Consider the following 110,811-nt stretch of genomic DNA (forward strand, 5'->3'; position numbering starts at 1 on the left):
TCGGGGTTTCGCAAGCGCCCGAATGATGTAGGACTGCATTCCTCGAACAGCGCGGTCGCGATTGCAAGCCGTGCCAGGCACTGGGGAGGTTCGATGCCGAAAATTGTTTTCCTCGATCGGGACACGATCGGCCCCGCCGTTTCCATCACCCGGCCCGCGTTTGCGCATGAATGGGTGGAATACGGAAAGACGGCGGAAACGGATGTGGCGGAGCGCATTCGTGACGCCGATATCGTCATCACCAACAAGGCGGCGGTGCGCGCTGCATCGATGGCCGAGGCGAAGAACCTGAAGATGATCGCGGTGGCGGCGACGGGCTATGACGTGATCGACCTCGATTTTGCCAAGGCACGCGGCATCGTGGTCTCGAATGTACGCGGCTATGCGGTCAATACCGTGCCGGAGCATACATTCGCACTGATCTTTGCCCTGCGGCGCTCGATCATAGGGTTTCGCCAGGATGTGATCGACGGCGAATGGCAACGCGCCAGGCAATTCTGCTTCTTCAACCACCCGATCCGCGATCTTGCCGGTTCGACGATCGGCATTTTCGGCGGCGGCACTCTGGGCAAATCCGTCGCGACAATCGCTGAGGCCTTTGGAATGAAGGTGATGCTTGCCGGTCGCAAGGGAATGGACGCAGTGCCGGAGGGATACACACCTTTCGACAGGGTGCTGGAGCAGGCCGACATCGTGACTTTACACATGCCGCTCAAGCCCGAGACGCGCGACCTGATCGGTCTTGCAGAATTCCGCCGGATGAAGCGTCAGCCGCTGATCATCAACACGGCGCGAGGCGGGCTGGTGAACGAGGCCGATCTCGTGACCGCGCTCGACGAGGGGCTGATCGCAGGAGCAGGCTTCGACGTGGCGACCACCGAGCCGCCCGCCGACGATAATCCGCTGCTTAAGGTCATCGACCGTCCGAACGTGATCCTGACGCCGCATGTGGCCTGGGCGAGCGACGAGGCCATGCAGAGCCTTTGGGAACAGGTGATCAGCCATGTCGAGAATTTCGACAAGGGGGCACCTTCGAACGTGCTTTGATCGCAGGACTGTTCTTCGGTGCGGCATGTATTTTCCGATGCCTTAAAGTGAAACGGCAGGCTTAGCGAAAGATTCAGGTGTTTGCGGCATGGTCTGCGCAGAAATAACGGTGGCCGCGCGTCCTTGACCTCGCTTCGAACGGCTACCCACTGGGGAAGGCCGCTTCGATGACCAATACTCTCAACGCCACCGTCCGGGAATTCATCGCGGAGAACTTTCTGTTCCGCGCCGATGCCGAACTCGACGATGATCAGTCGCTGCTGGAAAGCGGCGTGATCGATTCGACCGGCGTGCTGGAAGTCATCGCCTTTCTGGAGCAGACCTTCGGCATCTCGATTGCCGATGAAGAGATCATCCCGGAAAATCTCGACAGCATATCCAGCATGACCCGTTACCTCGCGGCCAAGCTGCCGCCGGCTGCGGCCTGAAAAGACAGGCACGGCCATGCGCATCGAGGACCACCTTCGCCGCAGTGCTGGCCGCCTTGAAAACAAGACGGCGGTCATCGCCGGCGAGACCAGCCTTACCTACGGTGAACTGGACCTGCTGTCGGATCGGCTGGCAGGCGAGCTGATCGCGCGCGGGATCGGTGCGGGCGATCGCGTCTTGATGGTGGCGGAGAATGTGGCGGAAGCCGTGGTGGCTTTTTTCGGCATATGGAAGGCCGCGGCAGTGCCCTGCCCGCTGCATGCGACCATCAAGCCGGACAAGCTTCGCGCCATTATCGGAAGCACACGGCCATTTGCGATACTGGCGCAGGCGCGGTTCGTCACCGTGGTCGATGCGGCCCTGGACGGCATCGACGTTGCGCCACAGAAAATTGCGCTCCCCGGCGGACCGCAGGCAATGCCAACCGGCTGGGCCGCCTATGAGGACATCGTGCGCAGGGACGGCAGCGTGGTTCCGTCATTGCTGACGGACGAAGATACACTGGCGATCCTGATCCACACATCCGGTTCGACCGGCACGCCCAAGGGGGTGATGCATAGCCATGCGAGCCTGCTTTTTGCCTGCGGCGCCATCGTCGATTACCTCGACAATACGCAAGACGACATCGTCCTCAGCCTCCTGCCGATCTCGTTCGGCTACGGGATCACCCAGATCCTGACCATGGTGATGGTGGGCGGTACGATCGTGCTGGAGAAGAGTTTTGCCTTCCCGCGCAAGATCCTGGCGCGGCTGGTCGAGACACGGGCGACTGGTTTTCCGATCGTGCCGGCGATGGCGGCGCTGATTGCCGGCATGCAGGACCTGCAACCCGCCTTCCTGCCCGATCTGCGCTATATCACCAATGCCGCCGCCGCCATGCCACCCTCGGTCACCGCGCGGCTGCGCGAACTGCTGTCGCAGACGCGCGTGTTCCTGATGTATGGCCAGACCGAATGTATCCGCGGCACCTACCTCTTACCCGAGCAGCTGGACGGACGGGCGCTATCGGTCGGCAAGGCAATGCCTGGGACGCAGGCTTTCGTCATCGATGAAGCCGGCAATCCGGTGCCTCCGGGTGTTGCCGGGGAGCTGGTGATCGAGGGTCCGCATGTGATGCTCGGCTATTGGCAGGACGAGATGGCAACGCGCGATAAGGTGGGGCCGGCGGCACATGGGCGACGGCTGATGACCGGCGACCTATTTACGCGCGACGAGGACGGCTTCCTCTTTTTCGTCAGCCGGCGCGACGACATCATCAAGACGCGCGGCGAGAAGGTGAGCCCACAGGAAGTCGAGCGGGTGCTCTATGCCCTGCCCGGTATCCGCGAGGCTGCCGTCGCCGGGATCGACGATCCGGTCTTCGGACAGCTGATCCGCGCCTATGTGGCGCTGGAGCCTTCAGCTCTGCTTTCCGAAAGGGAGATCCTGCGCCACTGCGCCCAGAACCTTGAAGACTACATGGTGCCGAAAAGCGTCGAGTTTCGCGATGCGTTGCCGCGTACCAGCACCGGAAAAATCAGATTGAACGCCGAGACATCGGCTCCCGACACGAAGGAAGATGCCGCATGACCATCGCTACCGCACCGTTCAGTGCCAAAGACCTCGTGCTCGACGCCGAGGCGGAGATCGAGCGGATTTGCGAATGGCTGCGCGCCACCATTCTGAAAGACCTGCGCAAGCGCGGCGCCGTGCTGGGGCTTTCCGGCGGCATCGACTCCAGCGTGACGGCAGCGCTGTGCGCCCGCGCGCTCGGCACGTCCAAAGTCGTCGGCGTGTTCATGCCGGAGCATGACAGCGACCCGGACAGCCTGCGTCTCGGACAGGCGCTGGCACAGGCGGTCGGGATCGAGACCGTGCTGGAGGATATCGGGCCTTCGCTGGCGGCCCAGGGCTGCTATCAGCGTCGTGACGGCTTCATCCGCCAGATCGTGCCGGAATTCGGCGAAGGCTGGGGCTGCAAGGTGGTGCTGGAAAACGCGCTGACCGGCCGCGGCTACAATATTTCCTGGCTGGTGGTTGCCAACCCGGACGGTGAGCAGAGCCGCCATCGCATGCCGCTCGACGTCTATCTCGGCATGATCGCCGCCGCCAACATGAAGCAGCGGACGCGCAAGCAGATCGAGTATTACCATGCCGACCGGCTGAACTCTGCCGTCGCCGGCACGCCGAACCGGCTGGAATACGACCAGGGCTTCTTCGTGAAAAACGGCGATGGTGCCGCCGACTTCAAGCCGATCGCGCATCTCTACAAGACTCAGGTCTACCAGCTTGCCGAAGCGCTCGGCGTGCCGGAGGAAATCCGCCGCCGGCCGCCGACAACCGACACTTGGTCGCTGCCGCAGGGGCAGGACGAGTATTATTTCTCGCTGCCTTATGACCGGATGGACCTCTGCCTCTATGCGCTCGACAACGGCATTTCCCGCGAGGCGACCGCAGGCGCGGCAGAGCTTACGCCTGATGAGGTGGATGCGGTCTGGCGCAACATCGCGTCCAAACGCAAGGTTGCGGACTACCTGCACGCCGCACCGTTGACCATGCTGGGCTGAACGGCGCCAGGGTCAAAATTCAGTCGAAACTGTCGCCGATCAGCCGCGTCCAGTTCTCGCCGGCAAGCCCGCAGATCAGCGCCTTGCCGGTCCGGATCGGCTCGAGCAGGCTCTTGTCCTTGGCATGGGCGACGAAGAAGGCGCGGCCGTAGAACAGGGTTTTGCGGCTGATCAGCTCCGGCGTCAGCCATGGGTGGCCGGCACCGCGAACTGCGACGCAGCCTGCCGCATCCGCATGGGCGAAAAGATCGTCCACCAGTTCGCCCGAGACATTCGGCGCGCAGAGCGCCTGCAGCAGCCAGCCGATACCGCCGGGGCGCGAATAGTAGCTGTAGCAGCCGACCACATCGCCGCTGCGGGATTCAGCGATGCGCCAGGTTGGCTTGCCGAATTGCCGCTTCTGCTGCGCCTGATCCATGAACCATTCCAGGGATGAGCGATCCCATTGCGGTCGGAGCGGGAAGACCTCGGCGAGTTTCAACATGGCATCGGTGAATTCGTCGCGCGACGCATCCCAGAAATTGACCCGGCCGGCGCCGTGAGGCTGTGGGGGACGGAAGGATTTGAACCCTGCCCGCTCGATCACGCCATCGGTCAAGGACGCCAGCGGACGCAGGAAGCGTGCGGGCCTGAAACCGCGCTCTGTCACCTGCAGGGCGGTGCCGGCGGGCCGGAGAACACGCAACCAGTTGAGGCTGTAGTTGATGTCGAGCGGCAGGGCGAGTTTCTGCCACATGCCGAGTGCAAGGGCATTGGCCGTCTCGGTCAGCGAAATGTCCTGCGGGCCGGAGAGGAAGGCACGCAGAAGACGCGCACCGGCGAGCGGGTTCTGTTCGTGACGGTCGACCATCATTGACCCGGCGAAGGCTGCGCGGATCGGGCGGCCTTCGATCTCAAGCCTTGCGGGAAAGACGCCGATGAAACCCTGAACGCCGCCATCGGCATCGATAAAGACCTTCGAGCGGATTTCCGCGTCATACCAGGGATGATCGAAGAAGATTTCGCGCAGGTACCTGATCATCTCCGGACGGACGGGCTCGGAGCGGCGGAAGGTCTTCTGGAAGAGTGCCGCAACGGATGGCAGGTCCTCCCGCTCCAGATCGCGTACTCCACCGCTTGCCTTCTGCATGATCGTTCCGTCCTTCGAGGCGCTGAAATGCCGTCGCGGGACCGTGACAGAAGAGATTTAAGCAAACGAAAAGAGGCCCGCACGGGGCCTCTCCAAACTTCATTCGCTACAGCTTACATCCAGTAGGGCGGGACGCCGTAATAGTCGTATACGGTCCGGTCCTTGCCGCGATAGAAGCTGTCGTCTTCGAGATCGTGATATTTCGGCGCGCCGGTGATCTGGTCCTTGGTCAGATCGATGCGATAGCCGTCAAGCTGTTCGTCATAGCGCAGCTTTTCCCATGGCAGCGGATAGTAGTCATCGCCGATTCCGAGAAAACCACCGAAGCTGAGAACGGCATAGCTGACGCGACCGCCATGCTTTTCCAGAAGAATCCGCTCGATCGAGCCGATCCGTTTCCCATCGGCGCCATAAACCGCCGTTCCTTCGACTTTGTCGCTGGCGATCAGCGAGGCCGTGTCCTTGACGTAAGGGTCCTGTCCCGCACGGGGTTCATGATGCAACATGACGATCCTCCTTGGTCATTGTTTTCGATGAAGGTAGAACCGACAAGGGCGTGGATCGTTCCCGAGATACTTATTTGACGTTTACGTCAAGGTTATATAACTCTCTTGTCATGAGGGCGCTCTAGGCGGTTTGCGGTGAATGTCCTAAGATGGCACCGGAAAAGTGGAGGACTTTTCCGGTGTCATGAATTAATGCGGACGAGCAAGGAGGATGCTCCGATGAATGAACCGGTGGCCAAAGCGCCGACGAATGCTCGCAAGATATGGCTTGCGTCCTATCCGCCAGGTGTGCCGGAGGATATTCCGCCGCTGGCCCACCGCTCGCTCGGCGCGCTTTTCGAGCATAGCTGCGCCCGCTTTGCCGACCGGCCGGCCTTTACCAGCATGGGAAAGTCGCTGACCTTCCGGCAACTGGAGGCGGAAAGCCGCAAGATCGCCTCATGGCTGCTTGCACAGGGCTTGGAAAAAGGCGACCGCATCGCGGTGATGCTGCCGAACGTGCTGCAAAACCCGGTGATCGTCTATGGCATCCTTCGCGCCGGTCTGATCGTCGTCAATGTAAACCCGCTCTATACGACGCGGGAACTCCAGTACCAGCTGAAGGATTCCGGCGCGAAAATCCTGTTCGTGCTGGAGAATTTCGCCCATACGGCCGAACTCGCCCTTCCTTCGACGGATGTGAAACAGGTTGTCGTCGCTACGATGGGCGACATGCTGGGGCTGAAGGGGCACATCGTCAATCTTGTGGTGCGCAAGGTGAAGAAGCTGGTCCCGGCATGGTCATTGCCATCGGCCAAGAGCTTTCGCGAGGTGCTGCGGGAGGGCGACGGCCTGACCACGGCCGCGGCGCCGGATGTGCGCCCGGACGACGTCGCGTTCCTGCAATATACGGGCGGCACGACCGGCATATCGAAGGGCGCCATGCTGACCCACGCAAACCTGCTGGCCAATAAGGCGCAGATGAGCATGTGGCTGGACACCGCTTTCCATACCAAGCAGCGGCCGGAGCAGTTGCACTTTCTCTGCGCGCTGCCGCTCTACCATATCTTCGCGCTCACGGTGAATTCCCTGATGGGTATTGCGACCGGCAGCCATAACCTCTTGATCGCCAATCCGCGCGACATACCCGCCTTCGTCAAGGAATTGCAGAAGCATCCGGTACATGTGTTTCCGGGCCTCAACACGCTGTTCAATGCGCTGATGAACAATGCGGATTTCCAGAAGCTCGACCATTCGTCGCTGCTTCTCGTCTTCGGCGGCGGCATGTCAGTACAGCGGCCGGTGGCCGAGCGCTGGCTTGAAATGACCGGTTGCCCGATCACTGAAGGCTACGGCCTTTCGGAAACCTCGCCAGTCGCCACCGCCAACCGGTTCGATGCCAAGGAATTTTCCGGGATGATCGGGCTGCCGATCTCCTCCACCGAGATCTCGATCCGCGACGATGACGGCAATGCGCTCGACCAGGGCGGAGTCGGCGAGATCTGCATCCGCGGGCCGCAGGTAATGGCCGGTTACTGGAAGCGCCCGGACGAGACGGCCAAAGTAATGACCACGGATGGCTTCTTCCGCACCGGCGACATGGGCTACATGGACGCCCGAGGCTATACCAAGATCGTCGATCGCAAGAAGGATATGATCCTCGTTTCCGGCTTCAACGTCTATCCGAACGAGGTGGAGGAAGTCGCCGCGATGCATCCGGGCGTGCTGGAATGCGCCGCGGTCGGCGTTGCCGATCCCCATTCGGGCGAAGCGGTAAAGCTGTTCGTGGTGAAGAAGGACCAGAGCCTGACCGAAGACGAACTCAAGGCTCATTGCGCAGCAAACCTGACCAACTACAAGCGCCCGCGCTTCATCGAATTCCGCGAACTTTTGCCGAAGACCAATGTCGGCAAGATTTTGAGGCGCGAGTTGCGATAGTCGCCCGAGCCGTTGCATGACGGCGACAGGTGAAAGCCAAGCATCACTTGTCGCCGGTGTTAGCCCCGTTTAGCAGTGGACCTTGTCGCCCTGCTCCGTTAGCCCTTGCGCTGGAGCCGGGGAAAGCTGTTGGAGTTCGCTTGCAAAACCGTGCCGGATTTTCGTTTCGACCGATCGCCGTTCTGACCCTGCTTGCCGCGCTTTCGAGTTGCGCCGGGCGGCCTGAAGGCGTGCTCATCCCGACTTCGGAGCCTGCGGCCGCGGATGCATCGATCGTCGATGTTCTCGTCGCCACGACGCGCAAGCCGAGCGAGACGCCCGGCATCCTGTTTTCCGGTGAGCGAGGACGAGAGCCCGCCATCACCGAGATCGAGGTATCCATTCCCCCGGATAGTGCCAGAAAGGCAGGGCAGGTGCAGTGGCCGAAGAAGCTGCCTGCGAATCCGGCCAAGGAATTTGCAACGCTCTCCGTCACGCAGATGGACGCGACACGCGCGCCGAACTGGCTTCGCGACCACATGACGAAAAGCCGCCGCGTGATGGTTTTCGTTCACGGTTTCAACAATCGCTATGAAGACGCGGTCTATCGCTTTGCGCAGATCGTGCACGACAGCGGTGCCGATGCAGCACCGGTGCTGTTCACCTGGCCATCGCGCGGCAGTATCTTTGCCTATAACTACGACAAGGAAAGCACCAACTATTCCCGCGATGCGCTGGAGACGACGCTGCGCAGGATCGCCTCCGAGCCGAGCGTCGGGGAAATCACCATCATGGCCCATTCGATGGGTTCGTGGCTGACCGTAGAGGCCCTGCGCCAGATGGCGATCCGCGACGGTCGGGTCGCACCAAAGATCCAGAACGTCATCCTCGCCTCGCCCGATCTCGACGTCGACGTGTTCAGCCGGCAGTTTGCCGCGCTGGGCAAAGACCATCCGAACTTCACTCTCTTCGTGTCGCAGGACGACCGGGCGCTCAGCCTGTCGCGGCGCATCTCGGGCAATATCGACCGCCTCGGCCAAGTCGATCCGACTGTGGAACCCTATCGCACGGAATTCGAAAAGGCCGGCATCGTGGTGCTGGACCTGACCAAGCTGCAGGGCGGCGATCGACTGAACCACGGCAAGTTCGCCGAAAGCCCGGAAGTGGTGCAGCTGATCGGCAACAGGCTGATCGCCGGCCAGACCGTGACCGACAGCGATGTCGGTCTCGGCGAGCGCATCGGCGCGGTGGCGATAGGCACCGCACAAACGGTCGGCGGGGCGGCAAGCGTTGCCGTCAGTGCCCCGATCGCCGTTTTCGACCCGGCGACACGCCGCAACTACAATGACCAGGTCGGACGGTTCGGGCAGGCGCTCGGCAACACGGTGGAAACCGCTGTGGGACAGTGACATTGAACAATTGACTGGTCCATTACGCAAAAGACGCTTCGCTGACGCTTGATTTGGTCGGGAAAGCGAATAGGTTTCCCTGCATCATCTGCAGAATGCGAGGAAACCATGCAGACCATCGTCCAACAGCTCAAGGCAACCGCAGACGCCACCCAGGCGACAGACATCCGTGCCGCCTTCGGCGAGGATGCGGGCCGCTTCGAGAAATTCAGCGTCCGCTTCGACGACCTCACCATGGATTATTCGAAAACCGCGGTGAACGAGGAGATCCTCGCGCTGTTCGAAAAGCTGGCGGACGCCGGCGGTGTCGCAAGCAAGCGTGAGGAGATGTTCTCCGGCGTAGCGATCAATTTCACCGAAAACCGCGCCGTTCTGCACACCGCATTGCGCAACCGCTCCAACACCCCGGTATTCGTCGACGGCCGGGATGTGATGCCCGATGTCAACGCGGTTCTTTCGGCGATGGGCACGTTTGCCGACGGCATCCGCTCCGGTAGCCTCAAGGGCGCGACGGGCAAGAAGATCACGGATGTCGTCAATATCGGCATCGGCGGTTCCGATCTCGGTCCGGTGATGGCGACGCTGGCGCTCGCGCCCTTCCATGACGGCCCGCGCGCGCATTTCGTCTCCAATGTCGACGGCGCCCATATCGCCGACACGCTGAAATCGCTCGATGCCGAGACGACACTGTTCATCGTCGCGTCGAAGACGTTCACGACGATCGAGACGATGACGAATGCGGCCACCGCCCGCAGGTTCATCGCCGACAAGCTGGGCGATGCCGCCGTTCAGCACCATTTCTGCGCCGTCTCCACCGCGCTCGACAAGGTCGCCGCCTTCGGCATCGATGCGACACGCGTCTTCGGTTTCTGGGATTGGGTCGGCGGTCGCTACTCGATCTGGTCTGCCATCGGCCTGCCGCTGATGCTTGCCATCGGCCCTGAAAACTTCGGCAAGTTTCTCGATGGCGCCCATGCGATGGACAATCATTTCCGCTCCGCTCCGGTGCGTGAAAACCTGCCGATGCTGCTCGGCCTGATCGGCTTCTACCATCGCAACGTGTTGGGCTACCCGACCCGCGCCATCCTGCCCTATGATCAGCGCCTCCTACGCTTCCCGGCCTATCTGCAGCAGCTCGACATGGAATCGAACGGCAAGGGTGTGACGATCGACGGTACGCCGGTCGAGGGCAATTCCGGCCCGGTCGTCTGGGGCGAGCCCGGCACCAACGGCCAGCATGCCTTCTACCAGCTGATCCACCAGGGAACGAGCATCATTCCGGCGGAGTTCATGATCGCTGCCAACGGCTTCGAGCCGGAGCTTCGCCATCAGCACGACCTCCTGATCGCTAATTGCCTGGCTCAGTCGGAAGCGCTTATGAAAGGCCGCACGTTCGAGGAGGCGAAGGCACAGCTCACCTCCAAGGGTATGGAAGACAAACAGGCCGATTTCATCGCACCGCACCGAGTCTTCACCGGCAACCGCCCGTCGATCACCTTCGTGCACGACAAGCTGACGCCGTTCGCCTTCGGCCGACTTGTGGCGCTCTATGAGCATCGTGTCTTCGTCGAAGGCGTGCTGTTCCGCATCAATTCCTTCGACCAGTGGGGCGTCGAACTGGGCAAGGAACTCGCCACCGGCCTGCTACCGGTCGTCGAAGGCAAGGAAAGCGCTGCGGGTCACGACGCATCGACGCAGGGTCTGGTGAAGACGCTGGCGGGGCTGAAAAAATAAAAGTAATACACAATTACATTTGCAGCACCTACTATCCCGCCGTTCAACGCGCTATTTGATCGGCGGGATAATGAGGTATTTTTTCAGGAAACTGTCACCGGCCATGCGCGCAGGCGTATGCCGGCTCTGGCGATGGATCGCTCGTGACTGGATCGGCAACCCCCTGTCGGAGCGAACACTTACCGTTCGTAACGAAATTCTCAAGCTACGTGCAGCCGCGTCGGATCGCCTTTCGACCGCCTGCTTTTCCGTTGGCGCAGCAGGCGTTGTAGCACCGCTCGCCGCTCCCATATTTCATGGAGACCCCGCAGTTCCAAGGACCGCTCTGGAGATGCTTCTGATTTTCGGAGCAACCCTGATTTGGCTGGCCATGGGCTTCGTGCTACATATGATAGGCGAGGCTTTTCTTCTCAAGCTCGGAGACAAATGAATGGATGCACTTGCACTTTACGCTGGCAGCGGCGCGGTGCTTCTGGTCATCGCCTTGTTCGTGCTCTATAGGCTGCGCCACAACTGAGCGCAGCCGCTGCACGTTATCCCTTACAATCCGATCTCTTTCGCAAACGGCGGGTTCGCCCCTGCCCGCGATACGGTCACCGCGGCGGCCTTGGCGCCCAGCGCAAGCGCCTTGGCGATCTGCTCTTCGGTCAGGTTGCCCACCTGCGCCTTGGTCAGAAGGTTCTGCATCTTGAGCGAGGCCAGAATGCCGGCATCGAACGTGTCGCCGGCGCCGACGGTGTCGACCACCGTCACTTTCTCGCTCGGCACCGTGACCTTGTGGTTGGCCGTATAGCCTACAGCGCCTTCGGCGCCTCGGGTGACGACGACGAGCTTGGCACCGTGGTGCAGCCACTGGCGCGCAAGCGTTTCCTCGTCGCCTTCCAGACCGAACCAGGCGAGATCCTCATCGGAGAATTTGACGATGTCCGACATGGCCGCCATGCGGCGGATACGGGCAAGATGGGCTGCCTTGTCCTTGATGAAGCCGGGGCGAATGTTCGGATCCAGCGAAATGACGCGCTTCTCGTGTTCGCGCATCATCAGCGCCTCATACGTCGATCCGCAAGGTTCCGGGATCAGGCTGATCGCGCCAAAATGCAGGGCTTCGCAATCATCGCCGAGTGACGGAAGATCCGCCTCGGTGATCATCCGGCCGGCGGTGTTCTCGTCGTAGAAGGCATAGGAGGCGTGGCCGTCGACCAGTTTGACGAAGGCGATCGTCGTCGGCCGCGACAGTGTCGCGCAATAGCTGAAATCGACATGGCTCTGGCGCAGCGTCTCGCGCAGGATATCGCCCATCATGTCGTCGGAGAGGCCGGTGAAGAAGGCGGCCGGCACGCCAAGACGGCCAAGCGCGATGGCTGTATTGAAGACGGCACCGCCGGCATACGGGGCAAAGCCCCTTTCACCCAGCGACGTCTCACGCGGAAGCATGTCGATAAGAGCTTCGCCGCAGCACAAAATCATCGGATTCCCTCCCAAGGAATGATCTGTTTTGCGATAGAAATAAGCGAGCTTTTGCCAATTGACCAGAGCAAAAGCTCGCCTTCCGTCTGGCCTTATTTCGGCAGTTCGCTGATTCCGCCGTTGCGGGCGGACCATGCAAGCGGCGCATCGAGGAAGGCCTCCACTTCCGACAGCGTCTTGTCGTCGAACAGTTTCTGGTCGCGGGCGACGGCCAGAACATTGCGCCAGGTGGCGATATGGTGGAACTGCACCTTGCCATCTGCAAAGCGCAGCGCGCCTTCGTCGAAGATGCCGTAGTAGAAGAGTGCCATGCCGTGATCGACGACGCCGCCGGCCGCGCGGATAGCGTCGATGAACTTGAACATCGAACCACCGGCCGTGGTCAGGTCCTCGATGACGAGGACACGGGCGCCTTCCGGCAGGTTACCTTCGATCTGGGCGTTGCGGCCATGGCCCTTGGGCTGCTTGCGGACATAAATCATCGGCAGCGACAAACGATCGGCAAGCAGGGCGGCAAACGGAATGCCGGCGGTTTCGCCACCGGCGATGCAATCGAATTTCTCGAAGCCGGCATCGCGCATCAGGGTCGCGGCGGCGAAATCCATGATGGCGGAGCGTACGCGTGGATAGGACAGAAGCTTGCGGCAATCGATATAGACCGGGCTCATCATACCGGATGCAAACTTGTAGTGCTTCTCGGCGTTGAAATGAACGGCGCCGATCTCCCACAGCATCTTGGCCATGAGTTCCGCCATTACGTTCCGGTCTGTAAATGTGGTCTGGATCATGCGCCCGCTCCTTGCCTAAATCGCTGCTTTTCCTTCAAGCAAGTCCGGACGCAAAACCGCCTGCAGTTTTTCCCGACATTGCCTTGAACCACGCGCCGCAATAGCAGCATGACGCAGGCTTAGCCAGTGAAAGAGCGACAAGGGCTGAAGTTTTCAGGCCGAATTGCGGTTGTCGGGCAGCGGCAGGATGGGGTGCAGATAGGAGGCGACCTCGACACGATCGCGGCCCGCACGCTTGGCATCGTAAAGCGCGCCATCGGCTAGATTGAGCACGGTCTCGAACGGTTGGCCTTCCGGCAGGCCGACGGCAACGCCGGCGCTCACCGTGCAGCGGATCGTGTGGCCGTCGACAACGATGTCGCGCGCGGCAAAACGCTTGCGCACCTCATTGGCGATCCGCTCCGCCCGGCCCGGCATGATTTCGCTGACGATCATGGCGAATTCCTCGCCACCGAGCCTTGCAGCGGAGGCAGCGGGTGTCAGCTCGGCCAGAAGGTCGGTCGCGAAAATGCGCAGGACCTCGTCACCTCCCGAATGGCCGAGGCGGTCGTTGATCGACTTGAAACGGTCGATGTCGAACACGATGACGGCCGTGGAGGCATTGAGCCTGCGCCCGCCATGCTGGTCGAACAGGGCGCGGCGGTTCAAAAGGCCGGTCAGTGCATCCGTCAGCGCTTCGCGGCGATGCAGCGCGGCCATGCGCCATTGGTGCAGTGCCAGCGACAGCGCGCCGATGCCGGTCATGCCAGCGATGCAGACACCGATATTGAGTGTTTCGGCCCAGTTCTGCGGTGCCTGACCGAGGACGAGATCTCCCTCGGCAATCAGGACCGCCGCGCAAAGGGCGAAGGAGAGCCCGCTGAGCGCATAAAGCACGGCCATGCCGATCAGCGGACCGGGTGCTTCGGCCCGCGCTGCCCAATACTGGCAGGCCGTGCCGACAAGCAGGGTGGCGGCCAGTACATTCATCATGATGATGCCGAGGCCATCAAGACCCGTGATGATCAACGGCAGGCCAAGCACGAGGCTGGTGAACGAGAGCGTGAAGGCCATGGGCCAGGGGTTGTCACCCGCGCGAAACTGAAGCGAGGCAGCATAGATGCTGGAAAAACCGCACATGAAGAGAGAATAGGCGATCGCCAGCGGCCCCGCACCTGACTGGATGGTGAAAGAGCCATAGGCAAAGATGCCGGCGATGACCAGAAAGAGCGAGACGACGAGCGTGAGGAGAAAGGAATCCGCCCTGCGAGAAAACCAGGTGCCGAACAGCGTCACCATAAGACATGCTGCCGACACCCCAAGGGCGAGCAGAAGAGACTGATAATCCAGCATCATGACTGAAATTCTCTTCGAAGATTTATACAATATGCCGCTAAAAATTACGGCTGGAACCTCTCCAAAGGGTTACCATCAGAGAGGACTTCCAGCCGCAACCAAAATAAACGGTATTATTCTTCGAACAACTTCGAATTTTAATCTACGACATTCCAGAAAATCGGGAAGCCGGGGTCGAAGACAGTGATGTCGCCGGCGCCCGTATCCCGCTTAGACGGAAACGTAACCTGTGCGTCCTGCTTCTCGAGCGTGATGGTTTCCTCGTTCGGTTGCAGGCCGTACCAGGCGGGACCATTGAGCGAGGCGAAGGCTTCCAGCTTGTCGAGCGCATTGTCCTGCTCGAAGACGTGGGCAAGGCAGCTCATCGTGTTGATCGAGGTATAAATGCCGGCGCAACCGCAGGCGCATTCCTTCAACGGATCGACATGCGGTGCGGAGTCGGTGCCGAGGAAGAACCGAGCATCGCCGGACGTCGCGGCGGCGCGCAGCGCCAGACGATGGCTCTCGCGCTTGGCAACCGGCAGGCAGTAATAATGCGGACGAATGCCGCCGACGAGGATATCGTTGCGGTTGATGATCAGGTGATGCGTGGTGATCGAACCGGCAAGGTTCGCCTTGGACGACTTGATGTAGTCGATACCGTCCGAGGTCGTGACATGCTCCATCGTCACCTTGAGTTCAGGCAGGCGCCGGCGCAGCGGCTCCAGCACGGTCTCGATGAAGACGGCTTCACGATCGAAGATATCCACCTCGGGCGTCGTTACCTCGCCATGAACGCAAAGCGGCAGACCGATCCTGGCCATACGCTCCAGCACCGGCATCGCCTTTTCCATGTCGCGTACGCCACCATGGGAATTGGTGGTGGCACCGGCCGGATAAAGCTTCACGGCATTGATGAGACCGCTCTTCCTGCCCTCCTCTACATCGTCCGGATTGCTGTGTTCCGTCAGATAGAGGGTCATCAGCGGTTCGAACCTATGCCCATCCGGCAAGGCAGCCATGATGCGGCTGCGATAGGCAGCGGCGTCTGCCGTTGTCACGACCGGCGGAACAAGGTTCGGCATGATGATGGCGCGGGCGAAGTGACGGCTCGTATCGGCAATCACGCCTTCCAGAACCGCGCCGTCGCGCAAATGCAGGTGCCAATCATCCGGGCGACGAATCGTGAGCGTTTTCATGAAGCTGTTCCGATGGGGTTTTCAGGGTGCTTCCGATTAGCACCAAACCGCGCAGCAAGACAATGTCGGCGCACACAGATGCCAGCCTCGGCAGCGATATCGAAAAGTTCAATCACGCGAGCGCGGCAATGGTCAGTTTCACGATATCGTGCAGCGCAAGGGAGCCGGAAACCGCATTTCCAAGGCAGGGAGACGGAACAAGCGCCGGGTTGCGGCGTTCGTTAATCAGTCTGAACGTGATTTGATTCGGAGAAGAAAGAATGAAATCCCGGCTTCTGAAAGTCAACAAGGGTTTTGCGATTACCACAGGTGCAGCTGTCGCGCTTCTTGCGCTGACTGTAGCGCCGAGTGCGGAAGAGCGGACGAACCTTGTCCTCACCGCCGCAATGCAGAGCGACTGCGACCGGTTGGCAGGCAGCCCGTATGACCAGCAGCGCAATGGCGACTTCGAGCCGGTCGGCATTGCCGAGATCGGAAGTCAGGCCGTAACCGCCTGTCGCACGGCATTCGACGCCACCGGCAACCCCCGTTTTGCCTACCAGCTTGGCCGCGCGCTCAACAGCATCGATGAGCCGGATCAGGCGATGTCTGCCTATGACACGGCGGTCAAGGACGGCTACGCGGCAGCGATGGTCAATTACGGCATGCTGATGGGCCGGCTGGGCGACGACAAATCCGAATTTGACCTTTACCAGCAGGCCGCTGCGAGCGGAAACACGCTTGCCGCCTACAATCTCGGCGTCGCCTACCGCGATGGCCTCGGCACCAATCCTGACGTCAACAAGGCGCTCGAATGGTTCGAGAAGGCTGCCGCGGGCGGTGATGACACGGCGGCGTTCAATATCGGCTCGATCTATGACGAAGGCACGCTGGTCGATGCCGACGACCAGACCGCGATTGCCTGGTACGATCTTGCCGCCCAGCGCGGCAACACGGATGCGATGATCAATCTCGGCATCATGTACGAGACGGGCGAAGGCATTACGGCAAGCGCGGAGAAGGCTGCGGAAATGTATCGCCGGGCCGCCGAGAAGGGCGACATGTTCGGCGCCTATAAATACATGCAGTTCCAGGACATGGGCGTTGTCCCCGCCCCCAGCCAGGAGGGTGTGGAGGGCGTCAACTCGCTGGTGCTGAAGCATGGCGATGTGGAAACGCCGGTCAAGGCCGCTCGCGAAATCTAGGTCAGACGATATCGCCTGCGGACGGGCCCCAGACATCGGTCATGGCAAAACCGTCCGCCAGCGGGTCAAACGGATCAAGTGCGACCTGATGCAGGCCGAAAGTGAAGCCGCGGCCGGCGATGGTCGGTATGATCGCCGGCTTTCCCGCAACCTCGGTCTCCGCCGACAGGCCGACTTCGAACTGGGTGCCGATGATGGAGCGCGACAGAAACATGTCGCCGACCTTCACCTTGCCGCGTGCGTGCAGTGTCGCCAGATTGGCGGAATTGCCGGTACCGCAGGGAGAGCGATCCGCCCTGCCAGGCCACATTGTCGTGCAGGTGCGCACGGTGCCGTCAGCTTCCGTGTCGCGAAACATCACATAGGCGACGCCGGAAATCGCCGGAATTTCCGGGTGGACAACCGGGATCTGTCGATTGATGAGGTCCTTCAGGACCATACCGGCCTGGACGAGTGCCGCCGCATTCTTCTTTTCGATCGTCAGGCCGATCTGCGAAACATCCACCAGACCATAGAAGATTCCGCCATAGGAGATATCAAACGTGATCTCGCCCCATTCCGGCGTCTGGAGCTTCAGGTCGAGCTCGTGAACGAAGGACGGCACCATGGTGAGCTTGACCTTCTCGCAGCGGCCATCGCGGCATGTGGCAACGGCGCGGACGAGACCTGCGGCCGTTTCCAGCACAACGACCGTTTCCGGCTCCTTCATCTCGACGATGCCGGCCTCCAGAAGCGCGGTCGTGGCGCAGATGGAATTCGAGCCGGAACTCGCATGCGCCTGATCCGGCTGGAGAATGATGAAGGCGGCATCCGCTTCGGGATGCTTCGGCGGCAGGAGAAGATTGACGGAACCGATCGGCGTGCCGCGCGGCTCAAGACAGAGGAAGCGACGAAGCTCCTGCCCCTTCGGATCGGAATTCATCCAGGCAAGCTGCTCGGCGACCGTGTTGCCAGGGATTTTCGGCACGCCGCCGATCGCCACACGGCCGATTTCACCTTCCGCATGGACATCCAGCAACTGGATCGTGCGCTTCCATCTCATCCGCCGACACTCCGCATCAACCGCGGTGCATACGGCACGCGCGACAAACTTCATTCACAGGTGCGGACTGGATAGCGCAAGGCTTGCGTCGTGACTATCGGGAGAAAACGAAGATCGTGATGAATTTGCCGTATCGGCCAAACAGCGGAGGCCCAAAGGTCGACCATGGATCTTTCGATCCAGTTAAGCCGTCATTTTTTAAGATAGAGAGAAATGGCGCACCCGAAGAGATTCGAACTCCCTGTCGAGGCCTCGCAACACCTGATTTCATTGGGTATCAGATCGCCAATTTAGTTGGCTGTGTACCAATCGAGCGTACTACTGTCAACGGTCGGCACGAGGCTCCATTAAACACTTATGTCTGAAAAAGGCAGCCAACTCTTATTCCGCGCGGCGCGCTCCTTGACACTAAGCCGACCTAAGCGTTCTATCGCTGTGCATTCAAGTTCAGGGCCAAAGCGTGATAGAAGCAGTTCGCTATAAAAATTTTAAACGTTACCAAGACACAGCCCTCGATTTAACCAAACCGCTGACAATTCTCGTGGGGCCAAACAGCTCGGGTAAATCATCTCTTATCAAAGGGATTCTAGCATTCAAGCAAACCTACGCTGACCCTTCAGATCATGCCGGATTCATCGCGCAGGGACAGTACGTCGATATCGGTAACTTTGTTGAATACTCAAAAAACCACGATTTAAAGCAGCCAGTAACATTCGTATTTGAAGTGAAAGCCTCACTTCCAATGATATACGGGAGCGTACGATCTGTATTCATTGAGATAACGCACGAAAACGACCCGCAGACTAGCCATGGTCGAGTCGTTTTTTACGGGCTCTATGCTCCGTTTGACGATCAAGAAATCACAATAGACAATTACCAAGAATGCAAGATATCTATCAACTTTAAAAGAATGAATAAAGTTGATGAAAGCTTTAGAGCAAGCATATCTCGACATTTATTTGATGCAGTACTTAGACGTTACAGACACATTTCTCAAACGTCATTTAGTTACGAAAAACTATGCAATCACTTCAAGGCTGCCGCGACTCAAGCTAAGCGCGACAACAAACGAGGGATGACATTCTCTCATGAACGGATGCAGGATCAAGTTTTCGAGATATGTTACGCCATTGAGCGATTTATCCTATCGCCCATACATACGAGACTTTTCACGGCGTTGACCGAACAAACCTATGCTCTGGCATCTTTAAGAGAAAAGCCGGTGCGCTCGATGACGCTTACCGATGAGCGCCAAGTGGTCGGACCGACTGGCGAACATACGGCAGCGTGTTGATTGCCACTGAGAACTGACCCGGCGTTTCCACCGAGAATTGACCCGCTTGTTAGGTATGTTTCGGGTCTGCGGTCGTGGTCAAGTTCCTCGTTTTCTCCTTTGTCGTTTTGGTGTCGTGCGCAGAGCTGTTCTTGAAGCGGAAGCTGTCGTTTCCGGTTTCAAGGATGTGGCAATGATGGGTAAGCCGATCGAGCAATGCTGTGGTCATTTTGGCGTCGCCGAACACGCTGGCCCATTCACTGAAGCTGAGGTTTGTGGTGATGATGACGCTGGTTCGCTCGTAGAGTTTGCTGAGCAGGTGGAACAGCATCGCACCGCCCGACGCGCTGAACGGCAGGTATCCAAGCTCATCGAGGATGACGAGATCGGAGTGGACGAGCCGATTGGCGATCTGCCCAGACCGTCCTTGCGCCTTCTCCTGTTCCAGCGCGTTGACCAGTTCGACCGTTGAGAAGAATCGGACCCGTTTGTGGTGATGTTCGATGGCCTGAACACCTATCGCGGTAGCAATGTGTGTCTTGCCCGTGCCAGGGCCACCGACCAGAACGATGTTGTTTGCATCGTCCAGGAAGTCGCAGCGATGAAGCTGTTGCACGAGCGCCTCGTTGATCTCGCTGCTGGCGAAGTCGAAGCCGTTCAAATCACGATAGGCAGGAAAGCGAGCTGTTTTGAGCTGATAGGCAGTCGAACGAACTTCACGTTCCGCGGTCTCCGCCTTGAGGAGCTGCGACAAGATCGGAATGGCAGCCTCGAACGCCGGCGATCCTTGCTCAGTCAGTTCGCCGACGGCTTGTGCCATGCCGTGCATCTTCAGTTGCCGCAGCATGATGACGATAGCACCGCTTGCTGGATTATGACGCATGGCGGGCCTCCGTCTTTCTCAGGGCATCGTATCGTTCGACATTGGCCTTGGGCTCGTTGATGAGCGTCAAGGCTTGCGGCGCATCAATGGTCGGCGGCGTGAAGGATTTGCCGTCGACGAGGCGATGCAGCAGGTTCAGTACATGCGTCTTGGTCGGAATCCCGGACTTCAGTGCCATATCGACCGCCGACAGGACGGCCTGTTCATCGTGCTGAAGGACGAGCGCCAGGATATCGACCATCTCGCGGTCGCCACCCGGCTTCTTCAGGAGATATTGCTGCAAGGTCCGGAATGCGTCCGGTAGCTCGACGAATGGTGCACCATTGCGCAGAGCGCCGGGCTTACGCTGCACCACCGCCAGATAGTGCCGCCAGTCGTAAATGGTCTGTCCCGGTCGGTCATGGGAGCGATCGATGACGCGACGATGCTCGCAAACGATCTGTCCTTCCGCAGCAACCACGACACGATCCGGATAGACCCGCAGGCTCACCGGTCGATTGGCGAAGGACGCCGGGACGCTGTAGCGATTGCGCTCCAGATGGACGAGGCAGGTCGGTGAGACACGCTTGGTGTGTTCGACAAACCCATCAAACGGCCGGATAACGGGCATAAGCGCGCGTGCTTCCTCCGCCCAGATGTCGGCAATGGAGCCACGCATCTGGCCGTGTGGGGTCTGCGCCCAGATCTCCTTGCAGCGCTGCTCGAGCCAGTCGTTCAGAGCATCCAGCGATGGAAAGCGCGGCGTTGGCTGCCACAGACGATGACGCGCGTCCTGAACGTTCTTCTCGACCTGTCCCTTCTCCCAGCCGGAAGCCGGATTGCAGAACTCGGGTTCGAACAGGTAGTGGCTGGCCATCGCCTGGAAGCGGACGTTGACGTCACGCTCTTTGCCACGGCCGACCTTGTCGATCGCGGTGCGCATGTTGTCGTAGATGCCACGACCGGGGATGCCTCCGAACACGCGGAATGCATGGTTGTGGGCGTCGAAGAGCATCTCGTGGGTTTGCAGCAGATAGGCCCGCACGATGAAGGCGCGGCTGTAACTCAGCTTCGTGTGCGCCACCTGTAGTTTGGTGCGCTCGTTGCCGATGATGGCCCAGTCTTCCGACCAGTCGAACTGGAAGGCTTCACCGGGATCGAACGCCAGGGGCACATATGTCCCGCGACCCGTCGTCTGCAATTCCCGCTGCCGATCATCACGCCATTCCCGAGCAAATGCCGCCACCCGATTATAGGAACCCTCATAGCCGAGGCTCATCAGATCGGCATGCAATTGCTTCATCGTCCGCTTCTGTTTGCGGTTCTTCTTGGATTCGGTCTTCAGCCAGGCCGACAACCGATCTGCAAACGGATCAAGCTTGCTCGGCCGCTCCGGCACCTTGAACTTCGGCTCCACGCCGTCCAGGCGAAGGTATTTGCGAATGGTATTCCGGGATAGGCCGGTCCTGCGGCAAATCTCCCGGATCGATAGATGGTCTCGAAAATGCCAGCGTCGGATCACGCTCAATAACGCCATGTCGATCACTCCATAGCCCCCGCTGAAAACATGCGAGGGAAGGTTGGAACATGGGTCAATTCTCAATGGAAATATCAGGCCACGCCGGGTCAGTTCTCAGTGGAAATCAACAGTTCCCTGTCAATCGGCGCGGAATGTTGACCCCTTATCGGCGTCCAATATTCACCCCCTGTAGGCGATCAGCGCTTGGCCTGCCCGGCGCTGGCCGTGGTTGCAGAGGGTAGGCCAAGTGCGGGTGATGGGTGTCTTCGGCTTTAGCTTTGAGAGCGGTTCTTGAAGCGCCAGGACTCGTTTCCTGTTTCCACGATCTCGCAGTGATGGGTCAGGCGGTCGAGGAGTGCTGTCGTCATCTTGGCATCACCAAACACAGACGGCCATTCGCCGAAGGCAAGGTTCGTCGTGACGATGACCGAGGTGCGCTCGTAGAGCCTGCTGATCAGGTGGAAGAGGAGCTGACCTCCGGCCTGCGCGAACGGCAGATAGCCGAGTTCGTCGAGGATGATGAAGTCGAGGCGCGTAAGGTAATCGGCCATCCGACCTTGCTTGCCGTTGCGCGTTTCCGTTTCCAGGCGATTGACCAGATCGACGACATTATAGAAGCGCCCACGCGTCCCGTTACGGATGAGCGCACGGGCAATCGCGATGGCCAGATGGCTCTTGCCTGTTCCCGTGCCGCCGACGAGAACGACATTGCGCTGATCGGCAACGAAGGTGCCGGTGGCCAGTTCTCGGACCAGGGATTCATTGATGGGCGTATCTGCAAAATCGAAGTCGTCAATGTCTTTCGCCAGCGGCAGCTTGGCGATGGTGAGTTGGTAGCGAATGGAGCGTGCCTGTTTCTCGGCGATCTCCGACTGCAGGAGGTCCCCGACAATATGCGGCGGCTCGTGCTGCCGTTTGATCCCATTGCCCATGACCTCGTCGTAGGCGTTACGCATTCCATAGAGCTTCAGCGTGCTCATCAGTTCGAGAACCTGTGTACGTTCCATCAACTCACCCTCCTGAGCCTGTCGTAACGGGCGCAGTCGGCGACCGGCTCATGGGCAAGCCGTAGCGCATCCGGGATTTGCAGGGTTGCTGCGGGAGCCGGATCGCGGCTTCGCGCCAGAATGTTGATGATCACCGAGGCCGAGCAGACACCGTGATCGAGCGCTTCCTGGCAGGCAGCCTCAACGGCTGTGAGGCCATCGGCGGGAACGCATCCGAGTATGGTGACCATCTGCCGATCACCATCATCGACGCTCTTCAGTCGCCTGCGGACCTTCTCCATAGCGGCTGGCAAAACCCATTCGCGGAAGGGAGCGCCGTTGCGCAAGGCACCGGGTTTGCGAGCGAGGACAGGGACATAGTGCCAGGGATCATAGACGGTATCGCCACGGCCGAAGCTGCGCCGGTGTTCAGCGACCGTCACACCATCCTGCTTGATGACGATCCGATCCGCATAGGCATGAACCTCGACAGGGCGGCCGACGGCAGTCGACAGGACCGAGTATTTGTTGTTGTCGAAGCGGACAGTGCACGTCTTCGACACCGAGGCTGGAACGCAATGGAAACCGTCGAACGGGCCAACATAATGCACAAGGCACCCACGCTCGGCCTCGAACATCTGCCAGATCGTCTGCGCCGTCTGTTCAGGATGGCTATGGGCCTTGGCATAGGCAACACATTTGTCGAGCAGCCAGACATTCAGTTCCTCCAGGCTTTTGACCCTGAGGCGCGGCGTGAAGAACCGTTCGCGCACAAGGCCGACCTGGTTCTCGACCTGTCCTTTCTCCCAGCCGGATGCTGGCGTGCAGGCTACGGGGTGGACGAGATAATGGCTGCACATCTGCAGGAAACGGCGATTGTAGAGCCGTTCCTTGCCGATAAAGACAGCTTCCACCGCCGTCTTCATGTTGTCGTAGATGCCGCGCGTGCAGGTGCCACGGAAGAAGTCGAAGGCCTTGTCATGGGCGTCGAAGACCATCTCCTGGCTCTCACGCATATAGGCCCGCGCGAACATCATCCGGCTGTGGCAGAGCCGGACATGGGCAACCTTCACCGTCGTCGTCACGCCCTGGATCAGGATGATCTCATGGCTCCAGTCGAACTGATAGGCCTCACCGGGCGCATAATAGAGCGGCACGTAGGCCTCGGCCAATACAGCCCCTCGATCCTTCGACCATCCCTTCGCATAGCGCCGGATCGCATCATAGCTGCCGTCATAACCCAGCGCCCGAAGCTCTTCGTAAATCCGGATCAGCGTCAGCCGCTCGCGAGAAGGCTTGCCTTCGTTCGCGGCCAGGAAGCGCTCGATCTCAGCCTTCCAGGCCCCGGTCTTCGGCAGTGGCTGCCGTTCGCGCTCGTAGGAAAAGTCGGTCTCATCGGATCGCAGTATCTTGCGCACGGTGTTGCGGGAAACATGCAGCTCCCGGACGATCCTCTTCACCGACCAGCCCTGCACATGGAAGGCTCGACGAACACGCGCAATCGTATCCACTCGCTTCAACTCCCCCTCCATCCGCCAGCAAAAGACGGATGGTCAGACGAAACAGGTGGGGGGTCAAAATTGGACGCCGGTCACCCCGCCAGAGGGGTCAATATTCCACGCCGAAACACACTTTAGACGGCCTGCCCATCCCTCAAGCAAGATTGTTATCGACGTACCGCTGCCTGGCACCTGCTGTGCTGAGGTCTCGACAAATTCAGGAAAACGGGCAGCTACCGTATCAGCGCTGAAATCTCCCATGGACCGTCTCTCAAGCAACTCCGCGAGGTCGCCTGCTGCTCGGTCGAACTCAGTAAGGAGCCGCTGATAGGTTTCTTTGGTTACCCTCAGGTGCCGCGCCGCAAGTGCCCCATCCACCCATGAGCCGAGGCGGGCTGCGAGCTGTGAGTTTGCGTCTATCATCAGTGCGGCTCGTGGCGACTTCTGGAGGCGCTGGCTTTCTGCCTCACGCGCACGTCTACGCTCAAGCCAACGCCCCGCTTCGCCAGGGTCATCCTCTAAAGCCCGCTTGATAACCTGATACATCTCACCGGAGAGAGCGACGATCTGCTTAAGCGTCAGCGACACCGGGCCGTTTTCGAAGCTCAACCAGATACGGTCAAACTGGGCTTGGGCTTCTGGCGCAACTCTTTTGGCCTCTGCGGGTGACTTCGTTCGAAGTGATACCTTTATCTCAGCGCCGATGGTGAGGAACGAAGAATGGCCATCAATCGTAACGGTTACAGATTGCCCTTTTGCCGATGCAGTCAACCTTGCCGGAACGCGCTGGCGATACCAATAAACGCCTGTGACCGGATGCTTAAATGGGGAGGGCATTGCAAGGACCATGTGTGCCACCTTTGTGTATCAAAAGCGGCGAAGCAATAATCAGCAAAATCAGATTGTTATTCCCAATCAATGGGAAAGAGTGGCGCACCCGAAGAGATTCGAACTCCTGACCCCCAGATTCGTAGTCTGGTGCTCTATCCAGCTGAGCTACGGGTGCGTCTGTCAGCGGTGTGTTTCGCTGGCGTGGCGATCCTCTAAAGGGAGACTCAGAGGAATGCAAGCGCTTTTGGAAAATTAAATGTCATGCCATCGTCATTTTATTCTCAAGTAACTGTTTTAAAACGTTTATTTTAAATCACGCCCGAACACGGTAATCCTCGAGCGCCACGAGGCGATCGGGAATCTCGATGCGGAACTGCGTTCCTGGGCCCGGCTTTTCGACCAGCGCGATGGTGCCGCCATGGGCCAGCACCAGCTCGCGGGCGATGACGAGACCGAGGCCGGTGCCGCCGGAGCGAGCCGAGCCGCGGAATGCCGAGAAAAGGTTCTCACGCGCCTTGCGCGGCATTCCCGGCCCCGTGTCATCGATGGTGATGCTGACGACGCTGCCGAGCCTGTGCGCGGATATCGTGACGCTTCTTATCGCGTCGCGATCCTCCGGATTGTGGGTCAGCAGCGCCTGTACCGCATTCCGGCACAGATTGTGGACGACGCGGAAGATCTGCTCGCCATCGCAATCGACCTCCAGATCTTTCGAGATCTGATGCTGGAAATCGATACCCGCGTCGGGATCGATCGCCAGCATGTCACGGACTTCCTGGCAAAGATCGGTCAGGTTGATACGCCTGCGGCGCGGCGCCGCCTCGGAGGCCTGCCCGTAGGCCAGGACCTCGTTCGTATAGCCGACGGCGCGGTCGATCGTCCGCAGCAATTTGGGAGCGAAGCTTCGCACCATCGGGTCCTCGACATCGGTCAGTCTGTCCGACATCAGCTGCGCGGATGCCAGGATGTTACGCATGTCGTGATTGATCTTGGAGACGGCGAGACCGAGGTCGGCAAGGTTCTTCTGCTGTTTCAGCGTCCGCTGCAACTCGACCTGCATCGTCGCCAGATGGCGTCCGGCCACGGCAAATTCTCCCCGTGAGCGATCCGCAGAAAACACCCGCGACGGGTCATCCGGCTTTTCCGAAAAGAACTGCATGCTGTGGGCGATCCGGCGGATGGGCAAGATCATCATGCGGTTGATGGCGAGGAATATCAGGATGGCGGTGATCAGAGAGATGGCAAGCGAGATGAGAAACATCGTCTTCGAGTATTTCAACATATCCTTGCGCAGTGCATGGTCCGTCATGACCAATTCGATGATCATGTCACTGTCACCGACAGGCCCGTAGACGCGCATCACCTTATCCCCGCCGAAGACGAGCGTGTCGAGCGCATCGCGCATCGAACCGAGCAGCGATATGTTGGCGAGATCGTATTGCGCATCGATTTCCGGCGGAACTTCGGTTGCGGCCAAGAGCCGCGAGGTGTCGTCCTTGCGGAGGGCTATCACCTTGGTTCCGGTGGCGAGCAGCGTATCGTTCTGTACGGCGCGCGGAAGCTCGGCCGGCTGCAGGCCGTCGATGACGATGCCGGCAGCGGCTGCCGTATCGAGGCGATCGCGCAGCCAGTTCATGCGCATGCCGGCAACCGAAGGCATGAAAATGAGAATTTCCGCCAGCATGACGAATATCATCGTCAGCCACAGGAGACGTCCCGACAGACCTCGAAAGAGCGTCGGCATGGCTTCTGGGCCGGAAGCCTCCATCAACACTTCCTGACGGTCCGTGTTGCGAACCTCGCTGTCCATACGGATCTCCAGTTCCGGCAGAGGCTTTCGACAGCCCTTGCTCTTTGGCTATTTTATAGCGTCACCGACATTTGAACAGCCCCACCGACATGTGAAAGCTCGTGTCCCGCATTACAATTTGTTAATTCGCGGCAAATTTTTCCGGGACAGCCGCTTCAGCACACGGTGGATACTGGCAGCATACCGCAAATGCGGCGAATTTGCCCCCTCCGATTGACTTTCGGCCTCAACCTGAACTATATGCCCGCGCGCTCAAACGGCAGGCTGCCATAAGGCATGCCAGCGCGGATGCGCATTTCCGAAACGCTCTTGCCTCACAAGAGGCAATTCCCAAGAAGGGCCGCACACCGCGGTGTTAAATAAATGAAGCGTACCTACCAACCGTCCAAGCTTGTTCGCAAGCGTCGTCACGGCTTCCGCGCCCGCATGGCTACCAATGGTGGCCAGAAGGTTCTTGCTGCTCGTCGCGCACGCGGCCGCAAGCGTCTGTCGGCCTAAGGCCGACACGCCCGGATCGGGCAGTGACAACGAAGAAAAACGATAAAAAAACTGTCGGGCGGCTGAAAAGCCGGCCGCAGTTTCTTGCTGTTCGAAAAGGCGAAGCGCGCCGGGGCAGAACCTTTCTGCTCGAAGTTCTCGACCGCAACGAACCGGACGAGCCACCACGCGTCGGCTTCACCGTTACCAAGAAGCACGGCAATGCGCCCGAGCGCAACAGAATGCGCCGCCGCCTGAAAGAGGCCGTGCGCGTCTCTGCCGGATTTGCAATGCAAAGCGGACACGACTATGTGGTTGTCGCGCGCAGGGAGGTGCTCGGCATTTCCTTTTCGGAACTCACACAACAGCTTGCAGCGCGTATCGAAGGCAGGCACAAACCCAAGCCTGCCTCAGGAACATCTTCCAGGAAAGCATGATGGAAAAGAACCGCAATTACTTCATCGCGATAGGCCTATCGGTCGTCATCGTCCTTGCCTGGCAGTTCCTCTACATGAACCCGCGCATGGAAGCGCAGCAGCGCGCGGCGGAAGCCCAGCAGGCGCTGCAGGGTGAAAACCAGACATTCACGCCGGAAAGCCCGGGCGCCGCCACCTCCACCGGCAACCTGCCGGGTGCCGGCCAGGCCCAGGCAACCGCGACCCGCGATCAGTCGCTGGCGAAGTCCCAGCGCGTCGAAATCGACACGCCGGCCCTTGCCGGCTCGATCAGCCTGACCGGCGCACGCTTCGACGACCTGAAGCTTCGCGAGTACCACGAGACCGTGGACGACTCGAGCCCGATCATCACGCTCTTCTCGCCCGCTGACACGCGCGACGGCTACTTTACCGAAATCGGCTATGTCGGCAGCGAAACCAGCGGCCAGACGCCCGGCCCCGGCACGCAGTGGACGCTTGCAAGCGGCACCAAGCTGACCACGTCGACACCGGTCACGCTTACCTTCACCAACGACCGCGGCATCGTCTTCAACCGCACGATCTCGGTCGATGATCACTACATGATCACCGTGACCGACAAGGTGGAAAACCCCGGCGCGGAACCGGTCACACTGTCTTCCTACGGCCGCGTCACCCGTAACAACAAGCCGGTCACGCCGTCCGTCTGGGTCATCCATGAAGGCTTCATCGGCGTCATGGGCACCGACGGCAGCCTGAGCGAGCACACCTATTCCAACATCGAGGAAGAGGCGCTCAACAACCCGAAGGCAACCGGCGGCTGGCTCGGCATTACCGACAAGTACTGGGCAACGACGATCATCCCGCCGCAGTCGACACCGTACGAGTCGCGCTTCACCCACTTCACCGACGGCCAGCCGCGCTACCAGGCGGATTACAAGGGCGACGCCCTGACGATCCAGCCGGGCCAGTCGACCGAGCTGAAGAACATGATTTTCGCCGGCGCCAAGGAAGTTCCGCTCGTCGACCGCTACGCGGAAGAACAGGCCATCCCGCATTTCGACCTGCTGATCGACTGGGGCTGGTTCTACTTCATCACCAAGCCGATGTTCCAGCTGATGGACTTCTTCTTCCGTCACGTCGGCAATTTCGGTGTAGCGATCCTGCTGACGACCGTCGTCGTCAAGGCGATCTTCTTCCCGCTTGCCAGCAAGCAGTATGCCTCGATGGCCAACATGAAGCGCGTGCAGCCGAAGCTGGAAGAGCTGAAGGCAAAGCATGGCGACGACCGCATGGCCATGCAGCAGGCGATGATGGCGCTCTACAAGGAAGAGAAGATCAATCCGATCGCCGGTTGCTGGCCGGTGTTGTTGCAGATCCCGGTCTTCTTCGCGCTCTACAAGGTCATCTACGTCACGATCGAAATGCGCCATGCGCCGTTCTTCGGCTGGATCCAGGACCTTTCGGCGCCGGATCCGACTTCGCTGTTCAACCTGTTCGGCCTCCTGCCCTACGACGTGCCGCACTTCCTGCTGATTGGTGTATGGCCGATTGTCATGGGCATCACGATGTTCGTGCAGATGCGCATGAACCCGACGCCGCCGGACCCGACACAGGCGATGATCTTCACCTGGATGCCGCTGGTGTTCACCTTCATGCTGGCGTCCTTCCCGGCCGGTCTCGTGATCTACTGGGCGTGGAACAACACGCTTTCGGTTCTGCAGCAGGGCTTCATCATGAAGCGCCACGGGGCCAAGATCGAGCTCTTCGACAACCTCAAGGGGCTGTTCAAGCGAAAGCCCGCCGAAACGAAATAAAGCTTCGAGAACCCCGGCATCGTCCGGGGTTTTCTTTTGGCGGCACCAGACGGCAATTGCCCGCCAAGCCTTGACATTGGGCCGCAAAACCCGGATGCCCTTGGCCTTTCCCTATAGACCAACAAGACAGAAGCGTAGATGACCACCAACGACCGGCCCCATTTCGGCAAGCCATGGATCTTCATCCGCGGCGTGCCTTCGATGAAGTTCCTGCCCCCGGAAGGCCCGCTGGAAATAGCCTTTGCCGGCCGTTCCAATGTCGGCAAATCGTCGCTGATCAATGCGCTCGTTTCGCAGAAGGGTCTGGCGCGGACGTCCAACACGCCCGGCCGCACGCAGGAATTGAACTACTTCGTCCCCGACGGCTATTCCGGCCAGGAGGGCGACCTGCCGCCGATGGCGATCGTCGACATGCCCGGCTACGGCTATGCGGAGGCACCCAAAGACAATGTGGACGCCTGGACGAAGCTGGTTTTCGATTACCTGCGCGGTCGCGCCACATTGAAGCGCGTCTATGTGCTGATCGACAGCCGCCACGGCATCAAGAAGAACGACGAGGACGTGCTCGACCTGCTCGACAAGGCGGCCGTCTCCTACCAGATCGTGCTGACCAAGACCGACAAGATCAAGGAGCCGGCGGTTCCAAAATTGATCGCGGAGACGCTGGAAAAGATCCGCAAGCGCCCGGCAGCCTATCCGTTCGTGCTGTCGACATCGTCGGAAAAGGCCAAGGGGCTGGATGAACTGCGCGAGGCGATTGCCGAGGCGGTAACGACGAAAATCTGATATCTCAAAACATATCGCGAAAAGATCCGGCCGTTCTGCGAGAGAACGGCCGGATCTCGATGCAGGCAACAGGCTTGGGCAAACTGCACCTACATCTTGGGAAGCAGAACCTTGTCGATGACGTGAATGACGCCGTTCGACTGCTTGACGTCGGCGATGGTGACATGCGCGACACCCCCCATCTCGTCCGTCAGCGTGATCTTGCCCATGCTTTCCTTGGCCTTGAGGATGCAGCCGCCGACGGTCTTGACGTCATGCGTGCCCTTGTCGTCCTTGATCATCTTTTCGATGGCGCTGGACATGGCATCGGCTGCGACGACGTGACAGGTCAGGACCTTGGTCAGCTGTGCCTTGTTTTCCGGCTTGAGCAATGTGTCGACGGTGCCCTTCGGCAGCGCCGCGAACGCTTCATTGGTCGGTGCGAAAACCGTGAACGGCCCCTTGCCCTGAAGCGTTTCCACCAGACCGGCGGCCTTGACCGCCGCCACCAGCGTCGTGTGGTCCTTTGAGTTCATCGCGTTCTCGACAATGTTCTTGTCCTCGAACATGGCGGCGCCGCCGACCTTAGGATTGGCTGCGTGTGCACAGACGGCAGCTGCCGAGACGGCTGCGGCCAGGGCGAGCGTGCGAAATGCAGATTTCAACATTGATCTGTCCTCTTCCTCTTAAAGGATGCGAGCGCCCCGGCGCTGTCGCGCGCCTCCCAAGGCTTCACTCCTCCCGTCAACCGGGAACAGAACAAGGGACGAAAGATGGAGAGAAAGAGTTTCACGACGTCGAAGAAAAAGGCCGGCACGAATGACAGCGCTCGGTCCGGCCCGCTGGTTTGATCAGATATCTTCCGCCTTGCCGGATGCTATGACCGGCCCCGTGGGCTGGCCGGTCGGCGATCCTCCATAAGGCTCGACGCTCACGGCAAAGGTCACGCCGCCCGCCATGCGGGGGCGCATCTCGCTCGGAATATCGATCGTGCCCTCGCCGGTCTGCGGGAAGACGCCGAGCGAGATCGGCGCATCGCCGCCATCGGGCAGGAACCAGAGCTGAAGGGACCGCGCATCACCTGCGTCGGCGGCAACCGGCATCAGCTGCAATCGCCCGCTGCCGGTATCGTAACGCGCCATCAGGCTGATGGGCGATCCGACATCACCAGCCATATCCGCCACGAGAATACGCGCGGGAGCAGGCGCGCCAATCAACCCGGACTGAAGCGAGGCGTAGGTGATCATCGCTGCCATCGACACGAATGCCAGCCCGCGCCATAGGGGAAGCGAGTTCCACCAATGACCCGAGGCAGACAACTGCTGCTGGAAGGTCTTCCGGGGAAAAAGCCTCTCATCGATGCTGGCGAAAATCTTCGCGGGCGGCACCTCGTCCTGATACTCGCTGTCGAAGGCCGACAGGTTTTCCTGCCAATCCGCCACCATCGCCGCGAACGGCCGGTCATTCCTCATGCGCGCCTCGACCTTGCGCCGATCGCTTTCCGACAGGACGCCGAGGACATATTCTCCGGCCAAAAGCTGGTCGCGGGAGCGATCCCCCTCGCTTTGTTCCGGTTTGCTCATCGGTCGAGACACTCTCTCAGTTTCAAAAGGCTGCGCCGCAGCCAGGTTCGCATCGTATTGATCGGCACCGCATGACGATCTGCCAGTTCCTGATAGGTCAGGCCTTCGACATAGGCATTGCGGACTGCGACGGCGCGGTCAGAATCCAACTCCTCCATGCACCTGTCAATCCGCCTGCCCTCCCATTTCGTCGCGGCCGACTGTTCCGGGTCTGGAGAGGTATCCGCTATCTGCCAGTCCTCATCCAGACTTTCGCCCGCGGGACGACGCGCCCGCAGCACATCGATCGCGTGGTTACGGGCAATCGTCACGAGCCAGGCAACGGGATTTCGGCCCTCTGCGGCAAACCGTCCCGACCTCTGCCAGATCTTGACGAAGACCTCCTGCAAGGCATCCTCCGCGTCGCCGCGATCCTTGAGAATACGGAGGCAGACCGAAAAAAGTTTCGGTCCCGCTGCCGAATAGAGCTGCGAAAATGCAGCGCGGTCGCGCAGTGCCACCCGCCCGATCAGGGCGACGATATCGCTTTCGGATGCCAATTCCGCCTCCCGAGCGGCTCGATCGAGCACTGGATTTCCACTCTCGAACCACTACGCGCAAATCTTGCCACCAGATTGTTTCATCTGTCAAAAAGATGCGCTAAAAGGCCCCACCTTTCACGTGAGGGATTTTCATGACGACGTCCGACAGCGAACTTCAGGCCAAGCTTCTCGCCCAGGCACTGCCCTATATGCAGCGCTATGAAAACAAGACCATCGTGGTGAAATACGGTGGTCATGCCATGGGCGATACCGAGCTCGGCAAGGCTTTTGCCGCCGATATCGCGCTGCTGAAACAGTCCGGTGTCAACCCGATCGTCGTACATGGCGGCGGCCCGCAGATCGGTGCGATGCTGACCAAGATGGGCATCGAATCGAAATTCGAAGGCGGCCTTCGGGTGACCGACCAAAAGACGGTCGAGATCGTCGAAATGGTGCTTGCCGGTTCGATCAACAAGGAAATCGTCGCGCTGATCAACCAGACCGGCGAATGGGCGATCGGCCTCTGCGGCAAGGACGGCAACATGGTCTTTGCCGAAAAGGCGAAGAAGACCGTCGTCGATCCAGACAGCAATATCGAGCGCGTGCTCGATCTCGGTTTCGTCGGCGAGGTGGTGGAAGTCGATCGCACGCTGCTCGACCTGCTTGCCAAGTCCGAGATGATCCCGGTCATCGCACCGGTTGCCCCCGGCCGCGACGGCGCGACCTATAACATCAATGCAGACACCTTCGCCGGCGCGATCGCCGGCGCGCTGCATGCGACGCGCCTTCTTTTCCTGACCGACGTTCCGGGCGTTCTCGACCGCGACAAGAACCTGATCAAGGAACTGACCGTGGCCCAGGCTCAGGCGCTGATCAAGGACGGCACGATTTCGGGTGGCATGATCCCGAAGGTCGAGACCTGCATCGACGCGATCCGCGCCGGCGTGCAGGGCGTCGTCATCCTGAACGGCAAGACCGCCCATTCGGTGCTGCTCGAAATCTTTACCGAGCGCGGCGCCGGCACGCTGATCGTGCCGTGATTCCAGGCTCAGACATGATTTGATGAAGGCGCCGCGTGGCGCCTTTTTCGTATCAGCCGATCAGAAGCCCCAGAATGCCCGCAACAATCAGCAGGCAGCCGAAGAACTCCATCCGGTTCATCCGCTCGTGGAAAAGGAACCAGGAGGCCATGAAGGTGAAGACGAGCTCGATCTGGCCGAGCGCCCTGACATAGGCCACCTGTTGCAGCGTCATGGCGGTGAACCAGCAGGCGGAGCCGCAGACGCTGGCAAGGCCGACCAGCGAAGAGGTGCGCCATGTCTTGACCACCTGAACGATTTCTCGGCGATCCTTCAAGAGCATCCAGATCAGCATGAACAAAGTCTGGAATGTGGTGACGCAGGCGAGCGTGATGGCAGCCTGCATGACCGAATTGGGGCCCTCCAGCGACAACGAGGCCGAGCGGAAGGCGACGGAGGAAATGCCGAAAAGGCTGCCCGAAGCGATGCCGACCAACGCCGCTCGGCTGCCGAGCGCCGTCACCGTGTTTCGCCATGAGAGCGGCAGGCGCGCCATGGAAATCAGCATCACGCCCATGACGCCGGTAATGATCGCACCGATCGCCCCGAGCGTCAGCGTTTCCCCGAGCAGGATAAGGCCGAAGATGGCAGCCTGAACCGGTTCCGTTTTCGAGTAGGCCGTGCCGACGGCAAAATTGCGCAGCGAGAACGAGTAGACGAGCAGGATCGTCGCAAAAATCTGCGCAAAGCCACCGATGACGGCCCAGATCACGAAGGTCCAATGCAGGGCGGGAAACGCGTAGCCAAGGCCGTGGTGCAGACCGAGAACATAGAGGATCGCGATCGGGAAACCGTAGCCGAAACGCACGAAGCTGGCACCGCGTGTGCCAAGCGAGCCCTGCAGATGTTTCTGCAGGGCCGAGCGCAGGTTCTGCAGAAAGGCTGCGGCGATTGTGATGGGGATCCAGAGTTCCATCCCATCGGCGGTATCACGGCGGCCATTTCGCCGCCAAGGCCGATTGGCGGTGAAATGGGTCGTCTTTTGCGTTTTATTTGGCGGGCGCGCAGTGCATAAGCAAAGCATGGAAAAGAAACCCAAGACCGCTCCCGACGCAGCCGACTTCTCCCACGTCCGAGAGTGGGTCTTCGATCTCGACAACACGCTCTATCCGCATCACGTCAATCTCTTCGCCCAGATAGACGTGAACATGACGGCCTATGTGCAGGAATTGCTGCAGCTGGACCGGGATGCGGCGCGGGTGGTGCAGAAGCGCTATTACCACGAGCACGGTACGACGCTGCAGGGGCTGATGATCAACCATGGCATCGATCCGGACGGGTTTCTGGAGCGGGCGCATGCGATCGACTATTCGATCCTGCCGCCGGACCCGGAACTGGGCGAAGCGATCAAGGCGCTGCCCGGCCGCAAGTTCATCTTCACCAATGGCAGTGTGCCACATGCGGAAGCGGCCGCCCGCGCGCTCGGCATTCTCGACAATTTCGACGACATCTTCGATATCGTCGCCGCAGACTACGTGCCGAAGCCTGCCGGCGAGACCTATGACAAGTTCGCAAGCCTGCATCGGGTGGATACCTCAAGGGCGGCCATGTTCGAGGATCTGCCGCGCAATCTCACCGTTCCGAAGACGCTCGGCATGCGTACGGTGCTTTTGACGCCGCGCAATCTCGATGACGTGCTGATCGAGCGCTGGGAACTGTTTTCCGAGGAAGACGATCACATCGATTACGTGACGGATGACCTGGCCGGCTTCCTCAAGGGATTGCAGTCCGGCTGAGCGTGCCAAGCCGCCTACCACCATTACCAAGAGTTCATCCACATTACCGGAGTTTAAGTGGTCGCCAGAGCATGGCGGCCATATCTTGAGGTCATCGCAATAAGGGAAAGGAACCCCGTCGATGACCGCAAAGAAGATCGTTTTGGCGACCCTCGGTGCCGTGCTGGTCGCAGGAGCCGCCATCCCGGCATTCGCCGCACCGGACCGGCCTGACCGCGGCCCCGGCCATCGCGGAATGATGCGTGGCGCGATCATGCAGGACGTCACGTTCGTGCGCCTTCTGAAGACTGCCGATACCAACAAGGACGGCCGGATTTCCAAGGAAGAGGCAACTGCACGACAGGATGCCATGTTTGCCGAAATCGACGCAAACAAGGATGGAAGCATCACGCGTGGCGAGCTGCTCGATTACCGCATCGCCAAGCGCGAGGAATTCCGCAAGAACAATCCGCGCCCGGAAATGGCGGAGAACGACGAAGCCGGCCCGCGTGCCGAGCGCCCGGATGGCGAGCGTCCGCGCGGTGAGCGCGCCGATCGCGAAGATCGACGCCATGACCGCCCCCACAAGGCTCGCTTCGAGCGCCATGGCGATGGGCCGCGGATGGGTGGCGGACGGTTTTTCCGCATGGTCGACGAGGATCGTGACGGCAAGATCACCAAAGCCGAAGCCTCCGCCGCCAGCGACAAGCTGTTTGCCCGAATGGACACCAACAAGGATAGCGTAATCTCGATCGACGACCTGCCGGACCGCCCCCTCTAGTTCCCCGCCCCCCATTCACGGAACTAGTACCGGCTGTCCTCGGAAAAGGGTCCGCCTCTCACCCCGAGGGGCGGGCCCTTTCATTTTGAACCGAGATCACTTCTCGTAGAAGTCGCGGATGACCTTCCAGGCCTCTTCCGCCGTCTCGACGAAACTGATCAGCTCGATATCTTCCGGGGCAATCGTGCCGAAATCGGCGAGCGCCTCGAAATTGATGATGCTGCGCCAGAACTTTTCCGCGAACAGAATGAGCGGGATGCGCTCCATACGCTTGGTCTGGATCAGCGTCAGCGCCTCGAACATTTCATCCAGCGTGCCGAACCCGCCCGGAAAGACGGCTACGGCCTTGGCCCGCATCATGAAATGCATCTTGCGGATGGCGAAATAGTGGAAGTTGAACGACAGTTCCGGCGTGACGTAGGGATTGGGCGCCTGCTCGTGCGGCAGCATGATGTTGAGGCCGATGCTCGGCGCGCCAACTTCAGACGATCCGCGGTTTCCCGCTTCCATGACGCCCGGTCCGCCGCCGGTGACGACGACGAATTCCTTATGGTCGAACTTTGCCGAATATTCTCCGCAGAGTGCGGCAAACTTTCGCGCCTCCTCGTAATAGACCGACGCCGCCTGCAAGCTGTTGCGCTGGGTCTCGTTCTTGGCCGCCCAGGGCGCCTGACCGGGCGCTGGAATGCGCGCGCCGCCGAACAGCACGACGGTCGACGCGATGCCCTTTTCGCTGAGGATCATCTCCGCCTTGGCAAGCTCCAGCTGAAGGCGGACAGGGCGTAACTCCTTGCTGCACAGGAAGTCTTCATCGGCGAAGGCGAGGCGATAGGACGGTGACTGCGTCTGCGGCGTTCTGGGCTGGGCGGCCGCGGCCTGCTTGTCCGTGGTGCTGTCCTTCAAGGGGTCCCAGGCCTTCGCACCCTGTGTCTGGGTGGCGGTTTTGCTCTTTGCCATGCTTGCTGCTTCCTTCCCGCGTCGACATCCGTTGACGCCAATGCACATTGACGCCTGAGTGGCGGTCGCTTAGAGCAAATGACACCGATTGACCACCTCCCCAGCCATCACGATACCACGTGACGTTTAAGGATATTCCATGAGCAGCTTCGACTTCGCCGCCCTCGAAAAGACCATCGAGACCGCTTTCGACAACCGCGACAGCGTCAATGTCTCGACCAAGGGCGAGGTTCGCGATGCGGTCGAAGAATCCTTGAACCTGCTCGACGGCGGCAAGGCACGCGTTGCCGTTCGCGGCGAAGACGGCACTTGGACCGTCAACCAGTGGCTCAAGAAGGCCGTCCTCCTCTCCTTCCGCCTGAACGACATGGAAGTCGTCAAGGGCGGACCGGGCGCTTCGACCTGGTGGGACAAGGTTCCGTCCAAGTTCGAAGGCTGGGGCGAAAGCGAATTCCGCAATGCCGGCTTCCGCGCCGTACCGAACGCCGTCGTGCGCCGCTCGGCCTATGTCGCCAAGAATGTCGTTCTGATGCCGTCCTTCGTCAATCTCGGCGCCTATGTCGATGAAGGCACGATGGTCGATACCTGGGCCACCGTCGGCTCCTGCGCACAGATCGGCAAGAACGTGCATCTGTCCGGCGGCGTCGGCATCGGCGGCGTTCTGGAGCCGATGCAGGCCGGCCCGACGATCATCGAGGACAATTGCTTCATCGGCGCCCGTTCGGAAGTCGTCGAAGGCTGCATCATCCGCGAAGGCTCCGTGCTCGGCATGGGCGTCTACATCGGCAAGTCGACCAAGATCGTCAACCGCGCTACCGGCGAAGTGACGTTCGGCGAAGTGCCGCCCTACTCCGTCGTTGTCGCCGGATCCATGCCGTCGGGCAACGCGACGATGCCGAACGGCCTTGCCGCCCCGCATCTCTACTGCGCCGTCATCGTCAAGACGGTCGACGAGAAGACCCGTTCCAAGACGGGCATCAACGAACTGCTGCGCGATTAAGCGAGGCCCTGTTCGATGTCTGCTGTCGATCCGATTGCGAACCTGCAAACGCTGATCCGTTGCCCTTCCGTCACCCCGGCGGAAGGTGGAGCGCTGACGGCGCTCGAGGCGATGCTTACCCCGCTCGGCTTTACGGTCGAGCGGATGATCGCCACGGAGCCGGGTCTACCCGACATCGAAAACCTTTATGCACGGATCGGTACCGGCGGGCCGCATCTGATGTTCGCCGGCCATACCGACGTGGTGCCGGTCGGCGACGAGGCCTCCTGGAGCCATCCGCCGTTTGCCGCCGAAATCGCCGACGGCGAGATGTTCGGCCGTGGCGCCGTCGACATGAAGGGCGGCATTGCCTGCTTTGTCGCAGCCGTCGCCCGTCATATCGAACAGCATGGCGCGCCAGAAGGCTCGATCTCGTTCCTGATCACCGGCGACGAGGAAGGCCCGTCCGTCAACGGCACCGAAAAGCTGCTGAAATGGGCGGCCGAGAAAGGCGAGCGCTGGGATGCCTGCTTAGTCGGCGAGCCGACCAATCCGGACGTGCTCGGCGACATGATAAAGATCGGCCGACGCGGCTCGGTCTCGGGCAGGGTCACCGTCTTCGGCGTTCAGGGCCATGCCGCCTATCCGCATCTTGCCGACAACCCGGTGCGCGGGCTGCTGCCCCTGGCAAACGCGCTGATGGACCCGCCCTTCGACGCGGGTACTGACGAGTTTCCCGCCTCCAATCTGGAAGTCACCTCGGTCGATGTCGGCAATCCGGCGACCAATGTCATTCCGGCCAAGGCGACCTTCTCGTTCAACATCCGCTTCAACGACACCTGGACGGCAGATACGGTGAAGGCGGAGATCATCCGCCGTCTGGATACGGCTGCCGCCGACCAGTCGCTGCGCCCCGACCGCGCGCCGATCGGTTACGACCTCGCCTGGGCCGAGCGCCCGAGCCATGTGTTCCTCACCCGCAACGATGCGCTGACCGGCTCCCTGTCTTCAGCCGTCGAGGTGGTAACCGGAAAGCAGCCGAAGCTTTCAACGACCGGCGGCACGTCGGATGCCCGTTTCATCAAGGACTATTGCCCTGTGGTGGAGTTCGGCCTGGTCGGCCAGACGATGCATATGGTGGACGAGCGCGTCGCCCTTGCAGATCTCGAGACTCTGACCCAGATTTACGGAACCTTCCTCTCCCGCTGGTTCGGCGATGCCATCCTTTCTTGAAGTGAAACTCTATGTCAGCGGCCTCTGGCTGCTTCTGAAGGGCGACCCGCAGGGCCTGCGGCAGCTCGATCTTTCCGATCGCGGCATGATGCGCTCCTTCTGGGCCTTCGTCTGGTGCCTGCCGGCGATGTTCATCTACTGGAACGGCGTCCGCTTCGCCTTCATCGCGGCCAGCCCGCCGGACACAAGGACGGGGCTGCCTTTCTTCGCCCGGCTGTTCCTCATCGAGGCGGTGAACTGGGTTCTGCCGCTCGTGCTGGTCGGCGTGCTCTGCCTGCTGCTTAAGACCGAGCGAAAGTTTACCGCCATCGTAGTGGCGACGAACTGGCTTTCGGTGCCGGTGTCCTACGCCTATGCCATCCTGACGCTGATGCTGTTCCTCATTCCGTTCGCGGCAGGCTTGATCGCACTGCTACAGGTGGCGCTGCTGATCGGCACGATCTTCGCCATTTCGCGACTGGTCAGGCATATCTGCGGGCCGCAGCCGCTAGTCGTCGCCACAGTCCTTCTGGTTCTTCTTATTCCGAGCCTGGTGATCTCGGATCTGCTGCAATCCTATCTCGGCGTGACACCCTATTGAGCACGCCCTAACGGGCGAGTTCGTCGCCTGGATAGTCGACCCGCATGAAGTAAAGCCCCTCGGGCGGTGCAACCGGACCGCATTCCTTGCGGTCACGCGCTTCCAGCGCCCTTCGCACATCCTGTGCCGTGACCTTGCCTTCTCCGGCGATTTTCAGCGTGCCGGCGAACGAACGGATCTGGTTGTGCAGAAAGCTTTGGGCGCTTGCACGGATCTCTATCACCTCGCCGACGCGGGTCACATCCAGCCGGTCGAGGGTCCTGACCGGGCTTTTGGCCTGGCAGTGGGTGGAACGGAACGTGGTGAAGTCGTGGTGACCGACGAGCATCTGGGCGGCCGCCTGCATCGCTTCGTGATCGAGGTCCCTGGCAACCCACCAGGCCTGCCCCGCCTCGATCGCCAGCGGCGACGGCCGGTTGATGATGCGATAGAGATAGTGCCGCTTGACCGCGGAAAAGCGCGCATCAAAACTGTCGTCCACTGCCGCGACATCGATGACGGAAACACGCTCCTTGGCCATCATAAGATGCGCATTGAGCGCATTGCGCAGCTTGAATGGTGCCCAGGCGCGCGCGAGATCCGCGTGAATGACCTGGCCGCGGGCGTGGACGCCCGAATCGGTGCGCCCTGCCCCGCGAATGGAAACCGTCTCACCGGTCAGCGAGCGGATGCCGTTCTGCAATGCAGCCTGTACGGAATGGCCGTTCTCCTGCATCTGCCAGCCGACATAGGATGTGCCGTCATATTCGACGGTCATGCGAAAGCGCGGCATCAGGCCTCCCCGACCGGCAGCTTGGTCCCCTTGGGCAGAGCCGTTCCGCGCAGGAAATCGGCGGCATCCAAAGGTTTTCCACCTGCCTTCTGCAGGCGCTTGAGCCTGACCGCGCCGTCGCCGCAGGCAATTGTCAGGGTATCGTCGAGAACGGTCCCCGGCTCGCCGCCACCTTCCGCCAGTTCGGACGCGAGCACCTTGATACGCTCCGGCTTGCCGTTGATCTCTGCCTCGAACCATGCGCCCGGAAAAGGCGACAGGCCGCGAATGTGATTGTGTACGTCATGCGCGGCCCGAGAGAAATCGATGCGGGTCTCGCCCTTGTCTATCTTGGCGGCGTAAAGCACGCCCTCCTCCGGCTGCGGCGTCAGCGGCAGATCGCCCGCTTCGAGCCGTTCCATCGCCTCGACCATGGCGCGTGCACCGGTGAGCATCAGCTTGTCGTGCAGCTCGCCGGCGGTCATCGCTGCGCCGATGTCGATTTCCTTCGTCAGCGCCATGGGGCCCGTATCCAGGCCCTTTTCCATCTTCATGACGATCATGCCGGTCTTTTCGTCACCGGCCATGATGGCGCGTTGGATGGGCGCTGCGCCACGCCAGCGCGGCAGAAGCGACGCGTGGCCGTTGTAGCAGCCGAGCCTGGTGCCTTCGAGAATAGCGACCGGCAGCAAAAGGCCATAGGCGACGACCACCGCGACATCGGCATCGAAATCCCGAAACGTCTGGCGATCTTCCTCCGCCTTGAAATTCAACGGCGTCAGCACCGGAATACCGAGCAGTTCCGCGGCCTGATGCACCGGCGACTTGGTCAGATCCAACCCGCGGCGACCGGCAGGGCGCGGCGGCTGGCTGTAAACGGCGACGATCTCGTGGCCGGCCTGCTTGAGGCTCTGCAATGTCGGCACCGAAAATTCCGGCGTGCCCATGAAGATGATGCGAAGAGACATGGGACCATAGCGCCTATACGGACGCTCCTCGTTTGCTTTGCGTGGCGGGAAGGCTAGATGACCTTGCCCTTTGCCACCTTGGTGAACTTCTTGATCACCATTTCCCGCTTCAGGCGCGAGATATGGTCGATGAAGAGAACGCCGTTCAGGTGGTCGATCTCGTGCTGGAGGCAGGTGGCCAGAAGGCCGTCGGCTTCCATTTCGTGGCTCTTGCCGTCACGACCGACATAACGAAGGGTGATGGTCGCAGGCCGCTCGACCTCGGCATAATATTCCGGGATCGACAGGCAGCCCTCCTCATAGACGGAACGCTCGTCGGAGGACCGCAGGATTTCCGGGTTGATGATGACCTGCGGCGCCTTCTCCTCGTCTTCGCGGGAGACATCCACGACCAGCATCCGCCTGGCGAGACCGATCTGGATCGCGGCAAGGCCGATGCCGGGGGCATCGTACATGGTTTCCAACATGTCGTCGGCAAGTTTCAACACGTCGGCATCGACCGTCTCTATCGGGGCGGAGACCTGACGCAGCAGCGGGTCGGGAAGAATGATAAGGGGCTTGATCGTCATGTGCCCCCAATAGCGCATCTTTTGTCCATAGGGAACAGGGCATTACGTGGCATTCCCGACAAATGTTCACGCTTTGATCTTTCCAAGGCGGGATGTTCTGCTAGAGTGCAGCCATGAACGACCAGATGACGCAGTTTCTGTCCTCACCGGCCAACGCTCCGATCCTGTTGATCGGCGGCGCTTTTGTCGTGTTCACCGCATTCTTCATCGGCATCTTTGCGCTGCGCAACGGCCGACACGGTGCGGAGGCCGCGCGCCGGACGGCGGATGCCGAAGCACGGCTTGCCGAACTTCTGCGGATGCAGGGAGAAATGCATGGGCGCATGGCGGCCATGGCCGAGACGATCACCAGTCGCCAGGCCGAGCTCAACCACGCGGTCAACCAGAGGCTCGACGGCATGAGCCATCGGCTGGGGTCGACGATTACCGAGCAGACGAAATCCACGCATGAGAACCTGCGCAAGCTGCAGGAGCGGCTGGCAGTGATCGATGCGGCCCAGAACAATATCCAGACACTGGCCAAGGATGTCGTCGGGCTGCAGGCGATCTTATCCAACAAGCAGACGCGCGGCGCTTTCGGACAGGGGCGCATGGAGACGATTGTCGCCGATGGCCTGCCGCAGGGCGCCTACTCCTTCCAGTCACCGCTCTCCAACGGCACCCGGCCGGATTGCGTGATCCGCATGCCGAACGGCGCCCCGCCGCTCATCATCGACGCCAAGTTTCCACTCGAAGCCTGGACAGCGTTTCGCGAGGGCGCATCGCCGGAAGCACGACGCGCAGCCGGCCAGCAGTTCCGTCGCGACATGGAGGTGCATATCAAGGACGTGGCGGAAAAATATCTGATCGCAGGCGAGACGCAGGACACGGTGCTGCTTTTCGTCCCGTCGGAATCGATATTCGCCGAGATCCACGAGCATTTCGACGCTGTCGTTCAAAGGGCCCAGCGCGCACGCGTGGTGATCGTCTCGCCCTCCCTGTTGCTGCTCTCAATCCAGGTCATCCAGGCCGTGCTGCGCGACCAGCGGATGCGCGAACAGGCGCATCTCATTCAGGGCGAGGTCGGCTTGCTGATGGAGGACCTCGGCCGACTGGATGACCGGACGCGCAAGCTGCAGTCGCATTTTCTCGCTGCGGAAAAGGATGTCGAGCAAATCCTGACCTCGACGGAAAAACTGACGCGACGCGGCAACCGGATTTCCTCGCTGGAACTTGAAGCCCCGGCAGCGCGCGACGCGGCGCAGGTTGCCGCGCCACAGCCAGCAGCAAAATCGGTGGAAAGCCGAACCGGGCTTCTCAGGCTGCGGGTGGTTGACGAAGAGTGATCCGCTCGGGCAGTGTCCGCCGATCGAATTCAACCGACAGCAGGCCCGCCCATGATCACCGTCTTCGGCTCCATCAACATGGATCTCATCGCCACCACAAGCGTGTTGCCGAAGCCGGGGGAAACGGTGCCGGGTTCCAGCTTTGCGACGGCGGCCGGCGGCAAGGGCGCCAATCAGGCGCTTGCGGCGCAGCGCGCCGGCAGTGCGGTGCGAATGGTCGGCGCCGTCGGCAGTGACACGTTTGCCGAACCCGCGCTTGCGCTGTTGAAACAAGCGGGCGCCGATCTCTCGTCCGTATCGAGCAGCGAAGAACCAACCGGCACGGCACTCATTCTCGTCGGCGGCGATGGCGAGAACATGATTGCGGTCGTGCCCGGCGCCAATGGCACGCTCACGCCGGAGAACGCGGAGGCGGCCGTCCAGGCGATGCAGGCGGGTGACATTTTGATGTTGCAGATCGAGGTGCCGGCTGCGGCGATCGAGACGGCGCTGAAGGCCGCACGGGAAAAAGGTATTTCCTCGATCCTCAACACCGCGCCCTTTACCGTCGATGCGTCACGGCTGGCCGGTCTTGCCGACATCGTCGTTGCCAATGAGACAGAGTTCGATCTCATCGTCGGCAAGCCTTCCGTCACCGCCGACCAGCGGATCGCAGCACTGCGGGACCTTCATGCCGCGAACGGCCAGACCTATGTCGTCACGCTCGGCGGCGACGGCGTCGTGGCCATCCGCAACGGCGGCATCCTGACTGCGCAGGGGCTGGTTATCGAGCCTGTGGATACGGTCGGCGCCGGAGATACGTTCTGCGGCTATCTGGCCGCCAGCCTCGACCAAGGGATGGATTTCGCAGCCGCCTTGCAGCGGGCAGCGGTGGCCGGCTCGCTTGCCTGCCTTGCACGAGGTGCTCAGCCGGCGATCCCGCTTGCCGACGCTGTGAACAAGGCGATCGGCGCAAGCGCCTGAGGCGTTTGCGCGAAGTTCATCATCAGCAATGACGCGGGGGCCGGCCGGGCTGGTGGTCGCGTCTCAGAGGCGCGCGACGCGCTCGGTCAGCAAGGCGAAGAAGCCGTCTGCGTCGACATGGCGCATGAACGTGGCGTTGCGCTTGCGGTCAGTGACACCCCACCAATCCACCACCGTCATGCCGACCGTCAGTTCCGAGCCTATTTCGATCTCCACATTGCAGTGGCGGCCGGAAAACAGTTCCGGCTTCAGCAGATAGGCAATCACGCTCGGATCGTGCAGGGGCCCACCATCGGAGCCGTATTTCTCGATATCGAAACGCTCGAAGAAGGCGAGCCACTGGACGAGCACCTCTGCCGGGCGCGTGCCGAGTTCGGAGATCTTCGCCACCCGCGCCTTGGTCGTCAGCAACTGATGCGTCACATCCAACGGCATCATGACCGTCGGAATACCGGCGGCAAAGACGATCCCTGCCGCTTCGGGATCGACGAAAATGTTGAACTCGGCGGCAGGCGTGATGTTGCCACCTTCGAAGCAGCCTCCGCCCATCATCACCAGTTCCTGAATCCGTTCGGCGATATCCGGCGCTTTCTGCAGCGCCAGCGCAAGGTTGGTCATCGGGCCAAGCGTGCAGATCGTCACCGTTCCGGCCGGCTCTCGGCGGAGCGTCTCGATGATGAAATCGACGGCGTGGGTCGGCTCGACCTGCATGGTCGGCTCTGGCAGTTCAGCCCCATCCATGCCGGTGCGGCCATGAACATGCTCGGCCGTCACCTGCGGCCGGTTGAGCGGCTTGAGCGCGCCTTCATAGACCTTCGCGTCAGACCGGCCGCATAGTTCGCAGACGATCCGCAGGTTGCGGCTGGTGAAGGAAAGCGGCACGTTGCCGGCAACCGCGCATAGACCAAGGACCTCCAGTTCGTCCGGCGATGCGAATGCCAGCATCAGCGCTGCGGCATCGTCCTGGCCGGGGTCCGTATCGATGATGATCTTGCGTGGCGACATGACTGTTCCCTTCCGATTTCGAGGCGATTGGTGGATGCGGCCAGACGCTTTGTCAAGCGCTCGGAGATATGCCAATCGCCTGCCTCGCCTTGCGATTGCGTCAGCCAATGTCCATATTGGGGCGATACCGGCGTGCCGTTTCGGGCGCCAGCATGGTCGCTTGATACAAGGACTGAACGATGAGCAGAATGACGCCCTTCGCAAGCCCGCTGCTTCTGGGCTTCGATGCGATGGAAAAGACGCTGGAGCGCCTTTCAAAGGCAAACGAAGGCTACCCGCCCTATAATATCGAGCGCGTTCGCGCCTCTTCCGACAGCGGTAACGAGACGCTTCGGATCACGCTTGCGGTGGCGGGCTTTTCCGAAGCGGAGCTGGATGTGACGACCGAGGAAAACCAGCTGCTGATCCGTGGCCGGCAGAGCGAGCAGACAGATCGGGATTATCTCTATCGCGGCATCGCAGCCCGCCAGTTCCAGCGGATCTTCGTACTTGCCGAAGGTATGGAGGTTTCCGCAGCATGGTTAAAGAATGGTCTTCTTTCCGTCGACCTCATTCGCCCCGAACCGCAGCGTGTGGTGAGAAAAATTAACATTTCCGTCTCAGACTAGGGCATCGGCATCAAGCCGATTTGCCCTCAGTCTGGAGGCTGAAATGCTCTTGAAAGAAGCGAATACAGGTTTGACGCAGTCGGAACTTGCCCATCTGGGCACCGGTGAGGTCGGGTACATTCGCAAAATCCGCTCGGAAGACGTCACCCGTTGTTTCCCCGAGGCACCCGATATCGATCCGGCACTCGACCTGTGGGCGCTGTTCGGCGCCGATGGTACGCCGATCCTGCTGACGGACAACCGTTCCAGCACCTTTTTCAAGGCGGCCGAAGACGATCTGAAGACCGTCAGCCTGCACTGATCGGTCACATGCCAGCTGTGCCGGCACGCAAGCGTTGCCGGCCAATGGTTGAAGCCGATTTCCGACAGGACCGCGATCCCTGCACGCCCTACGCTGCAGGGATTTTCGTTTTGGTCACTGCCTGATGAATGTCAGATAGGCCGAAGATCGCCCTTCCCTGCGCGCCTTGTTCTCGTAGCGCGTGCCGGGCCAGCCGACATAGGGTGTCAGCCAGTCGGACGACTGCTCGGCCTGCCAGGCAAAGCCGCCATGATTGCGGCAATGGATCAGCGTCCAGTTCACATAGGTATCGATATCGGATGCGAAGCAGAAACGGCCGCCCGGCTTCAGCACGCGGTGGAACCGCTCGAGATTGACCTGCGAGACGAAACGGCGCTTCCAGTGCTTCCGCTTCGGCCACGGATCCGGGTAGAGCAGGTCGATATGGTCGATCGATGCTTCCGGCAGCCAATCCAGAACCTGCGTCGCGTCGTCGTCATAGACGCGGATATTGCTGAGCTCCAGCGCCTCAACCTGGGTCAGGAGCTTGGCCATGGAATTGACGAAGGGCTCGACGCCGATGAAGCCGGTGTCGCGCGTTTCCCGCGCCCGGTGGATCAGGTGCTCGCCGCCGCCGAAGCCGATCTCCAGGCGGATACGCTGGACATCGACGGGAAAAAGGGTGCGAAGGTCGCCGGGAACGTCAGACGCGAGATCGAGCTTGAGGGCCGGCAGCAGTGTCGCGATACCTTCCGCCTGGCGCTCGCGCAGGGGCTTGCCCTTGCGGCGCCCGAAAAACGCTTCCGTCGACCGGCTGGGGTGCTGATGATCGTCAGTCATAGAAGTCTTCCAAAAACAAAGAAGCGGATGCCCGCGTAAGGCACCCGCTTTAGCGTGTCGGAGCCGGATCGGTAAAGCCCGATCAGTCCGTCGAGATCAGGCAGCTTTCAGAACGTCGTCCTTCAGAGCGTCCTTGAGCGGCTTGACCAGATCGGTCTTCTCCCAGGAGAACGAGCCGTCACGGCCGGATTTGCGGCCGAAGTGACCGTATGCCGACGTCTTGGCATAGATCGGCTTGTTGAGGTCAAGATGGCGGCGAATACCGGTCGGAGAAAGATCCATGACCTTGCGGATAGCCGCCTCGACCTGCGCCTCGGAGACGTTCTTGCCGGTCTGGTGCAGGTCGACATAGATCGACAGCGGCTGGGCGATGCCGATCGCGTAGGAAATCTGGATCGTGCAACGATCGGCGAGGCCGGCGGCAACGACGTTCTTGGCGAGGTAACGGGCAGCATAAGCAGCCGAACGGTCGACCTTGGTCGTGTCCTTGCCGGAGAATGCGCCGCCGCCATGCGGGGCCGCACCGCCGTAGGTGTCTACGATGATCTTGCGTCCGGTCAGGCCAGCATCACCATCCGGTCCGCCGATGACGAACTTGCCGGTTGGGTTGATGTACCATTTGCAATCGGCTGCCAGCGGCATGTCGCCAAGAGCTTCGAGGATATAGGGCTCGACGACCTGACGGACCTTCTTGCTATCCCAGCTCGCATCGATGTGCTGGGTGGACAGAACGATCGAGTCGACTTCCGTCGGCTTGCCGTTCTCGTAGCGCACCGTCACCTGGCTCTTGGCATCGGGTCCGAGCTTGCCGGCGTCGCCTTCACCCTTCTTGCGGGCAATAGCGAGCAGCTGAAGGATCTTGTGCGAGTAATAGATCGGAGCCGGCATGAGGTCCGGCGTTTCCTTGCAGGCGTAACCGAACATGATGCCCTGGTCGCCGGCGCCTTCGTCACCCTGCTTGTCGGCGGCGTTATCAACGCCCTGAGCGATGTCGGCGGACTGGGAGTGCAGCAGCACGTCGATTTTCGCCGTCTTCCAATGGAAGCCGTCCTGCTCGTAGCCGATATCGCGGATCGCCTTGCGGGCGGCGGACTTGAACTTCGACGGGTTGATGACGTCGTTGCCGTTCTTGTCCTTCTTCATCAGGCTCGGCGGCAGGCGCACTTCACCGGCGATCACGACCCGGTTTGTGGTGGCGAGCGTTTCGCAGGCGATGCGGACAGTCCACGGATCGATGCCAGTCTTGGCGGCTTCGCGGTAAACGAGATCGACGATTTCATCGGAAATACGGTCACACACCTTGTCGGGGTGGCCCTCGGCCACGGACTCGCTGGTGAACAGGTAGTTGGCGTGCATGCGGGATTCCCCTCAAAGAATGAACGTAGAATGTTTAGTGGGTCCGGGTCACAAAAACAAGAACACAAGGACATAAATATATCTTTATGCGTAGAACCCTTTTGCGAAAAATGAGCAAAAAAAAGCGGCCGATATGGCCGCTTTCCCCCTCCCGCCTATAGGGACGCCTATTCTTCGGCTTCGGCCGCGAGAGCCTTGACCAGGTCGACCAGCCGGCGGCGAACCTTCGGATCGGCGATCTTGACGAAAGCGCGGTTAAGCTGAAGGCCTTCCGACGACGACAGGAAGTCGACGACATAGTTGGAGCTCGACGCTTCCGCCATGCCGTTGCCATTCGACTGGTCGCCCGGTGCATCTTCGAAGAAGAAGGAAACCGGGACATTCAGGATGCTCGAAATGTTCTGCAGGCGGCTTGCGCCGACGCGGTTCGTGCCCTTTTCGTATTTCTGGATCTGCTGAAATGTAATGCCGAGGCTTTCGCCCAACTTTTCCTGGCTCATGCCAAGCATCGTGCGGCGCAGGCGAATACGGCTCCCGACGTGGATATCGATCGGGTTCGGCTTCTTCTTATTCTCTATCATAATGGGGGTCCTGGTGACGTTGCGGTTTAGTTTTTCAACCTGGTCCGCGTATGGAGGTTACGCCCGGTTGTTGGGACGACAGATCCAACATCCAAAGCATATGGCGAGACTATAGGCCTTCTCACTATGCAATTTTGGGGGTTTTTGGTCAATTCACGCGCCTTTTAAAACTTATGCGCGAAAACACTGCAATCAGGAACATAAATGCGGACGCCAACCAGAAGTTTCGCTGGCGATCTGCATTTTCTATATATGAAAGCGTTTTGCTACTGAAAGTAGCGTCTATCACGCCTTTTTGATTGTATTGCAAACCGGCAACAACTCGGCCAAAAGGATCGACAATGGCGGAAATCCCCGTATTTGCGGCCCGGATGAGGTAGCGGCCGGTCTCCACCGACCGCAATCTGGCCTGCTGGAAATGCTGGTGGGGTCCAGGGGTGGCGCCGAACCAGCCGTCATTGGTGACATTCAGCAGCGCGGAAGTGCGGCCGACCTCATCACCGATCTCCGTCGGGAAGATCGCCTCGTAGCAGATCAGCGGATAGAAAATCGCGCCGCCCGGCAGGGTGAGCAGCGAGCGCGATTGCGCGGCGGTGAAACCGCCAGGCATGGCGATCGCGTCAGTCACGCCCAGCGACGCGAGAAGGCTCTCATAGGGCACGTATTCACCATAGGGAACGAGGTGAACCTTGTCAGAAGCCGAGACTATTTGCCCATCACTATCAATAACATAAATGGAATTGTAGAAACGCGGCGCGACACCGGGGGCGGCACTTTCGGAACGCACCGCACCGGCGATCAGAACCTGCCCGTCCTGCAGCACTTCGGCAATGCGCACCAACGCATCCGGATTGTCTGTCAGGATGAAGGGTACCGAGGTTTCCGGCCAGACCACCATCTGCGGTCTCGGGCCGCCATTTTCGGGCGGCAGAGCCGTCATCCGAAGGTGCTCCTCGAAGATCTCGGCACGCTTGGCATCGTCCAGCTTCTCGGCTTGGTCGATAAGCGGCTGAACGATACGTATGGTTGTATTTTGGCCGTCTGCGACGGCGAGTTTCCGGTCTGCGTCATTTAGTCGCCATATGCCAAAACCCACATGCGCAGCCGCGAGCAGTACCGCGACAGCCAATCCGAGACCCCTTCCCCTCATCGTTCCGAGCAGGGCGGGCGAGGCGAAGACGAAGACTGCGAGCGTGCTTACGCCGAAAATGCCGAACACTTCGGCCGACTGCATCATCAACGGGGTGGGCATTGCGCCATAGCCGACAGCATTCCAGGGGAAGCCGGTCAGGACGAAGCCACGCAACCACTCGGCCACGCCAAAGGCTGCAGCGAGCGCCGCAATCCGGCCCAGACCGTCAGACCAGACGGCCCGTGCCAGTGCCGTGGCAAGGCCATAGAAGATCGCAAGGAACGAGGGAAGGCCGAAGACGGCAAGTGGCAGCGCCCAGGCGAACTCCTCGGCATCGACCAGAAGCGCATTGCCGAGCCACCAGAGACCGGCGACGAAATAACCGAAACCGAACAGCCAGCCAATGCCGAAGGCCGAGCGCAGGCGGCTAACAATGCCACCGTTGACGGACCCGGTCGAACCGTCGAGCAACCAGACGAGCAGGGAGAAGGAGACGAAGAGTGCCGCGAAGACATCGAATGGCGGAAGCGCCAACGCCCCGACGGCACCGGCAAGGATCGCCAGAACTGCCCGGCGCCACCCGGAAAGAAGCATGACCTTGCCCGCCAGCCGCTCCATGGACGCCCCTTTTTTCTTCGCGAATCAACAGGCCGCAGTCTTTCAAAAAAACTGCGGCCTGTCGCCATGCGAAGCGGTCAAAGCCCCGTGGGACCTGACGGCAATTTCCTGTCCTGCGGGTATCAGGCGTCCGGGCGGACGGACCGATCCTCCGTCGGCGCGGGCAGCATGACGGCCGCTGCGGGCGCGGAGATGGCGATCTCGCCCTCGCCCTTTGCCTGACGGCGGCGCACCAGGGCGCGCTTGCGCAGGATCTTGACCCGCTTGATGCGGCGCGGATCAGCTTCCAGAATCTGGAATTCGAAACCGGGTACCGCCTGGACAAGCTCGCCGCGGACCGGAATGCGGCCAAGCGCCGAAAAGATCAGGCCGCCCAGCGTATCGACATCCTCGATGCGATCGCGCACGTCGAAATCCGGGCCGATCGCCTCGGCTATCTCTTCCAGTTCAATGCGGGCGTCGGCGACGAAGACATCCTCGCTGGTGCGCGAGAACATGACTTCCTGATCGTCATGCTCGTCCTCGACATCGCCGATGACCATCTCGACGATATCCTCGTGGCTGACGAGGCCATCGGTGCCGCCATATTCGTCGATGACCAGAGCCATCTGGGTGCGCGCCGCCTGCATGGAGCGCAGCAGGTCGGAGGCGAGCATGGATGGCGGGACGAAGAGAAGCTTGCGGATGAGGCCGGCCTCGGCCACCGTCTGCTCAAGGTTGACGCGGCCGAGATCGAAGGCGACCTTGGTCGCACGGGTCGGCTTTTCTGCGCCATTCGCAGCCGCCGCGGCAGGCGTGCGCGTGGTGACGCGACGTTTGTTACGGGCCTGCTTGGCGAGATAGGACAGAAGGTCGCGGATATGGACGAAGCCGCGGGCATCATCGAGATTGTCGCTGTAGACCGGCATGCGTGAGCGGCCGGTTTCCTCGAAATGGATCATCAGTTCGCCGATGGTCATTTCCATGTCGACGGCTTCGATATCCGCGCGCGGAACCATGATATCCTCGACGCGAACCTCGCGGAAGCGAAGGATGTTATGCAGCATCGCCCGCTCGTCGGCGGAAAACGCATTGCTGACATTGCTGTCCGCCATCAGCGCATCGGCGAAATCCTCGCGGAGCTGTTCGCCCTGCGATGGACGGAGCAGGCGAACCGCCCTCGACCAGAAGGAATTATGGGATTTGGGTGAGTGTTCGGACCGCGCCGAACTACTGCCCTCGTCAGACGAGGAAGAGTCCGAACTGTCCTTGCCCTCGCGGGCGACATTGCTCGAATAATCGTTCATTGTTCCAAACTACACTATCGGGTCCTGCCCCGCATAGGGGTCAGATAGGCCGAGACCGGCTAAAATACGAGTCTCAATTGCTTCCATCTCTTCCGCCTCGTCCTTTTCCATATGGTCGTAACCGAACAGATGGAGAAAGCCATGGACGAGCAGATGGGCCAGATGATCGTCGAAAGTCTTGTCGAGATCAACTGCTTCGCGCTCAACAGTTTCCCTTGCGATCACGATATCGCCCAGCATCGGGCCCGGCTTGTCGCCAGGCTCGATGGGAAAAGCAGGGAAAGACAAGACGTTAGTCGGTTTGTCCATGCCGCGCCATTCGGCGTTAATTTCCTGGATTGAATCGTCGTTGGTGAAGACGAGCGACAGTTCCGGGGCCATTTCCGGGAAGGGTTGCGCTTCCTCGCGAGCCAGAAATTCGGCGGCGGCGCCAAGCACGCGCTGAGTTATGGCCGCCAGCACGGTCTCTTCAGGCCAGCCGCCATCCTCAACACTGATCTGTATGTCTAGTTCGGGCATCAATGGTGGCCTCGACCGGATTACCGGTCGAGCGCTTCCTCGCTTTCATCGTGAACGGCATATTGCGCGTCGTAGGCCCGCACGATGCGGCCGACCAGCGGATGGCGCACGACATCGGTATCCTTGAAGCGCACGACGGAGATCCCCTCGACGCCCTTCAGGATCTGCAGCGCCTCGACCAGGCCGGATTTCACGCCGCGCGGCAAGTCCACCTGGCTCGGGTCGCCGGTGATGATCATCCGGCCGTTTTCGCCTAGACGCGTCAGGAACATCTTCATCTGCATCGATGTGGTGTTCTGCGCCTCATCGAGAATGATCGCCGCATTCTGCAGCGTGCGGCCGCGCATGAAGGCAAGCGGCGCGATCTCGATGACGCCTGCGGTGATGGCCCGGTCGACCTTGTCGGCCGGGATCATGTCGTAGAGCGCATCATAGAGCGGGCGCAGGTAGGGATCGACCTTTTCCTTCATGTCGCCGGGCAGGAAGCCGAGGCGCTCGCCGGCTTCGACGGCCGGACGGGTGAGGATGATCTTGTCGACGGCACCACGCTCCAGAAGGGCGGCGGCATGGGCGCAGGCAAGATAGGTCTTGCCGGTACCGGCCGGGCCGACGCCGAAGACGAGTTCGGCGCGCTCCAGCGCCCGCATATAGGCGTCCTGCGTCGGTGTGCGAGCCTGAATAGTCTTCTTGCGAGTGGAGACCTGCGCCATGGAGAGCTTGGCCTTGCGCTCCATCGTCGGCAGGCTCAGCTGATCGTCGGCGGCCTGCGCCATGCGGATTGCGCCTTCGACATCCGATGCTTCCACGGAACCACCCTTCTGCACACGCTCATAGAGGAAATCCAGCGCCCGGCGGGCCTGGTTGGTGGCAACGACATCGCCGGAGATCGACACCGAATTGCCACGCGGGCGGGCATCGATGCCGAGGCGCTGTTCGAGAAGCTTGAGGTTCTGGTCGAACTGACCGAAAAGTTCGCTCGCTAGCCTGTTGTTCTCGAACGTCAAGACGAAGTGGTTGGCGTCGGTCGCTGCGGATCGGGGTTGGCGCGCTGTCGAAGAAACCAGTTCTGATGCGTTCAAGTAAGCAAGCTCCTTAACTTGAGTTATGCGCCGATTAAACTCCCTGCCGGTTCGGCAAACAAGCTGTTCGGGCCGGTCCCTGTGATTCGTACACTGATAATCTCACCGATTTGCGATGTTTTTGCATCAACATTCACAGACTGGAGCCACGGCGAGCGGCCGATGACCTGTCCGGGCATGCGACCGGGCTTTTCCAGCAGCAGATCGATGGTCTTTCCAACGCATGATGTGGCGAAATCGGCCTGCTGTTTCAAGAGGAGCGCCTGAAGTCGCTCCAGCCGCTCGGTCTTGACCTCTTCCGCCACATGGTCGGGCAGATCGGCGCCAGGCGTACCGGGGCGGCTCGAATATTTGAACGAGAAGGCCGAGGCGTAATTGACGTCCTCGACGATCTTCAGCGTGTCTTCGAAATCCTGGTCGGTCTCGCCAGGAAAGCCGACGATGAAGTCACCGGACATGGCGATATCCGGACGGGCGGCGCGGATGCGCTCGATCAACGCCAGATATTCCGCGCCCGTATGGCGGCGGTTCATCGCCTTGAGGATACGGTCGGAGCCGGCCTGCACCGGCAGATGCAGGTACGGCATGAGTATGCGCAGGTCGCGATGCGCCTCGATCAACCGGTCGTCCATATCGCGCGGGTGGCTCGTCGTGTACCTGAGGCGCGCGAGCCCCGGCACATCGGCAAGACAGTACAGGAGATCGGCCAAGCCGATTGCCCTGCCCTTCTCGTCCTCGGAACGCCAGGCATTGACGTTCTGGCCGAGCAGCGTGATTTCGCGCACCCCAGCATCGACGAGGCGTTTCGCCTCATCAAGGATCTGGCCGATCGGCCGGGATACTTCCGAACCGCGCGTGTAAGGCACGACGCAGAAGGTGCAGAACTTGTCGCAGCCTTCCTGCACGGTGAGGAAGGAGGTGACGCCGCGCGAGCGGATGGTCGCCTTCTCGGTCTTGGGCAGGTGCTCGAACTTGTCCTCGACGGCATATTCCGTATCGACGACGCGCTCACCGCCGCGCGCCTTGCGCAGGGCATCCGGCAGGCGGTGGTAGGTCTGCGGACCGATGACGACGTCGACCGCAGGTGCGCGACGGATGATTTCCTCGCCTTCCGCCTGGGCGACGCAGCCGGCCACGCCGATCATGAATTCGCGGCCTTCCTCGGCACGCGCCTTCTTCATGTCGCGCAGACGGCCGAGCGCCGAATAGACCTTTTCCGCTGCCTTCTCGCGGATATGACAGGTATTCAGGAGAACGAGATCGGCCTCCCCCATGTCTTCCGTCGTCACATAGCCCTCGCCCGCCAGGGCATCGCCCATGCGGGTACTGTCATAGACATTCATCTGACAGCCATAGGTCTTGATGAAGACCTTCTTGGTGTTTTGACGCGAGGCCGTCACTTCGGACGGGGCGGTAAGGGAGACGTGTTCGTTCATGGCGCTTCCATACTCCAAGACGGGCAGGAATTGAAGCGGTTCCGAGCGTGGCGCTATTCCGCGTCATATTCCCGTTGCCGCAGGTGCCGGATCAGCATGCGGCGCAGTTGGGCGGTAACATTCTGGCTCAGGTGCTTGCGATTGTCGCCGGTGCGGAAATCGATCGTGTCGCCGAAGGCGACGTCGACATCGATGGCCCCTTCCTTCAAGACACCCATGAGATGCGGTGCGAGCGTTATGCTGCCCGGCCATGCAGCGATCGGCCGATGGTAACGGCCCATGGCCATGCCATGGACGCGGGTATACGCGATGGCCACCGGCTGGACATGGACAACACCATCCGGCGTATGCGGCACGGCCGCGGCAGCCGCTCCAAAGAGCGAAGACTTGACTTCCATCAGGCGATTGCCGTCGGACGTCGTACCTTCAGGAAACAGGACGACGATCTCGCCTGCCGTCATTCTCGCGGCAATTTCATTGACCTGATCGCCGGTGCGGCGCTTTTCCTCGCGGACGATGAAGATGGTCTTCTGCAGCCGGGCAAGAATGCCGAAGACAGGCCAGTTCGCCACTTCCGCCTTGGCGATGTAGACAACGTCGGCAATCGCCCCGAGGATCAGGATATCCTTCCAGGACGCATGATTGGCAGCCAGCATCAGCGGCCGGCGGCGGTCCAGATGGCCGTGAGTGCGGATACGGATACCGATCAGCCAGCAGGCGCAGCGATGCCAGAACCGCGGGATGTAACGGCGTATCTTCAGGTCGAAGGCAAGACCGACAAGCTGAAACGGCAGGAGGACAAGTGTCACCACCACGAGGCTGAACAGGACAAGGCCGATGCGTATGCTCGTGATCACCACTTTTTCCTATTCGAGACCCTTACTCGTCGTCCTTGTCCAGCGGGATGCCGTAAAGCTCCAGCCGGTGGCCAACGAGGCGAAAACCCAGTTCGCGGGCGATCCGCTCCTGCAACGCCTCGATTTCCGCCGACTGGAATTCGATGACATTGCCGGTATTCAGGTCGATCATATGGTCATGATGCTCTTCCGGCACAGTCTCGTAGCGCGAGCGGCCATCGCGAAAATCATGCTTCTCGATGATTCCCTCGTCCTCGAACAACTTGACGGTGCGATAGACCGTCGAGATGGAGATGCGCGGATCGACCTTGGAGGAGCGGCGATACAGTTCCTCGACATCCGGGTGATCGTCGGATTCCTGCAGAATACGGGCGATGACGCGACGCTGCTCCGTCATGCGCATGCCCTTTTCGGCACACAATTCTTCCAGTGTCTTGGAAAGGTCCGCCATGACGTCCCGGCCCCCTTTGGATATCAGTTCAAAACTAGCGACTAGCGAAGATCACGGCTCATGACAAGCGCTGCGGAGCGACGTCCATCGGCACCCACATAATAAGCGGGGCGCTCTGCCACCTTGGCAAATCCCAGCTTGCCGTAAAGACCGACGGCCGGACGGTTCTCGGCTTCGACTTCAAGGAACATGCTGTCCGCACCGCGGGCCACCGCCTCGCGCAGGGACGCCTGCATCAGGCGCCAGCCGAGGCCAAGGCGGGCAAATTTCTCGCTTGTCGCAACGGTGAGGATTTCCGCCTCGCCGCCTGCCTCGCGGCTCAGGACAAAGCCGCCGAGCGGTCTGGAAAAAAATGCATTGGTCTGGCGCGCTACGAAACCGAAGACATTGTCCTGCAGAAGCAGGCCCTGAAACTCCCCGTCGCTCCACTGACGGGGAAACCTCGAGCCATGAAGCTCCGATATCTCGCGGCAGTCGTCGATTTCCATCGGCACGACCTCGAAAAACGGCTTCCAGCTCAGATAATCGTCAAACATCGTCCTTCACGCTCGCGCAAGAGCAAAGCCGGTCTGGGGCTTGGCATCCGGGCCGCGCAGGTAAAGCGGCTTCGGACGGGCTCCATCGGCGGTCTTCTTCGCACCGAGCCGGGCAACCGTGCCGATGTCGAAGCGATCGCCGGCCTTCGTTTCCCACGAACCCGTCATTTGCGCCGAGAGCGAGCCTGCCAGATGCGCCACCTCGTCTGCTGACAGTGCCGCCGGCTCATCGAGCGGCGCACCATCGGCCGAGAAGGCCTGAGCATATATCTCTTCGCGCTTGGCATCCATGGCGACGATGACAGGCTTGCCACTATCGTCTACCGCCAGATGCGACGCTGCCAGCGTCTCGAGCGTGGTGACCCCGACGCATTCGATGCCGAGCGAAAGGGCGAAGCCGCGGGCGGCCGCAACACCGACGCGAATACCGGTAAACGAGCCGGGGCCGATGACGACGGCAATCCGGCCGACATTGCGCAGCTCGACCGATGCCTCGTCGAGCGCCTGGTCGATGACCGCCATCAGACGCTCCGCGTGGCCCTTGCCGATTTCCTCCGACACGGACGAAAGAAGCTTGCCGGAGGCGTTGTCAAAAACCGCCGCCGAACAATCGATGCCCGCAGTGTCGATAGCCAATACGATCATGGAAAGGTCTTGCCGGGTATCAGATCGCCTCGACCGCCTGCACTTCCGGAACGAAGTGTTTCAAGAGGTTCTGGACACCGTGCTTGAGGGTCGCTGTCGAGGACGGGCAGCCGGCGCAGGCGCCCTTCATGTTGAGGAAGACCGTACCGTCCTTGTAACCCTTGAAGGTGATGTCGCCGCCATCCTGGGCAACCGCCGGGCGAACGCGGGTCTCGAGCAGTTCCTTGATGGTTTCGACGATCGTCTCGTCGCCTTCCTCGAAGAACTCGCCCTCTTCATCGAGCGCTTCCGCCATGGCCGAATTGCCGCCCATGACCGGCTGGCCGGACATGAAGTGCTCCATGATGGAGCCAAGGATCGCCGGCTTCAGGTGCTGCCATTCGGCATCCGACTTGGTGACGGTGATGAAATCGTAGCCGAAATAGACGCCGCTGACGCCTGGAACATTGAAAAGACGGGCCGCGAGAGGCGAAGCCGCCGCCGCTTCCGCTTCGCTGCGGAACTCCGCAGTACCGTTTTCCAGGACCACTTTGCCGGGCAGAAATTTCAGGGTCGCCGGGTTCGGCGTGGCTTCCGTCTGGATGAACATGGGCTTGCTCCTGGCCGGCGCGCGGCAATTAGTTTAGAACTCTTCCAAAGAAGATAAACATTCTCAGCTTTGGCTTCAAGTGCGCCTTTGCCTGTCGACGGTCAAGAAGTTTATGCCAGGGCCTCAATTTCCTCATCGGAAAGCGTATCGGGCAGCACCGTGACCGGGATCGGAAAGGCCGTGCCGCGGCCGGCGATGGCGGATACGAGCGGGCCCGGCCCTTCCTTGGCCGAGCCGGCGGCCAGAACGAGAATGGCGATATCGCGGTCTTCCTCGACCAGACTGTTGATCTGTTCGGTTGCAACACCCTCGCGGATGACGATTTCGGGATCGATGCCGATCGTCTCGCGCACCTTGTGCGCCGCCTTGGCCATCACGGCTTCGGCCTCTTCCATGGCTTCGGCACGCATGATCTGCTCAACGCCCAGCCATTGCTGGAAATCGCCCTCGGCGATCAGATAGAGGAGCACGAGGCCGCCATTGGAATTCTTGGCGCGGCGTCCGGCATAATGGACCGCCTTCTCGCATTCCGGCGTGCCGTCAATGATCGCCATGAACTTGCGCCTATGGCCTTCAAGCCGCGAAAGTCTCTTGGAAACCATTGCGCCCCCTAATCCCTCAGACTTGCCGTCAAGGTCCGCAGTCGAAGCGACCTTGCGGCGGACCTTATACCAACCCGCGGAAATGAAAACCCGCCGCACGAGGCGACGGGTTTGCAAAATTCAGACACCTAAAAATCAGCGCAGAAAGCCGATGATGTCGAAGACTTCGCCCATTACCTTCTGGGCGCGGGCACCGGCGCGCTCGCCGCCATCCTTGAGGATCGCGTCGATATGCGAGGTATCGTCGAGCAGGCGGCGCATCTCGGCGCTGATCGGGGCCAGAACCTCGACCGCCAGGTCGGATAGCGCCGGCTTGAAGGCCGAGAACTGCTGTCCGCCGAATTCGGCGAGCACATCCGCCTTGGTGCGATCAGCGAGGGCAGCATAGATGCCGACGAGATTGTCGGCTTCCGGCCGGCCGGCCAGACCTTCCAGTTCGCTCGGCAGACCATCCGGATCGGTCTTGGCCTTGCGGATCTTCTTGGCGATCTCTTCGGCGTCATCCATCAGATTGATGCGCGACAGATCCGACGGATCGGACTTCGACATCTTCTTGGTACCGTCACGCAGCGACATGACGCGCGGCGCCGGGCCGTCGATCAACGGCTCGACCAGCGGGAAATAACCGTGGATCGGCTCTTCGCCGACGACCATGTCGACGCCGGTGCCGGTCGCGCGGATCTTGTCCTGGAAGTCGATGTTGAACTTCTGGGCGATGTCGCGGGCCAGTTCCAGATGCTGCTTCTGGTCGTCGCCGACCGGCACATGGGTGGCGCGGTAGACGAGAATGTCGGCGGCCATCAGGCTCGGATAGGCAAGCAAACCAAGCGAGGCGTTCTCACGGTCCTTGCCGGCCTTGTCCTTGAACTGGGTCATGCGGTTCATCCAGCCGATGCGGGCGACGCAATTGAACACCCAGGCAAGTTCCGCGTGCTGCGGCACCGCCGACTGGTTGAAGACGATATGCTTCACCGGATCGATACCCGAGGCGATGAAGGCCGCGGCGATCGAACGGATCTGCCCCTTCAGGTCTTCGTGTACGAGCTGCGCGGTGATCGCATGCAGGTCGACGACGCAATAGATGCAGTCGTTGTTTTCCTGCAGCGCCACGAACTTGCGGATCGCGCCGAGATAATTGCCAAGGTGAAGGTTACCGGTCGGCTGAACGCCGGAAAAGACAAGTGGCTTGAACGTATTCATATCGTCCTCAAACAGGCTGGTGGAAGGCCCCAGGCCTCTGGATCGCGCAATGCCGGCAGGAGTGAAATCTCCGGCGATTGCGCCCCGCGGGCCATGTAGCTACGCCGCGCTCTAAGCACGCCGGACCGGGCCGCATCAAGAGGCAAGGCCCGTTATTTCGGCAAAATGCCCAGACGAGCGGCCGTGACGCGCAAAAAAAAGCGAATATTTTTCGCCTGCGACGAAGATCACCCTGCGGCAGCTCGGATCGGCCCGCGGATGGGAGCTATGTAACAGTTTTATAACGACAATTACCGGTACCCCCGAAAATATGGGGGTTCGCAAGAATAGATTTAGTTAATCGATATTAAGCATTTGGGCCGCGAAATCCTGATTTAGAGTAAATTGCTCCTTATTCGCGTCACTTTTCAGAAAGAAATACCCCGCCCATCACAAGTAGACCGGTCACGACGATAGGTCCTTTCCAGGGGATACCCATGCGCATCTTTTTCCGCGTAGCGCTGGCCTGCCTTTTGGCATTAAGCCTAGAAGCCAACGCCGCATCCGCAGCCAGTGAAAAACGCCGCGGCACCACAATCAAGCACGACTATTCTGCATTCTATACTGTTCAGCGCGTCAGCGTCCGTACCGGCTGCTTTCCCGAAAAGCTCGAAGCCATTCTCGCCCACATCGCAACCCAGACCGGCAAGAAGCCGATGGTCACGTCCGGCCATCGTCCGCGTGCGGGCAAGTCACAGCATAGCCGCTGTTTTGCCGCAGACATCCGCGTGCCGGGTGTCTCGGAAAAGCGCATCCTGGCTGCCGCCCGCACCGCTCCGGGCATTGGCGGCATCGGCCGTTACTGCAATGGCATCGTGCATGTCGATATCGGACCCAAGCGCGCCTGGGCCCACTGTGGCAAAAAGGGCAAGGGCAGCCTCGCCAACCTGAAGCGCAAGGCCAAGGGCCGCAATACCTGATCGGGACAGCCTTCGGCTGCCCCGTTTGTCACCTAGGACGATGGTGCTTTCTTCCGGCGCTTGAGATTGCGCCTTATCATGCCGATATCGGCACCGCCGATCAGGAAGGCCACGCCGAAATAGACGACCATGGCGAGCGCGATCAATATGCCGAGCGCCGTGACCTGGCTCAATAGATGCGCCTGCGGCGCCAGCCAGGACGCGGCATAGGGTAGCGCATAGATCAGCGATGTCGCCATCACGCCGGCGGAAATGAGCAGCAGCACCGTGCGCTTGGCCAATTGCCACTCCCAGACAAGATCGCCGCGCCAGACGAGTGTCCCAAACAGCAGTATCGTATTGATCCAGCCGGCCGCCGCTTCCGCCGTGGCAATGCCACGTTCGGCGAGGATCGGGAAGAGCGAGATTGCCAACCCCGAGTTCACCACCACCGAGATCATGGTGAAGCGCATCGGGGTCTTCGTATCCTCGCGCGCATAAAAACCCGGCTGCAGCGCCTTGATCAGCACGAAACCCGGCAGGCCCAGACCGTAGATAGCCAGAATGCCGGCGACGACTGCGGTGTTTTCGGGGGCAAACGCGCCACGCTCATAGAGCACGCGGATGATCGCGTCCGACAGGACCCAGATTCCGGCTGCGGCCGGAAGGGTCAGGAACAGGACGAATTCGATCGAGCGGTTCTGAATATTGGCCGCTTCCTTGACCTGCCCGCCTTTGAGCGCGCGCGACAGTTCCGGCAGAAGCACGACGCCGACGGCGACACCGACGACGCCGAGCGGCAGCTGATAGATGCGGTCGGCATATTGCAGGGCTGCAATCGCCCCCTCCTTGCCGGAGGCGATCGCCATGCCGATGATCTGGTTGATCTGGGTGATGCCGCCGGTAACCGCCGCCGGCACGGCCAGCCAGAGCAGCCGCTTGACGTTGGGCGTCATGCGCGGGCGGCGGAAGCCGATATTGATGCCGGCATGGCGCACGCCGACATAGACCACGGCCAGCTGCAGAAGACCGGCGACAAGCACGCTCCAGGACAGGTACCAGGCGATCTGTTCCGGCGGCGCGGCGATATACAGGCCGTAGAACAGCGCGGCGATCATCACCACGTTGAGGAAGACCGGCGCGATTGCAGCGGCAAAGAAATGATGCAGCGAGTTCAGCATGCCGCTCATCATCGCCGTCAGCGACATGCACATCAGGTAGGGAAACATGACCGCTGCCATGCGGATGGTCAGCGAGGTCTTTTCCGCGTCATCGGCAAAGCCCGGTGCGATGATCCACTGCACCAGCCAGGGCATGGCGAGTTCCATGGCGATGGTGATGATCAGCAGGGCCGAGAACAGGACGCCGAAGACTTCCTCGGAAAATCGCTTGGCACCCTCGACGCCATTCGCCTCGATCTCCTTGGAAAAGAGCGGCACGAAGGCGGCATTGAAGGCGCCTTCGGCAAACAGGCGGCGGAACAGGTTGGGAAAGCGGAAGGCGGCATAGAAGACGTCCGCCATCGGCCCGGTGCCGAGTGCCGCCGCCATCATCGTTTCGCGGGCGAAGCCGAAAATCCGGCTGCCGAGCGTTGCACCGCCGACAGTGGCGAATTTCTTGACGAGGCTCATCTACGCATCATCCCTAAGCAGCCAGAGGGGGAGCCGGAGGCCGGTCACGCGCTCGCCTTGTTCTTGCGGGCCGCAGGCGGTTCGGACACGACCGGATTGACGCTCGCAGGCATGCCGCCATCGGCGTCCTCATCATCCGACATGACCGCCTTGAGTCGTGCCGAAATCGAATTCTGGCGGTTTTCGTTGGTCACCTTCTGGCCGACCAGATCGGTCACATAGAACGTATCGATGACCTTCTCGCCGAATGTCGTGATCCGCGCCGACTGGATATCGAGCGACAGGTCGGCAAGGCCGACGGTGACATCGGCCAGAAGACCGGTGCGGTCGAGGCATTCGATCTCGATGACGGTGAACTTGTTCGACAGGCTGTTGGCAATGATGACAGACGGTGGAATGTCGAAGGCCTTGTTCTTCTTCTTCGCCTTGGCGCGGGTTGCGATGACTTCCGGCAGGCGGCGCTTGCCAGACAGTACGTCCTCGATCATCCGGCCGACGGTGCCGGCACGGCGCTGCTCGTCCTCGTCATTGGCGAATTCGCGGTTGATGAGGATGGTGTCCAGAGCGCGACCGTCGGTCGTGGTGTAGATCTGCGCATCGGCGATATTGGCGCCGGCCGCCGCGCAGGCGCCGGCGATGACGGACAGAAGACGCGGGTGGTCGGGAGCCAGAACGGTGATTTCCGTGATCGCCCTGAAGGCATCCGTACGCACCATCGTCGCCAGCACCTTGCCGGCGCGGTCGGTCTCGCGAATGAAGCCGGCATGGCGCACCTGATCGTCCGGCGACACCGCCAGGAGATAGGGCTGATAATGCATCGACGAATAGGTCTTGCGATCGACCTCGTCCCAGTCGGACAGCGCCTTGTAAAGCGCCTGTTCGGCGACGATCGCGCGCTCTCGCCGGGGTGAATCGGAGAACCCGCCGGACAGCAGGATCTCGGTCTCGTAATAGAGCGTGCGCAATAGCTGGCCCTTCCAGCCGTTCCACACACCGGGACCGACGGCGCGCGTATCGCAGATCGTCAGGATGAGCAGCAGTTTCAGCCGGTCCATGGACTGCACGACATCGGCAAAATCGCTGATCGTCTTGCGATCATGCAGATCGCGCGTCTGGGCCGTCATCGACATGACGAGATGCTGGTCGATCAGCCATGCGACGAGTTCCGTCTGTTTCTTGCTGAGGCCGAGCCTGGGGCAAAGTTTTCGCGCGATCCGGGCACCGGCGACCGAGTGGTCCTCCTGGCGGCCCTTGGCGATGTCGTGCAGGAGGACGGCGACATAGAGCGCCGTGCGCTCCTCTATGCCGGGCATCAACTTGCTGGCAAGCGGGTGCAGTTCCTCGACCTCGCCCTTGTCGATCTCCGACAGGGCCTCGACCGTGCGGATCAGGTGCTCGTCGACCGTGTAGTGGTGATACATGTTGAACTGCATCATCGCCACGACCTTGCCGAATTCGGGGATGAAACGGCCGAGCACGCCGGCCTCGTTCATCCGCCGCAGCATCAGCGCCGGGTCGCGGCGCGAGGTGAGGATGGAGAGGAACAGCCGGTTGGCCTCCTCGTTCTCACGCACGGAATTGTCGATCAGCGACAGCGAGCGGGTCATGCGCTTCAGCGCATCCGGATGCAATTCCAGCTGATTGATATCGGCGACATGGAAGAAACGGATGATGTTGACGGGATCGCGGGCGAAGACATCGGGTGCCGCCAGCGTGATGCGACCGCGATCGGTGACGAAATCCGTCGTGCCGGGGATCTTGTGCAGCCGCTTGGTGAAACGCGAGATGACCCGGTTGGCAATGCCGGGGGCGGCCTTGGCCTGCTGTTCCTCCAGCGCCGAGCAGAAGATGCGGGTCAGATCGCCGACATCCTTGGCGACGAGGAAATAGTGCTTCATAAAGCGCTCGACGGCGGAAAGGCCGGGGCGCGCATGATAGCCAAGCGCTGCCGCGATCTCGCGCTGGATATCGAAGGACAGACGTTCCTCCGCCTTGCCGGTGAGGAAATGCATGTGGCAGCGCACGGCCCAGAGAAAATCGTCGGCCTTCTCGAACAGGCGGATTTCCGAGCGGGAGAAGACGCCGAGCTTGACCAGATCGGCGGTATCCTTGACGCGGTAATAGTATTTGGAGATCCAGAACAGCGTGTGCAGGTCGCGCAGACCGCCCTTGCCTTCCTTGACGTTCGGCTCGACCAGATAGCGCGTGTCGCCCGACTTCTGGTGACGCACGTCGCGCTCGGCGAGCTTGGCCGCGACGAATTCGGCACCGGTATCGGCCACGACCTCGGTGTCGAAGCGGCTTTCGAGCGTCGAAAGAAGCGCTTGCGCGCCGCAGATATGGCGGCTTTCCAGAATGGCGGTGCGGATCGTCATGTCGGTCTTGGCGAGGCGGATGCACTCTTCCACCGTGCGGGTGGCGTGGCCGACCTTGAAGCCCATGTCCCAGAGAATATAGAGCAGGAATTCGACCGCCCGGCGCATGCCTTCGGAATTCTTTTCCGGCAGCAGGAAAAGAAGGTCGATATCGGAGCCGGGCGCCAGCGTGGCGCGGCCGTAGCCGCCGACCGCCGCCACCGCGATATCCTTGCCCTCCGGGTGGATCACGGTTGCCACGGTCTCATAGAGAATGGTGATGATCTGGTCCTGAACCCAGGAAATCCGCTCGGCGCAATTGAGACCGCTGCCGTCCTTGTCGAGCAGTTCCCTCGCCTTCTGCCGGCCGGCATTGCTGGCCTGGCGCATGACGGGCAGAAGCGCCGCCCGCAATTCCAGGTGCGGTCGATCCTTCTTCATCATCGCGCGGCACTCGGCCTTCAGCGCGTCAACGTCGAGCAGTTGGGAAAAGTCGATCTCTTGTCTGGCCATATCATCCTACCGGTGCCAGTTTGCCGGGGAGGCTTTAGCGAATTTGCGGCACCTTGACCACCGATTATGGTGGCATGTCGTTTCCAAGTTGTTGCGTTCAGGAAGCAGATTCAACATCGAAAGCCTCGGGCTCCACAGATTTCCCGGACCTGCCACGCCATTGCCGCGGGCTCATGCCGGTGGCGCGGCGAAACTCGCGGTTGAAATTCGACTTGGTGGAAAAGCCGACCTCCAGCATGATCGCGGTCGCCGAATGCCTGGTCTCATCCAAAAGCCGGCACGCCTCCTCTACACGCCGGTTGTTGACGAACTGGGAGACATTGAGCCCGGTTGAACGATTGATGGCAGAGGACAGGTCGCGGGCCGGAATGCCGGCCTTGCGGGCGATTTTTGCCAGGCTGAGATTCTCATCCCGATAGAGGCCGCCGCGGTTCAACGTCTCCCGCACCGCCTCGACGATCGCCTCACTTTCGTCATCGGGCACAGGTGCCATAGGCACGGGCCTGACAGTAGCGACAGGCGCGACGTAGAATGCAAGGCTGGCCGCAAGCGCAAGGATGTTCATGGCGGCGACGACACCGGGCACGAAGGCAGCACCGGCAAAGCCGGCATAGATGGCGATCGCCGCATCGCTCAAAGCGAAGAAAAACATCAGCGCCGACGTCAGCCGCGCGGCGCGGAAGGCGGGGCGCATGCGCTCAAGCGTCGCTTCGGCCATCGTTTCCTCGCCCGCCCTGCGGGTGAGGCGCCATAGTGCCGCACCGTAGACAACGAAAACCAGCAGCAGAAGCGGATCGACGAGCGGTCGCAGGAACAGGACGGCAACACTGACCGCGACCGGCGCCCACAGATGGATCCAGATTGTCGGCCCTGCCTCCTGCGTCAGCCCCCTGAAGGCGAGAAAGGCAAGCGGCGGCATGAAGGAGGCGGTGATCGGCTGGACTGGCGCAAGCGCCGTCACGCCATAGCCGAAATGGATGCCGACGATCATGCCCTGCAAGGCATAAAGAATGAGAAACGCGAGGAAGAAGCGCCTGCTCCCCAGCGCCTCCACGCCCTTGAGGCTGTTATGGAGGACCAGAACGAAGACCAAGCCGGCAATGAATGGCAAAGGTACGGTGAGCACTGGATAACCGGAAACGGGAGGTCGGACGGGCCGTATCGGAGGCGCCAATCAGGCTGACCGAATACGGCCCATGTCGGGTTTCCGGAAGCATGTATCACATTTAAATGCCACTGGCAGGCGGTTTTCACGCTCTGCCAACACCGCATGCCGGCTCGTATCAGCATCTATCGCCGGTCGTTCAGGCGGCCTCTGCCAGCGCTTCCCTAACTGCGATCTCGGCCATGGCGAGCGCTGCCTCACGGCTTTTCGCGGCAGCGATGAAGCGGCCATTGTGACAGAAGGTAGCGCCCTCGACGCCCGAAGCCGCTTCGAGATCCGCATTGGTGAGACCAGCCCATGATTTCGGCAGGTCGGCACGCAGTTCGAAACCGTCGTCCGCCTTTCGAATGCCGGTGACGCACCAGTCCTTGCCGTCGCGCGGGTGGACGACGAAAAGAAGGTGATCGGCACCGGATTTCAGGATAGCGGGCCGGAAGGGCATGCCCATGGCGAGCTCGAGAATGCGGCTGTCGCCGGCCTTCTCGATCGCTTCAAGCACCTGCGTTTCGGCACGAAGCTTGGCCGCGCGCTGGCCGATGCCGGCCTCGACGAAGGCGCGGGCGATCGAAAGCGCTGCGTGGAAGGCACGGTCGTCAGCGCCTTCTTCCTTCTGGTCGAAGGTCGGCTTCAGGGTCTCGAGCAGGCTCGACAGGGTAAGGCCCGCCAGCGGTCCGGCACTCGACGGGCTGAGTGCACCATTGTCCATCAGGTCGATCGGCAGCACAAAGCTCTTGTCGAAGGAAGCGTGCAGCGGCTCGACATGGGCGTCCGGAATGTTCATCGCGGCGAGGTAATCGCGGCCGAAATGTTTCCAGATCAGGCCGAAGGAACTGTAGGGCGCGTCATCCTCACGCAGCGGCGCGCCGCGCTGGTGATGGTCGAAAATGCGCGCATCGGCATCGTAGGAGCCGCCCACGTCATAGATGATGCGGTCGCCGCCGGGCGTAATCCAGTCGGGCGCACGGCTGCGAACGATCTTCGATTCGGGAAAAAGGCGCGTCAGGATGACGCTGGAGAGAAGTTCATCGGCATGGAAGCCACCGGAATGGGTGACGAGATAGTCTGGTTTCATGCCGCAATACGCCTCTTCAAGTCTTGGGGTCAGACCAGATAGACGCAGCGGCAGGCGATCTCAAGCGACTTCGCTGCCGGCACCGCCCGCAGGCTCAGGAAATCGCCAGGATTTCGAGTTCTTGGTTACCGACGGCGACAATATCGCCAACCGCCTTTCCGGTCAGAGCCCTTGCCACCGGCGAGACGTAGGAGATGGTGCCCGCCTTCGGATCGGCCTCGTCCTCACCGACGATGCGATAGGCCTGTTCCCGGCCGTCATCGCGGGCAAACCGGACCTCGCTTCCGAAGCCGACCTTGTCGGCTGTCGCGGGTGCCGGCATCAATTGCGCGGTATGAAGGCGTTCGGCGAAATAACGGATGTCGCGCGCCGGGCCGGCCGCCTGCCGGCGGCGCTCGTTGATCTCCTCGATAGCGTTTGCGGCCTCGAGCGCTTCGCGGGCAGCCTGCAACTGCGCTTCGAGCCGCTTCAGCCCTGCGTCGGTGACGAAATTCGGATGCGGCGAGACCGGCCGGTCGGGCAGAACCGTTTCAGCCGCCGTCTCGGCACTCTCTTCCTTCATGAAGGCAACGCTCACGCGAATGCTCCTTGGGTTGTGGCGATATCAGGCCCGCTTTTCCGCTGCCTGCTTCTTCAGCGCATAGAGCGCCTCTAGTGCCTCGCGCGGGCTCATGTCATCCGGGTTTATCGCCTTCAACGCTTCTTCCAGCCTGGAAGATCCGCCGCGCACATCTTCCTTGCGCACCGACACCTGGAAGAGCGGCAGATCGTCTATAAGCTGGCTCGCCGGGTTCTTGCGATCGCTGTCCTCCAGCTTGGTCAGCACGTCCTTGGCACGGGCGACGACGCTGTCGGGAAGGCCGGCAAGACGGGCGACCTGGATACCGTAGGAACGATCCGCCGCACCCGGCCCGACTTCGTGCAGGAAGATCACCTCGCCATCCCATTCCTTCACCTTCATCGTGGCATTGGAAAGGCGGTTCAGCTTTTCCGACAGCACGGTCAATTCGTGAAAGTGGGTGGCGAACAGGCCGCGGCAGCGATTGCCCTCATGCAGATGCTCGACTGCTGCCCAGGCGATCGACAGGCCGTCGAAGGTCGCGGTACCGCGGCCGATCTCATCGAGGATGACGAGCGAGCGGTCGGTCGCCTGATTGAGAATGGCAGCCGTCTCAACCATTTCGACCATGAAGGTGGAGCGCCCACGCGCGAGATCGTCGGACGCACCGACGCGGGAGAAAAGACGATCGACGACGCCGATATGGGCAGACGCTGCCGGCACGAAAGAGCCCATCTGGGCAAGGATGGCGATCAGCGCATTCTGACGCAGAAAGGTCGACTTACCGCCCATGTTCGGACCGGTGAGCAGCCAGAGCGCACCGAATTCGCCACCCTTGGTCGGCGACAGGTCGCATTCGTTGGCGATGAACGGCCCGATGGACTGGCGGCGCAACGCCTGCTCGACCACCGGATGACGTCCGCCCTCTATGGCAAACATGCGCGAGGCATCGACCACCGGGCGGCGGTAATCCCATTCCTCGGCAAGCATGGCGAGGCCGCCGGCAACATCGACGATCGCAAGCGCACGGGCACCCGCCTTGATCGCCTCGCCGGCTGCAGTAACGGCCTCGACCATGCGGGCGAAGGCTTCGAGTTCGATCGTCAACGCCTTGTCGGCCGCGTTGGCAATGCGGCTTTCTAGATCGGCAAGCTCGGTCGTGGTGAAGCGCATCGCGTTCGCCATCGTCTGACGATGGATGAAGCGCGCCTTGGCCTCCGGCGTGTCGGTCATCGGCCCGGCATTGCCGGCGGTGACCTCGATGAAATAGCCGAGCACGTTGTTGTGCTTGATCTTCAGCGACTTGATGCCCGTCTCATCGGCATATTGAAGCTGCAGGCCGGCGATGACTCTGCGGGACTGGTCACGCAGTGCCCGGACCTCATCCAGTTCGGCATTGGCACCATCGGCAAGAAAGCCGCCGTCGCGCTTCATGAGCGGCAGGTCTTCGGCCAGCATCCCGGCGAGCAGGGTTTCGACCTCGACCGGCAGTGCGGACAGATCGTCGAGCGCCTGAACAAGCTCCTGCGGCAGCATGGACTGCGCAAGGAAGGCACGCACGCCGCGGGCGGCTTCGAGGCCTGCGAGGATCGCACCGAGATCACGCGGGCCACCGCGATCAAGCGCGAGGCGGGACAGCGCGCGCGGCATGTCCGGTACGTGTTTGAGCGCGGTGCGCAAGTCAGCACAGAGCGATGGCTCATCCTTGAGGAAGGAGATGGAATCAAGCCGCAGGTTGATCCGTTCGGGATCGGTCAACGGCGACATCAGGCGCTCGGCGAGAAGACGTGCGCCGCCGCCGGTTACCGTCCGGTCGATCGCCTTCAAGAGCGTGCCTTCGCGCTCGCCCGACAACGTCTTGGTCAGCTCAAGATTGCCGCGGGTGGCTGGATCGATGAACAGGGTCGAGGCACCGCTCTCGCGCTCCGGCCGGCCGAGCGGCGGCCGTTCCGCGATCTGCGTCTTTTCGACATAGGAAATGGCGGCGGAGGCGGCTGCCAGCTCGGCGCGCGAGAAATTGCCGAAACCTTCGAGCGTGCCGACGCCGAAGTAGCGGGCGATCCGGCCTTCGGAGGTTGCGCTGTCGAACAGAACGGCAGGCTGCGGCACGGCCACGCGACCGAGCACATCGAAGACCGGCTTCAGCTCCGGGTCATGAAAGATCGTGTCCGGCATGATCAGTTCGCGCGGCTCGATGCGCAGGATATCGGCGAGAAGGCGGGTCGCCTCCGTTTCCGCCACACGGAAGACGCCGGTCGAGATGTCGATCCAGGCGAGAGCCAGCATCGGCTCGGTCGAACCCTTGATACGAGCAAGCGTCATCAGATAGTTCGATTCCGAGGCAACGAGCAGCTTTTCCTCGGTGATCGTGCCCGGCGTCACAAGACGAACGACGTCGCGCTTGACGACCGATTTTCCGCCGCGCTTCTTGGCTTCCGCCGGATCTTCCACCTGCTCGCAGACGGCGACGCGAAAACCGAGCCCGATCAGCTTCTGCAGATAATCGTCGGCGGCATGCACCGGTACGCCGCACATCGGGATATCCTGCCCCATATGCTGACCGCGCCGTGTCAGCGTGATGCCGAGCGCCCGCGACGCATCCACCGCGTCCTGGAAGAACAGCTCGTAGAAATCGCCCATCCTGTAGAAGAGCAGCGAACCCGGATTGTTCGCCTTGATCTCGATGAACTGCTCCATCATCGGAGTGGCCGTCGCGCGACTTTCCTCCGAGGCGAGCACGGCAGCGCTCAGCACGTCGGGATGGGCGGCGGGAGTGGAGGATCTTTCAAACTGGGTCACGGAATCGATTTTTTGTTGCGCATGGGAATGGGCGACACTATCGGTGATGACCCTTTGAAGACAACATTCGCAGCCGCATCAAGCCAGGCTGCCCACAAGAAGCTGGAGTGGATAATGCCCGCAAATGACAAGGTAGCCGACAAGGCCGGTCGTACCCGCACCTCGGTGACGGATCAGGAGGCACTGGACTTCCACGCGATCGGGCGCCCCGGCAAGCTGGAAATCACGCCGACCAAGCCGATGGCGACCCAGCGCGACCTGTCGCTTGCCTATTCCCCCGGCGTCGCCGTACCGGTTCTGGCGATCGCGGACGATCCGGCCAAGGCCTATGACTACACAACACGCGGCAACATGGTTGCCGTCATTTCCAATGGCACGGCGATCCTCGGCCTCGGCAATCTCGGCGCGCTGGCGTCCAAGCCGGTCATGGAAGGCAAGTCGGTCCTGTTCAAGCGCTTCGCCGATGTCGACAGTATCGACCTCGAGGTCGATACGGAAAATGTCGACGAATTCATCAATTGCGTGCGCTACCTCGGCCCCTCCTTCGGCGGTATCAACCTTGAAGACATCAAGGCGCCGGAATGCTTCATCATCGAAAGCCGCCTGCGCGAGCTGATGGACATCCCGGTCTTCCACGACGACCAGCACGGCACCGCAATCATCGCCGCCGCCGGCCTGATCAACGCGCTGGAACTGACCGGCCGCGATCTCAAGACCACCAAGCTCGTCTGCAATGGCGCGGGTGCCGCCGCGATCGCCTGTATCGAACTGATCAAGGCGATGGGTTTCGCCCCGGAAAACATCATCCTCTGTGACACCAAGGGTGTGATCTATCAGGGCCGCACCGAGGGCATGAACCAGTGGAAGTCGGCCCATGCGGCCAAGACCGACCGCCGCTCGCTGGAAGAGGCGATGAACGGCGCCGACGTCGTGTTCGGCCTGTCGCAGAAAGGCGCCTTCACCGAAGCGATGATCCGCTCCATGGCGGACAAGCCGATCATCTTCGCCATGGCGAACCCGGACCCGGAAATCACGCCGGAGGAAGTCGCCCGCATCCGCGACGACGCGATCATGGCGACCGGCCGTTCCGACTACCCGAACCAGGTCAACAACGTCCTCGGCTTCCCTTATATCTTCCGCGGCGCACTCGACGTTCGCGCCAGCCAGATCAACGATGCGATGAAGATCGCCGCCGCACAGGCGCTTGCGGATCTCGCCCGCGAGGACGTGCCGGATGACGTTGCCGCCGCCTATCAGGGCAACCGCCCGCGCTTCGGCGCGCAGTACATCATCCCGGTTCCGTTCGACCCGCGCCTGATCTCCGCCATTCCTATGGCCGTCGCCAAGGCTGCCATGGAGAGCGGCGTCGCCCGTCGCGAAATCGCTGATATCGCCGCCTATGGTCGCGAGCTTTCCGCCCGCCGAGACCCGATCGCGGCAACCACGCAAGGCATATACGAGCGCGTGCGCCGCTTCCCCAAGCGCGTCGTCTTCGCCGAGGCCGAAGAAGAGCAGGTCATGCGCGCCGCGATCTCCTTCTGCAACCAAAACCTCGGTACCGCGATCCTGCTAGGCCGCGACGACGTGATCAAGGCGACCGCCGAGAAGGCCGGCATAGACCTCGACCGCCCCGGCATCGAGGTCGTCAATGCCCGCATCTCAACCCGCACCGACGCCTATATCGACTATCTCTACGGCCGCCTTCAGCGTGAAGGCTATCTGCTGCGTGACGTGCAGCGCCTCATCAACAACGACCGCAACCACTTCGCCTCGGCCATGGTCGCTGTCGGCGATGCGGATGCCATGGTGACAGGCACGACCCGCAACTATGCGACGGCGCTGTCGGACGTACGCCGCTGCATCGACACGAAGCCGGGACATCGCGTCATCGGCGTCTCGATCGTGGTTGCCCGCGGCCGAACGATCTTCGTTGCGGACACCGCCGTGCACGACATGCCGAATGCGCAGGATCTGGCCGATATCGCGACAGAAGCCGCACGCGTCGCCCGCCGCATGGGCTATGAGCCGCGTGTCGCCATGCTCGCCTATTCCAACTTCGGCCAGCCGATCGGCGAGCGTTCGGAGCGCGTGCGCGAGGCGGTCAGGATCCTCGACGGCCGCCGCGTCGACTTCGAGTATGACGGCGAGATGGCGGCCGACGTGGCGCTCAATGCCGCGCGTCTGGAACAGTACCCGTTCTGCCGCCTGTCCGGCACCGCCAACGTGCTCGTCATGCCGGCCATCCATTCGGCCTCGATCGCCACCCGCATGCTGCAGGAAATCGGCGCATCGACCGTCATCGGCCCGCTGCTCGTCGGTCTCGACAAGTCGGTGCAGATCACCCAGATGGGCGCCAAGGATACGGAAATCGTCAACATGGCGGCGATCGCCGCCTACAACGCTGGATCGTAAGGCCTGCTTGTAGACGACCTTCGGGTGGACTAGGTTTATCCAACCCAAGTCCACCCGGATCCGGCCATGAAGACGGTCACAATCGAGGAGGCGAAGACCGAACTGTCCCGTCTGATTGAAGAGGCGACCAAGGGAGAGGGCTTTGTCATCGCCAAGGCGGGCAAGCCGCCGGTGAAGGTGGTGCCGATCGAGGAGCTGCCAGCGGAAAAGCCGAAGAAGGTGCCACGGATCGGCGTGCTTGATGGGCGTTTCTTCGTTCCAGACGACATGGACAAAGGCCTGGACAAGGAGATTCAAGACCTCTTCTACGGCGAACGGAAGTGAAAATCCTGTTCGACACACATCTGCCCATCTGGTTCGTGGCCGCTTCGGAACGGCTGCCATCAGCCGCGCGCAATCTCATCGAAGACGTCGACAACACGCTTATTTTCAGCGCTGCCAGTATCCTGGGAACTGGCGATAAAGCAGTCGACAGGAAAAGCCGCACTCGAGCTGCCTTCGAGGCTTCTACGCCTTCAATTGCTTGAAACAGACTTTGGAGAATTGCCGGTCACTTCAACGGATGGCCTTGCGGTCGAAGCGCTTCCTCCTATCCACAAAGACCCGTTCGACCGCATTCTGATCGCACAGGCGATGTCCGAGAACATGCTGCTCGTCACGTCCGACGAGACCATCGCACACCACAACGGCCCGATCAGGCTCGTGCGCTAATTGGAAAACCGCCCGGCATCCGCGCCGAAATGGTTGATGTAGCGTCCGGAAATCGATGAGATCGGCAGGACAATCAGGACATCCGTGGTGTTGAAGGCCTGATCAACCACGGCACCATCGCCGATCATGGCGCCGAGACGCAGATAGCCCTTTACCAGCGGCGGCATGGCGGAGAGGGCCTGGCGCGGATTGACTGCCTCGGCCGGAACAAGATCCATATTGCGATGGAGCGCAGGCAGAGCCGACACCATCCACTCGTCCTTCACCAGCGAATTCTGATGCAGGAAGGAGAGAGCCAGCGCATGTTCTTCCGGGCGGGTGCCGGGGAAAGACGCGCAGCCGAACATGGCGCCCATCCCGTGCTTCAGCGCATAGGCCCAGTTACCCTGCCAGAGCAGTTCCACCGTGCGCTTGGTGCGATAGTCGGGCAGCACGCATGAGCGGCCGAGTTCCATGAACTGCTTGTCGGGATGACGTTCGAGCAAAGGCTGGATGTCGAATTCCGAGGCGGAGTAAAAGCCGCCATTGGCCACTGCCACATCCTGACGCAGAAGACGATATGTCCCGACGATCTGTTCCTCGATCTCGCCCTCGATGGCGTTGTCGACGACGAGAAGATGGTCGCAGATCTCGTCATAGCTGTCGAAATCGCGCTTCAGTCGCATCGCTTCGCCGGGAAGCATCGCCTTCATTTCCTCGACGAACACGCGGTAGCGAACCGATTGCGCGGCATGGATTTCGCGGTTGCTGCGGGCGAGCCGGGTTTCGAGCGATCCGATACGACCAAAGACATCGCCGGACCTGTTGGCAGGCGCCATGGTCTTGTGCGTGTCAAGGCTCGCATCTCGGTTCAGGAGTTCGATTGCCATGGTGATTCACCCGTCCCGGTTAGGTCACCGCCATTAATCACGTCTCTGCGACAGGGACGTGACATGCGCTGTCACATTATGACAGCGCCTAAAACCCGTCAACGACCAACCATGGGCCGGATCGTTGCGCTCAGGTCACTGATGTCATCCAGCAGCTTCTGCGGTTCGACGGGCTTGCGCATGGCGCGTTGCGCGCCTGCCGCCAAGGCATTGCTCAGGACGCCGTCCTGCGCCTCTCCGGTCAGAACGATAACCGGCACCGGTGCCCGGTGCGCATGCCTTTCACGCTTGCGAAGATCGGCAAGCACGTCGAGCGGATCGCCGCCCGGCATGTTCATATCGGTGATGATAAGGTCTGGCTGTGTGTCGGCCTGAGCGATCGCCTGCGCCAGACCGGGGATATCGACCACCCAGCGAACCCGGTGGCCGTTCCTCTGCAGCAGCACCCGCAGCAGCGTGGCATTGATAGGATCGTCCTCGGCAAGCAGGATGTCGAGACCCGTGGCAGGCTGGATGCTACCGTCCTGCATCTGCCCCGACGTGACGGCTGCTGCGGGCATGGCGCCTGCCGCCGGCATGCGACCAAAGCCGCGCATGCGGCCGCTCAGCACATCGACCAGCGAACGCTCGCGCAGGGGGCGGATCAGCCAGGCATCGAAGAGATCCTGCGGCTGCGATGCCCTCTCTTCGGGGTTGACGAGAAGAATGCGATGCAGCGGCCTGTGCTGCGGCTCGCCGGCGTAATCGGAAGCGAGGCGATGATCGACGATCAGGTCCGTGAACGGCATAGCCCCCTCGGCGGCTCGGTCGATCAGGGCGGAGACGTCCTGCGATGTCGACAGATGCCGGCATCGACCGCCCAATGCCTCGATCGTGGTAACGGTCGCCTGTGCCGCCGGACCTGCCGGCGCGAGAAGCAGAACCCGCGAGCGCGACAGCATGCCGCTGCGGTCCGTCTCGCCGGCAGCGGCATCGCCAGCAAGATGGAGCGGATAGCTGATGGTGAAGGTGCTGCCCTCGCCCCTGACGCTTGCAACCGAAAGCGACCCGCCGAATTCGTCGAGAATGCGCGAGGTGATGCTGAGGCCGAGCCCGGTGCCGCCGCTGCGGGCTTCGGCCGAGCCGGACTGTTCGAACTCGCCGAAGATAAGGTCCTGTTCCCTCTCCGTCATGCCGGGACCAGTATCGATGACGGCGATCTCGACATTGCCGTCGACGGCTGAAACACGCACAAGAACACCGCCGGCCATGGTGAATTTCACCGCATTGCCGATGACGTTGAAGAGGACCTGGCGCAGTCGGGTCGGATCGAAATCCATCAGCTCCGGCAGGTCGGCGGCGAATGTGGCGGCAATCTCGATGCGCTTTTCATGGGCGCGCGGCGACAGCATCTCGACGACGCTCTCGATCAACTGGCGAAAGTTTTCCGCCCGCGTGTTCAGGCGAAAGCGCCCCGCCTCCATGGTGGACAGGTCGAGAATGTCGTCGACCAGCTGTGCCAGCATGTGGCCGGACTGACGGATGCCGCTCAGGTAGTTCTGCTGCTCGGCGGTCAGCTTGGTCTGACCGAGCAGATGGGTCATGCCGAGAATGCCGTTCAGCGGCGTGCGAATTTCGTGGACGACGGTGGCGATGCGCCGGGATTTCGCCTCGCTGGTCGCTTCCGCCTGCTTGAGCCGACCTTTCAGCGCACGCCCACGCTCACCGGGCGACAGGCGCTTGATCTGCGCGACAAGATTGCGAAGCGTACGCGATGATCTGAAATGACCCTCTTCCGCCGCAGGCAGGCCGGGGACCTTGCGTGTCACGCGCTCCGCACGCTCTCCCGTCGGGACCCGATGGGAAAATGCCTTGGCAATGCGATCGTGCAGGTCGGCAATGGTGCGCATGCGGAAAGACTACATTGTCTTTCCTTCACAATCCTTAGGTCAACGGCCTAATGGAATATTAATCGCGCGTCTTCGAGCCGACGAGTTCGTCGAGAATTACCAGGCCCGCGCCGATCGTAATGAAGCTATCTGCCAGATTGAAAACAGCAAATGACCACGTCTCGGTATGGAACAGGATGTAGTCGATCACATGTCCATAAACGAGACCGTCGATCAGGTTGCCGATTGCGCCGGCAATGATCAGCGCGAAACCGGTATGGGCAAAAGAGCGTGACACCGGCGTGCGGCGCCACAGCCAGATGACGAAAGCGACGATGACGATGCGCATGCCGATGATGAATTCGCGCTCCATGCCGGACAGAAGCGAGAAGGCAACGCCGAGATTGTAGGTGCGGAACAGCGCCAGGAACGGCATGACCGGAACGGCTTCGTGCATGGGAAGCCACGCCTCGACGGCGATCTTGATCGCCTGATCGAGAATGATCGCAACGGCGATGACGGCAAGCGCTATTGCCGGCCGGGAGAGAAGGGCTGCGCGCTCGGTCATAGTCTTTCTTCCAGATCGAGAAGATGGCGACGCGCCTCATAGAGCATGACGGCGGTGGCGACGGCCAGGTTGAGGCTGTCCGCCCTGCCCTGCTGCGGGATGCGCACCTTGCGGTTGGCCGCGTTGACGAGGCTATAGGGCAGGCCCGACTGTTCGTTGCCCATCAGAATGACGGTCGGCTTCGATTTGTAATCCGCCGTGCGATAATCGACCGAGCCGGCCAGATGCGTCGCCACGACATTGACGCCGGCGCGTTTCTGCCAGCTCAAAAACTCCTCAACCGAGCATTTTACCACCGGCATGGCGAAGACCGAGCCCATGGTGGCGCGCACGGTTTCGAGCGAGAAAGGATCGGTGCAATCACCGACGAGGATCACCGCCGATGCGCCGGCTGCATCCGCGGTGCGAATGATCGTGCCGAGATTGCCCGGATCGCGAACGCGGTCGAGCGCGACGATCGTCTCGTCCTTCGACGGCGAAAGCTCTTCAAGACGCTTCCAGCGCTGTTCGAAAATGCCGACCACCATCTGCGGGTTGTCGCGACGGGTGACCGAGGAGAGAACCTTTTCGCTGACTTCCAGCACGAGCCCGCCATTGGCGACCGTGCGCGTCGCGGCCTGCTCGACCAGTGACTTGCCCTTGGCGGCCTTGGCGTAGATCAGCGTGCGGATGTCCCAGCCGAGTTCCAGCGCGTCGATGACGAGCTTGAGACCCTCCGCCATGAAGATGCCGGCAGCCTCGCGGTCCTTCTTGTTGGTGAGAGACTTGATGTCCTTGATGATCGGGTTGGCAAGCGAGGTGACTTCCTTCACCTGCCCGACCTTGCGGACGCCCGGCCTTCTGAAATCGTCTGTCATTTTGAAACCCAGCGGCTGAAGAGGGATGTGGAGAGCGCGCGGCCACGGTGATTGCGGTCAAGACCGGTCTCGCGGATGACGAGTTCGCCGGATTCCACCGTTCCGCCGGCACCGCGCATCGTCTCGCGCATCAGTTCGTGGATGGAGTAGAAGCTCGCGCGGATGGAATAGGCCGTCAGCACGAGGCCGACTGCATCCTTCGCCAGAAGCTCGCGGCAGACATCGAGCATGACGGGCAGGTGCTCGAACAGCTCCCATACTTCGCCATTCGGGCCGCGGCCGAATTTCGGCGGGTCGGTGAGGATGATGTCGTAAGTGCTGCCGCGGCGTTCCTCGCGCAGGATGAACTTCATCGCGTCTTCGCAGATCCAGCGCACCGGCGCCTTTTCAAGCCGCGACAGAGCCTGATTTTCGCGCGCCCAGCCGATCGCCTTCTTCGAGGCATCGACATGGGTAACTTCGGCACCGGCGGCAGCGGCGACAAGCGAGGCGACGCCGGTATAGCCGAACAGGTTCAGAACCTTAAGCGTCCGCCCCTTGGCTTTCGCCTCTTCAACCTGATGCTTCACCCATTCCCAGTGAACGATCTGCTCCGGGAAGAAACCCATGTGGCGGAAGGCCGTGAAGCGGCCGAGGAAATCGATGTCGAGCAGAGACAGCGGCCAGGTTTCCCCAAGAGCCGCATGCGGAAACCGCCAGCGCCCCATGCCATCCTCGTCGGTATTGCCGGTAAAGACCGCGTCGGCCCTGTCCCAGATGCCTTGCGGGAGCGACGGCTGCCAAAGCGCCTGCGCCTCGGGGCGAACGACGAAGTATGGGCCATATTTCTCGAGCTTCAGGCCCTTGCCGCTATCGACCAGATGAAAATCGCCGGCATTCTGCGATTCCAGAATGATCGGCACATTTTCGCGCGGCAGTTCGCCGGTGCGCGCCAATAGCGGACGGGTCTGAGCAGCCAATTGCGCGGCCGGCTGCTGTGCGGGATTGGCATCCGCCGGCTTTACGTCGCGTGATCTGACTTCCTTCGGACGGGCATCCGACGCCTTGACGCGCGGCGCGGCAGACGAAGCTTTCGGCTTGCCGCCGGTGCCCTGACGCTCGCTGCCATGCCGATCGCCAGCCTTGCCGCCCCGGGACGGCGCCTTCTGCCCTGGCCGCTTGTCTCTGGTCTTCAACGATTGATCCTTCGATTTCATTTTCGTGCAGATAGCATCTGCCGCGCATTCGGCAAAGCCCATGCGCGCATGCCGCGCCGCGCACTGGCGAAGCGGCGCACAGAATCCTATCTGCTCGGGTTCAGGCATGCCGCAACAGGATTGGCAGAACGCTTCATGGAATTCACCGGAGAAGAACGGATCGAGGCACCGCGCGACGTCGTCTGGCAGGCACTCAACGATCCGAACATCCTGAAAACCTGCATCCCGGGCTGCGAGACGCTGGAATGGACATCGGACACCGAGCTTGCCGCAACCATCAGGGTCAAGATCGGCATGCTGACCTTCCGCTTCTCCGGCGAGATCTGGCTTGAAGATGTTCTACCCGGTGAACGCTATAGGATCCATGCTCAGGGCAAGGGCGGTGTGGCAGGGTTTGTCAAGGGATCGGCCGAGGTGACGCTGATTGCGGACGGCACGGAGACGCGTCTTGTCTACCGCAGCCAGGCCGAGCTTGGAGGCACGATCGCCAAGCTTGGCGCACGGCTTATCGATACAAGCTCGGCCAAGTTGGCTTCCCGTTTCTTTTCGGATTTCAATGCAGCGGTGAGCGGCCGCGATGGCCGGCAGTAGCGGTATCCCGAAAGGATATCAGCCGCGGCGATCGGCAAGCGCCTTGTGCTCGCTCTGCCACTTGACTGCCTGCTTGGCCTCGACACGGGCCTGACGCCTGTAACGCCCCTGGCTCCACCACGTCACGCAGGCGCCAATGACAAGGCCGACGATCAGCGCCAGAAAGATGAAGACGAAAAAGGGTGCGGTGACCGCAAGCACACTGTCCTGCGGCTGGAACGGATTGAGCGCCAGCGTTACAGACTGCCGGTTTGCCACCGCCAGAACGATCAGTACGATGCCGATCGGCACGAAAACGACAAGCGAAAGAATACGCTTCAGCTTGGCCATGGTTCACTCCGGCACTTAATTTCATTCGACGATCAAGAGATCGGGCCGGATGAAAACTTTTCAAGACGAAAGATTTTCAACTCCGACCGCCTCAGCGAGGATCAGTCGTCCTCGTCGGCCATGCCCGGATTGAGCCGCTCGCGCAGCTCCTTGCCGGTCTTGAAGAACGGTACCCACTTTTCCTCGACGAAGACGCTTTCGCCGGTGCGCGGGTTGCGGCCGGAGCGGGACGGGCGGTTTTTTACCGAGAACGCACCAAAACCGCGCAGCTCGACACGGTTTCCACCGGCCAATGCATCCGTGATTTCGTCGAGCACGGCGTTGACGATGTTCTCGACGTCGCGGTGGTAGAGATGCGGATTGCGTGCTGCAACGATCTGTACCAGTTCAGACTTTATCACGGTTGCCCCCTGAAAAAATTAGATTTTCAACCCTCGCCAACCTGCCAAACCGAGACAAGACCGTCAAGGAACAACTTGCTTGGCCCCCAACCGTCGAGCGCTTCGGGCGAAACGGGCAGCGCAAAGCCCGCCTGGCGCAAGATGAGCGAGAACGCGTTGGCGAACCAGAATGAAGAGGAACTCTCCCTGTTCCTCCATTCGACGATCGGCAGATCGGGCGAGACGTCGCGGGTCTTGAGATAGGCGAGAATATCGTCGTCATCGCCGAGCTGATCGACCAGCTTGACGTTGAGCGCCTGGCGGCCGGTGAAGATCGTGCCGTCGGCAAGCCGCAAGACTTCGTCGCGCGGCAGCTTGCGGCGCTCGGCGACCAGATCGACGAACCAGCCGTAGCTGTCCATGATCATGGCCCGGATCATCGTCTTGGCCTCCTCGCTTGCCGGATGGAAAGGCGACGGCTCCGCCTTGAGCGGCGACGACTTTATCTCTTCAAGCGACACGCCAATCTTCTTCATCGCCTCTTCGAGCTGCGGATACTGGAAGATGACGCCGATCGAGCCGGTGATTGAGCTTTCGCCGGCAACGATCGTATCGCCTGCGGTGGCGATCATGTAACCGGCGGAGGCAGCAAGCGTGCGGATGTCGGAGACGACCGGCTTGTTTTCGGAAACCTTGCGGATCGCCTGATAGATGCGCTCGCCGCCATAGGTGGTGCCGCCCGGCGAGGCGATCGAGACGATCAGCGCCTTGACCTGAGAGTTCTCGGCAATCCGGTCGAGGCGTTCCAGCAGTTCGCGGTTGTCGGTGATCATGCCGGAAATGCGGACACGGGCGATATGCGGCTCGCCGGACCCATTCTCGTCACCGGCAAACAGACCGTAGGAAACAAAGCCGATGGCGGCGAGAAAAATCAGCGCCACAACGCGCCAGAAGCTGAGCTTGCGGCGCAACTGGCGCCGATCCGCGATTGCCATATGATCCATAAACGCCCCTTCAGATGCCTTGCGGCGATGAACATAGGTCACAGTCGGCCGATTCCATCCGGTCCTATCACGTTTTTATGTTGCCCATTATTGTTTGTTGAACGATAAAAACCATATTGGATGTCGATAGTCGCCTCATCCCGCCCGTGCGGACGATTGTTTCGAGACGGCAGACTGTCGACAAGAAGGACAATACTCACACTCATGCTGCAGCAAATCCGAAATAACGGCAGCTTTTTCGCATCGCTGCAGGCACCGGTGAGTGCCTATGATGCAGCGGTCGCGCATTCCTCCCGCGTCAGCCGGCTGAAAATCCTGCTGCCGATCGTTGCTGGCGTGATTTCGCTCGGCTTCATCGGCGTGGCTGTCGTACGCTCCTATCTGCCGGAAAGCCTTTCGATCGAAAGCGCGACCATCGAAGACGGCAAGATCGTCATGGAACGGCCGGCCATTTCGGGCCGCAACAGCGACGGGATCAGCTATTCGATGATCGCCGAAAAGGCGCTTCAGGATATCGCCAATCCGAACCTCATCAGCCTGCGCGACGTGAAGGCAGCTGTGCCGATCAATGACGAGCTGGTGGCCCGTGTGACGGCCTCGGTTGCCGACTTCAATCGCGGCGAGGACATGCTCGACCTGACCGCGCCATTCGACGTCAATCTGAGCAACGGCATTACCGCGCGCTTCCAGTCGGCCCATCTGGATATTCCCGGCGGAGAGATGAACACGCCCGACGCGGTGAATATTTCGATGACCGAAGGCTCCATTGTTGCAGATTCCATGAAGATCACCGATAAGGGGCATACTCTCAATTTCACCGGCAATGTTCGGGTCCATGTCGATCCCTCAGCCATCCGAAACAAAGGCAAGTAGGCCCGGCCGCCATGATGCATCGCTGTTTTTCTTTCCGCATTCCCGCCGCGCTCGCTGTGGCCTCTCTGACCTTGTTCGGCGCCTCCGCCCATGCTCAGTCGACGACGAGCCGCATGGACGGGATGAAGCTTTCGGGCGATCAGCCGATCCAGATCCAGAGCGACCAGCTGGAAATCAAGGATGCGGAAAAGACCGCCTTCTTTACCGGCAACGTCAACGTCGTGCAGGGTACGACGACGGTGAAGGCCGGCAGGATGACGGTGATCTACACCGGCGACGGCGGCTCGGTGACGGCCGGCAATGCGGATATCGACAAGATCTTCCTCGAAGATACGGTGTTCCTGTCCTCCGGAACGCAGCAGGCAACCGCCGAGAAGGGCGAGTTCGACATGGCCAGCCAGACCTTCACACTGTCCGGCAAGCAGGTCGTCCTGTCGGAAGGACCGAATGTCTTCAAGGGTTGCAAGCTTACCGTACAGATGGCGAGCGGCCAGGCCAAGCTCGACAGCTGCGGTGGCCGCGTCGAAATCATGCTCGATCCGAATTCGCGACCAAAGCAATAAGAATAGAACGTGAAACTTCCTTCCCTCCCAAGTTTTTCGGCCAAGAAGCAAGCTTCGACCGAGCCGTTCATGGCACGCGACAAGGCGCGCTATGAAGGCACGCTCGTGGCCCATGGCCTGTCGAAAACCTATGACACCCGACGCGTCGTCAACGGTGTGTCGCTGGTAGTCCGCCGTGGCGAGGCCGTCGGCCTGCTCGGCCCCAACGGCGCCGGCAAGACGACCTGTTTCTACATGATCACCGGCCTTGTACCGGTCGACGAAGGCATGATCGCCATCAACGGCAATGAAGTGACGCGCATGCCGATGTATCGGCGCGCGCGCCTCGGCGTCGGCTACCTGCCGCAGGAAGCATCGATCTTTCGTGGCCTGACGGTGGAAGAGAATATTCGCGCCGTGCTGGAAGTGCACGAACCGAACCGCGACAAGCGCGAAGCCAAGCTCGATGAGCTGCTCGAGGAATTCCACATTGGCCGGCTGCGCAAATCGGCTGCCGTGGCGCTTTCCGGCGGCGAGCGGCGGCGTCTGGAAATCGCCCGCGCGCTGGCTACCGACCCGTGCTTCATGCTGCTCGACGAACCTTTCGCCGGCGTCGACCCTATTTCCGTATCCGACATCCAGAATCTCGTTCGCCACTTGACGGCGCGCGGTATCGGGGTACTGATAACCGACCACAACGTCCGCGAGACGCTCGGCCTCATCGACCGCGCCTATATCATCCATGCGGGCGAAGTGCTGACTCACGGTCGGGCATCCGATATCGTCAGCAACCAGGATGTACGCCGGCTCTACCTCGGCGACAAATTCAGCCTGTAAGAATCGCATTGCGGGAAATTCCCGCAGGCAGCGCTTGACCAAACCCCTCAAAAAAGCAATTCTCGTGCCAGATGCGCTGAAGGCTCCCCAATGTACGGCGGAGCGTGGGTTTTTTGGAGTTTAGCGTTTACCATGGGTTTAACTGCCAGCCTCTTTCTGCGACAGACCCAATCGCTCGTCATGACCCCGCAGCTGATGCAGTCGATCCAGCTGCTGCAGATGACGCATTTCGAACTGAACCAGTTCATCGCCCAGGAACTGGAAAAGAACCCGCTGCTTGAAATTGCGCCATCCGACAATGAATCTGGCGCGGATTTAGGCCATAACGCCGGCGGCGGTGAGGGCGCATCCAACGAGACAGACAGTCAGGACTGGCGCGACAGCGGCGAGATGATGCCCGGTGGCGAGATCGTCATTGGCGACACATTCAACGACAGCCTCGACGGCGGCTCCGAAAACGTGTTTCCGGACGATCAGCCTGATCGCCGGGCAGATGCGCCGGAACTTCTCGGCCAATGGAAATCCATGCCGGGAGGAGAAGCCGGCGACGACTACGACCTCGAAGATTTCGTCGCCGGCGAGACCAGCCTGCGTACCCATGTCGAACGCCAGCTACCTTTCGCGCTCAAGCTTCCTGCCGACCGGCTTATCGCCCATCATCTTGTCGACCAGCTTGACGATGCCGGCTATCTGCAGGCCGACCTTGGAGAGGTCGCATTGAAGGTCGGCACGAATATCGCGCATGTGGAAGAGGTACTTGCCACCCTGCAGACACTCGATCCTCCTGGTATATTCGGCCGCTCGCTGGGCGAATGTCTGGCCATCCAGCTGCAGCAGAGGGATCGGCTCGATCCGGCCATGGCCACACTGGTCGCGCATCTGGAGCTTCTGGCGAAGCGTGATTTCGCCAATCTGCGCAAACTGTGCGGCGTCGATGACGAAGATCTGATCGACATGTTGGCGGAAATCCGCAAGCTGAACCCGAAGCCGGGCGCCGACTTTGCCAGTCACGTAGCGGACGTGATCTCGCCCGACATCGTCGTGCGGCCCGCCAATGGCGGCGGGTGGACGGTCGAACTCAACCCCGACACCCTGCCCCGCGTGCTGGTCAACCAGTCCTATTTCCAGACGGTTTCGAAAACCTGCCCGAAGAACAGCGACGACTACGCTTTTCTCTCCGATTGCCTACAGAACGGCAACTGGCTGACCCGCAGCCTCGACCAGCGCGCCAAGACGATCATGAAAGTAGCGACCGAGATCGTGCGCCAGCAGGACGCATTCCTGATCAACGGCGTCAACCATCTGCGGCCGCTCAACCTGAAAACCGTCGCCGAGGCGATCAAGATGCATGAATCGACGGTGAGCCGGGTTACCTCGAACAAATACATACTGACGCCGCGCGGCATGTTCGAGCTGAAATATTTCTTCACCGTATCGATCGGATCCGCGGACGAAGGTGGCGACAGCCATTCCGCAGAAGCCGTGCGCCACAAGATCAAGACCCTGATTTCACAGGAGGCATCCGATTCTGTCCTATCCGACGACGATATCGTGATCAGCCTAAAGCAGGCGGGTGTCGATCTTGCACGACGCACGGTTGCGAAGTACCGCGAAGCGATGAACATTCCCTCCTCGGTCCAGCGCCGTCGCGAAAAGCGAGCTATCGCTAGAGCTGCAACGGCGTGAACCGCACCATTCATTTCGCGTCAAGGGTGCATTGACATCCCCTCCCGGCACGGTTAGAAGCCCGCCTCGGCTGAACGGGGACCTTCGCGGCAGAGCACGCCCACCAGTAGTGATAATTTACCGCAATTGGTGCGAGCGACTTTCATGCAGGAGCGGCTTGGCGTAGACTGGAATACGCAAGTCACGACAAGAAGGAATAATTCCATGAGTGTACGCGTATCCGGTAAGCATATGGAAATCGGAGATTCTTTCCGTCAAAGGATCGAAGACCATATCGGGGAGGCGATTACCAAATACTTCGACGGCGGCTATTCCAGCCAGGTCATCGTCGAGAAATCCGGGCCACGTTTTTCAGCTGACTGCAAGGTGCATCTCGATACCGGCATCGTGCTTCACGCAGCCGGCCAGGCAAACGATCCCCAGGGAAGTTTCGACGCTGCCGCAGAACGCATCGAAAAGCGCCTGCGCCGCTACAAGCGCCGCCTGAAAGACCACCATGCCGGCAATACGACCAACGGTTTCTCCGAAGTTGCCTATACCGTGATGGACCGCGTTCCCGATGAAGAGGACGAGGTCCCGGACGACTTCGCTCCGACGATCGTTGCAGAAAGCACCAAGCAGCTTCGCACCATGACCGTTGCGACAGCTGTCATGGCACTCGATATGACCGACGAGCCGGTGTTCCTCTTCCGCAGCCCGGGAGATGACAAGCTCAACATCGTTTACAGACGCCACGACGGCAATATTGGCTGGATCGACTCCACCAATATGAAGAACTAAAAACTCGGGAGGCGTCGGCAACGGCGCTTCCCCTGCCCTTCGCGGCAAAAAGGAAGATAACGAATGGCATTGGCAGATCTGCTGCATCAGGACGCGATTATCCCTGCCTTGAAAGCGACCTCCAAGAAACAACTCCTGCAGGAATTGGCCGTGAAAGCGGCCAAGCTGACAGGCGTTCCGGAGCGGGAAATCTTCGACGTCATCTTGCAGCGCGAGCGGTTGGGTTCTACCGGCGTCGGTCACGGCATCGCGATCCCGCATGGCAAGCTTGCCGGTATTTCCTCGATCCGCGGCATTTTTGCACGGTTGGAAAGCCCTGTCGATTTCGAGGCCCTCGATGACGAGCCGGTCGATCTCGTCTTCCTGCTGCTGGCACCGGAAGGTGCCGGTGCCGATCATCTGAAAGCCTTGTCGCGCATTGCCCGCGTGCTGCGCGACCAGGACCTGGTGGCCAAGCTGCGCCAGACGGATTCCGCATCCGCCATCTACGCCTTCCTCAACGAGGAACAGGCCAACAACGCCGCTTGATCGCGGCGTTCACTTCCCTTCGGAATAGATCTGATTGTTCAGCAGGCGAGGTCGGCGACGACCGCGTCGAGGATGAGCATGCCCTTCGGCGTGCAGCGGAGGCGGGAGTTGCCGAGGCGCTCGATAAACCCGTGTTCCAGTAAAGTCTGCTCGCGCACCGGATCCGGGTCGCGGCCAGAGAGTTCCTGCCAACGGGCAAGGTCTACGCCTTCCTTCAGGCGGAGGCCCATCAGCAGCAGTTCGTCGGCCTGTTCTTCATAGCCGAGTGTTTCCTGCTCGATCATGCCGTGGCCCTGCGCCTCGACCAGATCAAGCCAGCCTTCCGGGCGGCGCTCGGTCGAGGTGGCGATCTTGCCGCGGCCGCGCGTCAGCCTGCCATGCGCGCCGGGGCCGATGCCTGCGTAATCGCCATAGCGCCAATAGGTCAGGTTATGGCGGCTTTCGGCGCCGGGGCGGGCGTGGTTGGAGACTTCGTAAGCCGGCATGCCGTACCGTTCGGTAATCTCCTGTGTCGCCTCATAGAGAAGCGCCGACTGGTCGCCATCCGGAACGATCAGCTTGCCTGCCTTGTGCAGACCGTAGAAGGCGGTCCCCTCCTCGATCGTCAGCTGATAGAGCGACAGATGATCGACCGCATAGGAGATTGCCTCCTTCAGCTCCGCCTCCCATGCCTCAACGGTCTGTTTCGGGCGGGCATAAATCAGATCGAAGGACATGCGCGGAAAAATTTCGCGCGCGAGACGGATCGCCTTCAGCGCATCGGCCACGTCATGCAGCCGGCCGAGGAATTTGAGATCGGCATCGTTGAGCGCCTGCACGCCCATGGAGACACGATTGACGCCGGCTGCCCGATAGCCGCGAAACCGCTCAGCCTCGACGCTTGACGGGTTGGCCTCCATGGTGATCTCGATACCGTCCGGAACGTTCCAGTGGCGGGCGATACCGTCGAGGATCGCTTCCACGGTCGCCGGGTCCATCAGCGACGGCGTGCCGCCGCCGAGGAAAATGCTGGTGACGACCTTTGGGCCACTCATCCGCCGCACCGTTTCCATCTCTTTCAGGAAGGCTGCGGCAAAGCGGGCCTGATCGACCGGCTGGTGGCGGACGTGGCTGTTGAAATCGCAATAGGGACACTTGGCCGCGCAGAACGGCCAATGGACGTAAACGCCGAAGCCCGGCTCTCCCGTATCGGGCAGAAGCGTATCGGACGGAAAGGTGGCAACGGCGTTCAAGTGGTTCAGGCCTCCAGGCAGGTCTCGACGAAGACCTTGAATGCGCGGGCACGGTGGGAAAGCGCATGCGCATCGCCCGGCTTCCAGCCGTGCTTTTCCTCGCTGGTCATTTCGCCGAAGGTCGTCTCGTAGCCTTCAGGCTGGAAGATGGGGTCGTAGCCGAAGCCGGCCGTGCCGCGCGGCGGCCAGGCGATCATGCCCTCGACCTCGCCCCGGAACAGCTCGACATGGCCATCCGGCCAGGCAAGGCAGAGCACGCTGACGAAACGGCAGGTGCGCTTGTCCGGCGTTGCGGCGCCCGCGTCCTGCAAAGCCGTCTCGACCTTCTGCATCGCCATCTGAAAATCGCGGCTGCCATCTTCGCGCTCGGCCCAGTTGGCCGTATAGACGCCCGGAGCACCACCCAGGGCATCGATGACAATACCGCTGTCATCCGACAGAGCCGGCAGACCGGAGGCCTTGGCGGAGGCGAGCGCCTTGATCGTGGCGTTCTCCTCGAATGTCGTGCCGGTCTCGTCGGGTTCCTCGAACTTCAGCTCGGCGGCGGACTTGGCCGAGAAGCCGAAGGGACCGATCAGCTCGGCGATCTCCTTGATCTTGCCGGCATTGTGGCTGGCGACAACGATCGTCTTTGTGTCGAGCTTGCGCATGGGCTACTTCCTCAGGCGATCGCCGCCTTCTGCATTTCCACCAGTTCCCTGACACCGTCATTGGCGAGACCGAGGAGCTGCAGCAGTTCTTCCTGGGTAAACGGCTTGCCTTCGGCGGTGCCCTGGATCTCGACGATACCGCCAGAACCGGTCATGACGAAATTCGCATCCGTCTCGGCAGCGGAATCCTCCAGATAGTCCAGATCGATGACCGGCTGACCGGCGAAGATGCCGCAGGAGATGGCCGCGACGTGATCCTTCAGGACCTTGTCGAGCTTGATCATCGAGCGGGTTTCCATCCACTTCAGGCAATCGTAAAGCGCGATCCAGCCGCCGGTGATCGAGGCGGTGCGGGTGCCGCCATCGGCCTGGATGACATCGCAGTCGATGGTGATCTGCTTTTCGCCAAGCGCTTCGAGATCGACGACGGCGCGCAGTGAGCGGCCGATGAGACGCTGGATTTCCAGCGTACGACCGCCCTGCTTGCCCGACGAGGCTTCGCGGCGCATGCGATCGCCGGTGGCGCGGGGCAACATGCCGTATTCGGCGGTAACCCAGCCCTTGCCGGTGTTGCGCAGCCACGGCGGCGTCTTTTCTTCAAGGCTTGCGGTGCACAGGACATGCGTGTCGCCGAACTTCACCAGACAGGAGCCTTCGGCATGCTTGGAGAAGTTGCGCTCGAAGGACACTTTGCGCATCTGGTTTACTGGTCTGCCTGAAGGCCGCATGGATCACTCCCTGGTATTGGTCTGCCGCTTGTCGAGACGAAGATTTTTCGCGCGATGCGGCGTTACCCGCCTTCTAAGGTCGTCCCGCGCGATTTGCAAAGAAAAAGCCCCACAGGGCATGACCAAGCGACAATCGGATCGATTGATCGCGATTTCCGGTTTGAGACGGCATTTCCAATGACTATATCTGGAAGACAACCAAAATCGGGATGATGACAGGAATGGTGTTTTCGGCAGCTTTGGGCATGGATGCCGGTTCGATGCTTGACGATCGCTCGCGCGAGATCTTTCGCCGCATCGTGGAAAGCTATCTGGAGAACGGCGAGCCGCTCGGATCGCGCAACCTGTCCCGCCTTCTTCCGATGTCCCTGTCGCCCGCTTCCGTGCGCAACGTGATGAGCGACCTGGAACAGCTCGGGCTGATCTATTCACCCCATATCAGCGCCGGCCGGCTGCCGACGCAGAGCGGTCTGCGTTTCTTCGTCGATGCCTTCATGCAGACCGGCAATCTGTCCGACGAGGAGCGCTCCGCCATCGACCGGCAGATCCGTCCTGCCAATCGCGACCAGACGCTGGAAAACCTGATGGCGGATGCCAGCCTGATGCTGTCGGGCGTTTCGCGCGGCGCCGGCATCGTCATCACGACGAAGAGCGACCCCGTACTCAAACATGTGGAATTCATCCGGCTGGAGCCGACAAAGGCGCTGGCCGTTCTTGTCGGCGATCATAACCAGGTCGAAAATCGCATCATCGAGCTGCCGGCAGGCGTCACCTCCTCGCAATTGACCGAGGCTGCCAATTTTCTCAACGCTCACCTGACCGGCCAGACATTGCCGGAATTCCGCGGCCAGATGAAGACGCTGAAGCAGGAGGTGCAGAGCGAGGTCGATGCGCTGGCGCAGGACCTGATAGAACGTGGTCTCGCCGTCTGGTCGGGCGATAGCGAAGAGGGCAAGCCAACCCAGCTGATCGTACGAGGACGCGCCAATCTTCTTGAAGGTCTCGGCGAGCCGTCCGACCTCGACCGCCTGAGGCTGCTGTTCGACGACCTGGAGAAGAAGGACAGCCTGATCGAGATCCTCGAACTGGCCGAGGCCGGACCGGGGGTACGCATCTTCATCGGTTCGGAAAACAAGCTGTTCTCTCTCTCCGGTTCGTCGCTGATCGTCGCGCCCTACCGTGATGGTGACGACCGGATCGTCGGCGCAGTCGGGGTGATCGGCCCAACACGGCTCAATTATTCCCGCGTCGTGCCGATGGTCGACTACACGGCTCAGCTGATCGCACGGCTTTCGCGCGGCTCGATATGATCGGAAATCGCCGCAAGCCTTGATTTTTCCGCGCCGAACCTCGATATCGGGCGCAAATTCCTGAACAGAAGTAATCGGAGAACGTCATGACCGACGATACCAACAAGACTGGCCCTGACGCAGCTGCCGCCGAGAGCGTGGATGCCGTGAATGCCGCTCTTAACGGCGCAGCCGAGCAGGATGCCGCCGAGACCCCGGCCGCAGAACCCGATCCGATCGAGGCGGTGAAGGCCGAGAATGCCGAACTGCGTGACCGTTTTCTGCGTCTTGCCGCCGAAATGGACAACCTGCGTCGCCGCACCGAGCGTGACGTGAAGGACGCCAAGTCCTATTCCGTCGCAGGCTTTGCGCGCGACATGCTGGCCGTGTCCGACAATCTGCGCCGCGCCCTCGATGCCGTTCCGGCAGAGCAGCGTGCCTCGGCGGACGCCACACTCACCACCCTTCTCGAAGGCGTGGAAATGACCGAGCGCGCCATGCTTTCCGCTCTCGAGCGCCACGGCGTGAAGAAGATCGATGCCGAGGGCGAGAAGTTCGATCCCAATTTCCACCAGGCGATGTTCGAAGTGCCGAACCCGGCCGTGCCGAACAACACGGTCATCCAGGTGGTGCAGGCCGGCTTTTCGATCGGCGACCGGGTACTGCGCCCGGCGATGGTCGGCGTCGCCAAGGGTGGCCCGAAGGCGGATGCCGCACCGGGTGATGCCGCAAACGGCAATATCTGATTTCGGAATCTAAAGGAGACGCTACGGCGTCTCCTTTCACATCAGGCACCGCAAACGCGCAGCGAGACCTGCGGCACGCAAGGTGGCTCCTTTGGCGTTAAGGATTTAGTGTGTCGTCTCGAATGTCGAGCTTGCCAGCGACCGGATGAGTTCCAGTTCCTGTTTCAGGTGGAGCCGCGTTCGTCGGTCGGCGTCTGCAAGGCTCGCGCCGCCGTCTTCGGTCAGGGCGAATATGATGTCGAGTTCATCCAGCAGGCCGGGGTCCTTGATCGCCAGCAGGGTGATCACCGCTTTCAGCAGTTTGTCATTGGCTGCTATTCGCGCACGCGCTTCGTCGTTCATGATCTTTCTCCACGCACTGGAAACGAGCATGTAGCGCCTTTCGTCAAAACGGAAGAGGCATGTACCGAAATCCGCTCAAAATCAGCGGTTTCCGCAGCCCTGGCGAGACCTGGATCAGGCCTTGACGACCGTGACGTGTAGCCAGTTCGTCGGATGGCCGTCATAGGCGCCGCCAGACTGTTCGTCGAGCTCAAGCGACGCCCACCCGCATGGCGCATAGGCCGCCCGCAACGATTGTTGCGAAGGATAATTGAAGAAGCGGCCAAGCGCATCATGGCCCTCGCTCTCGCCCGCCTTGAAACTGGCATAGAACATGCCGCAGGGCCGCAGTGCGGCATGAACCTTGAGGAGGATTGCCGGAAGCTCGGCGCGCGGCACATGCAGCAGGCAGGCGCTTGCCCAGATGCCATCGAAGGCGGCGACCATATCGATATCCTGGAAACGGAGCACCGGCACCGGGACACCCAGTCGGATCGCCGCCTGCTCGGCCATCTGCGCGGTTCCATCGGTCGGCGTAACGTCGAAGCCGAGCGCCATCATCCGGGCACTGTCGCGCCCGCTGCCGCAGCCCAGTTCCAATATCCGTGCCGAGGGCGGGAGCCTTGCCAGGAAGCCGTCAAGCCGCGCGTGGCTCACCGTCGATGACCTGCCGGCATAGGCTTCGGCATTGTCTGCGTAAAAGCGGCCGGTCGGGTCGCGCTCGACTGCCACCTTGCACCTATCGCTGCGACAGAAGGAGCTTCGTACCGAAGCCGACAAACACGGTAGCAACGCCGATATCGAGCTTGTGCTTGGCCTTCAGATAGGCCGCCGCCACCTTCGGATGCGTGATCAGCGACACGAGGCAGGCGTAATAGAGCGTCGAGACCGCAATCATCACCGCGATTGCCGCGACGCCAAAGAAAAATGGCGTGCCGGCCGGCATGGTGACGGCAAACAGCGAGGCGACGAACAGCGCCGACTTGGGGTTTGCGAGATTGGTGGCAAGCCCCATTCGATAGGCGGTCTTCAGTGGCACATCGACCCTTGCCGGCGCCAGATCCGGCGTCTTGCGGGCTTTGCGCACATCGAGAAGCACGCGAATGCCAAGCCAGATCAGATAAAGCCCGCCGGCGATCTTCAGCGCGACATAGGCAAAGGGTGCGGCCTGGAACAGCGCATTGATGCCGAGCCAGCCGGCAACACCCCAGCAGAACGTGCCGGTGATCGTGCCCATGGCCGCAAAGATCGCCACCTTGCGCGGCGCCGTCAGGCAATAGCGGATGACGAGAAGCGTGCTCGGCCCCGGCGTCAAGCAGGCGACGCCCCAGATCATTGCCACCGAAAGAAGAAACATGCCTGCGCCCCTTATGCACTACATGTCAACGCAATGCGCCCCCGGACGCATGGCGTCAAGGGGCGATAATCTTTGAAAGCGATGAGTTGCGCAGGCGGCCCGCGGGAGCCGCCCTGCCTTGGATCAGGCGTTGTTCTCGTTGATCAGGCGCTTCAGCAGCTCGACCTCATGGCCAAGCTTCGTGTCGTCGCCGATCAGTTCCTCGATCTTGCGAACCGCATGCAGCACCGTCGTGTGATCGCGTCCGCCGAAACGACGGCCGATCTCCGGGAAGGATCGCGGCGTCATGGTCTTGGCCAGATACATGGCGATCTGGCGCGGCTTGACGATGACGCGGGTACGACGGTTCGACACCAGTTCCTGGCGCGAGACGTTGTAGTGACGGGCGACGATGCGCTGAATGTCCTCGATGCGGACACGCCTTGCCTCACCGGCACCGACCAGATGCGCCAGAAGCTCATCAACGCGTTCGATCGACAAGGACGGCTCGAAGGAGCGGCGGAACAGGAGCTGGTTGAAGGCGCCTTCCAGCTCGCGGCCGCTGCTTGCGACATTGCGGGCGACGTGGCTGAGGATCTCGACCGGAATGTCCAGCGACGGATCATCCTGCCGGGCAACCTCGAGGCGGCCTTGCAGCATTTCCAGACGCATGTCGTATTCTGGCGATTCCAGCTCGATCGCAACACCGCCCTGAAGACGCGAACGAACGCGCGGATCGAGCGATTCCAGCTCCCAGGGGGCACGGTCGGCTGCGACGACGACCTGCTTGGCGCTGTCGAGCAACATGTTCAACAGATGGCAGAACTCGTTCTGGATCATCTTGCCCTGCAGGAACTGCATGTCGTCGATGATCAAGAGATCGATGTTGCGCAGGCTATCCTTCAGCGTCAGCGCGTCATTGTCGCGGATCGCGGTGGCGAAACGCCACATGAAGTATTCGGCCGTCAGATAGACAACGCGCGGATTGCGGGCGCTGCCGACGGCAGCGTTGGCGATCGCCTGCAGAAGGTGGGTCTTGCCGAGGCCGACATTCGAATGAATGAAGAGCGGATTGAAGCGTACGGCGCCAGCGCCGGCTTCGGCGATCGTCTTGGCCGCAGCAAGCGCCACGCGGTTGGACGAACCCTCGATATAGGTGTCGAACGTGTAGCGGCTGTCGAGCGGCGAGCCGAAAAGCGGCCCGGACTGTGACATGCCGCGTGCCGTGGCCGGTGCGGCCGTTGGCGCCGGGAAGGACGCGATCTTGCCGATCTCGCGCGGCTGCGACGAAACGCGGCCCGCGTTTGCCGTCGCGCCGGACGCGTTCGCCACGGAGCGCTCTTCAGCGACTGCCGTCGGACGCGTGGTGCGGCTTGCCGTCCGCACCAGGATCTCGACTTTCAGGATTTCCTTGTCTTCCGTCTGGAAGATGGACGTGATCAGGTCAAGATAGCGATTGTTGATCCAGGACTTCAGGAAGGTCGTCGGTACCGTGAGGCGAACTACGCTCTTGGAAACCGAATGGAGTTTAAGACGCGCAAACCAACTTGCATAAACATCCTGACCGACCTGTGCCTTCAACCGCGCACTAAACCGCTCGAAAAGAGCATCATGCTGCATTTCTGCTGTTTCCCCTGCCGCTTGGGAGCAAACTGAATCGAACCCCTGCCGTGCATGGTCCCCATTGCCAATTGCACGAGCCGATACGGTATTCATCTGCATTATTTGCCGCCTTTTGAATGGACCTGGCGACCGTCATGCCGCCAGGGAAAACTTTGTTATAAAAACGAACTCATCCCTCCCCCGGTTAGGGAAAGCGCACTCGTTCGCTCATGCATGCAGCTTCATCCGCCAGAATGAAACCAGTTGCCGGACCGCCTCGTAAACAGCCGGCATGGGCGGTGTCCCCCGCCAGTCTTGCGCCTCATCCTCGTCATGAGCCGCGGTCAATCCTTGTGCCCGCCATCAGCGATCAAGCCGATGTCAGGGCGCAAATCGACTGCCTTCGAAAAACACTGCTGTTTTTCGTTTTGCAACCGACGGTATATGGAGAACGGGAATGTAGCTCCCGCCGCAAGAAGCAAAAAGCTAATACATCCGTCCCTTGGAGAGACCGTCTGTGAAAGCTTCTGAAGTAATTCCCCATGCCCTTGCTGGAGGCCATTTAGGCAGGATCACCTGGCAAGATCAACAGCGTTTTTTAGCCAAAGTCGGGGGCTGGCCGTTGACTCTTGCCGCGCGATTTGAATGCCGCGGACATCCAAAAAAAGAATCGCTGTTGAATCAATGAGATTCAATTTTGGCCACTGCCGGAGCGCGCGATTCACAGGAAAAATAAAAATTTGCTTGACTCTATTTTGTCGCCCGAAAGCCCGCCGTCACTGAAGGCTAAATGCCAAAATTCCCGCGTAAGCCACTAATATAACTGCATTTTCTTCGTCATGCCGATGACACGAAACCGTTATTGAGCCGAGCAACGAACAATCGTCAAGGTAGAATCGCAGAAAGCCCGGTCGGGTGACCAGGCTTTCAGGAAATCAAAATTTAGATAGCCGGCTTAGGCGGAAAGTGCCTTCACGCGAGCAGCAAGACGGGACACCTTGCGGGATGCCGTGTTGCTGTGAAGGACGCCCTTGTTTGCAGCGCGGGCGATTTCCGGCTGAGCAACCCGGAGGGCTTCTGCAGCAACCGCTACGTCACCCGTTGCGATGGCTTCTTCAACCTTGCGGATGAAGCCACGAACGCGCGAGCGACGGGACTTGTTGACTTCAGTGCGGCGAGCGATCTTGCGGGTCGCTTTTTTCGCCGAAGTTGTATTGGCCATTTCATGCCTCTCTACGAATTCGAACCAACACTCCACCGTTGCCGCCGGTCATGCGACCCATCATCCAGCAATTCGGGAGCAATAGAGGAAGCCGTGAAGAGGCTTTCCCAACTGTGGGCGGGCATATAGCGGGAATACCCGCCCCAGTCAACGCGCTTTTTGATACCCTAGCGGTTGGAAAAGGCGGGTTTGCGCTTTTCCACGAATGCAGCCATGCCTTCCTTCTGATCCGCCGTGGCAAACAGCGACTGGAACAGCCGCCGCTCGAACCTCAGTCCTTCGGCAAGCGTCGTCTCGAAAGAGCGGCTGACCGCCTCCTTGGCCATCAATACGGCGCCCCTCGGGAAGCCGGCAATCTTCTCGGCCGCAGCAAGCGTCTCGTCCAGCAATTTGTCGGCCTCAACCACACGCGAAACGAGTCCCGCCCGTTCCGCCTCGGCCGCATCCATCATCCGGCCGGTCAGCACCATGTCCATCGCCTTGGCCTTGCCGACGGCGCGCGTCAGGCGCTGGGAGCCGCCGATGCCGGGAATGATGCCGAGGGTGATTTCCGGCTGGCCGAATTTCGCCGTGTCGGCGGCAATGATGAAGTCGCACATCATCGCAAGCTCGCAGCCGCCGCCGAGCGCGAAGCCCGAGACGGCGGCGATCAGCGGCTTGCGAAAGGAGATGACGGCATCCCAGCCGGAGATGAAGTCGCCGACATAGGCGTCGACGAATTCAAGCGCCTGCATTTCCTTGATGTCGGCGCCGGCGGCGAAGGCCTTTTCGGAACCGGTCAGAACGACGGCGGCAACCGTCTCGTCCTTGTCATAAGCGGCAAGCGCTGCCGTCAGCTCGGTCATGACCTGGGAGTTGAGAGCATTCAGCGCCTTTGGTCGGTTCAGCGTGATGATCGCGACCGCGCCGCGGGTTTCCGTCAGTATCGTCTCGAAGCTCAATTCGTCGCTCACCGGTCATATCCTGTTTCTATAGGGCGGCGGGTCTCACTTCTGGCATGCGGGGCAGAAGAAGGTCGACCTGCCGGATTGCGTGATGCGCGAGACCGTACCGCCGCATCCGGGCGTGCGGCAAGCCCCGCCTTCCCTGTCGTAGACCGAGAAGGAATGCTGGAAATAGCCGAGCGAGCCATCCGTCTGGATATGGTCGCGCAGCGATGATCCACCCGCAGCAATAGCATCTGCAATGACTGCGCGGATTGCGTCCGTCAGCCGCAGCAGCTCCTTTTTCGGCTTGGCCGTCGGCGTTACCAGCGTGCCGGACTGGCGTTTGGGGGACAGGTGCGCGCGCCACAGCGCCTCGCAGACATAGATATTGCCGAGCCCGGCAATTACCGTCTGGTCGAGGAGCGCGCCCTTCAAGGGCTGGCTCTTGTCCTTCAGGCGACCGGCCAGATAGTCGGCATCGAGCGCATTGCCGGTCGGTTCCGGCCCGAGTTCGGCAAAGGCCGGATAGAGGTCCAGTTCGCTGCGCTTCCACAAATGCATGAAGCCGAAACGGCGCGGGTCATTGTAGATCACACGCGCCGGTCCCTTCCGGCCCTCCAGCTCGAAGACGACATGATCGTGTTTTTCATCCTTGGAGCGCTTGTGGTGGAAATCGCCCTGCACCTCTTCCTCTATACGGAAAGAGCCGGACATGCCGAGATGGCTGATCAGCGTCAGGTCGTCCTCCAGGTCGATCAGCAGGTATTTGGCCCGCCGCCCGAGGGAAACGATGCCGCGTCCTGTAACGCGAGCCGCGAAATCGTCAGGAAACGGAAAGCGCAGATCCGCGCGATTGACGCGAAGGGCGGCAACGCGCGCGCCTTCCATGGTCGGAGCAAGGCCGCGACGGACGGTTTCCACCTCTGGCAATTCGGGCATGAATACCTAACTTCCTGTTTCAACAACGACGCCGGTGATCTATAGACCGGAACGACAATCTATTCACCCTTCTAGGGGCGACCAGCCAAAAGGCGACCGGGATCCGGTTTTGCCGTGTCTGGACACCCAGGGACCAATGAGTTCAAGGAGCACTCGATGACCGAAGCCCGCACCGGCGCCCACGGCGGAATGGAAACCTCCTACGGCTTCCGTCAGGTGGCCGACGGAGAAAAGCAGGGACTGGTCAACGACGTCTTCCATAAGGTCGCCAAGCGCTACGACATCATGAACGACGTGATGTCGGCAGGCATGCACCGCGTCTGGAAGGACGCGATGATCGCATCGCTCTCGCCGCGCAAGGAAGAGGGCTACAGGACGCTCGATGTTGCCGGCGGTACCGGCGACATCGCGTTCCGCATCGTCGAAGCCTCCGGCCGTAAGGCGCATACGACCGTTCTCGACATCAACGGCTCGATGCTGGCCGTCGGCGCCGAGCGGGCGGCGAAGAAGAAGCTCTCCGCCAATCTCGATTTCGTCGAGGCCAATGCGGAATCGCTGCCCTTCGAGGACAATTCCTTCGACGCCTATACGGTCGCCTTCGGCATCCGCAACGTGCCGCGCATCGATGTGGCGCTGTCGGAAGCCTATCGCGTCCTGAAGCGCGGCGGGCGCCTGCTGGTGCTGGAGTTTTCCGAAGTCGACATGCCGATGCTCGATAAGTTCTACGAGCAGTGGTCGTTCAAGGCGATCCCGCAATTCGGCAAGATGATCACCGGCGAGGCCGAGCCCTACCAGTATCTGGTGGAATCGATCCGCAAGTTCCCGAACCAGGAGAACTTTGCCACGATGATCCGCACCGCCGGCTTTTCGCGCGTGACCTACACCAATTACACGGGCGGCATCGCCGCGCTGCATTCCGGCTGGAAGCTTTGAACGCATGAGCACGATCGGCGCCTATTTCCGGCTCGCCCGTGTCGGCTGGGTCCTCGTTCGAGAAGGCGTGGTCTCCGCGCTGCCGACAGAGGACATGCCGCCGGCCGTTGGCTTCGCCAAGTCGATGCTTGCGCCGTTGACACGCTTTCGCGCCAAGAAACAGGCCCGCAGCGAACGACTGACCCGTGCCGTCGGCCGGCTCGGCCCGTCCTATGTCAAGATCGGCCAGTTCCTCGCCACCCGCCCGGATGTGGTCGGTGTCGACTGGGCCGTCGATCTCGCCATGCTGCAGGACCGGATGGCCTTCTTCCCGACGACTGCCGCGAAGTCCGCGATCCAGACCTCGCTCGGCCGGCAGATCGAAGATCTCTATACATCCTTCGAAGAGCCGATCGCGGCCGCCTCCATTGCCCAGGTTCATCCGGCGACGGTCAAGGGCAAGAAGATGGCCGTCAAGGTGGTGCGCCCCGGCGTGCGCCAGCGCTTCGCCCATGACATCGAGGGAATGTATGTGGTTGCCCGCATGCAGGAACGCCTGATGCCGTCGAGCCGACGCCTGCGCCCGATCGAGGTGACGCGGACGCTCGAGCAGACGACCAAGATGGAAATGGACCTGCGTCTCGAGGCCGCCGCTCTTTCCGAAATATCCGAGAACACGAAGGATGATCCCGGCTTCCGTGTGCCGGAGGTCGACTGGGAGCGCACCGGCCGCGACGTCATCACCATGGAGTGGATCGACGGCGTCAAGATGAACGACATCGCGGCGCTGCGCGAGGCTGGCCACGATCTCGAAAAGCTTGCCGAAGTGCTGATCCAGTCCTTCCTGCGGCACACGCTGCGCGATGGCTTCTTCCACGCCGACATGCATCCGGGCAACCTTTTCGTCGAGCGCGACGGCACGATCGTCGCCGTCGACATGGGCATTACCGGGCGGCTGGGGAAGAAGGAGCGGCGGTTCCTTGCCGAGATCCTCTACGGCTTCATCACCCGCGACTACATGCGCGTCGCCGAGGTGCATTTCGAAGCCGGTTACGTACCTGGCCATCACGACGTCGCAGCCTTTGCCCAGGCGATCCGCGCCATCGGCGAGCCGATCCACGGCCAGCCGGCCGAGACGATCTCCATGGCACGGCTTCTCGCCCTGCTTTTCGAGGTTACCGACCTTTTCGAGATGCAGACGCAGCCGCAGCTGATCCTGCTGCAGAAGACCATGGTGGTGGTCGAGGGCGTGTCGCGCATGCTCAACCCGCGTTTCAACATGTGGAAGGCGTCCGAAGCCGTCGTCGGAGACTGGATCCGCGACAATCTCGGCCCCAAGCGTATCCTGTCCGACCTCAAGGACGGCGCCAAGGCTGCGGTCAAGCTGGCCGAAGCCATGCCGGAAATCGCGTCCAAGACCGAAACCCTGCACCGCGAACTCGTCAACATGAGCGAGAACGGCCTGCGCTTCGATGCCGATACGGCGGACGCGATCGGCAAGGCGGAGGCGCGCCACAGCCGTTACGGCCGGTTGGCGCTCTGGGTCATCGCACTGTCGCTGCTCTATATCGCCATCACGCTCTGACCAGCCGAAGCGCGACATGAATATGCGCTTTTCGGCATAGCCGCCGGCCATGCCGCTCGCATAGTCTTGCAGCATGGCAAAGCAGACATCAGACCCGAAAGTGTCCATCGAACTGAGCGGCCAGCCGCTCGGTTTTGCAGAACTCCTGGTGATCGGCGAAGGTCATGCCGCCGTCAGCGCCGATCCGCTCGGCATGGCGCGGGTGGCCGCCGCGCGCGGCGTTCTGGAACAGGCGATCGTGGACGGCCTGCCCGTCTATGGCGCAACGACCGGCGTCGGCGCCATGAAGGATGTCGCATGGTCGGCGGATGAACTCGACCAGTTCAACATCGGCCTCGTGCGTGCCCACCATTTCGGTACCGGCGATGCTTTCCCGACATCCGTCGTGCGCAATGCAATCGCGCTCCGGGTCAACACGGCGCTTACCGGCTATGTCGGCTGCACGCCGGATCTGGTCGGAAGTTATCTCGCTCTTCTGTCCGCCGATGTCATCCCGGTCGTACGGCGCACCGGCTCGATCGGCTGTGCCGATATCGGGCTGATGGGTCAGATCGGCGCGGTGCTTACCGGCGTCGGCGAGGCCGTCTACCAAGGTCGCCGCATGCCGGCGGCAGAGGCTTTCCAGGCCGCCGGCATTTCGCCGCAGCGCATGGCGCCGCGCGACAGCCTCGCCTCGCTCAGCGTCAACGCCGTCAGTTTCGCGGCCGCGGCGCGGGAGGTCAGAGGCGCAGCCGGCGCCCTGCGCGTGCTGCTCGCCACCGGACTTTCGGCCGCCGGCGCCATGGGCGCTTCGCGCGATCCCTGGCTTGCCGTCACCCATGTGGGCACGGCGCGGGAGGCGATGATCGGCTCGTGGCTTCTCAACGCCTCGCAGGGCTGGGCATGGCCGAGCGGCACGCATGTGCAGGACCCGCTCAGCATCAGGATGATGGGACAGGTCTTCGGCTCCGTCTTCGAGAGCCTGCTTTCCTCCGGCCACAAGATCCTCGCCGCCACCGGCCGATCCGACGACAATCCCGTCATCGTCGACGGGCGGGTGCTGACCTCAGGCGGCTCTCTGCCGCTCGATGTCACGGTGCTGATGGAATCGGCCGTGCTGTGCATGGCGCATGCGGCGCGCAATGCATTCAACCGCTGCGTCCTGCTCGGCAACGGCCAGCGCCGCGACCTGCCGGTCAACCTCGTGCCGCCGGGCGTCATCGCCACCGGCTTCGGCCCGATCATCAAGCTTGCGGGCGAAATCTTCTCGCGGGTGCTGTCGATGAGCAATCCGGTTTCGGCCCAGTCGCTGGTGGTCGCCGGCGGGATGGAAGATGAAGCTGCCTTCCTGCCGCTTGTCGTCGAGCGGTTCGAGCGGCAGGTCACGGCGCTGAGGCGCCTGGCGGCGCTCGAAGCGCTGCTGGCAGCACAGGCGATGGATATTCACCGTGACGAACCGCGCGGTGCCGTCGGTCTCGTCTACGAGGTGGTGCGCAAGCATGCCGCCTTCTACACAATCGACCGGGCGCTCTCGGCCGAGGTCGAGGCGATCGAGGAGGAGCTTGCCTCGGATGACTTCCTCGCCCGGCTCATCGCGATTTCGCCGATCCATGCGATCGACGATTTCTTCGCGCTTGGCGGTTTCGGCATGCAGGGACTGGACGCGTAACCGCGTTTTGATCGCAAAGGCCCGTTTTCCAGGTCTTTCGCCACACCGGCACCGCAGCCAAGCCTTTATTCCGCCAGCTTCTTCAGACTTTCTTAAAGGAATACTTTCCTTTTCCTGTCTCTTCTCGGAGATTGCCCATGGCGCTCGGCCCCACGCAACGGCTGAAGGACGGCATTGCCGCCGTCGAAACCATGACCCGGTTCGCGCTCGCCGTGCTGGCGCTGGCATCCGGTGTCTATACCTATCTCGGCGTCCGCTCGATCCTCGACGGCTCGCCGACCGGCGTCTTCTTCGCCGCGATCATCTATTCCGTCTCGGTCTCGGTCGGCATCTATGCCTTCTGGTCCTACATGGCGCGCTTCTACCCGCATATCACCAACCGCACCGGCAAGACGGCGATGCTGTTCGTCATGGCCTGCGGGGCTGCGATGATCCTTGCCATGTCGAGCTGGCTGAATGCCGCAGCGCTGGCCGGCTCCGCCGCGGTCGAGCAGCACCTTGCCGAAACCGTCGAGGGCTATACGTCGGATCTCGACCGTGCCCACCAGAATGCGCTCGCCGCCCAGAGCCTGCTTCCGGATATCCAGCGCGCGGCGGAACGCTTCTCCCAGCTTGCCGCCGTCGAGCGGCAATCGGGATCGCTGACCGGCACGACGGGATCGGGCAGCGTCGTACAGCTACTGTCCCAGATGTCCGGCCAGATGCGATCGCTTGAAGCCGGCATCAACGCCTCGCGTGAACAGGTCACCGAACTGTTCGAACAGGGCCAGACACGGCTGGAGACGATGCGCACGCTGCTCTCCTCGCCCGGCCGCATCGAGCCGCGCGCCGACCAGTTTTCCACCGAAGCGGTGGCGCTCACCGGGGTCATTTCCTCGCTCGCCCAGACCTCGATCGCCCCTTCGATCCGCCGTGCCGCCGACGATCTGTCGCTCGGCTTCATCGCACCGGTTGCCGATGGGGCGGATCCCAATCTGATCAACCGCCAGGATCAGGTAATGGAAACGGTCAGGGCCTCGGTCGCCGCGCAATCGCGCGCCCTGGCGAGAGCTGCCGACGAGATCCTTGCCCGCGCTCCGGTCGGCGAGCGCCGTTTCGTGCCTCTGTCTTCCGCCGAGGCCGTGCTGCACTATGCACAGGACTTCATTCCCGCCTGGGCCGGTGCGATATCGATCGACCTCCTGCCGGGCGTGATGGTGTTCATCCTTGCCGTCGCGCATGCCTCGATCCGCCGCCAGGAAGAGCAGCTTCCCTATGCCGAGCGCATCACCGCCGGCGAGTTGCTGCGTGCAATGGAGGTGCAGCAGGCACTGGCCGCAAGAGGTGTCGATCTGGAGACCGCAGTCGCCAATGCAAAGCCTCGCAAACCCGAATTTAAGGGCAGCGAAGCCGAAAAAGAGGACAAACGCGAGGACGAGTCCCGGTCTGCAGACGGTGGGCAAGAGACCAGCGCCGAGGACGAGCCGAACAACATCACCAATCTCGATGCCCGCTCTCGCGGCAGGGACCGGCTGAATGAAGATCGGTGACGCCATCCGACGCATCGACGACGGCGTGCTGATGCGCGCCGTCTTCTATCTGCTGATCGCGGCATCGGCGACCTTCCTTGTCGTCGACATGCGCGAGATCACTGCCGCGAATGCCGAACTTCCGGGCAGCGCGCTTCCCGGCTTCGACCCGATGCGTGACGGCCAGCCCGTCCTGCCTCCGGCGCTGACCGACGGCCGCCCGGCGTCACCGCCGGTCGAGCCGTCGAGCCCGAGCGAAGTGTTGCGCAAGGCGATGACCTTCGACCTTCGCCCCGGCGGGGTGCTGGTGGCGGAAGGCACGATCGATCCCGGTGCAGCCACCCGTTTTTCTGCCGAGATCGAGGCGCGTGGCGAATATGTGAAGACCGTGCAGCTTAATTCTCCCGGCGGTTCGGTGGAGGATGCGATCGCCATGTCTAAGCTGATCCGTGAAAAGGCGTTGCAAACGAAAGTCGCGTCGCGGGCGCTCTGCGCCTCTTCCTGCCCGATCGTGTTGGCCGGCGGGGCGACACGTGTCGCCGAGACGGATGCGGTGATCGGCGTGCATCAGGTCTTCAACGGCAGCCGCGAACGGCCGTCCGCAGAACAGGCCATGTCATCGGCGCAATCGACGACCGCGCGCGTTGCCCGGCATCTGGAGGAGATGGGGATCGGCTCCGGCCTCTGGCTGCATGCCCTGGAGACGCCGCCCGACCGGCTCTACTATCTGACCGAGAAGGAAATGACGGATTTTCGCCTCGTCACGCAGCCGATCGCGGCCGCCGAGGCGAAGGGCTAGCCTCCAACCCCGGCACGCCGGTTAGCGCCTATCCCTTGATCTCGCGTTCGCAAAAGGTGATGCGGTTGCTGAATGGATCGATGACCGTGACCTCCAGTCCCCAGGGCGCCTGTTCCAGCCCCGGCCGCATATAGGGATAGTTCTTGCCGATCAGCTCCTTCTGAAACGCCGCCGCGCCCGTCATCGGCACGAAGACGCGCGCACCCGGCGAGGCGTCGCCGGCATGTTCGGACAGATGGATCAGCATGCCGCTGCGCGACATCTGACAATAGAGCGGCGCGTTCGGCCCGAAACGATGTTCCCAATCGACGGCAAAGCCCAGGAAATCGCGGTAGAATTCCATCGCTTTCGCCACATCGAAGATGCGGAAGATCGGGATTGCCGGCTGGATCGAGATAGGGGCCGTTCGCTCGGACGGCGCGCCAGCATCGATCTTGGCGGAAAGCACGTTCCAGTCGTCATAGCCGAACTGGGCGGCGATGAGTTCCAAAGCCTTGCTGTGGGGAATATCGATTGCCTGTTCGGCCAGCGCCTCGCGCAGGCTCTTGGCCATCAGTTTCGCGTCGCGGAAATCGCGCATGTCATCATCCTTCCAATGGACGAACTCTTAAGATCAGTGCCCGCATTGCTGATCCGTTCGTCATCATTGTCGGGATGGCAAGGATGATGGTCGGGGGATGTATTCACCATGGCGAAACGCCGCGGGCGGCTGGCCACATCCGGCCGAAACGAATGCTATCCGAGCGCGTTGCATGGGGCAAGCGGCCGGCACCGTCCACCACACAGGCCGAAAGTCGATTGCAACTTGCCCGCCAAGACCTTAGCTTCCGGCCAGTTTCCGATACCGAGTACAGCCATGGACCTTTCCGGCAAGCGCATTCTCCTGATCATTTCCGGCGGCATCGCGGCCTATAAAAGCCTCGATCTGATCCGTCGCCTGCGCGAGCGTGGCGCAGACGTGCGGCCGGTGATGACCAGGGCGGCGCAGGAATTCATAACCCCGCTTGCCGTCGGCGCGCTGTCCTCCGGCCACGTCTATACCGACCTGTTTTCGCGCGAGGACGAGCAGGATGTCGGCCATATCCGGCTGGCGCGCGACTGCGACCTCGTGCTGGTCGCACCGGCAACCGCCAATCTGATGGCGAAGATGGCGCATGGACTGGCCGATGACCTGGCCAGTGCCGTGCTGCTGGCCACAGACCGGCCGGTGCTGATCGCGCCCGCGATGAACCCTAAGATGTGGGATGCTGCCCCGACGCGGCGCAATGTCGAAACACTGAAAGGCGATGGAATTCGCTTCATCGGCCCGATGGCCGGCGAGATGGCGGAAAGCAACGAGGCTGGCACCGGCCGCATGGCCGAGCCGCTGCAGATCGTCGATGCGGTGATCGGCATGCTGGATGATCGCGCAAGGCCGCTTGCGGGCCGCAAGGCGATTGTCACCTCCGGCCCGACGCATGAGCCGATCGACCCGGTGCGCTACATCGCCAACCGCTCCTCGGGTAAGCAGGGGCATGCGATTGCCGCCGCCCTGGCGAAGCTCGGCGCCGACGTCACCCTCGTCTCCGGCCCGGTGACAATCCCGGATCCGGCCGGCATGCGCGTTGTGCATGTGGAAACAGCAGCCGACATGCTGGACGCGGTCACAAGCCGCCTGCCTGCCGATATCGCGGTAATGGTGGCGGCCGTCGCCGACTGGCGTGTCGTGAGCGAGGCCGGACAGAAAATCAAGAAACAGCCCGGATCGACCCCTGCCCCGCTACAGCTGACCGAAAACCCGGATATCCTGAAAACCGTCGGTCATCACAGGCAGCGCCCGGCGCTGGTCGTCGGCTTTGCCGCCGAGACGCAGGATGTCGAGGCGAACGGCCGCGCCAAGCTGGAGCGCAAGGGAGCCGACATGATCGTCGCCAACGACGTCTCGCCGCAGACCGGCATCATGGGCGGCAGCCGCAATCAGGTGAAGATCATTTCCGCCAACGGCATCGACGCCTGGCCCGATCTCTCCAAGGACGAGGTTGCCGATCGGCTGGCGGCGCTGATCGCGTCCCGCCTGCCGAACTGATCGAGGGGACCCGATGAGCCTGTTTTCCCAGCATGGTTTCGACGCCTTCGTGGAAGCCTTGCCCGGCACATCGGTCGTGGATCAATGGGGCTCACATGTCGCCAAGGTGGGCGACAAGGTCTTCACCTTGCTCGGTGAAGGCCGTGTGGTCGCCAAATGCAGCGAGGAAAGTTTCGAGATCCTGACCGCGCTGGACGGGATCGGCCAGGCTCCCTATTTCGCCAAGCGCAAATGGGTGGAGATCACGTCCGACTCGCCGCTTTCCGAAGAGGAGGTGGCGTACTACCTGGGACGGTCCTATGAACTTGTGGCCGCGGGGCTGACCAGGAAGCTTAGGCAAGAGTTGGGGATCACGCTGCCTGACGCATGACGTCAGGCATTTGGCAGCCTCACGTCAGGCAGCCTTATCGAGAAGTCTCGGCTGGAACAGCAGGGCCTGCATCCCGTCCGGGCACACACGCACGGCGCTTCCGTCGGGAATTTCCACCCAGGTATCGGCTTCGTCGTTCAGCGGTTCGGAGACGAGGCAATAGCCGCTCTTTGCCCCGGCCGACCCACCCATTGGCGCTGCATAGAGCGTCGGCGGCTTGTGATCGGTGGCATAGCGGACGGCGTAGAGCTGCCGGCCATTGGAGAAACAGGCGGTGAAGCGCACCAGCGCCGCTCCCGATTTCTCCATCGAAAGCGACTCGACAATGGCAATCGCCTGTTCCATGGCACCGAGCGGATCTGTATCGAGGCCGAATTGCAGAGCGAGCAGGAAGATCATCTCGCTATCGGTGGTGCCGGTGCGCGCACCGAACAGATCGTCCGACAACAGCGCCTCCAGCGGCCGGCGGATGCGCTCGAAATTGGCAATCTGGCCATTGTGCATGAAGGACCAGTGGCCGTTTACGAAAGGATGACAGTTGTCGCGGCGGGTGGCGCCAGTGGTGGCGGCACGCACATGGGCGAGAAACAGCGGCGAGCGGATCTGCCGCGCCAGGCTTCTCAGATTACAGTCGGACCAGGCCGGAAGCACATCGCGGTAGCGACCCGGCTCTGGCCGGTCGCCATACCAGGCGATGCCGAAACCATCGCCGTTGGTGGCCGTCTTGGCGCGGGTGGCGCAATGGGATTGTTCGATCAGCGAATGGGCTGGCGACGAAACGAGTTCTTCCAGATAAAGCGGTTCCCCGCGATAGGCTGCCCAACGGCACATGGCTGCTGCTGCTCCGATTGGGACCGCTGTCCGGCGCGGCCCGTACTGACGAAAGGTCGATGCATTCGGCTAATGATTGGTTAAGCTAGCAGTATTCGTGACGAAATTGCGACGGCAAATGCTTCACGTTTTGCAACGCCGATTAAGACTGTGTCCATGCTGCAACGGCCCAACGGAATAAGGTGGCGGGGCGCAGCAATGGTACGCAACGGCAGCACCCCGCCACCGTGCCCCGGTGGGCCGATCTGTGGCGACAACGTGGCGTCAAGGGTTGCCGCCACGAGCCGCTGACCTATCTAGTTACCCATGTCGCAAAAAGCACAGCCTACCACCGGCCTACAACCGGATGGATTTCTGTCGTCCGAAGCCGAGCTTTCGGGCCTTCTCAATAATTTCGACCGCTACGCCCTGTTTCTCGATATCGACGGAACCCTGATCGATCTTGCGGCAACCCCTGACGGTATCGTCGTGCCTGCGCATCTGCCGGCCGATCTCGACCTCCTGTCGAAAAAATTCGGTGGCGCGCTGGCGCTGGTCACCGGCCGCGCACTTGCCTATGCGGACCGACTTTTTTCACCACACGAATTTCCGATCGCCGGCCTGCATGGTGCGGAACAGCGCATGTCGGACGGCACGGTCGAGCGCGTGACGGTTACGCCGGAATTCGAAGCCCTGAAGGCCCGCCTTGCAGAAAAGGCATCCGGCTGGAATGGCGTGCTGATCGAGGACAAGGGGGCAGCCGTCGGCGCTCACTACCGGCAGGCGCCGGAACGGCAAGCCGAGCTCGAAGCGCTGATGGAAGAGGCGGCGAAAGAGGCCGGCGAGAATTTCAAGCTGCAACGCGGCAAGATGGTGATCGAGCTTCGGCCCGCGCGCGCCAGCAAGGGCGAGGCTTTGAAGGCCTTTCTCGCAACCGCGCCTTTTGCCGGCCGGTTGCCGGTCGCCATCGGTGACGATCTGACCGACGAGGCGATGTTTTCGGTTGCCAATTCGCTCGGCGGCTTTTCGGTTCGGATCGGCGACGAGACGCTTGCCGATGGCAGCATCACTGCGGCCAGCATGCTGCTGCCGTCGGCCGCGCAGCTTCGCACCATTCTTGCCGGCCTTGCACACTGACATGCCGCGCGTGCTGTCGTGCCTCGCCGCCCAATCAATACTTGAAAGGAATTTGCCTTGAGCCGACTTGTGGTCGTTTCCAACCGTGTCACCATCCCGAAGAAAGCGGGCGATGCTCCTGCCGGCGGGCTTGCCGTCGCACTGCAGGCCGCGCTTGAAGAGCGCGGCGGCATCTGGATGGGCTGGTCGGGCAAATCCAGCGGCGACCGTGAACCGGAAAAAATGGATATTCTGGAACACGGCAATATCACCTATGCCCTGACCGACCTGACCGACACCGATGTCGAGGAATATTACCACGGTTTCGCCAACCGGGTGCTCTGGCCGATCTGTCACTACCGGCTGGATCTGGCCGAATATGCCCGCAAGGAAATGGCCGGCTATTTTCGCGTCAACCGCTTCTTCGCCCACAAGCTGGCGCCGCTCTTGAAAGAAGACGACATCATCTGGGTGCACGACTACCATCTGATCCCGCTTGCGGCCGAGCTTCGGCAGATGGGCTTCAAGAACAAGATCGGCTTTTTCCTGCATATACCCTGGCCGCCGGCCGACGTGCTGTTTGCCATGCCGGTGCATGAGCAGATCATGCGGGGCCTGTCTCAATACGATCTCGTCGGCTTCCATACCGATTTCGACCTGGACAATTTCGGCGGCGGGCTGGTGCGCGAAGGCATCGGCGAGCGTCTGGATGGCGGGAAAAAATTCTCAAGCTACGGCCGCACCTTCAAGGGCGGCGCCTATCCGATCTCCATCGAGACAAAGGCCTTCGCCCAGTATGCGGTGAAATCCTCGCGCAACGCGATGGTGAAGAAGGCGCACGAGAGCATCGAAGGCCGCGACCTGATCATCGGCGTCGACCGGCTCGATTATTCGAAGGGCATCACCCAGCGGATCGATGCTTTCGAGAAATTCGTCATCACCAACCCGGCATACCAGAACAAGGTGACCTACCTCCAGGTGACGCCGAAATCGCGCTCGGAAGTGCCGGAATACGAGCAGATGCAGCGTACGGTGGCCGAACAGGCCGGCCGCGTGAATGGCGCGCTCGGCCAGGTGGACTGGACGCCGATCCGCTATGTCAACCGCTCGATCGCCCGTCCGCTGCTCGCCGGCCTCTACCGGCTGGCGAAGATCGGCCTCGTGACGCCGCTGCGCGACGGCATGAACCTTGTCGCCAAGGAATATGTCGCGGCGCAGGACCCCGAGGATCCGGGCGTGCTGGTTCTCTCCCGTTTTGCAGGTGCCGCCCGCGAACTGCAGAGCGGCGCACTGCTGGTCAACCCCTATGACATCGAGGGGACCGCCCATGCGATCGCCCGCGGCCTCAGCATGTCGCTTGAGGAACGCAAGCAGCGCTGGCGCTCGATGATGGACCAGCTGGAGGAATACGACATCAGTCGCTGGTGCGACGACTTCCTGAAGGATCTGACCTCGGACTGACCAAGGAGCATTTGACTTCGCAGCGCCGCCGGATTTGTCTGGCGGCTCAGCTTTTCAACGGGAGATCAACATGAAGATCAGTGCACGCAACCGGTTCAAGGGCAAGGTCATCGACGTCACGATGGGCGCCACAACGGCGCATGTCCGTATCGACCTCGGCGAAGGTCTCATCGTCACATCGTCCATCACCAATGAGGCCGTGGCAGAACTTGGACTTGTCGTCGGATCGGATGCGTATGCGGTCATCAAGGCATCCGACGTCATGGTTGCCGTCGACTGACGCTCTTACGGGGCGATTATATCGCCCCGTAATGCGGCATGTCGCGCAAGCCGGCTCTTCAGGCGTAAGCCTTCAGCGTGTGCTGCTTGAGCGGTTCGGCCAGGATATCCTTGTGCAATTCCGCCAGCGCCTGGAGATAGGGTTGGGCGAAATGCGCGTCGAGCGCGGCCTGGTCCCTCCAGGTCTCGCGGATGAAGAACGTGCCTGGCGCATTGATATCCTCGAGCACGTTGAACTGGATGCAGCCGTCCTCGCGCCGGGTCGGCTCGACGATGGCCAGCGTCGCTTCGCGAAGCTGATCTTCCTTGCCCGGCTTGGCCAGAAAGGCAAAAATGGCTTCAATCATGTGAGAACTCCTGATCGATAAAATATGGCCCGCTGCATGCGAGGCAGAGTAAATGGCGATATCATCGCCCTATCGATCCGAGCCAAAAAGGCGGGCGGGTTCAAGCTACGGCAGGTTGCAATTGCCGCGTCCTGCAGCGCTGCCCTCCCACTTCACGCCTTCTGGCAGTAATGTGCGGTCGTTGCGCTTTCATCCGTCTGGAAATCGCCGGCCTGCGGCGGCGCGATCGGCTTGAACAGGGTTCGGTCCGGCTTCAGGTCGAGAAGCGGCGTGCCATCGAGGCAATCCAGC

111 protein-coding genes, 1 tRNA gene and 1 pseudogene (1 of these 113 running past the window's edge) are annotated in these 110,811 nt (G+C 61.2%); 47 read left to right on the plus strand and 66 right to left on the minus strand.

Translation table 11 applies throughout. The annotated features are described in order from the left end of the window. The first annotated feature begins 93 nt into the window (after nt 1-93). The 4 genes from AC0JZ4_RS03375 (at nt 94) to nadE (ending at nt 4,022) form a co-directional block, all read left to right on the plus strand. Nucleotides 94-1,047: a D-2-hydroxyacid dehydrogenase gene (locus AC0JZ4_RS03375; protein ID WP_471885037.1), complete on the plus strand. Its 954-nt coding sequence runs from the start codon at nt 94-96 to the stop codon at nt 1,045-1,047. Between the two features lie 167 nt (nt 1,048-1,214). After that, on the plus strand, nt 1,215-1,475 hold the full coding sequence (locus AC0JZ4_RS03380) for an acyl carrier protein (RefSeq protein ID WP_471885038.1): 261 nt from the start codon (nt 1,215-1,217) through the stop codon (nt 1,473-1,475). 16 nt (nt 1,476-1,491) lie between these two features. Then, complete coding sequence (locus AC0JZ4_RS03385) at nt 1,492-3,045, plus strand: class I adenylate-forming enzyme family protein (RefSeq protein ID WP_471885039.1); 1,554 nt, start codon at nt 1,492-1,494, stop codon at nt 3,043-3,045. Next, nucleotides 3,042-4,022 (plus strand): NAD(+) synthase, encoded by a 981-nt coding sequence (gene nadE / locus AC0JZ4_RS03390; RefSeq protein WP_471885040.1) that lies wholly within the window; start codon nt 3,042-3,044, stop codon nt 4,020-4,022. The genes AC0JZ4_RS03385 and nadE overlap by 4 nt, the downstream gene beginning before the upstream one ends. 19 nt (nt 4,023-4,041) lie before the next feature. Here the strand turns inward: nadE and AC0JZ4_RS03395 are convergent, their stop codons facing one another. Continuing rightward, nucleotides 4,042-5,151, minus strand: coding sequence for a hypothetical protein (locus AC0JZ4_RS03395; protein WP_471885041.1), 1,110 nt, complete (start codon nt 5,149-5,151; stop codon nt 4,042-4,044). Nucleotides 5,152-5,264: 113 nt separating this feature from the next. Next, nucleotides 5,265-5,657 (minus strand): PRC-barrel domain-containing protein, encoded by a 393-nt coding sequence (locus tag AC0JZ4_RS03400; RefSeq protein ID WP_471885042.1) that lies wholly within the window; start codon nt 5,655-5,657, stop codon nt 5,265-5,267. Nucleotides 5,658-5,876: 219 nt separating this feature from the next. On the opposite strand from AC0JZ4_RS03400, the gene AC0JZ4_RS03405 reads away from it, so the two are divergent. The 3 genes from AC0JZ4_RS03405 to pgi all read left to right on the plus strand — a co-directional run bounded on the left by AC0JZ4_RS03405 (nt 5,877) and on the right by pgi (nt 10,696). Beyond that, nucleotides 5,877-7,574 carry a long-chain-fatty-acid--CoA ligase gene (locus AC0JZ4_RS03405; RefSeq protein ID WP_471885043.1) on the plus strand — a complete coding sequence of 566 codons (1,698 nt, stop codon included), beginning with the start codon at nt 5,877-5,879 and terminating at the stop codon, nt 7,572-7,574. Between the two features lie 140 nt (nt 7,575-7,714). Further along, nucleotides 7,715-8,962, plus strand: a complete 1,248-nt coding sequence (locus AC0JZ4_RS03410; RefSeq protein ID WP_471885044.1) for an alpha/beta hydrolase — start codon at nt 7,715-7,717, stop codon at nt 8,960-8,962. 108 nt (nt 8,963-9,070) lie between these two features. Beyond that, on the plus strand, nt 9,071-10,696 hold the full coding sequence (gene pgi, locus AC0JZ4_RS03415; protein ID WP_471885045.1) for a glucose-6-phosphate isomerase: 1,626 nt from the start codon (nt 9,071-9,073) through the stop codon (nt 10,694-10,696). Between the two features lie 540 nt (nt 10,697-11,236). On the opposite strand, the gene AC0JZ4_RS03420 is transcribed toward pgi, so the two are convergent. From AC0JZ4_RS03420 to pyrC, 4 genes are all read right to left on the minus strand, one after another. Then, on the minus strand, nt 11,237-12,163 hold the full coding sequence (locus tag AC0JZ4_RS03420) for a carbohydrate kinase family protein (RefSeq protein WP_471885046.1): 927 nt from the start codon (nt 12,161-12,163) through the stop codon (nt 11,237-11,239). A gap of 92 nt (nt 12,164-12,255) precedes the next feature. Next, nucleotides 12,256-12,951: an orotate phosphoribosyltransferase gene (locus AC0JZ4_RS03425; RefSeq protein WP_471885047.1), complete on the minus strand. Its 696-nt coding sequence runs from the start codon at nt 12,949-12,951 to the stop codon at nt 12,256-12,258. 153 nt (nt 12,952-13,104) lie between these two features. Continuing rightward, a complete protein-coding gene (locus AC0JZ4_RS03430; RefSeq protein WP_471885048.1) occupies nt 13,105-14,286 on the minus strand; it encodes a GGDEF domain-containing protein in 1,182 nt (393 codons plus the stop codon). A 137-nt stretch (nt 14,287-14,423) separates the two neighbouring features. Further along, nucleotides 14,424-15,464, minus strand: a complete 1,041-nt coding sequence (gene pyrC / locus AC0JZ4_RS03435; protein ID WP_471885049.1) for a dihydroorotase — start codon at nt 15,462-15,464, stop codon at nt 14,424-14,426. 260 nt (nt 15,465-15,724) lie between these two features. Here pyrC and AC0JZ4_RS03440 point away from each other — a divergent pair, with 260 nt between their 5' ends. Beyond that, a complete protein-coding gene (locus AC0JZ4_RS03440; protein ID WP_471885050.1) occupies nt 15,725-16,648 on the plus strand; it encodes a tetratricopeptide repeat protein in 924 nt (307 codons plus the stop codon). A 1-nt stretch (nt 16,649) separates the two neighbouring features. Here AC0JZ4_RS03440 and AC0JZ4_RS03445 read toward each other — a convergent pair whose 3' ends face one another. Continuing rightward, nucleotides 16,650-17,690, minus strand: a complete 1,041-nt coding sequence (locus AC0JZ4_RS03445) for a 4-hydroxyproline epimerase (protein ID WP_471885051.1) — start codon at nt 17,688-17,690, stop codon at nt 16,650-16,652. 460 nt (nt 17,691-18,150) lie between these two features. Between AC0JZ4_RS03445 and AC0JZ4_RS03450 the strand changes: the two genes are divergently transcribed. Then, nucleotides 18,151-18,984, plus strand: coding sequence for an AAA family ATPase (locus AC0JZ4_RS03450; RefSeq protein ID WP_471885052.1), 834 nt, complete (start codon nt 18,151-18,153; stop codon nt 18,982-18,984). A gap of 49 nt (nt 18,985-19,033) precedes the next feature. Here AC0JZ4_RS03450 and istB (AC0JZ4_RS03455) read toward each other — a convergent pair whose 3' ends face one another. From istB (AC0JZ4_RS03455) to AC0JZ4_RS03485, 7 genes and pseudogenes are all read right to left on the minus strand, one after another. After that, the gene (gene istB / locus AC0JZ4_RS03455) at nt 19,034-19,846 is read right to left on the minus strand and encodes an IS21-like element helper ATPase IstB (protein WP_094513296.1); all 813 of its coding nucleotides are present in this window, start codon (nt 19,844-19,846) and stop codon (nt 19,034-19,036) included. Further along, nucleotides 19,836-21,362, minus strand: coding sequence for an IS21 family transposase (gene istA / locus AC0JZ4_RS03460; protein WP_471885053.1), 1,527 nt, complete (start codon nt 21,360-21,362; stop codon nt 19,836-19,838). The genes istB (AC0JZ4_RS03455) and istA (AC0JZ4_RS03460) overlap by 11 nt, the downstream gene beginning before the upstream one ends. Before the next feature lie 254 nt (nt 21,363-21,616). Continuing rightward, nucleotides 21,617-22,351, minus strand: a complete 735-nt coding sequence (gene istB, locus AC0JZ4_RS03465) for an IS21-like element helper ATPase IstB (RefSeq protein ID WP_471885054.1) — start codon at nt 22,349-22,351, stop codon at nt 21,617-21,619. After that, a pseudogene (gene istA / locus AC0JZ4_RS03470) lies at nt 22,293-23,850 on the minus strand (IS21 family transposase). Before istA (AC0JZ4_RS03470) ends, istB (AC0JZ4_RS03465) begins: the two are co-directional and overlap by 59 nt. 54 nt (nt 23,851-23,904) lie before the next feature. Further along, on the minus strand, nt 23,905-24,678 hold the full coding sequence (locus tag AC0JZ4_RS03475; protein ID WP_471885055.1) for a DUF6538 domain-containing protein: 774 nt from the start codon (nt 24,676-24,678) through the stop codon (nt 23,905-23,907). An 80-nt stretch (nt 24,679-24,758) separates the two neighbouring features. Then, nucleotides 24,759-24,835 (minus strand) — tRNA-Arg (locus tag AC0JZ4_RS03480). 138 nt (nt 24,836-24,973) lie between these two features. Further along, nucleotides 24,974-26,428, minus strand: a complete 1,455-nt coding sequence (locus AC0JZ4_RS03485; RefSeq protein ID WP_471887773.1) for an ATP-binding protein — start codon at nt 26,426-26,428, stop codon at nt 24,974-24,976. Nucleotides 26,429-26,833: 405 nt separating this feature from the next. On the opposite strand from AC0JZ4_RS03485, the gene rpmH reads away from it, so the two are divergent. The 4 genes from rpmH (at nt 26,834) to yihA (ending at nt 29,963) form a co-directional block, all read left to right on the plus strand. Continuing rightward, a complete protein-coding gene (gene rpmH / locus AC0JZ4_RS03490; RefSeq protein ID WP_109458303.1) occupies nt 26,834-26,968 on the plus strand; it encodes a 50S ribosomal protein L34 in 135 nt (44 codons plus the stop codon). 23 nt (nt 26,969-26,991) lie between these two features. Next, nucleotides 26,992-27,384, plus strand: coding sequence for a ribonuclease P protein component (gene rnpA, locus AC0JZ4_RS03495; protein ID WP_471885056.1), 393 nt, complete (start codon nt 26,992-26,994; stop codon nt 27,382-27,384). After that, nucleotides 27,384-29,177: a membrane protein insertase YidC gene (gene yidC, locus AC0JZ4_RS03500; RefSeq protein WP_471885057.1), complete on the plus strand. Its 1,794-nt coding sequence runs from the start codon at nt 27,384-27,386 to the stop codon at nt 29,175-29,177. The genes rnpA and yidC overlap by 1 nt, the downstream gene beginning before the upstream one ends. Before the next feature lie 138 nt (nt 29,178-29,315). Continuing rightward, on the plus strand, nt 29,316-29,963 hold the full coding sequence (gene yihA, locus AC0JZ4_RS03505) for a ribosome biogenesis GTP-binding protein YihA/YsxC (RefSeq protein WP_471885058.1): 648 nt from the start codon (nt 29,316-29,318) through the stop codon (nt 29,961-29,963). Nucleotides 29,964-30,052: 89 nt separating this feature from the next. Here yihA and AC0JZ4_RS03510 read toward each other — a convergent pair whose 3' ends face one another. From AC0JZ4_RS03510 to AC0JZ4_RS03520, 3 genes are all read right to left on the minus strand, one after another. After that, the gene (locus AC0JZ4_RS03510; protein WP_471885059.1) at nt 30,053-30,610 is read right to left on the minus strand and encodes a fasciclin domain-containing protein; all 558 of its coding nucleotides are present in this window, start codon (nt 30,608-30,610) and stop codon (nt 30,053-30,055) included. A 183-nt stretch (nt 30,611-30,793) separates the two neighbouring features. Then, a complete protein-coding gene (locus AC0JZ4_RS03515; protein ID WP_471885060.1) occupies nt 30,794-31,525 on the minus strand; it encodes an anti-sigma factor in 732 nt (243 codons plus the stop codon). Further along, a complete protein-coding gene (locus tag AC0JZ4_RS03520; protein ID WP_471885061.1) occupies nt 31,522-32,064 on the minus strand; it encodes a sigma-70 family RNA polymerase sigma factor in 543 nt (180 codons plus the stop codon). Before AC0JZ4_RS03520 ends, AC0JZ4_RS03515 begins: the two co-directional genes overlap by 4 nt. Before the next feature lie 134 nt (nt 32,065-32,198). Here AC0JZ4_RS03520 and argB point away from each other — a divergent pair, with 134 nt between their 5' ends. Beyond that, a complete protein-coding gene (gene argB / locus AC0JZ4_RS03525) occupies nt 32,199-33,086 on the plus strand; it encodes an acetylglutamate kinase (RefSeq protein ID WP_471885062.1) in 888 nt (295 codons plus the stop codon). 52 nt (nt 33,087-33,138) lie between these two features. Here argB and AC0JZ4_RS03530 read toward each other — a convergent pair whose 3' ends face one another. Further along, nucleotides 33,139-34,041: a DMT family transporter gene (locus tag AC0JZ4_RS03530; protein ID WP_471885063.1), complete on the minus strand. Its 903-nt coding sequence runs from the start codon at nt 34,039-34,041 to the stop codon at nt 33,139-33,141. 106 nt (nt 34,042-34,147) lie between these two features. Here AC0JZ4_RS03530 and AC0JZ4_RS03535 point away from each other — a divergent pair, with 106 nt between their 5' ends. Beyond that, nucleotides 34,148-34,861, plus strand: coding sequence for a pyrimidine 5'-nucleotidase (locus AC0JZ4_RS03535; RefSeq protein ID WP_471885064.1), 714 nt, complete (start codon nt 34,148-34,150; stop codon nt 34,859-34,861). Nucleotides 34,862-34,982: 121 nt separating this feature from the next. Further along, nucleotides 34,983-35,621 carry an EF-hand domain-containing protein gene (locus AC0JZ4_RS03540; RefSeq protein WP_471885065.1) on the plus strand — a complete coding sequence of 213 codons (639 nt, stop codon included), beginning with the start codon at nt 34,983-34,985 and terminating at the stop codon, nt 35,619-35,621. A 96-nt stretch (nt 35,622-35,717) separates the two neighbouring features. Here AC0JZ4_RS03540 and AC0JZ4_RS03545 read toward each other — a convergent pair whose 3' ends face one another. Continuing rightward, nucleotides 35,718-36,578, minus strand: coding sequence for an LOG family protein (locus AC0JZ4_RS03545; RefSeq protein ID WP_471885066.1), 861 nt, complete (start codon nt 36,576-36,578; stop codon nt 35,718-35,720). 139 nt (nt 36,579-36,717) lie between these two features. On the opposite strand from AC0JZ4_RS03545, the gene dapD reads away from it, so the two are divergent. The 3 genes from dapD to AC0JZ4_RS03560 are packed head-to-tail and all read left to right on the plus strand — an operon-like array spanning nt 36,718 to nt 39,370. Further along, on the plus strand, nt 36,718-37,578 hold the full coding sequence (gene dapD / locus AC0JZ4_RS03550) for a 2,3,4,5-tetrahydropyridine-2,6-dicarboxylate N-succinyltransferase (RefSeq protein WP_471885067.1): 861 nt from the start codon (nt 36,718-36,720) through the stop codon (nt 37,576-37,578). 15 nt (nt 37,579-37,593) lie between these two features. Continuing rightward, a complete protein-coding gene (gene dapE / locus AC0JZ4_RS03555; protein WP_471885068.1) occupies nt 37,594-38,790 on the plus strand; it encodes a succinyl-diaminopimelate desuccinylase in 1,197 nt (398 codons plus the stop codon). After that, a complete protein-coding gene (locus AC0JZ4_RS03560) occupies nt 38,774-39,370 on the plus strand; it encodes a hypothetical protein (protein WP_471885069.1) in 597 nt (198 codons plus the stop codon). Before dapE ends, AC0JZ4_RS03560 begins: the two co-directional genes overlap by 17 nt. Before the next feature lie 7 nt (nt 39,371-39,377). Here AC0JZ4_RS03560 and truA read toward each other — a convergent pair whose 3' ends face one another. Genes truA through def form a run of 3 tightly spaced genes read right to left on the minus strand, consistent with a single transcriptional unit; the run spans nt 39,378 to nt 41,658 of the window. Next, nucleotides 39,378-40,142, minus strand: a complete 765-nt coding sequence (gene truA, locus AC0JZ4_RS03565) for a tRNA pseudouridine(38-40) synthase TruA (RefSeq protein ID WP_471885070.1) — start codon at nt 40,140-40,142, stop codon at nt 39,378-39,380. Beyond that, nucleotides 40,142-41,089, minus strand: a complete 948-nt coding sequence (gene fmt / locus AC0JZ4_RS03570) for a methionyl-tRNA formyltransferase (protein ID WP_471885071.1) — start codon at nt 41,087-41,089, stop codon at nt 40,142-40,144. Before fmt ends, truA begins: the two co-directional genes overlap by 1 nt. A 53-nt stretch (nt 41,090-41,142) precedes the next feature. After that, on the minus strand, nt 41,143-41,658 hold the full coding sequence (gene def / locus AC0JZ4_RS03575; RefSeq protein ID WP_471885072.1) for a peptide deformylase: 516 nt from the start codon (nt 41,656-41,658) through the stop codon (nt 41,143-41,145). A gap of 113 nt (nt 41,659-41,771) precedes the next feature. Here def and AC0JZ4_RS03580 point away from each other — a divergent pair, with 113 nt between their 5' ends. Both AC0JZ4_RS03580 and AC0JZ4_RS03585 read left to right on the plus strand, forming a co-directional pair. Beyond that, nucleotides 41,772-42,983 (plus strand): DNA recombination protein RmuC, encoded by a 1,212-nt coding sequence (locus AC0JZ4_RS03580; protein ID WP_471885073.1) that lies wholly within the window; start codon nt 41,772-41,774, stop codon nt 42,981-42,983. A gap of 51 nt (nt 42,984-43,034) precedes the next feature. After that, nucleotides 43,035-43,946: a ribokinase gene (locus tag AC0JZ4_RS03585; protein ID WP_471885074.1), complete on the plus strand. Its 912-nt coding sequence runs from the start codon at nt 43,035-43,037 to the stop codon at nt 43,944-43,946. 63 nt (nt 43,947-44,009) lie between these two features. On the opposite strand, the gene AC0JZ4_RS03590 is transcribed toward AC0JZ4_RS03585, so the two are convergent. Then, nucleotides 44,010-44,951: a nucleoside hydrolase gene (locus AC0JZ4_RS03590; protein ID WP_471885075.1), complete on the minus strand. Its 942-nt coding sequence runs from the start codon at nt 44,949-44,951 to the stop codon at nt 44,010-44,012. A gap of 179 nt (nt 44,952-45,130) precedes the next feature. On the opposite strand from AC0JZ4_RS03590, the gene AC0JZ4_RS03595 reads away from it, so the two are divergent. Continuing rightward, nucleotides 45,131-45,559 (plus strand): Hsp20 family protein, encoded by a 429-nt coding sequence (locus tag AC0JZ4_RS03595; RefSeq protein ID WP_471885076.1) that lies wholly within the window; start codon nt 45,131-45,133, stop codon nt 45,557-45,559. 43 nt (nt 45,560-45,602) lie between these two features. Continuing rightward, nucleotides 45,603-45,860 (plus strand): BQ00720 family protein, encoded by a 258-nt coding sequence (locus AC0JZ4_RS03600; protein WP_471885077.1) that lies wholly within the window; start codon nt 45,603-45,605, stop codon nt 45,858-45,860. Nucleotides 45,861-45,974: 114 nt separating this feature from the next. Here AC0JZ4_RS03600 and trmB read toward each other — a convergent pair whose 3' ends face one another. From trmB to trpS, 15 genes are all read right to left on the minus strand, one after another. Continuing rightward, the gene (gene trmB / locus AC0JZ4_RS03605) at nt 45,975-46,679 is read right to left on the minus strand and encodes a tRNA (guanine(46)-N(7))-methyltransferase TrmB (protein ID WP_471885078.1); all 705 of its coding nucleotides are present in this window, start codon (nt 46,677-46,679) and stop codon (nt 45,975-45,977) included. Nucleotides 46,680-46,775: 96 nt separating this feature from the next. Beyond that, the gene (metK, locus tag AC0JZ4_RS03610) at nt 46,776-48,035 is read right to left on the minus strand and encodes a methionine adenosyltransferase (protein WP_471885079.1); all 1,260 of its coding nucleotides are present in this window, start codon (nt 48,033-48,035) and stop codon (nt 46,776-46,778) included. Nucleotides 48,036-48,202: 167 nt separating this feature from the next. Beyond that, nucleotides 48,203-48,616, minus strand: a complete 414-nt coding sequence (locus AC0JZ4_RS03615; RefSeq protein WP_471885080.1) for a helix-turn-helix domain-containing protein — start codon at nt 48,614-48,616, stop codon at nt 48,203-48,205. A gap of 148 nt (nt 48,617-48,764) precedes the next feature. Further along, a complete protein-coding gene (gene lnt, locus AC0JZ4_RS03620; RefSeq protein ID WP_471885081.1) occupies nt 48,765-50,366 on the minus strand; it encodes an apolipoprotein N-acyltransferase in 1,602 nt (533 codons plus the stop codon). Nucleotides 50,367-50,488: 122 nt separating this feature from the next. Then, entirely contained in the window at nt 50,489-51,652 is a 1,164-nt protein-coding gene (locus tag AC0JZ4_RS03625) for a hemolysin family protein (RefSeq protein WP_471885082.1), read from the minus strand. 9 nt (nt 51,653-51,661) lie between these two features. After that, nucleotides 51,662-52,171 (minus strand): rRNA maturation RNase YbeY, encoded by a 510-nt coding sequence (ybeY, locus tag AC0JZ4_RS03630; RefSeq protein ID WP_471885083.1) that lies wholly within the window; start codon nt 52,169-52,171, stop codon nt 51,662-51,664. Nucleotides 52,172-52,191: 20 nt separating this feature from the next. After that, complete coding sequence (locus AC0JZ4_RS03635; RefSeq protein ID WP_471885084.1) at nt 52,192-53,250, minus strand: PhoH family protein; 1,059 nt, start codon at nt 53,248-53,250, stop codon at nt 52,192-52,194. A gap of 23 nt (nt 53,251-53,273) precedes the next feature. Beyond that, the gene (gene miaB, locus AC0JZ4_RS03640) at nt 53,274-54,686 is read right to left on the minus strand and encodes a tRNA (N6-isopentenyl adenosine(37)-C2)-methylthiotransferase MiaB (RefSeq protein WP_471885085.1); all 1,413 of its coding nucleotides are present in this window, start codon (nt 54,684-54,686) and stop codon (nt 53,274-53,276) included. A 53-nt stretch (nt 54,687-54,739) separates the two neighbouring features. Further along, nucleotides 54,740-55,543: a lyso-ornithine lipid O-acyltransferase gene (olsA, locus tag AC0JZ4_RS03645; protein ID WP_471885086.1), complete on the minus strand. Its 804-nt coding sequence runs from the start codon at nt 55,541-55,543 to the stop codon at nt 54,740-54,742. 22 nt (nt 55,544-55,565) lie between these two features. Further along, a complete protein-coding gene (locus tag AC0JZ4_RS03650) occupies nt 55,566-55,994 on the minus strand; it encodes a Fur family transcriptional regulator (RefSeq protein ID WP_471885087.1) in 429 nt (142 codons plus the stop codon). 41 nt (nt 55,995-56,035) lie between these two features. Beyond that, nucleotides 56,036-56,530, minus strand: coding sequence for a GNAT family N-acetyltransferase (locus AC0JZ4_RS03655; RefSeq protein ID WP_471885088.1), 495 nt, complete (start codon nt 56,528-56,530; stop codon nt 56,036-56,038). Nucleotides 56,531-56,536: 6 nt separating this feature from the next. After that, nucleotides 56,537-57,175, minus strand: coding sequence for a tRNA (adenosine(37)-N6)-threonylcarbamoyltransferase complex dimerization subunit type 1 TsaB (tsaB, locus tag AC0JZ4_RS03660; RefSeq protein WP_471885089.1), 639 nt, complete (start codon nt 57,173-57,175; stop codon nt 56,537-56,539). A gap of 19 nt (nt 57,176-57,194) precedes the next feature. Beyond that, a complete protein-coding gene (locus AC0JZ4_RS03665) occupies nt 57,195-57,764 on the minus strand; it encodes a NifU family protein (protein ID WP_471885090.1) in 570 nt (189 codons plus the stop codon). A 110-nt stretch (nt 57,765-57,874) separates the two neighbouring features. Next, on the minus strand, nt 57,875-58,366 hold the full coding sequence (locus tag AC0JZ4_RS03670; RefSeq protein WP_471885091.1) for a universal stress protein: 492 nt from the start codon (nt 58,364-58,366) through the stop codon (nt 57,875-57,877). A 135-nt stretch (nt 58,367-58,501) separates the two neighbouring features. Next, nucleotides 58,502-59,566, minus strand: coding sequence for a tryptophan--tRNA ligase (gene trpS, locus AC0JZ4_RS03675; RefSeq protein WP_471885092.1), 1,065 nt, complete (start codon nt 59,564-59,566; stop codon nt 58,502-58,504). A gap of 476 nt (nt 59,567-60,042) precedes the next feature. On the opposite strand from trpS, the gene AC0JZ4_RS03680 reads away from it, so the two are divergent. Then, entirely contained in the window at nt 60,043-60,525 is a 483-nt protein-coding gene (locus AC0JZ4_RS03680; protein ID WP_471885093.1) for a YcbK family protein, read from the plus strand. Between the two features lie 32 nt (nt 60,526-60,557). On the opposite strand, the gene murJ is transcribed toward AC0JZ4_RS03680, so the two are convergent. The 6 genes from murJ to mutS all read right to left on the minus strand — a co-directional run bounded on the left by murJ (nt 60,558) and on the right by mutS (nt 70,498). Then, nucleotides 60,558-62,135 carry a murein biosynthesis integral membrane protein MurJ gene (gene murJ / locus AC0JZ4_RS03685; RefSeq protein WP_471885094.1) on the minus strand — a complete coding sequence of 526 codons (1,578 nt, stop codon included), beginning with the start codon at nt 62,133-62,135 and terminating at the stop codon, nt 60,558-60,560. A gap of 44 nt (nt 62,136-62,179) precedes the next feature. Next, nucleotides 62,180-65,002: a [protein-PII] uridylyltransferase gene (locus AC0JZ4_RS03690; RefSeq protein WP_471885095.1), complete on the minus strand. Its 2,823-nt coding sequence runs from the start codon at nt 65,000-65,002 to the stop codon at nt 62,180-62,182. A 97-nt stretch (nt 65,003-65,099) separates the two neighbouring features. Further along, a complete protein-coding gene (locus AC0JZ4_RS03695) occupies nt 65,100-66,128 on the minus strand; it encodes a helix-turn-helix domain-containing protein (RefSeq protein WP_471885096.1) in 1,029 nt (342 codons plus the stop codon). Nucleotides 66,129-66,306: 178 nt separating this feature from the next. Then, nucleotides 66,307-67,239, minus strand: a complete 933-nt coding sequence (locus tag AC0JZ4_RS03700; RefSeq protein WP_471885097.1) for an MYG1 family protein — start codon at nt 67,237-67,239, stop codon at nt 66,307-66,309. Nucleotides 67,240-67,333: 94 nt separating this feature from the next. Then, nucleotides 67,334-67,816 (minus strand): transcription elongation factor GreA, encoded by a 483-nt coding sequence (gene greA, locus AC0JZ4_RS03705; RefSeq protein ID WP_471885098.1) that lies wholly within the window; start codon nt 67,814-67,816, stop codon nt 67,334-67,336. A gap of 27 nt (nt 67,817-67,843) precedes the next feature. After that, the gene (gene mutS, locus AC0JZ4_RS03710) at nt 67,844-70,498 is read right to left on the minus strand and encodes a DNA mismatch repair protein MutS (RefSeq protein WP_471887774.1); all 2,655 of its coding nucleotides are present in this window, start codon (nt 70,496-70,498) and stop codon (nt 67,844-67,846) included. Nucleotides 70,499-70,711: 213 nt separating this feature from the next. Between mutS and AC0JZ4_RS03715 the strand changes: the two genes are divergently transcribed. From AC0JZ4_RS03715 to AC0JZ4_RS03730, 4 genes are all read left to right on the plus strand, one after another. Next, a complete protein-coding gene (locus AC0JZ4_RS03715; RefSeq protein WP_471885099.1) occupies nt 70,712-73,009 on the plus strand; it encodes an NADP-dependent malic enzyme in 2,298 nt (765 codons plus the stop codon). A gap of 66 nt (nt 73,010-73,075) precedes the next feature. After that, nucleotides 73,076-73,333, plus strand: a complete 258-nt coding sequence (locus AC0JZ4_RS03720; RefSeq protein WP_471885100.1) for a type II toxin-antitoxin system Phd/YefM family antitoxin — start codon at nt 73,076-73,078, stop codon at nt 73,331-73,333. Next, complete coding sequence (locus tag AC0JZ4_RS03725; RefSeq protein ID WP_471885101.1) at nt 73,330-73,536, plus strand: hypothetical protein; 207 nt, start codon at nt 73,330-73,332, stop codon at nt 73,534-73,536. The genes AC0JZ4_RS03720 and AC0JZ4_RS03725 overlap by 4 nt, the downstream gene beginning before the upstream one ends. Beyond that, nucleotides 73,469-73,720, plus strand: a complete 252-nt coding sequence (locus tag AC0JZ4_RS03730) for a type II toxin-antitoxin system VapC family toxin (RefSeq protein ID WP_471887775.1) — start codon at nt 73,469-73,471, stop codon at nt 73,718-73,720. The genes AC0JZ4_RS03725 and AC0JZ4_RS03730 overlap by 68 nt, the downstream gene beginning before the upstream one ends. Here AC0JZ4_RS03730 and olsB read toward each other — a convergent pair. From olsB to AC0JZ4_RS03755, 5 genes are all read right to left on the minus strand, one after another. Beyond that, entirely contained in the window at nt 73,717-74,589 is an 873-nt protein-coding gene (olsB, locus tag AC0JZ4_RS03735) for a l-ornithine N(alpha)-acyltransferase (RefSeq protein ID WP_471885102.1), read from the minus strand. The two genes, AC0JZ4_RS03730 and olsB, sit on opposite strands and share 4 nt — an antisense overlap. 98 nt (nt 74,590-74,687) lie before the next feature. Continuing rightward, nucleotides 74,688-76,478, minus strand: a complete 1,791-nt coding sequence (locus AC0JZ4_RS03740; RefSeq protein WP_471885103.1) for a hybrid sensor histidine kinase/response regulator — start codon at nt 76,476-76,478, stop codon at nt 74,688-74,690. A gap of 58 nt (nt 76,479-76,536) precedes the next feature. Further along, a complete protein-coding gene (gene lspA / locus AC0JZ4_RS03745; protein ID WP_471885104.1) occupies nt 76,537-77,025 on the minus strand; it encodes a signal peptidase II in 489 nt (162 codons plus the stop codon). After that, on the minus strand, nt 77,022-77,882 hold the full coding sequence (locus AC0JZ4_RS03750) for a TrmH family RNA methyltransferase (RefSeq protein WP_471885105.1): 861 nt from the start codon (nt 77,880-77,882) through the stop codon (nt 77,022-77,024). Before AC0JZ4_RS03750 ends, lspA begins: the two co-directional genes overlap by 4 nt. After that, nucleotides 77,879-79,057: a class I SAM-dependent methyltransferase gene (locus AC0JZ4_RS03755; protein WP_471885106.1), complete on the minus strand. Its 1,179-nt coding sequence runs from the start codon at nt 79,055-79,057 to the stop codon at nt 77,879-77,881. The genes AC0JZ4_RS03750 and AC0JZ4_RS03755 overlap by 4 nt, the downstream gene beginning before the upstream one ends. Nucleotides 79,058-79,213: 156 nt before the next feature. Here AC0JZ4_RS03755 and AC0JZ4_RS03760 point away from each other — a divergent pair, with 156 nt between their 5' ends. Next, nucleotides 79,214-79,669 carry an SRPBCC family protein gene (locus tag AC0JZ4_RS03760; RefSeq protein WP_471885107.1) on the plus strand — a complete coding sequence of 152 codons (456 nt, stop codon included), beginning with the start codon at nt 79,214-79,216 and terminating at the stop codon, nt 79,667-79,669. 18 nt (nt 79,670-79,687) lie between these two features. On the opposite strand, the gene AC0JZ4_RS03765 is transcribed toward AC0JZ4_RS03760, so the two are convergent. The 3 genes from AC0JZ4_RS03765 to sppA form a co-directional block, all read right to left on the minus strand. Further along, a complete protein-coding gene (locus AC0JZ4_RS03765) occupies nt 79,688-79,999 on the minus strand; it encodes a LapA family protein (protein ID WP_471885108.1) in 312 nt (103 codons plus the stop codon). 101 nt (nt 80,000-80,100) lie between these two features. After that, nucleotides 80,101-80,400: an integration host factor subunit beta gene (locus AC0JZ4_RS03770; protein ID WP_112454414.1), complete on the minus strand. Its 300-nt coding sequence runs from the start codon at nt 80,398-80,400 to the stop codon at nt 80,101-80,103. A gap of 26 nt (nt 80,401-80,426) precedes the next feature. Next, nucleotides 80,427-81,383, minus strand: a complete 957-nt coding sequence (gene sppA, locus AC0JZ4_RS03775) for a signal peptide peptidase SppA (protein WP_471885109.1) — start codon at nt 81,381-81,383, stop codon at nt 80,427-80,429. 204 nt (nt 81,384-81,587) lie between these two features. Here sppA and lptC point away from each other — a divergent pair, with 204 nt between their 5' ends. From lptC to ptsN, 6 genes are all read left to right on the plus strand, one after another. After that, the gene (gene lptC / locus AC0JZ4_RS03780) at nt 81,588-82,256 is read left to right on the plus strand and encodes an LPS export ABC transporter periplasmic protein LptC (protein ID WP_471885110.1); all 669 of its coding nucleotides are present in this window, start codon (nt 81,588-81,590) and stop codon (nt 82,254-82,256) included. Between the two features lie 11 nt (nt 82,257-82,267). After that, complete coding sequence (locus AC0JZ4_RS03785; RefSeq protein WP_471885111.1) at nt 82,268-82,819, plus strand: LptA/OstA family protein; 552 nt, start codon at nt 82,268-82,270, stop codon at nt 82,817-82,819. Nucleotides 82,820-82,888: 69 nt separating this feature from the next. Then, a complete protein-coding gene (lptB, locus tag AC0JZ4_RS03790) occupies nt 82,889-83,635 on the plus strand; it encodes an LPS export ABC transporter ATP-binding protein (protein WP_471885112.1) in 747 nt (248 codons plus the stop codon). Nucleotides 83,636-83,767: 132 nt separating this feature from the next. Beyond that, nucleotides 83,768-85,321, plus strand: a complete 1,554-nt coding sequence (rpoN, locus tag AC0JZ4_RS03795; RefSeq protein WP_471885113.1) for an RNA polymerase factor sigma-54 — start codon at nt 83,768-83,770, stop codon at nt 85,319-85,321. A 204-nt stretch (nt 85,322-85,525) separates the two neighbouring features. Further along, nucleotides 85,526-86,101, plus strand: a complete 576-nt coding sequence (gene hpf / locus AC0JZ4_RS03800; protein WP_471887776.1) for a ribosome hibernation-promoting factor, HPF/YfiA family — start codon at nt 85,526-85,528, stop codon at nt 86,099-86,101. Between the two features lie 63 nt (nt 86,102-86,164). Beyond that, on the plus strand, nt 86,165-86,629 hold the full coding sequence (gene ptsN / locus AC0JZ4_RS03805; RefSeq protein WP_471885114.1) for a PTS IIA-like nitrogen regulatory protein PtsN: 465 nt from the start codon (nt 86,165-86,167) through the stop codon (nt 86,627-86,629). A 38-nt stretch (nt 86,630-86,667) separates the two neighbouring features. Here ptsN and hemW read toward each other — a convergent pair whose 3' ends face one another. The 3 genes from hemW to rph are packed head-to-tail and all read right to left on the minus strand — an operon-like array spanning nt 86,668 to nt 89,239. Next, the gene (hemW, locus tag AC0JZ4_RS03810) at nt 86,668-87,861 is read right to left on the minus strand and encodes a radical SAM family heme chaperone HemW (protein WP_471885115.1); all 1,194 of its coding nucleotides are present in this window, start codon (nt 87,859-87,861) and stop codon (nt 86,668-86,670) included. Nucleotides 87,862-87,866: 5 nt separating this feature from the next. After that, nucleotides 87,867-88,511 carry an RdgB/HAM1 family non-canonical purine NTP pyrophosphatase gene (gene rdgB / locus AC0JZ4_RS03815; protein ID WP_471885116.1) on the minus strand — a complete coding sequence of 215 codons (645 nt, stop codon included), beginning with the start codon at nt 88,509-88,511 and terminating at the stop codon, nt 87,867-87,869. Between the two features lie 11 nt (nt 88,512-88,522). Next, nucleotides 88,523-89,239, minus strand: a complete 717-nt coding sequence (gene rph, locus AC0JZ4_RS03820) for a ribonuclease PH (protein WP_471885117.1) — start codon at nt 89,237-89,239, stop codon at nt 88,523-88,525. 221 nt (nt 89,240-89,460) lie between these two features. Here rph and hrcA point away from each other — a divergent pair, with 221 nt between their 5' ends. Next, the gene (gene hrcA / locus AC0JZ4_RS03825; RefSeq protein ID WP_471885118.1) at nt 89,461-90,549 is read left to right on the plus strand and encodes a heat-inducible transcriptional repressor HrcA; all 1,089 of its coding nucleotides are present in this window, start codon (nt 89,461-89,463) and stop codon (nt 90,547-90,549) included. A gap of 86 nt (nt 90,550-90,635) precedes the next feature. After that, the gene (grpE, locus tag AC0JZ4_RS03830) at nt 90,636-91,274 is read left to right on the plus strand and encodes a nucleotide exchange factor GrpE (RefSeq protein ID WP_471885119.1); all 639 of its coding nucleotides are present in this window, start codon (nt 90,636-90,638) and stop codon (nt 91,272-91,274) included. A 105-nt stretch (nt 91,275-91,379) separates the two neighbouring features. On the opposite strand, the gene AC0JZ4_RS03835 is transcribed toward grpE, so the two are convergent. The 7 genes from AC0JZ4_RS03835 to mutM all read right to left on the minus strand — a co-directional run bounded on the left by AC0JZ4_RS03835 (nt 91,380) and on the right by mutM (nt 97,620). Beyond that, nucleotides 91,380-91,616, minus strand: a complete 237-nt coding sequence (locus AC0JZ4_RS03835) for a hypothetical protein (protein ID WP_471885120.1) — start codon at nt 91,614-91,616, stop codon at nt 91,380-91,382. Nucleotides 91,617-91,730: 114 nt separating this feature from the next. Further along, on the minus strand, nt 91,731-92,327 hold the full coding sequence (locus AC0JZ4_RS03840) for a class I SAM-dependent methyltransferase (protein WP_471885121.1): 597 nt from the start codon (nt 92,325-92,327) through the stop codon (nt 91,731-91,733). A 7-nt stretch (nt 92,328-92,334) separates the two neighbouring features. Continuing rightward, complete coding sequence (locus AC0JZ4_RS03845; protein WP_471885122.1) at nt 92,335-92,952, minus strand: LysE family translocator; 618 nt, start codon at nt 92,950-92,952, stop codon at nt 92,335-92,337. 123 nt (nt 92,953-93,075) lie between these two features. Continuing rightward, on the minus strand, nt 93,076-94,653 hold the full coding sequence (dnaA, locus tag AC0JZ4_RS03850) for a chromosomal replication initiator protein DnaA (RefSeq protein ID WP_471885123.1): 1,578 nt from the start codon (nt 94,651-94,653) through the stop codon (nt 93,076-93,078). Nucleotides 94,654-95,488: 835 nt separating this feature from the next. Then, nucleotides 95,489-95,755 carry a 30S ribosomal protein S20 gene (gene rpsT, locus AC0JZ4_RS03855; RefSeq protein WP_471885124.1) on the minus strand — a complete coding sequence of 89 codons (267 nt, stop codon included), beginning with the start codon at nt 95,753-95,755 and terminating at the stop codon, nt 95,489-95,491. A gap of 167 nt (nt 95,756-95,922) precedes the next feature. Beyond that, nucleotides 95,923-96,696 carry an enoyl-CoA hydratase gene (locus AC0JZ4_RS03860; protein WP_471887777.1) on the minus strand — a complete coding sequence of 258 codons (774 nt, stop codon included), beginning with the start codon at nt 96,694-96,696 and terminating at the stop codon, nt 95,923-95,925. Between the two features lie 45 nt (nt 96,697-96,741). Beyond that, the gene (gene mutM / locus AC0JZ4_RS03865) at nt 96,742-97,620 is read right to left on the minus strand and encodes a bifunctional DNA-formamidopyrimidine glycosylase/DNA-(apurinic or apyrimidinic site) lyase (protein ID WP_471885125.1); all 879 of its coding nucleotides are present in this window, start codon (nt 97,618-97,620) and stop codon (nt 96,742-96,744) included. A gap of 156 nt (nt 97,621-97,776) precedes the next feature. Between mutM and ubiE the strand changes: the two genes are divergently transcribed. The 5 genes from ubiE (at nt 97,777) to AC0JZ4_RS03890 (ending at nt 104,072) form a co-directional block, all read left to right on the plus strand. Further along, the gene (ubiE, locus tag AC0JZ4_RS03870) at nt 97,777-98,553 is read left to right on the plus strand and encodes a bifunctional demethylmenaquinone methyltransferase/2-methoxy-6-polyprenyl-1,4-benzoquinol methylase UbiE (RefSeq protein ID WP_471885126.1); all 777 of its coding nucleotides are present in this window, start codon (nt 97,777-97,779) and stop codon (nt 98,551-98,553) included. A 4-nt stretch (nt 98,554-98,557) separates the two neighbouring features. Next, on the plus strand, nt 98,558-100,117 hold the full coding sequence (gene ubiB, locus AC0JZ4_RS03875; RefSeq protein WP_471885127.1) for a 2-polyprenylphenol 6-hydroxylase: 1,560 nt from the start codon (nt 98,558-98,560) through the stop codon (nt 100,115-100,117). A gap of 73 nt (nt 100,118-100,190) precedes the next feature. Further along, a complete protein-coding gene (locus AC0JZ4_RS03880) occupies nt 100,191-101,765 on the plus strand; it encodes an aromatic amino acid lyase (RefSeq protein ID WP_471885128.1) in 1,575 nt (524 codons plus the stop codon). Nucleotides 101,766-101,902: 137 nt separating this feature from the next. Then, nucleotides 101,903-103,294, plus strand: a complete 1,392-nt coding sequence (locus tag AC0JZ4_RS03885) for a hypothetical protein (RefSeq protein ID WP_471885129.1) — start codon at nt 101,903-101,905, stop codon at nt 103,292-103,294. Then, a complete protein-coding gene (locus tag AC0JZ4_RS03890; RefSeq protein WP_471885130.1) occupies nt 103,281-104,072 on the plus strand; it encodes a COG3904 family protein in 792 nt (263 codons plus the stop codon). Before AC0JZ4_RS03885 ends, AC0JZ4_RS03890 begins: the two co-directional genes overlap by 14 nt. Before the next feature lie 28 nt (nt 104,073-104,100). Here AC0JZ4_RS03890 and AC0JZ4_RS03895 read toward each other — a convergent pair whose 3' ends face one another. Next, nucleotides 104,101-104,652: a glyoxalase superfamily protein gene (locus AC0JZ4_RS03895; protein WP_471885131.1), complete on the minus strand. Its 552-nt coding sequence runs from the start codon at nt 104,650-104,652 to the stop codon at nt 104,101-104,103. A 276-nt stretch (nt 104,653-104,928) separates the two neighbouring features. Here AC0JZ4_RS03895 and coaBC point away from each other — a divergent pair, with 276 nt between their 5' ends. Beyond that, nucleotides 104,929-106,137, plus strand: coding sequence for a bifunctional phosphopantothenoylcysteine decarboxylase/phosphopantothenate--cysteine ligase CoaBC (coaBC, locus tag AC0JZ4_RS03900; RefSeq protein ID WP_471885132.1), 1,209 nt, complete (start codon nt 104,929-104,931; stop codon nt 106,135-106,137). 13 nt (nt 106,138-106,150) lie between these two features. Continuing rightward, complete coding sequence (locus tag AC0JZ4_RS03905) at nt 106,151-106,507, plus strand: MmcQ/YjbR family DNA-binding protein (protein WP_471885133.1); 357 nt, start codon at nt 106,151-106,153, stop codon at nt 106,505-106,507. Between the two features lie 24 nt (nt 106,508-106,531). Here AC0JZ4_RS03905 and AC0JZ4_RS03910 read toward each other — a convergent pair whose 3' ends face one another. Next, the gene (locus AC0JZ4_RS03910) at nt 106,532-107,338 is read right to left on the minus strand and encodes a class II glutamine amidotransferase (RefSeq protein ID WP_471885134.1); all 807 of its coding nucleotides are present in this window, start codon (nt 107,336-107,338) and stop codon (nt 106,532-106,534) included. Nucleotides 107,339-107,644: 306 nt separating this feature from the next. Here AC0JZ4_RS03910 and otsB point away from each other — a divergent pair, with 306 nt between their 5' ends. The 3 genes from otsB to AC0JZ4_RS03925 all read left to right on the plus strand — a co-directional run bounded on the left by otsB (nt 107,645) and on the right by AC0JZ4_RS03925 (nt 110,174). Then, on the plus strand, nt 107,645-108,454 hold the full coding sequence (gene otsB, locus AC0JZ4_RS03915) for a trehalose-phosphatase (protein ID WP_471885135.1): 810 nt from the start codon (nt 107,645-107,647) through the stop codon (nt 108,452-108,454). A gap of 57 nt (nt 108,455-108,511) precedes the next feature. Next, a complete protein-coding gene (gene otsA, locus AC0JZ4_RS03920) occupies nt 108,512-109,894 on the plus strand; it encodes an alpha,alpha-trehalose-phosphate synthase (UDP-forming) (RefSeq protein WP_471885136.1) in 1,383 nt (460 codons plus the stop codon). Nucleotides 109,895-109,964: 70 nt separating this feature from the next. Continuing rightward, nucleotides 109,965-110,174, plus strand: a complete 210-nt coding sequence (locus AC0JZ4_RS03925) for a TOBE domain-containing protein (RefSeq protein ID WP_471885137.1) — start codon at nt 109,965-109,967, stop codon at nt 110,172-110,174. Nucleotides 110,175-110,232: 58 nt separating this feature from the next. On the opposite strand, the gene AC0JZ4_RS03930 is transcribed toward AC0JZ4_RS03925, so the two are convergent. Together AC0JZ4_RS03930 and tsaA are read right to left on the minus strand one after the other, a co-directional pair. Further along, nucleotides 110,233-110,520 (minus strand): putative quinol monooxygenase, encoded by a 288-nt coding sequence (locus tag AC0JZ4_RS03930; protein ID WP_471885138.1) that lies wholly within the window; start codon nt 110,518-110,520, stop codon nt 110,233-110,235. 152 nt (nt 110,521-110,672) lie between these two features. Further along, nucleotides 110,673-110,811: the end of a tRNA (N6-threonylcarbamoyladenosine(37)-N6)-methyltransferase TrmO gene (gene tsaA, locus AC0JZ4_RS03935; RefSeq protein WP_471885139.1), read on the minus strand. The gene runs 389 nt beyond the window's last position; the window shows 139 of its 528 coding nt (coding positions 390-528); its start codon lies beyond the right edge, outside the window; the stop codon is at nt 110,673-110,675.

The sequence above is a fragment of the [Rhizobium] kunmingense genome, from assembly GCF_977018605.1.

What these genes read in the sequence shown, in the direction of transcription:
- dapD (WP_471885067.1), top strand. Translation starts at nt 36,718, where the DNA reads ATGAGCAGCTTCGACTTCGCCGCCCTCGAAAAGACCATCGAGACCGCT.
- AC0JZ4_RS03655 (WP_471885088.1), bottom strand. Translation starts at nt 56,530, where the DNA reads ATGTTTGACGATTATCTGAGCTGGAAGCCGTTTTTCGAGGTCGTGCCG.
- AC0JZ4_RS03400 (WP_471885042.1), bottom strand. Translation starts at nt 5,657, where the DNA reads ATGTTGCATCATGAACCCCGTGCGGGACAGGACCCTTACGTCAAGGAC.
- AC0JZ4_RS03560 (WP_471885069.1), top strand. Translation starts at nt 38,774, where the DNA reads ATGCCATCCTTTCTTGAAGTGAAACTCTATGTCAGCGGCCTCTGGCTG.
- AC0JZ4_RS03395 (WP_471885041.1), bottom strand. Translation starts at nt 5,151, where the DNA reads ATGCAGAAGGCAAGCGGTGGAGTACGCGATCTGGAGCGGGAGGACCTG.
- AC0JZ4_RS03485 (WP_471887773.1), bottom strand. Translation starts at nt 26,428, where the DNA reads ATGGAGGCTTCCGGCCCAGAAGCCATGCCGACGCTCTTTCGAGGTCTG.
- AC0JZ4_RS03785 (WP_471885111.1), top strand. Translation starts at nt 82,268, where the DNA reads ATGATGCATCGCTGTTTTTCTTTCCGCATTCCCGCCGCGCTCGCTGTG.
- ubiB (WP_471885127.1), top strand. Translation starts at nt 98,558, where the DNA reads ATGAGCACGATCGGCGCCTATTTCCGGCTCGCCCGTGTCGGCTGGGTC.
- AC0JZ4_RS03380 (WP_471885038.1), top strand. Translation starts at nt 1,215, where the DNA reads ATGACCAATACTCTCAACGCCACCGTCCGGGAATTCATCGCGGAGAAC.
- AC0JZ4_RS03720 (WP_471885100.1), top strand. Translation starts at nt 73,076, where the DNA reads ATGAAGACGGTCACAATCGAGGAGGCGAAGACCGAACTGTCCCGTCTG.
- AC0JZ4_RS03595 (WP_471885076.1), top strand. Translation starts at nt 45,131, where the DNA reads ATGAGCAGAATGACGCCCTTCGCAAGCCCGCTGCTTCTGGGCTTCGAT.
- AC0JZ4_RS03665 (WP_471885090.1), bottom strand. Translation starts at nt 57,764, where the DNA reads ATGTTCATCCAGACGGAAGCCACGCCGAACCCGGCGACCCTGAAATTT.
- AC0JZ4_RS03845 (WP_471885122.1), bottom strand. Translation starts at nt 92,952, where the DNA reads ATGTTTCTTCTTTCGGTGGCAATGATCTGGGGCGTCGCCTGCTTGACG.
- ybeY (WP_471885083.1), bottom strand. Translation starts at nt 52,171, where the DNA reads ATGCCCGAACTAGACATACAGATCAGTGTTGAGGATGGCGGCTGGCCT.
- tsaB (WP_471885089.1), bottom strand. Translation starts at nt 57,175, where the DNA reads ATGATCGTATTGGCTATCGACACTGCGGGCATCGATTGTTCGGCGGCG.
- AC0JZ4_RS03880 (WP_471885128.1), top strand. Translation starts at nt 100,191, where the DNA reads ATGGCAAAGCAGACATCAGACCCGAAAGTGTCCATCGAACTGAGCGGC.
- AC0JZ4_RS03760 (WP_471885107.1), top strand. Translation starts at nt 79,214, where the DNA reads ATGGAATTCACCGGAGAAGAACGGATCGAGGCACCGCGCGACGTCGTC.
- AC0JZ4_RS03890 (WP_471885130.1), top strand. Translation starts at nt 103,281, where the DNA reads ATGAAGATCGGTGACGCCATCCGACGCATCGACGACGGCGTGCTGATG.
- rpsT (WP_471885124.1), bottom strand. Translation starts at nt 95,755, where the DNA reads ATGGCCAATACAACTTCGGCGAAAAAAGCGACCCGCAAGATCGCTCGC.
- AC0JZ4_RS03440 (WP_471885050.1), top strand. Translation starts at nt 15,725, where the DNA reads ATGAAATCCCGGCTTCTGAAAGTCAACAAGGGTTTTGCGATTACCACA.
- AC0JZ4_RS03740 (WP_471885103.1), bottom strand. Translation starts at nt 76,478, where the DNA reads ATGCGCACCATTGCCGACCTGCACGATCGCATTGCCAAGGCATTTTCC.
- ubiE (WP_471885126.1), top strand. Translation starts at nt 97,777, where the DNA reads ATGACCGAAGCCCGCACCGGCGCCCACGGCGGAATGGAAACCTCCTAC.
- AC0JZ4_RS03895 (WP_471885131.1), bottom strand. Translation starts at nt 104,652, where the DNA reads ATGCGCGATTTCCGCGACGCGAAACTGATGGCCAAGAGCCTGCGCGAG.
- AC0JZ4_RS03475 (WP_471885055.1), bottom strand. Translation starts at nt 24,678, where the DNA reads ATGGTCCTTGCAATGCCCTCCCCATTTAAGCATCCGGTCACAGGCGTT.
- hrcA (WP_471885118.1), top strand. Translation starts at nt 89,461, where the DNA reads ATGGTGTTTTCGGCAGCTTTGGGCATGGATGCCGGTTCGATGCTTGAC.
- AC0JZ4_RS03910 (WP_471885134.1), bottom strand. Translation starts at nt 107,338, where the DNA reads ATGTGCCGTTGGGCAGCCTATCGCGGGGAACCGCTTTATCTGGAAGAA.
- ptsN (WP_471885114.1), top strand. Translation starts at nt 86,165, where the DNA reads ATGGCATTGGCAGATCTGCTGCATCAGGACGCGATTATCCCTGCCTTG.
- AC0JZ4_RS03430 (WP_471885048.1), bottom strand. Translation starts at nt 14,286, where the DNA reads ATGATGCTGGATTATCAGTCTCTTCTGCTCGCCCTTGGGGTGTCGGCA.
- pyrC (WP_471885049.1), bottom strand. Translation starts at nt 15,464, where the DNA reads ATGAAAACGCTCACGATTCGTCGCCCGGATGATTGGCACCTGCATTTG.
- fmt (WP_471885071.1), bottom strand. Translation starts at nt 41,089, where the DNA reads ATGTCTCTTCGCATCATCTTCATGGGCACGCCGGAATTTTCGGTGCCG.
- mutM (WP_471885125.1), bottom strand. Translation starts at nt 97,620, where the DNA reads ATGCCCGAATTGCCAGAGGTGGAAACCGTCCGTCGCGGCCTTGCTCCG.
- AC0JZ4_RS03670 (WP_471885091.1), bottom strand. Translation starts at nt 58,366, where the DNA reads ATGGTTTCCAAGAGACTTTCGCGGCTTGAAGGCCATAGGCGCAAGTTC.
- yihA (WP_471885058.1), top strand. Translation starts at nt 29,316, where the DNA reads ATGACCACCAACGACCGGCCCCATTTCGGCAAGCCATGGATCTTCATC.
- rdgB (WP_471885116.1), bottom strand. Translation starts at nt 88,511, where the DNA reads ATGCGCAAGCTCGACACAAAGACGATCGTTGTCGCCAGCCACAATGCC.
- dnaA (WP_471885123.1), bottom strand. Translation starts at nt 94,653, where the DNA reads ATGCAGATGAATACCGTATCGGCTCGTGCAATTGGCAATGGGGACCAT.
- AC0JZ4_RS03585 (WP_471885074.1), top strand. Translation starts at nt 43,035, where the DNA reads ATGATCACCGTCTTCGGCTCCATCAACATGGATCTCATCGCCACCACA.
- AC0JZ4_RS03515 (WP_471885060.1), bottom strand. Translation starts at nt 31,525, where the DNA reads ATGAGCAAACCGGAACAAAGCGAGGGGGATCGCTCCCGCGACCAGCTT.
- istB (WP_471885054.1), bottom strand. Translation starts at nt 22,351, where the DNA reads ATGGAACGTACACAGGTTCTCGAACTGATGAGCACGCTGAAGCTCTAT.
- AC0JZ4_RS03700 (WP_471885097.1), bottom strand. Translation starts at nt 67,239, where the DNA reads ATGAAACCAGACTATCTCGTCACCCATTCCGGTGGCTTCCATGCCGAT.
- AC0JZ4_RS03530 (WP_471885063.1), bottom strand. Translation starts at nt 34,041, where the DNA reads ATGGAACTCTGGATCCCCATCACAATCGCCGCAGCCTTTCTGCAGAAC.
- AC0JZ4_RS03650 (WP_471885087.1), bottom strand. Translation starts at nt 55,994, where the DNA reads ATGGCGGACCTTTCCAAGACACTGGAAGAATTGTGTGCCGAAAAGGGC.
- olsB (WP_471885102.1), bottom strand. Translation starts at nt 74,589, where the DNA reads ATGGCAATCGAACTCCTGAACCGAGATGCGAGCCTTGACACGCACAAG.
- AC0JZ4_RS03510 (WP_471885059.1), bottom strand. Translation starts at nt 30,610, where the DNA reads ATGTTGAAATCTGCATTTCGCACGCTCGCCCTGGCCGCAGCCGTCTCG.
- coaBC (WP_471885132.1), top strand. Translation starts at nt 104,929, where the DNA reads ATGGACCTTTCCGGCAAGCGCATTCTCCTGATCATTTCCGGCGGCATC.
- AC0JZ4_RS03885 (WP_471885129.1), top strand. Translation starts at nt 101,903, where the DNA reads ATGGCGCTCGGCCCCACGCAACGGCTGAAGGACGGCATTGCCGCCGTC.
- AC0JZ4_RS03835 (WP_471885120.1), bottom strand. Translation starts at nt 91,616, where the DNA reads ATGAACGACGAAGCGCGTGCGCGAATAGCAGCCAATGACAAACTGCTG.
- AC0JZ4_RS03615 (WP_471885080.1), bottom strand. Translation starts at nt 48,616, where the DNA reads ATGATAGAGAATAAGAAGAAGCCGAACCCGATCGATATCCACGTCGGG.
- truA (WP_471885070.1), bottom strand. Translation starts at nt 40,142, where the DNA reads ATGCCGCGCTTTCGCATGACCGTCGAATATGACGGCACATCCTATGTC.
- trmB (WP_471885078.1), bottom strand. Translation starts at nt 46,679, where the DNA reads ATGACTGACGATCATCAGCACCCCAGCCGGTCGACGGAAGCGTTTTTC.
- AC0JZ4_RS03545 (WP_471885066.1), bottom strand. Translation starts at nt 36,578, where the DNA reads ATGGCAAAGAGCAAAACCGCCACCCAGACACAGGGTGCGAAGGCCTGG.
- AC0JZ4_RS03590 (WP_471885075.1), bottom strand. Translation starts at nt 44,951, where the DNA reads ATGTCGCCACGCAAGATCATCATCGATACGGACCCCGGCCAGGACGAT.
- AC0JZ4_RS03600 (WP_471885077.1), top strand. Translation starts at nt 45,603, where the DNA reads ATGCTCTTGAAAGAAGCGAATACAGGTTTGACGCAGTCGGAACTTGCC.
- istA (WP_471885053.1), bottom strand. Translation starts at nt 21,362, where the DNA reads ATGGCGTTATTGAGCGTGATCCGACGCTGGCATTTTCGAGACCATCTA.
- miaB (WP_471885085.1), bottom strand. Translation starts at nt 54,686, where the DNA reads ATGAACGAACACGTCTCCCTTACCGCCCCGTCCGAAGTGACGGCCTCG.
- istB (WP_094513296.1), bottom strand. Translation starts at nt 19,846, where the DNA reads ATGCGTCATAATCCAGCAAGCGGTGCTATCGTCATCATGCTGCGGCAA.
- AC0JZ4_RS03420 (WP_471885046.1), bottom strand. Translation starts at nt 12,163, where the DNA reads ATGATTTTGTGCTGCGGCGAAGCTCTTATCGACATGCTTCCGCGTGAG.
- lptB (WP_471885112.1), top strand. Translation starts at nt 82,889, where the DNA reads ATGGCACGCGACAAGGCGCGCTATGAAGGCACGCTCGTGGCCCATGGC.
- rpoN (WP_471885113.1), top strand. Translation starts at nt 83,768, where the DNA reads ATGGGTTTAACTGCCAGCCTCTTTCTGCGACAGACCCAATCGCTCGTC.
- lnt (WP_471885081.1), bottom strand. Translation starts at nt 50,366, where the DNA reads ATGGAGCGGCTGGCGGGCAAGGTCATGCTTCTTTCCGGGTGGCGCCGG.
- AC0JZ4_RS03715 (WP_471885099.1), top strand. Translation starts at nt 70,712, where the DNA reads ATGCCCGCAAATGACAAGGTAGCCGACAAGGCCGGTCGTACCCGCACC.
- AC0JZ4_RS03625 (WP_471885082.1), bottom strand. Translation starts at nt 51,652, where the DNA reads ATGAACGATTATTCGAGCAATGTCGCCCGCGAGGGCAAGGACAGTTCG.
- AC0JZ4_RS03405 (WP_471885043.1), top strand. Translation starts at nt 5,877, where the DNA reads ATGAATGAACCGGTGGCCAAAGCGCCGACGAATGCTCGCAAGATATGG.
- AC0JZ4_RS03445 (WP_471885051.1), bottom strand. Translation starts at nt 17,690, where the DNA reads ATGAGATGGAAGCGCACGATCCAGTTGCTGGATGTCCATGCGGAAGGT.
- hpf (WP_471887776.1), top strand. Translation starts at nt 85,526, where the DNA reads ATGAGTGTACGCGTATCCGGTAAGCATATGGAAATCGGAGATTCTTTC.
- AC0JZ4_RS03680 (WP_471885093.1), top strand. Translation starts at nt 60,043, where the DNA reads ATGCGCATCTTTTTCCGCGTAGCGCTGGCCTGCCTTTTGGCATTAAGC.
- metK (WP_471885079.1), bottom strand. Translation starts at nt 48,035, where the DNA reads ATGCACGCCAACTACCTGTTCACCAGCGAGTCCGTGGCCGAGGGCCAC.
- dapE (WP_471885068.1), top strand. Translation starts at nt 37,594, where the DNA reads ATGTCTGCTGTCGATCCGATTGCGAACCTGCAAACGCTGATCCGTTGC.
- pgi (WP_471885045.1), top strand. Translation starts at nt 9,071, where the DNA reads ATGCAGACCATCGTCCAACAGCTCAAGGCAACCGCAGACGCCACCCAG.
- AC0JZ4_RS03690 (WP_471885095.1), bottom strand. Translation starts at nt 65,002, where the DNA reads ATGGCCAGACAAGAGATCGACTTTTCCCAACTGCTCGACGTTGACGCG.
- AC0JZ4_RS03425 (WP_471885047.1), bottom strand. Translation starts at nt 12,951, where the DNA reads ATGATCCAGACCACATTTACAGACCGGAACGTAATGGCGGAACTCATG.
- AC0JZ4_RS03905 (WP_471885133.1), top strand. Translation starts at nt 106,151, where the DNA reads ATGAGCCTGTTTTCCCAGCATGGTTTCGACGCCTTCGTGGAAGCCTTG.
- AC0JZ4_RS03385 (WP_471885039.1), top strand. Translation starts at nt 1,492, where the DNA reads ATGCGCATCGAGGACCACCTTCGCCGCAGTGCTGGCCGCCTTGAAAAC.
- AC0JZ4_RS03535 (WP_471885064.1), top strand. Translation starts at nt 34,148, where the DNA reads ATGGAAAAGAAACCCAAGACCGCTCCCGACGCAGCCGACTTCTCCCAC.
- mutS (WP_471887774.1), bottom strand. Translation starts at nt 70,498, where the DNA reads ATGATGGAGCAGTTCATCGAGATCAAGGCGAACAATCCGGGTTCGCTG.
- rpmH (WP_109458303.1), top strand. Translation starts at nt 26,834, where the DNA reads ATGAAGCGTACCTACCAACCGTCCAAGCTTGTTCGCAAGCGTCGTCAC.
- AC0JZ4_RS03375 (WP_471885037.1), top strand. Translation starts at nt 94, where the DNA reads ATGCCGAAAATTGTTTTCCTCGATCGGGACACGATCGGCCCCGCCGTT.
- trpS (WP_471885092.1), bottom strand. Translation starts at nt 59,566, where the DNA reads ATGAATACGTTCAAGCCACTTGTCTTTTCCGGCGTTCAGCCGACCGGT.
- nadE (WP_471885040.1), top strand. Translation starts at nt 3,042, where the DNA reads ATGACCATCGCTACCGCACCGTTCAGTGCCAAAGACCTCGTGCTCGAC.
- rph (WP_471885117.1), bottom strand. Translation starts at nt 89,239, where the DNA reads ATGCGGCCTTCAGGCAGACCAGTAAACCAGATGCGCAAAGTGTCCTTC.
- lptC (WP_471885110.1), top strand. Translation starts at nt 81,588, where the DNA reads ATGCTGCAGCAAATCCGAAATAACGGCAGCTTTTTCGCATCGCTGCAG.
- yidC (WP_471885057.1), top strand. Translation starts at nt 27,384, where the DNA reads ATGGAAAAGAACCGCAATTACTTCATCGCGATAGGCCTATCGGTCGTC.
- AC0JZ4_RS03540 (WP_471885065.1), top strand. Translation starts at nt 34,983, where the DNA reads ATGACCGCAAAGAAGATCGTTTTGGCGACCCTCGGTGCCGTGCTGGTC.
- argB (WP_471885062.1), top strand. Translation starts at nt 32,199, where the DNA reads ATGACGACGTCCGACAGCGAACTTCAGGCCAAGCTTCTCGCCCAGGCA.
- def (WP_471885072.1), bottom strand. Translation starts at nt 41,658, where the DNA reads ATGACGATCAAGCCCCTTATCATTCTTCCCGACCCGCTGCTGCGTCAG.
- AC0JZ4_RS03930 (WP_471885138.1), bottom strand. Translation starts at nt 110,520, where the DNA reads ATGATTGAAGCCATTTTTGCCTTTCTGGCCAAGCCGGGCAAGGAAGAT.
- grpE (WP_471885119.1), top strand. Translation starts at nt 90,636, where the DNA reads ATGACCGACGATACCAACAAGACTGGCCCTGACGCAGCTGCCGCCGAG.
- AC0JZ4_RS03580 (WP_471885073.1), top strand. Translation starts at nt 41,772, where the DNA reads ATGAACGACCAGATGACGCAGTTTCTGTCCTCACCGGCCAACGCTCCG.
- sppA (WP_471885109.1), bottom strand. Translation starts at nt 81,383, where the DNA reads ATGGATCATATGGCAATCGCGGATCGGCGCCAGTTGCGCCGCAAGCTC.
- AC0JZ4_RS03925 (WP_471885137.1), top strand. Translation starts at nt 109,965, where the DNA reads ATGAAGATCAGTGCACGCAACCGGTTCAAGGGCAAGGTCATCGACGTC.
- lspA (WP_471885104.1), bottom strand. Translation starts at nt 77,025, where the DNA reads ATGACCGAGCGCGCAGCCCTTCTCTCCCGGCCGGCAATAGCGCTTGCC.
- otsB (WP_471885135.1), top strand. Translation starts at nt 107,645, where the DNA reads ATGTCGCAAAAAGCACAGCCTACCACCGGCCTACAACCGGATGGATTT.
- AC0JZ4_RS03750 (WP_471885105.1), bottom strand. Translation starts at nt 77,882, where the DNA reads ATGACAGACGATTTCAGAAGGCCGGGCGTCCGCAAGGTCGGGCAGGTG.
- AC0JZ4_RS03765 (WP_471885108.1), bottom strand. Translation starts at nt 79,999, where the DNA reads ATGGCCAAGCTGAAGCGTATTCTTTCGCTTGTCGTTTTCGTGCCGATC.
- murJ (WP_471885094.1), bottom strand. Translation starts at nt 62,135, where the DNA reads ATGAGCCTCGTCAAGAAATTCGCCACTGTCGGCGGTGCAACGCTCGGC.